This window comes from Moritella sp. 24 (genome assembly GCF_018219155.1).
Lineage (GTDB): Bacteria > Pseudomonadota > Gammaproteobacteria > Enterobacterales > Moritellaceae > Moritella.
This window is the reverse complement of record NZ_CP056123.1, coordinates 4267690-4383032: the sequence shown is the minus strand read 5'-3', so window position 1 is coordinate 4383032 and position 115343 is coordinate 4267690. Positions and strand designations below refer to the sequence as shown.

Genomic DNA, 115343 nt, shown 5'->3' with positions numbered 1-115343 from the left:
TTTTTTATCTTAAAATTATCAAGATTGTATTAACGGTATTCAAATACTTTAATTACTTTATCTACACCAACGACATAGCGAGCTGCTTCAGCTACCTTATCGCCCTCTTCTTTTGTTACTCGTCCAATTAAAAAGACTTCCGCATTCTCAGTAATCACTTTGACATTAAGTGGTTCGATATTCTTTAAATTTATAATACTTGTTTTCACTTTGGTGGTTAACCAAGAATCTTTGCTTGCGCGCTCAAATGAAATTGGCGGGCCTAAACGGATTTGATTATACACTTGCTGCACCGATGCGGTTTCAGCTGCAATAGAGACTATTTGCTTACGTTCAGCATCTGTTCTTACCTGACCAGAAAGTAACACTTTACTGTTGTTCGTTAAAATATGCAGGTTGTTGTTTAACAGTAATTGCTTATTCGCATCATTCAGTTCTGCGGTGATATCTAATGTGATTGTTTCATCATCAATTAACTGACTAAAACTGCCGTTCGTACTACAGCCTTGAATAACACTAAGACTAAATAGAACGAAACTTATTGTCAGCCAAGATTTTAATTTAGTGACTAAGCTCGTTTTCATTCTTCAAACTCTTGTTGTGGAAATAGGGTCTGATCAATGATGTCGCAAAGACAGTTAATGATCAGAGCATGTACTTCTTGTATTCTTGCTTCTCGACGTGAAGGTACACGTATTTCTGCATCGTGTGGACCTAATAGTCCCGATATTTCCCCACCATCTTTACCTGTTAAAGCAACAATCGTCATATTACGAGTGAGAGCGGCTTCAATGGCTTTAATGACATTACGGCTATGGCCGCCTGCAGAGATAACCACTAAAATATCGCCGTCGTTACCCAGTGCGCGTACTTGTTTTGAATACACCACGTCAAAACTCGTATCGGTGCCGATAGCAGTCATTAATGTGCAATCTGGAGTTAATGCTAATGCGGGTAAACTTGGGCGTTCTGTTTCATAGCGGTTTAATAATGATGCAGAGAAGTTTTGTGCCAGGCTTGCTGATGCGCCATTGCCACAAATTAATATCTTGTTACCGTTTAATAAACATTGTGCCATCATCATGGCCGAATTTTGGATATATTCAGGTAAAGCCTCAGCTGCGGCGATCTTAGTTTGAATACTTTCAGTAAAATTTTCTTTAATTAGTTCTAACATGGGTATCTACTCTAAAAAGCATTGGTTATCCATTGAATATTATCTATGGAACCTTCAATGGCGATCACATCGAAACGACAAGGTGTGTAGTTTTCATTTATTCCGTGGCGCACCATATAATATTGTGCGGTATAACGCAATTTTCGTTGTTTTGTGACTGGTACAGCAGAAACTGCACCACCGTAATGGGTGTATTGCCGGTATTTTACCTCGACAAAGACAAGGGTAGGTAGTGTTGCCGAGGAGTTTATGTCACAGCTTGGACCATGCTGGCAGATAAGGTCTATTTCACCTTGGCGACAAGCAAAGTTGCGCGCCAAGATGATTAATCCTTGGCGCTGTAAAAACTCGGCAGCTAAGCCTTCAAAATATTCACCACGTTTACGGGGCTGTTTTTGTGTCAGGGTTGGTATCCTCAAGTTTTATCTTGCCTGAGCGATATTTTGCCCAGCTAAACTCGCGTTCAATAATGCCATTATCATTAATATAGAGAATGCCAGTCTGGCCAGCTAAACGTAAATTAGGAAAGTTACGTAGCTGTAGCAGATTTGGAATTAATTTAAATGAATCGTAACCCATCGCAAATAAGTTTTGTTGGATCTTCGACATATTTGGCCATAGCGCCAAAGTTTGCTGCTTTAGTTCGAGATCTGGGTTCAATAACCATGGCATATCACTAAAAATTAAGCCATTTAAATCGCGACTTTGACTTTTAGAAAGGTTGTTACCATGGGTTCGTGAACTTGCATATACAGCCACTTGTGGTGCATATGGGTTTTGTGTTGTCGCAATGTAAGGAATTGCTAACATCGCTTCAGAAGGCGTCGCAATAATATAAATAGCATCAATATCACGGCGGCTACGCGTTTTGGCTTTAATATCAGTGCCAACGAGATTTTTCATTAGGCTGATGCGCTGATTGCTTGATGTCACAGAAAATAGTGATGTAACCGTATTTTGCATATCACTGCGGCTTTTATACTTATACGTCTCACTTGTACCATCTGTGAGTGCTTGCCATTGTTTCGTAAACTCGGCTGATAAGCGATTACCAGTGCGGTTATTTGGCGCTAGGACTAGAGGTTGCTTAATACCATCCTGTTGCATTTTTTTAGCCGCTGCGATTGCTTCATCACTAGAACTTAATGAAAAGTAATAGATATTTTCTGATGTTGGCGTTTCAGCTAGTTTGTTTAATGAGATTAGCGGCACATCTTTAACGAGTGGTAATACTTTCTCTAAATTTGATTTTAACAACGGGCCCACGACAAAATCTGCGCCATCATTGACAGCTTGTAGATATAATTCATCGGCACCGACAGCTGCGGTATCGTAGAAACGTAAATTAATTCTATCCGCTGCTTCATCTTGATAGTAAGCACTTAGCATACCGTCTCTAATAGCTTTACCTGCGACTGCGCGTTTACCTGTTAAAGGCGCAAGAACGGCTATTTGTTTTGGCGAATAAGGTGTTGTTGCCATTGCCTTTACAAGTTCGGTAGGAAAACCACTCAATGCAGGGTGTTGTGGATAATCGTTTTTCCATTGTTGTAAATTTTGGATAAGCAGTTGTGGCTCAGTGCTGTATTGCAATGCAACAGCTGCAAGGTTGTACCAACCTGCAAGCGTCGGGTTTTCAGTGTTAAAACGCAGTGTTAATACGCGTAATTCTGACAACTGAATCGCTGACACTAATTCCCATATGTGTGTATTGTTGGTGCTATGTAATTCAGTATCGAGGAAATCATTTAAAGCAACACGGTATTCAACAGCTTTTGCATTGTTATTTTGTAATTCTGCAATCGTCGCATTGACTAAATAGTAGCGTTGCCAGTGCATCTGCTTATTAGTGCTAAGGGTTGAACTAAAGTTAAGTGCATTTGCTGCATCTTGATAACGTTTCTCTAATAAATAGGCTTCTGATTTTATCAGGGCTACTTCAAATAACTGTTGCGTTGATAATGGGTTACGTTCTACTGATAACAAGATATCAAGCGCTGGTTGTGGGTGACCTTCTGTAATTAACGCGCGTGCAGATAAAAGCTGCCACGAGATACTTTGCGGTTTATTCGCTAATGCAATCTTATCAATGTAGTATTGTGCAGGTTGATCAATTGTTGTCAGTACGTCTGGCACCGCGATATGCTGTGGTTTTGATGTTGTCTTTTCAGATGTAGTGGTACTTGAACACGCACTGAGTAGTAAACTCAAACTAAAGAACATAATCAAGCGGGAATAACTGTGCTTAACTTCCATTGGTGTATTATCCTGCAAAAGAGATTTATAATACCCCTATACTAAAGCATCATCGCTTAACAAAAAACTACCCATGAGAATGAAATGTCTGAACAAGCAACTTTATTTATCGTTCCAACCCCGATCGGCAACCTTTCTGATATCACTGAGCGTGGTTTAGAGATACTAAGAAGTGTTGATTTAATTGCTGCAGAAGATACCCGTCATACAGGTAAGCTGCTAAGCCATTATCAAATCAAGACTAAAACATTTGCGCTGCATGATCATAATGAACAGCAAAAAGCAGAATACTTAGTATCAAAACTACAATCTGGCATGACTATCGCACTGGTTTCGGATGCTGGTACACCTTTGATTAGTGATCCTGGTTATCATCTAGTAAATACCTGTCGTGCACATGGTGTTAAAGTTGTGCCGCTGCCAGGTCCTTGCGCAGCAGTAACCGCAATGAGTGGTTCGGGCTTGCCGTCAGATCGTTTCTCGTTCGAGGGTTTTTTACCATCGAAAGAAAAAGCCCGTAATGACAAAATCACAGAGTTGAAAGAAGAAACACGTACGATGATTTTTTATGAATCACCGCGGCGTCTACAATACACATTAGATGCATTAACGGCGATCATGGGACCAGAACGAGAAGTGTGTGTTGCTCGTGAAATAACCAAAGCGTTTGAAAGCATTACGACTATGCCTGTCGGTGAGTTAGCCGCATGGGTTGCTGAAGACAGTAATCGTAGCCGTGGTGAAATTGTACTATTAGTTTCTGGTTATAAACCTACCGGTTTAGAAATACCTGCTAAAGTACTGAATACACTTAAATTATTGAATGAAGAATTACCATTGAAAAAAGCAGCTGCCTTAACAGCTGAGATTCACGGTGGTAAAAAGAATGCGCTGTATAAATGGGGTTTAGAAAACTTTAATTAATCGCTGGATTTTTTCTTCTAGATTATGTACTATCCTCCGCCTTGGAGTTGGTCAGACAATCGCTGCTTTATGACTCGGTATTTATATCGAGGTTATAAGGGGGAGGAAAGTCCGGGCTCCACAGGGTAGGGTGCCAGGTAACGCCTGGGAGGCGCAAGCCTACGACAAGTGCAGCAGAGAGAAGACCGCCGATGGCTTTTTAGGAAGCACAGGTAAGGCTGAAAGGGTGCGGTAAGAGCGCACCGGACGACTAGTAATAGTTCGTTGCAGGGTAAACTCCACCCGGAGCAAGACCAAATAGGCTTTCTATAGGCGTGACCCACGCTGAAAGCGGGTAGGTTGCTTGAGTCTGTGAGCGATTACAGACCTAGAGGAATGATTGTCCACGACAAAACCCGGCTTATCGACCAACTCCAAGAACCTTTCTACTTATTACATTGTAGATAGGTTCTTGTTTTTCTTCCCCTCTGAATATCTACATCACTTGCAATACGTTTTACCCCTCCCTAAACTAGACCTTTTACGCTACAATAACCATTTTTAGCACCTGCTATAATTTAAAGTATTTTTAAGAGCTTTCATCGACATGACACAAGAATTTGCACACGTATCCGTTTTACTTAACGAAACCGTAGCTGGACTCGATATAAAACCGGATGGTATTTACATTGACGGTACTTTTGGTCGCGGTGGTCACTCTCGCTTTATTTTATCGCAACTCGGTGAAAATGGTCGCTTGATCGCAATCGATCGCGACCCTGAAGCGATTGCTGTAGGTGAAGCGCTAAAATTAGAAGACCCTCGTTTTGATATTGTTCACGGACCTTTTTCTGGTATCGCTGAATACATGGAAACTAAAAATCTAACAGAACAAATTGATGGTGTACTACTTGACCTTGGTGTTTCTTCACCTCAATTAGATGATGCATCGCGTGGTTTTAGTTTCTTACGTGATGGTCCGCTTGATATGCGTATGGATCCAACATCAGGTATTAGCGCTGCTAAATGGTTAGCAACGGCAGACTATGATGATATCGTTTGGGTATTAAAAGTATTCGGTGAAGAAAAATTTGCACGTAAAATTGCTCGTGCAATTGTATTTGATCGTGACGGTACACCATTTGAAACAACATCACAGTTAGCTGGTTTAATTTGCCGTGTGGTGCCTAAATCGAAAAAAGAAACGAAACATCCTGCAACGCGTTCATTCCAAGCTATCCGTATTTATATTAATAGTGAATTAGAAGAAATCGAACGTGCACTCGCTGGCGCCTTGAAATGCCTTAAGCCTGGTAGTGGCCGCTTATCTGTTATCAGTTTCCACTCTTTGGAAGATCGAATCGTAAAACAGTTCATTCGTAAACAAGCGCGTGGTAAAGAAGTGCCATACGGTTTACCTATCATGCAAGAAGAGATTGATAAAAGCCGTACGATGAAGGCTGTAGGAAAAATGCTTAAACCTTCGGAAGAAGAATTAGTTATTAATCCTCGCGCACGTAGTTCTGTATTACGCGTGGCGGAAAAATTGTAATATGTTTGGCATTAAGTGGGATTTAGGTAAAGTCATCATAACTGACATCGGCCAGCATAAAGTGGTTGTTAGTCTGTTATTTGGTATCTTAATTTCCGCTTTTGCCGTTATCATGTTGACGCATGAAACCCGCTTATTAACGAACAACAAAGAACAGTTACTTACTCAGCGTGACTTTACTGATATTGAATGGCGTAATTTATTATTAGAACAAAGCACGCTGGAAGAACACAGTAAAATAGAATACACCGCAAAACAAAAACTCGGCATGTATCGACCAAGTACAGCAGAAGAGCAATTGGTGACACAGCAGTGACAAATCGTAAAAATATCCCCAACGAAGAAGAACAACCAAATTTTATTCTATGGCGTTATCGCTTAGTTGCTGCAACCGTAGTGCTCATTTTTTCATGCCTGCTCGCACGTACTGCCTATATTCAAATCATTAATCCTGAACACCTGCGAAAACAAGCCGATATGCGTTCTTTGCGTGTGACCTCACAGCAAGTACAGCGTGGCATTATTACCGATCGTAATGGTGTTGAATTGGCCGTGAGTGTGCCAGTGATGGCGATCCATGTTGATCCCCGTACGATTAAAAACAAAAATAGCTTTGATAAAAAGCGTGCATGGCAAGCATTTGCTGAGATATTAGATCTTAATCTTGATGATTTGAAAACCAAAATTATGGCATCAAATGGTCGCTTTATGTATATCAAGCGCCAGATTAGTCCAGCTGTCGCCAAATATATCGATCAGCTAAAACTAGTCGGTGTTAGTTTAGCGCCCGAATCTCGTCGTTTCTATCCCACTGGTGAAGTAAGCGCGCAGCTTGTCGGTATGACTAATATCGATGATAAAGGTATTGAAGGTGTCGAGAGAGCCTATAATGATTATCTTACCGGTACGCAGGGTAAACGTATTGTTCGTAAAGACCGTCTTGGTAATGTCATCGAAGATATTTCTGTTATTCAAGAAAGTGAACAAGCCAATAATATTCAATTAAGTATCGATCAGCGAATTCAATCATTAGCTTATCAGCGTTTGAAAAAAGCGGTGAAATATAATGGTGCGGTGTCGGGCTCGTTAGTGATGCTCGATGTGAAAACCGGGGAGATTTTAGCGATGGTAAATAGTCCTTCGTTCAACCCGAATAACCGCAGTAAGTACGATAGTTATAAATTAAAAAACCGTGCGATTACTGATAGCTACGAACCTGGTTCGACAATCAAACCACTGGTGGTTGCGAGTGGACTCGATAATGGCATTATTGCCGCTGATTCGCTCGTTGATACTAACCCTGGTCGTATGCGTTTAGGTGGTCGTTTAGTGCAAGATACGCGAAACCGTGGTGATATGACCTTAGGCGATATTTTACGTTATTCATCGAATATGGGTGTGAGTAAAATTGCGTTAAAACTAGGTCATCAACGTTTACTTGATACGTACTATCAATTTGGTTTCGGTAATGAAAGTAGCTTGATTTTAAATGGTGAAAGTCGCGGTTATATGCCTCGTCGTTCTCGTTGGTCTGAGTTTGAGAATGCCACACTATCATTCGGTTATGGTATGCAGGCGACGACATTGCAGCTAGCACATGCTTATGCAACGATTGGCTCTGGTGGTTTATACCGTCCTCTGACGATTAGAAAACAAGATACGATGCCATTGTCAGAACGTGTCTTATCAGAAAAACATGCGCAAGAATTATTACTCATGATGGAAAGTGTCGTTGAGAAAGGCGGCACAGGTGATAAAGCCCGTATTGATGGCTATCGTGTTGCAGGTAAAACCGGTACTTCTCGTAAAGCGATTGCTGGCGGTTACGGCGACGATTATGTTGCGTTATTTGCTGGTGTCGCACCAGTATCTAATCCACGCTTTGCACTTGTTGTTGTGATCGATTCGCCAAGTGGCGATCGTTATTACGGCGGTGTCATTGCTGCGCCAGTATTTGGTGAAGTGATGGAAAGAACATTACAAATGTTAAACGTAACCCCAGATGAAAAGCAGTCATTGACGATTGCAGCAAAAGACTCTTAAAACGCGAGTCTTTTGTTTAGAACATTAGAAATATTAAGGACTGGGATATGAACCCTTCATGTCGAAAATTATCTCTACGCACGTGGAATATTGACATTGAGCTAGCCGTTAATGCGTTGATTATCGATAGCCGTAACATTAAGTCGGGTGATTGTTTTGTCGCGATTAATGGGCATGCACTTGATGGGCGTCGATTTATTAGCAGTGCAATAAAAGACGGGGCCACTGCTGTACTTAAAGATGCAGATACGCAGACTGAACATGGCTACATCGAATATATTGATGGCATTGCTATTATCTCTTTCTTCGCCCTTAATCAGGCGTTGTCCGCATTAGCAGATAATTTTTATCAATCTCCTTCACAACAGCTAAAACTTATTGGTGTCACTGGCACTAATGGTAAAAGCACTATTACACAAATTATTGCTAACTGGGTTACTTTATTATCTGGTAAAGCGGGTGTCATGGGCACGATTGGTAATGGTTTATTTGATCAATTAGTACAAGCCGAAAATACTACTGGTAGTGGTTTAGATGTGCAACGTGAGATTGCGAACCAACTACAACTTGGCGCTGAACTGTGTGCGATGGAAGTATCGTCACATGGTCTGATTCAAGGACGCGTTAATGCGTTAGATTTTGATGTTGCACTCTTCACTAATTTAACTCGCGATCATCTTGATTATCATGGTGATATGGCGACTTATGCCGACGCTAAAAAAATATTATTCCAAGACGCAGTAAAGCATAAAATCCTCAATGTAGATGATGCTTATGGTAAAGCATGGTCACAAGAGTGGCCTGATGCGATCCAATTTTCGGTTCAGCAAGATTTATCTAATAATACGAGCCCTTTCTTATACAGTCGTGATTTAAGTTTTGATACAACTGGCTTTAGCTGTGAATTAAAAACTAGCTGGGGTGAGGGGACGCTGAAGTGTGGCCTTATTGGTGAGTTTAATGCGTCGAATGTAATTGCCGCTTGCGCAAGTTTGTTAGCGCTCGGTTATGACTTAACTGCGTTATTGCAAGTCGCGCCACAATTAACGGCTGTGTGTGGCCGCATGGAATTGTTTAAACAAGAAGGCCATGCAGCTTGTGTTGTTGATTACGCTCATACGCCAGACGCATTAGAAAAAGCCTTACAAGCATTACGTGTACACTGTGAAGGCAAACTTTGGTGTATTTATGGCTGTGGTGGTGACCGTGATACAGGTAAAAGACCATTAATGGCACAAGTCGCTGAACAATTTTCAGATATGGCTGTCATTACTGATGATAATCCGCGTACTGAGTCTGCCTCTACGATTGTAACTGATATGCTTGCTGGTCTTACTTATCCTGATGCTGTGGAAATTATTCACGATCGTCGTCGTGCGATTCATTGGGCAATGACGCAAAGTGCTGCAGACGATATTATTTTAGTGGCGGGTAAAGGTCATGAAGATTATCAAATTATCGGTGTGAAGAAGCACCATTATAGTGATCGAGATACGATCACAGAGATGCTGGATAACCAACAATGATTAATTTAGCGTTAAGCGCGATAGCGATAAAACTTAATGGCAAGTATCAAGGTGATGATGTCGTTATTACTGATGTTTCAACAGACACGCGTACAATCAAAAGTGGTGATTTATTTGTCGCATTAAGTGGTGATAACTTTGATGCGAATAGTTTTGTTGCGAAAGCTGCTGAGCAAGGTGCGATAGCTGCTATCGTCACGAAAAAGCAAGCAGTCGATATTCCTCAGATTGTCGTCAAAGATAGCCGAATTGCGTTAGGTTTATTAGGCAAAATGGTGCGTGAACAAGTTAATCCGAAAGTGGCTGCGTTGACCGGAAGTAATGGTAAAACGACAACCAAAGAAATGTTAGCGGCAATTGTAAAGTTAGTTGCACCTACATTAGCAACAGCGGGTAACTTTAACAATGACATCGGTGTGCCGTTGACCTTGTTACGTCTCCAACATGAAGATCAATTTGCAGTGATGGAGCTTGGTGCTAATCACAAAAAAGAAATTGGTTATACTACTGGATTGGTATTGCCAGACGTAGTGTTAATTAATAATGTTGATGCCGCGCATTTAGAGGGCTTTGGTGATTTACAGGGTGTTGCTCTGGCCAAAAGTGAGATTCTTTCTGGTGTGAAGCAGCGGGGTATGGCTGTACTTAACCGCGATGATAAGTTTTATCAGTACTGGTTACGTAAAGTTGACGCACAGAGACATGTTAATTTTTCTGTTGTTGACGCGAGTGCTGATTACTTTGCCGCTGATATTATGTTTGATGATGCCGGTAACCCAACATTTAAACTATGTACTACACAGGGTGAGTGCATTATTAATTTAAGGGTTGCTGGTCGCCATAATGTGGCGAATGCATTAGCTGCAGCAGCGATGGCAAGCTGTTTTGGTATTGACCTTAAAACCATTAAACTCGGTCTCGAATCGATGGAAAACGTGCAAGGTCGATTGAAAATCTCATTATTAACACCGCGTATACGTATTATTGATGATACGTATAACGCCAATATTGCTTCGGTAAAAGCAGCTATTGATGTGTTAACACATTTCCCTTCTAAAAATATCTTAGTAATGGGCGACATGGGTGAACTTGGTGACAGTACTGCGGATATGCATCAACAGGTCGGTCATTATGCACAGCAGCAACAGGTTGACCATGTATATACCTGTGGCACGATGAGTCGTGAAGCGGCGTTAACTGCGGGTATAAATGGTCGTGCTTTTTTATCGCAAACACGATTAGTTGATGCATTAGTTGAATTGGTGACAACGGCACCTGAAGAGCAAATGTTTACCTTATTATTTAAAGGTTCTCGTAGCGCTAAAATGGAGCAAGTGATCGACTTGTTAGCCACTAGATTATCCGATAACGCAGCTATGTTAATCGAAAATACAATGTTAGTTAAAAATACAGTAAAGGAAATAAAATGTTAGTTTGGTTGTTCGAATCTTTAAGTGAGCACTTCTCGCTATTTAGAGTTTTTTCATATCTCACTTTTCGTGCAATTATCACGATTATTACGTCACTGTTACTGACATTATGGATGGGGCCGAAACTTATCCGCTATTTGCAAGATATGCAGATTGGCCAAATTGTACGTGATGATGGCCCAGAGTCTCACTTCAGTAAGCGCGGTACGCCAACGATGGGTGGTGTGATGATCTTGATTGCTATTTTAGTCTCAACATTATTATGGGCAAGGTTGGATAATGCATACGTCTGGATCATGATGTTTGTGTTTACTGCCTTTGGTGCAATTGGTTTTGTTGATGATTATCGTAAAGTGATCCGTAAAGATACAGATGGTTTAATCGCACGTTGGAAGTATTTCTGGCAGTCGGCGGTTGCGATTGGTATCGCGGTTTACTTGTATGTGACAGCAGGCTCGGCGGCTGAAACGACATTAGTTGTGCCTTTCTTTAAAGAATACATGCCTGAGTTAGGTCTGCTATTTATTGTATTAACTTACTTTGTGATTGTAGGCAGTAGTAATGCGGTTAACTTAACTGATGGTCTGGATGGATTGGCTATTTTGCCAACAGTATTGGTTGCGGGTGCATTCATGCTGGTTGCTTACTTAACGGGTAACGTTAAATTTGCAGAATATCTGTTTATTCCGTATATCCCACAAGCCAGTGAACTGGTTATTGTGTGCGCCGCGATTGTGGGTGCTGGACTGGGCTTCTTATGGTTTAACACTTACCCTGCACAAGTGTTTATGGGCGATGTTGGCTCGTTAGCGTTAGGTGCTGGTCTAGGTACGCTTGCAGTATTAGTTCGCCAAGAGTTTATGCTCGTGATTATGGGTGGTGTATTTGTAATGGAAACCGTGTCGGTTATCTTGCAAGTGGGTTCATATAAGTTACGTGGTCAACGTATCTTCAGAATGGCCCCAATTCATCATCATTATGAATTGAAAGGCTGGCCAGAACCGCGTGTTATTGTGCGTTTTTGGATTATCACTATTATTTTAGTACTCATTGGCTTAGCTACGTTAAAGGTTCGCTAATGACACAATTATCTGAGCAAAATATGGCATCTTCTATTGTTATTGTTGGTTTAGGCCAAACGGGTCTGTCTTGTGTACGCTATTTCCTAAAACAAGGTATTGTCCCTGTTGTCGTCGATAGTCGTGATGCACCTCCGGGACAAGATGAATTGCCTGCTCAGGTAACCTTGTATAAAGGCGGATTATATCCCGAGATCTTATTACAAGCCAAACAATTAATTGTTAGCCCTGGTATTGCGATTGCAACGCCAGCGATCGCAGCTGCACAGCGAAATGGTGTGGAAGTGATTGGTGATATCGAATTGTTTGTCCGCGCAGCTAAAGCTCCGATTATTGCAATTACAGGTTCTAACGGTAAATCGACGGTGACGACACTTGTTGGCGAAATGGCGAATTCAGCAGGTGTTAAAACCGCAATCGGTGGCAACATTGGAATTCCAGCGCTAGACCTTCTCGATGTTGCAGACCCTTATCAGTTATATGTTTTAGAGCTTTCAAGTTTTCAACTGGAAACGACCCACAGTTTACAAGCTGTGGCTGCAACAGTACTGAATGTAACGGATGACCACCTTGATCGCTATCCTGATTTTGAGGCTTACCGTCAGGCAAAATTGTCTATTTATCAGCATGCGCAAACGGTCGTAACGAATCGTGATGATGTGTTAACCGCTTGTCCTGAACAAGCGAATACGACTAGCGCAATTAAGCATAGCTTTGGTGAAGATAATGCTGACTATGGCTTGATTCAACAGCAAGGTAGTACGTGGCTTGCTTATCAAGGCGAAGGCATTATCAGTGCGGATGATTTAAAGATCACGGGTGTGCATAATTTAATGAATGCATTGTCTGCGATTGCGTTGCTTGATGCTGCTGGTGTAGATCGTACTAAAACGCTACCGGGCTTGATGCAATTCACTGGGTTGGCCCATCGTTGTGAATTTATTCGTGAGCTTAATGATGTCATGTGGATTAACGATACCAAGGCAACGAATGTTGGGGCCACGTTAGCGGCGCTTGATGGTCTTAAAAGTAGTGTTAAAGGGCGTTTATATCTGATTGCAGGTGGTGATGGCAAGGGGGCTGATTTTAGTCCTTTAGAATCTGCACTATGTGATGATATTGCCCTTACTTATTGTTTTGGTAAAGACGCTGAATGTTTTACTGCATTAGCGAGTAATACCAAGCTTGTTGCCGACCTAACGGTTGCGATTCGTGAAATTAGTGAATTAGTACAGCCGGGTGATTGGGTTTTATTATCACCAGCGTGTGCCAGTATTGATATGTACGCTAATTTTATGGCGCGTGGTGATCACTTTAGAGCGTTAGTTAAGGCCCTGTAATGGAATTTTTAACACGGACGAAAGCCTATCTGCTAGGTGTTGAAGAACAACAGACTGCTGTGTATGACCGACAGTTATTATTATTAGCTATTGTCTTGATGATGGTTGGTTTAGTCATGGTTGCATCAGCATCATTACCAGAAGGTATTGCGCTGGGTAATGACCCGTTCATGTTTGTGAAAAAGCATTTAATATTTCTGTGTGTTTCTTTGTTTGCGGCGATCTGTGTATTGAATGTGCCGATAGCATTTTTTGAACGTAATAGTGTACGTTTTTTGTTTGTCGCAATTGCATTACTGGTACTGGTTCTCGTGATCGGACGTACTGTAAATGGTAGTACTCGCTGGATCTCTCTTGGTCCTTTGAATATGCAGCCTGCCGAATTTGCAAAATTTGCGCTATTTACTTATTTTTCTGGTTATCTAGTGCGTCAAAAAAGTCTATTACAAGAAAGTTATAAAGGCTTTGTGAATGGCTTATTAGTGATTGTTGTTATTTCTGCATTGCTTCTTGTTCAACCTGATTTCGGCTCTGTTATGGTTATTTTAACCACGAGTGTCGCACTGTTATTTATCGGTGGTGCAAAATTAGTACACTTCATAGCATTATGCGTTGTCGCGATTTTACTGGGTGCATTAGCAGTGATATTATCGCCTTACCGAATGCGTCGAATTACTTCTTTTCTCGACCCTTGGGATGATCCATTCGGCAGTGGCTATCAGTTAACTCAATCTTTAATGGCATTTGGCCGTGGCAGCTTTAGTGGTGAAGGTCTCGGTAATTCGATCCAAAAGTTGGAATATTTACCAGAAGCGCATACCGATTTTGTATTCGCTATTTTGGCTGAAGAATTAGGCTTCTTGGGTGTCTTTATTGTATTGATGCTACAGATGTTACTGGTGTTTAAAGCATTACAAATTGGTCGTCGTAGTCTAGAGCTTGATCAATCATTTGCTGGTTTTCTGGCAATTAGTATTGGAGTTTGGTTCTGTTTTCAAACTTTAGTTAATGTTGGTGCTGCATCGGGGTTATTACCAACAAAAGGGTTAACATTACCCTTGGTGAGCTATGGCGGTTCAAGTTTATTGATCATGAGCTGTGCTGTGGCGGTGCTCTTACGCATTGATTATGAATATCGCGCACAAAAAGTGTCGATATCAAATAATGCTACCCCAAGTTAGTGATAACATTAATGAATAAATTAACTGTAATCTCTGATTAAATCTCATAACAGTTGAAGATGATATTATGACAAAACGTTTATTAGTGATGGCTGGTGGTACTGGCGGTCATGTATTTCCCGGTATTGCGGTCGCAAAACATTTGCAGCAACAAGGCTGGGTAATTCATTGGATTGGCACTGCTGATCGAATGGAAGCAGATTTAGTCCCACAACATGGTTTTGATATCTCATTTATTGATATATCAGGCGTACGTGGTAATGGCATTAAACGCTTATGCGCTGCACCTTTTCGTATTTTGAAATCAGTTTTACAAGCGCGTAAAGTGATGCAATATTTTAAGCCTGATGTCGTGTTAGGTATGGGCGGCTTTGCGAGTGGTCCGGGCGGTGTTGCTGCATGGTTACAAGGTATTCCCGTGGTATTGCATGAACAGAATGCGGCTGCTGGCTTAACGAATCGTTTGTTAGCGAAAATTGCAAAACGTGTCTTAATGGCTTTCCCTGGTGCATTCAATCATGGGCAACTGGTCGGTAATCCTGTGCGTGAAGATGTATTAGCATTACATGAACAAGTTAAAACAGATAGAGAAAAGCTGACGATATTAGTTGTTGGTGGCAGTTTAGGCGCTAAAGTATTAAATGAGACGTTACCTGCTGCTATCGCGTTATTACCACAAGATAAAATTTGTGTTCGTCATCAAGTCGGTAAAAATAATACCGCTGTCGTTAAAGACACTTACCAGACTGTTGGTGTGACAGCTAATGTTGAAGTGACTGACTTTATTGGTGATATGGCGCAGGCGTATGGTCAAGCCGATGTGGTTGTTTGTCGTGCTGGCGCGTTAACGGTATCTGAAGTAGCTGTCGCTGGTTTACCTGCTATTTTCATTCCATTACCGCATGCGGTAGATGATCATCAGACTAAAAATGCACAATCGTTAGTGCAAGCAGGTGGTGCAGTATTAATGCCGCAGAGCGAGTTTAATGCACCTGATTTAGCAAAATTATTACAGCAATGGATTGACGATGAAGCGCAACTTGTCGCGATGTCGAATGCGGCCAAAAGCGCTGCAATCCTAGATGCAACTGAGCAGGTGGCAAATACCTGCTCAGCATTAAGTTAAGAGAGAAGATAATGCCTGAACAAAAGATCGCACAACTTAGAACAATAGTGCCAGAGATGCGCCGTGTGAAAACTATTCATTTTGTTGGCATCGGTGGTGCTGGCATGGGCGGTATCGCCGAAGTATTAGCAAATGAAGGTTACCAGATCACTGGTTCTGATTTAGCACCGAATCCAGTGACTGAACGCTTGGTTAAGTTAGGCGCAAAAATTAATTTTGATCATAAAGCAGAAAATGTACTTAATGCCAGTGTTGTTGTTGTCTCAACGGCAATCGATTTAACGAACCCTGAGATTATTGCGGCACATGAAAATCGTACTCCAGTCGTAAAACGTGCAGAGATGCTTGCTGAACTCATGCGCTTCCGTCATGGTATCGCGATTGCGGGGACGCACGGTAAAACCTCGACAACAGCACTCGTGACAGGTATTTATCATGAAGCAGGCTTAGATCCAACATTTGTTAACGGTGGTTTAGTTAAGAGTACTGGTACGAATGCTGGCTTAGGTATGAGCCGTTATCTGATCGCAGAAGCAGATGAAAGTGATGCTTCATTCTTATTATTACAGCCTATGGTTGCAGTAGTGACGAATATTGAAGCTGATCATATGGATACGTATGGTGGCGACTTTGCAAAATTAGAAAAAACCTTTATTGATTTTTTACATAATCTTCCATTTTATGGTTTAGCTGTTATGTGTGCCGATGATGCGGTAATTGAAAAATTGATCCCAGACGTTGGTCGTCAGGTGGTTACTTATGGTTTTTCTGAAAAAGCAGATGTTCGTATTGTAGATTATGTGCAAAAAGGGCATCAAAGCCATTTTACTATTTGCCGTAAAGATCGTGATGATTTACGTGTTAGTTTAAACTCTCCGGGTCAGCATAATGCCTTGAATGCAACGGCCGCTGTCGCGGTTGCGACGGAAGATGGCATTAAAGATAGTGCGATTGTTAAAGCGCTCGCTGATTTTGCTGGAACGGGTAGACGTTTTGACCACTTAGGCCAATTTGATTCAGGCACAGGTAATGTGATGCTCGTTGATGATTATGGGCATCACCCAACAGAAGTTGATGTGACGATTACTGCTGCCCGTGCTGGTTGGCCTGAAAAGCGTTTAGTATCGGTATTTCAACCACACCGCTATACACGTACACGCGATTTATATGAAGACTTTGCAAATGTCTTATCAAAAGTCGATTTATTATTATTATTAGAAGTGTATCCTGCAGGTGAAGAGCCAATTCCGGGAGCAGATAGCCGTTCATTATGTCGTAGTATTAGACAGCGCGGTGCAATCGACCCGATCTTTGTATCTAGTCCTGATGAACTACCAGCTATTCTCGCTGATCATTTACAAGACGGTGACTTGGTATTGACGCAAGGTGCTGGTAATGTTGGTACGCTTGCTAAAGAACTAGCAGCAATGGAAATGAATGTTAGTACGATGAAACAATGGAAGAAGTAATCATGAGCGTAACAAGCAGCAAAAAAGTAGCAGTTCTATTTGGCGGACATTCTGCTGAACGTGAAGTTTCATTAAAATCTGGCGCAGCTGTGACTGCTGGTTTACAGCGTGCGGGCGTTGATGCACATGCTTTAGATACTGCTGAATATGATGTTCATCAATTAAGTCGTGATGGCTTTACACATGCGTTTATTGCACTTCATGGCCGTGGTGGTGAAGATGGTGTGATGCAAGGTGCATTAGAGCAGCTCGCAATCCCTTATACTGGTAGCCGCGTGTTAGGTGCTGCATTAGCGATGGATAAGATCCGAACTAAGCAAATCTGGCAGTCTCAAGGTCTGCCGACTGCACTTTATCGTGTTGTTACACCCACTGATTTTAGCAATTCAGTTGCCGTTGATATTATCGCTGAACTTGGTTCACCCGTTATTATTAAGCCTGCAAAAGAAGGCTCAAGTATCGGTATGGCGAAAGTGCATAGTGTTGCTGAATTAGAAACGGCGGTAACAGCCGCATTTAAATATGATGACGAGATCTTAATTGAACAATGGATCGAAGGCCCTGAATTTACGGTCGCGATTCTTGGTACTGAAGTATTACCTGTGATTCAGCTTAAGACACCAAATACTTTTTATGATTATCAGGCTAAGTACCAATCGAATACGACGGAGTATTTATGCCCAGCCCCAATTACTGATGAACAACGTCAGCAATTACAAGCTTACGCATTAAAAGCATTCCATGCCGTTGCTGCGGAAGGTTGGGGCCGTGTTGATGCGATGCTAGATGCAGAGGGTCAATTCCAGTTATTGGAAGTGAATACGGTTCCGGGGATGACTGAAAAAAGCTTAGTGCCGATGGCTGCAAATGCTGCAGGCTATAATTTTGAAAGTTTAGTTTCAAAGGTATTAGCGCTCGCGCATTAATAAACGTATCTTAATATGACAGCAGCTATCACAACACCATCGGCAGATGCGCCAGACGATAATATCTATGCGCTCACTGAACTTGAAATTCAAGCGGATGAGTCCTGCGATGAAGAATTAACGCCGTCACGTTTAAGACGAAGTTTAGGTCTCGTTTTCTTCTTTATGGTGATAGTATTTTTTAGCTGGATGTTTAGTAGTATGGAAGCATACTTAACTGACGCCAGTAAGATGCCGATGTCAAAGCTAATCATTCAAGGTGAGCGTGATTATGTCAGCGATGATGATGTTCGAGCTGTGTTATTAAAAAAACCAGCTATCGAAAACTATTTTTCGGTTAATGTTGATGACATCCAACGAAAAATTGAGTCATTACCTTGGGTTTATCATGCCTCGGTTCGTAAAAGCTGGCCTGATTTGTTGCGTGTTTACATCCAAGAGCAGCCCGTTGTAGCAGTCTGGAATGATACGCAATTATTAAATGAAGACGGCATTGTCTTTGATGCGGACATTAATCGTGCACCGCGATCATTAGTGAAACTTTATAGTCCGGATGATAGAATCGCGCAAACATTGTCTAAGTACAATGAATTCAAAGGATTATTAGAGTTAAATGATTATAACATTGTTAAAATGACACTTAATTTACGCAATGCAATAACGGTTGTATTAAGTAATGGTATTATGTTGCGCTTAGGACGAGAAGATGCGATAACTCGGATCCAACGTTATATCGATTATGTTGCGGTATTAGATAAAGATAAAATAGCCTATATAGATTTACGTTACGATACAGGTTTCTCAGTTGGCTGGAAAAATGACAATAAAGAGTAATGATAATGACTAAGTCGATGGAACGAAAATTAATTGTTGGTTTAGATGTCGGTACATCAAAAATAGCTGTTGTAGTGGGTGAATTATTACCTGATGGCGAACTGAACATTATCGGATTAGGCGAAAGTACATCAAGAGGGATGGATAAAGGTGGTGTGAACGATCTTGAATCTGTCGTAAAAGCGGTACAACGTGCGTTACAAGAAGCTGAGATGATGGCAGATATGAAAATATCATCTGTTTACCTCAGTATTTCAGGTAAACATATCAGTAGCCAAGATGAAATTGGTATGGTGGCGATTTCTGAAGACGAAGTCACACAAGATGATGTAGATAATGTGATCTATACTGCAAGGTCTGTGCGTATTCGTGATGAGCATCGAATTTTGCACGTAATACCACAGGAGTATGCTATTGATTATCAAGAGCGCATAAAAAACCCTGTTGGTTTATCCGGCGTTCGCATGAAAGCGAAGGTACATTTGATCACCTGTCACAACGATATGGCAAAAAATATTGTAAAATGTGCTGAACGTTGCGAATTGCAAGTCGATAAATTAATTTTTTCTGCTTTAGCATCAAGTTATGCAGTCGTGACAGATGATGAAAAAGAGCTTGGTGTATGTGTTGTTGATATCGGCGGTGGTACGATTGATATCGCCGTATTTTATGACGGTTCATTACGTCATACTTCGGTATTTTCTTATGCTGGTAATGCAGTTACTAGTGATATTGCGTATGCATTTGGTACACCTCCTGCAGATGCCGAAAATATTAAAGTTAACTTTGGTTGTGCGCATGCTAATTTATTACAGCGCGATGATACTATCGAAGTTGCCAGTGTTGGTGGTCGACCATCGCGCACTTTACAGCGACAAACACTTGCAGAAGTGATCGAACCTCGATATTCTGAGCTATTCGGAATGGTTGAAGCTGAATTAAAAACTGTTTTAGAGTCATTAAAACTGGAAAAATTGGCTGCGGGTATAGTCCTGACTGGTGGCGCAGCACAAATTGAAGGTTTGGTTGAATGTGCTGAAAGCGTGTTTAACTCACAAGTTAGAATCGGTGCCCCTTTAAATATCAATGGGTTAACTGAGTATGTAAATACACCAGTGTATTCAACAGCGGTTGGCTTACTTCAGTTTGGTAAAGAACAACAGTTCGAACCAACGACAGAAGTAGTCGTAGAAAGGAATAATTGTAATCAGCTACTCAAAAAAATAACTAGCTGGTTCAAAGGCGGGTTCTAAAACCCTATAAGATTTTTGGAGAAATTACCATGTTTGAACTACTCGATGATAGTAACGATGAAGCTGTCATTAAAGTCATTGGTGTTGGTGGTGGCGGCGGTAACGCTGTTGATCACATGGTCAGTGAAACAATTGAAGGTGTTGAATTTATAGTTGTTAATACGGATGCGCAAGCATTACGTAATTCAGCCGCTGGATCTGTAATTCAAATCGGTAACACTATCACTAAAGGCCTCGGCGCAGGTGCTAATCCAGCTGTTGGCCGTGAAGCGGCATCGGAAGATCGCGATACTATTCGTGAGCACCTACAAGGCTCAGATATGATCTTTATTGCTGCTGGTATGGGCGGTGGTACTGGTACTGGTGCTGCACCAGTTGTTGCTGAAATTGCTAAAGAACTTGGCATTTTAACAGTTGCTGTTGTAACAAAACCTTTCTCTTTTGAAGGTAAGCGTCGTTTAACTTATGCACAAGCTGGTATTGATGCATTAAGTGAACAAGTTGATTCGTTAATTACTATCCCTAACGACAAATTACTTAAAGTATTAGGTCGTGGCGTAAGCTTACTTGATGCATTTAAAGCTGCAAATAACGTATTGCTTGGTGCTGTTCAAGGTATTGCAGAACTAATTACACGTCCAGGTCTAATCAACGTGGATTTCGCCGATGTTCGCACAGTAATGAGCGAAATGGGTACTGCAATGATGGGTACAGGCGTTGCGTCTGGTGAAGATCGTGCTGAAGAAGCGGCTGAAGCTGCAATCTCAAGCCCATTGCTTGATGATGTCGATTTGGCGGGTGCGCGCGGTATTCTTGTTAATATCACAGCGGGCTTAGATATTAATATCGAAGAATTCGAAACTGTTGGTAACTCTGTTAAAGCGTTCGCATCTGATAATGCAACGGTTGTTGTTGGTGCTGTGATTGATCCTGAAATGACGGATGAATTACGTGTAACAGTTGTTGTTACAGGTATAGGTGCTGAAAATAAACCTGATATCACGCTAGTACCAACACCAGTAAAGAAAGTTGAAGAAGCGAAAGTTGAACAAACTAAAGCTGAAGAAACTGTTAAAGCTACTGTTGTTCCAGCCGATAAGCAAGTAGATGTACAGCAAGTTGCTGTTGGTGAAAGTAATACGACTACTGCAACGAAAAGTGAACCGGATTATCTTGATATTCCTGCGTTTTTACGTCGTCAAGCAGACTAATACTTTATCGTACTGTAGCTAGAATGTAATTCAGTCTGACGCATTGTTTTTAGTGTAAAGACTGAATTATATAAGACGAGTTTGGATTGGTGATTTTGCATTTTCACTAGGGCTGTGGTAAATTGCTCGGCCTCTCGTTGGAGTGTGGGATTTAAATAGGGTGACATTAATGATTAAACAAAGAACATTAAAACAAGCAGTTCGTGGTACCGGAATCGGTCTACATTCTGGCAACAAGGTTACCCTTAATCTTCGTCCAGCGGCAGCGAACACCGGTATTATTTACCGTCGTATCGATCTTAATCCAGTTGTTGATTTTAAAGCATCAGCAGACATGGTGAAAGACACGATGCTATGTACTTGTCTTATTAGTGAAGATGGCCATCGTATTTCTACCGTTGAACATCTCAATGCTGCATTAGCTGGTCTTGGTATTGATAATATCATTATTGAAGTTGATGCTGCTGAAATTCCAATTATGGATGGTAGTGCAAGTCCGTTTATTTTCTTACTGCAAAGTGCAGGAATTGAAGAACTGAACTGTGCGAAGCAATTCATTAAAATCAAACAACCTATTCGTGTTGAAGATGGCGATAAATGGGCTGAATTCTTACCGTCTAACCATGGCTTTATCATGGATTTACGTATTGAATTTGATCACCCTGTATTTGAAGGTCAAAACCAACATATTCGTGCAGATTTCTCTGGCGACTGGTTCCATCAAGAAATCAGCCGAGCACGTACGTTTGGTTTCATGAAAGACATTGAATACTTACAATCACAGAATCTTGCACTCGGCGGTAGCTTAGAGAACGCAATCGTGGTTGATGAGTTCCGTATTCTAAATGATGACGGCTTACGTTATGATGATGAATTCGTAAAACATAAAGTACTGGATGCTGTTGGCGACCTGTATTTATCTGGTCATTCAATCTTAGGTGAGTTTAGAGCATTCAAAACTGGCCATGGTATGAATAACTTATTACTAAGAGCCTTACTTGCTAATCAAGAAGCGTGGGAATTCACCACCGTTGATGAAACGCAAGAAGCACCAATTCGTTGGTTAGAACCAAGCCTAGAATTAGCGTTATAATCTAACCAAATCTGCGTTGTATCTCGGAACTGGCATGAGTTAGTTGGGTTCGAGGTAAATACAGATAGAATTGTGGCATTAAATTGTTTATATTTAGTGTCACAAATTCATCAGTTAATAAAAGATTATGAGCGTTACAGTTACTTATTCGAATAGTAAACACAGCTATTCTAAATTATTTAATTTCTACTTCTTAATATTTGCCTTAATCATTGTTATTGCCATTTCGATTACAGCTTCTTGGTTTCTCTATTCAAACTACTCTTCTCAAGCAATACAACTTAAGATCGCAAAAACTCAACAAAAATATCAACAACAAGCAGATGAAGTTCTTGCTCTACGTCAAGAAACGGATTTGAAAATCGCTGTATTTGCGAGTAAAGTTGGCATGATGCAAGCAGAAGTCAATCGCTTAAGCTTATTAAGTGATGAGTTAGCTAAGAGTGCGAGTTTAACGCGTGGCGAATTCGATTTCACAGCAAAGCCAGCAATGGGTGGTCCACTTGATACTGATTCAAGTTATGCGGTCGATTTGCAAACCTTACTTGAAGAGATGGATTCACTCTCGTTAGAAGTAAATAATCGCTCGCAACAGCTATCACTACTTGAAACTATGCTATTGAATCACAATATAACTGATGAGGCTGTTTTATCTGGACGCCCAGTTATTCAACGCGGTTCTTGGTTATCATCTCCCTATGGTATCCGTAAAGACCCTTTTACAGGGCGTGCTCGGATGCATAAAGGCGTTGATTTTGCTGGTAATAATGGAATGAATATTATCGCAACGGGCGCAGGTGTTGTAACATGGTCTGGAAAACGCGCTGGTTATGGATTATTAATTGAAATCAACCACGGAAATGGTTTGTCTTCACGTTATGCTCACTCTAAAGAATTGATTGCTAAAGAAGGTGATGTTGTAGGCAAAGGGCAAACTATTGCTATTATGGGGAGTACAGGGCGTTCGACTGGTCCTCATGTTCATTACGAAGTGCTAAAATCAGGACGACAAATCGATCCGAAACGCTACGTTTATCGCTAAAATGCTTTAAATTCAAATTAGATTCACAATAACTTTTGGTCATAAAATGTTAACTAATATAATTACAAAAATAGTCGGTAGCCGCAATGACCGCATTTTAAAAAAATTGCATAAAGTTGTAAAACAGGTTAATCAATTAGAAGCTGATTTTGAAGTATTATCAGATGAAGAGCTAAAAGCTAAAACGGTTGATTTTCAACAACGTTTAGCTGCTGGAGATTCACTTGATAGCATTTTAGCAGAAGCATTCGCGGTTGTTCGTGAAGGCTCAAAACGTGTATTTGGTATGCGTCACTTCGATGTTCAATTATTGGGTGGTATGGTTTTAAATAATAACCAAATTGCTGAAATGCGTACTGGTGAAGGTAAAACACTTACCGCAACACTACCTGCTTACCTTAATGCACTAACAGGTAAAGGTGTGCATATTATTACAGTGAATGATTACCTTGCTGCACGTGATGCGGAATGGAATCGTGAACTATTTGAATTTTTAGGCTTAACTGTTGGTCTTAATGTTTCGGGCATGGACAACATGGCTAAACGTGAAGCTTACGCTGCGGATGTTACTTACGGAACCAATAATGAATTTGGTTTTGATTACTTGCGTGACAACATGGCGTTTGAACCACAACAACGTGTAATGCGCCCATTATACTATGCGGTAATCGATGAAGTGGATTCAATTTTAATTGATGAAGCGCGTACACCATTGATTATTTCTGGCCCTGCAGATGACAGTTCTGAGCTATACACTAAGATTAATACCATTATTCCGTTGTTAGAACAGCAAGAACAGGAAGATACTGAAGAATATACTGGTGATGGTCATTACACCGTTGATGAAAAGAACAAGCAAGTATTACTGACTGAAAATGGTCAAATCAAAGTTGAAGAAATGCTTAAAGAGCGTGGCTTATTAAGCGAAGAAGATTCTTTATTTTCTGCGGGTAATATTTCATTACTACATCACATCAATGCGGCATTACGTGCGCATACGTTATTTGAAAAAGATGTAGATTATATCGTCAGCGATGAAGGCGAGATTGTTATTGTCGATGAGCACACTGGTCGTACGATGCCTGGTCGTCGTTGGTCTGAAGGTTTACACCAAGCGGTAGAAGCACGCGAAGGTGTTAAAATTCAAAACGAAAACCAAACATTAGCGTCAATTACATTCCAGAATTATTTCCGTATGTATGAAAAGCTGTCTGGTATGACAGGTACCGCTGATACTGAAGCATTCGAATTCCAATCTATCTACAGTTTAGAAACGGTTGTATTACCGACTAATAAACCAATGGCACGTAAAGATTTCGGTGATTTAGTTTACCTGACTGCGGATGAAAAACACGTTGCGATTATTGAAGATATCAAAGACTGTGTTAAAAGACAGCAGCCAGTATTGGTTGGTACGGTATCGATTGAAAGTTCTGAACTGCTTTCTAATTTGCTGAAAAAAGACAAGATCAAACATAACGTATTGAATGCAAAGTTCCACGAACGTGAAGCTGAAATTGTTGCTGATGCTGGTCGCTCTGGTGCCGTAACAATTGCAACTAATATGGCTGGTCGTGGTACCGATATTGTTTTAGGTGGTAATTGGCAGACTGAAGTTGATAAGTTGAAAAACGCAACTGAAGCGCAAATTAAACACATTAAAGATCAATGGCAGGTTCGTCACGACGCGGTACTTACTGCGGGTGGTTTACACATTATTGGTACAGAGCGCCATGAGTCACGTCGTATTGATAACCAGTTACGTGGTCGTTCTGGTCGTCAGGGTGATGCGGGTTCTACACGTTTCTACTTATCAATGGCCGATCCGCTTATGCGTATTTTCACATCAGACCGTATTACAGGCATGATGAAGAAACTGGGCATGGAAGAAGGCGAAGCGATTGAACATAAGTGGGTAACACGTGCAATCGAAAACGCTCAACGTAAAGTTGAAGGCCGTAACTTCGATATTCGTAAATCATTACTTGAATTTGATGATGTTGCTAATGATCAACGTAAAGTGGTTTATGAGCAACGTAATGAGTTGATGGAATCGGAAGATATTAGCGAGACGATGGTAGTGATCCGTGAAGACGTGATTAATGCTGTTATGGATGCTTACATTCCACCACAATCACTACATGAAATGTGGGATATCTCAGGCTTAGAGAAGCGTTTACGTGCTGACTTCATGCTAGAGCTACCGATTCAACAATGGTTGGATGATGATACTAAATTATACGAAGAAAAAATTCGTGAACGTATCATGACGGCAGCTAACGAAGCATACACAGCAAAAGAAGACGCTGTTGGCGCACAAGTTATTCGCCAGTTCGAAAAAGCAGTCATGCTACAAACACTTGATGGTTTATGGAAAGAGCACTTAGCGGCAATGGACCATTTACGTCAAGGTATTCATTTACGTGGTTATGCACAGAAAAACCCGAAACAAGAATACAAGCGTGAATCGTTTGAACTGTTTACTGAAATGTTAGAAAACTTAAAATCAGATGTTGTTGGTGTTATTTCTAAAGTACAAGTTCAAGCACCTGAAGATGTTGAAGCGGTAGAAGCACAGCGTCGTCGCAGTGAATCTTTACCACAAAGCATGAGCCATGCAACGGCTGAAAATCAGCTTGCAGACAACTCGGAAGCAGCCGCTGATCCTGAAACATTTGTACGCCAAGGTCAGAAAGTGGGTCGTAATGATCCGTGCCCTTGTGGTTCAGGTGCTAAATTCAAACAGTGCCATGGTAAACTCAGCTAAACTAAGTTAATAACAACGCTTAATCGAATGGCTTAATATGATGTAGGCCATGACTGAGTTTTAAAGCGCTAAAGCAGCAATGTTTTAGCGCTTTTTATTAACTGTAATTTTTTTGTATTATATTCATAAGAGAAACTATCATGAAAGTTGTCCATGTCGCTGCTGGTATTATTGTTCGTGACCAGCAAGTATTCATCAGTAAGCGTAGCTCAGAGCAACACCAAGGCGATAAATGGGAGTTTCCTGGTGGTAAGGTGGAATCAGGTGAATCAGTGCTTGAAGCGTTAACAAGAGAGCTAAAAGAAGAGGTTAACCTTGAGGTTGTTAATGCACATGTATTTCATCAGCTAGAGTTTGATTACGGTGATAAAGTCGTGCAACTGGATTTCTACCTTGTCGATAATTTTGAAGGTGTGGGTAAGGGGCTTGAAGGGCAGCAAACGGAATGGGTTAATATTCATGATTTAACGAATTATACTTTCCCTGCCGCAAATCAGGTGATTGTTGAGATGTTAGTGGCTCAGTTTGCCTGAGCCACTTAGCATTATACTTTTAGTTCATGCAATTAATCGAATTCGTAGCCTTTAGGCTGCAGTTCTTGTGGTGATACATCTTCACCGGGAATTGCACGTTCTTCACTTGCCCATTCGCCAAGATCAATGAGTTTACAGCGGTCACTGCAAAATGGGCGAAATTCACTTGTTGCGACCCATTCAACAGGTTTTTGACAGGTCGGGCAATTTACTTGCATGGTTATTTCCTAAATATATAGCGCTTAAAAATGTCAGTTTGCCACGGCACTTGCCGCTAACTCAAGAAATTTTTGATGTAAAATATCAACATCATCAGCGAGCTGTTGGCGATCATTATTGACCACGACAGAATCGGCGTCTGCTAGACGCTGTTGGCGACTCGCTTGTGATTGTAATATAGCCTTGGCTTGCTGCTCTGAAACGTGATCACGTGCAATGGTTCGCTCTATTTGAACTTGCTCTTCTACATCTACAACCAATACATGATCACATAAACTAGTGAGGTTATTCTCTACTAATAGAGGGACAACAAGTAGTGTGTAAATGGATCTGCTTGCCGCTAATTGTGCTAATAACTCAGCTCTAATCATCGGGTGTAATAAGTTATTTAGCCATTGCTTATTTGTGTCATCAGAAAATATTTTCTCTCTTAATAAAGTTCGATTTAAGCTGCCATCATCGAGTAATATTTCAGGGCCAAAATGAGTGCTAATTTGGGCCAAGCCATCACTACCAATAGCCACCACTTCTCGTGCAACAATATCAGCATCAACTAAATTAATGTTTTTAGTCGCAATGAGATCGGCAACCGTTGTTTTACCCGATGCAATCCCGCCTGTTAATCCGACAACATACATAGCAAGGTCCCTTAATAGATAAAGTTAGACAGGTAGAAATCAACGATTTGATCGCCCCAGATAAGATATAACCAACCTGCAATCGCAAGATAAGGGCCAAATGGGATCGGGTTACCTTGGGTATGTTTTTTTAGTGCGATTTGGCTAATACCGATAATAGCGCCAGCAAATGAAGAGAGTAGAACAATCGCCAAAATAGATTGCCAACCAAACCAAGCGCCAAATGCAGCTAATAGTTTAAAGTCTCCATAGCCCATGCCCTCTTTTCCGGTCAGTAGCTTAAAACCCCAATACACCGACCAGAGTGATAAGTAACCTACAATTGCCCCAATGATGGCATCTGAAGGTGTTACCCATGCGTAATTAACGTTAAGTAATAAACCTAACCATAATAGCGGTAATGTCATTTGATCGGGCAATAACATTTTATCTATATCAATGAAGGTTAGCGCGACTAAACACCATGTTAGTAATAAGGCTCCTGCTAATTGAATACCGTAAGGGATGTAAAAGGCAACAGCCAAAGATAAGAGTCCAGTGAGGAGCTCGATACTTGGATAACGTGCAGATATTGGGTTTGCGCAACTACTGCATTTACCACGTAATACCAACCAACTGATCACTGGAATATTTTCTAATGCGGTAATTTGATGATTGCATTTAGGGCAAGCAGAGCGGGGCAGCAATAAGTTAAATTTAGCTGCTTGGTGTTCTGGTGTTACAGCTTTACATTCGTCACTGAAATAGACGGTGCACTCTTGTTTCCATTCATGTTCCATCATAATTGGTAAACGGTAGATCACGACATTAAGGAAGCTACCAACCAGTAGACCAAGTAAAGCAACAGATAGCCATAATAGCCAAGGATAGAGTTGAAAGAGTAGCGCTAAGTCTTGCATTTAAATTACCTGTACGGAATCAAATTGATAGATAAGTATTAATTGAAATAAGATGATAGCAAACTCATCACAGAAAAGCTGTTAAAGCGGCAGGCAAAGCATCACTTGTGCGAGTTCAACTACATAATGCTGCCCATTTCAAAAATAGGTAAGTACATTGCAATCACCAGCCCACCAATGACTATACCCAATACCACCATAATCATTGGTTCAATTAAACTGGTAAGCCCATCAACAGCATCATCGACTTGTTGTTCATAAATATGCGCAACCTTTGCTAACATATCATCAAGTGAGCCTGACTCTTCACCAATCATCACCATCTGTGTGACCATATCTGGAAATAAATTCGTTGAGCGCATGGCGATGTGCATCTGTAATCCTGCGATGACTTCGCTGCGCATTTCCATTACCGCGCTTTTATAAACAATATTACCGGATGCCCCTGCGGCTGAAGTCAGCGAGTCGACCAGTGGGATACCAGCTGCAAATGTTGTCGATAAGGTTCTGGCAAAACGGGCCATTGCGCCTTTGTGCATAATTGGACCAATCGCTGGAATTTTCAGGATGCTACGTTCACTCATGTGTTTTATTTTCATAGAGCGTTTATTGGCTTTAAGGTAGATAAAGGGCATTCCAAATAATATCCCGATCACCAAATACCAAAATTGGCTCACAAAATCGGAGATAGATAATACGAATAGCGTGAAGGGCGGTAGTTCAGCACCAAAGCTAGCGAAGATATCTTTGAATTGTGGAATAACGTAGAGTAGTAAAATCAAGGTGACGATTGTCGCTACTGCAACCACCATAGCGGGATAGAACATGGCTTTTTTGATCTTTGATTTCAGCGCTTCGGCTTTTTCTTTGTAAGTCGCGATACGATCATAAATACTGTCCAGCGAACCGGATTGCTCACCTGCGCTGATAAGGTCGCAATACAAATCATCAAAATAAAGAGGGTGTTTACGTAGGGTGTCTGACAATGTAGTCCCTGTGGCGACTTCGGCTGCAACTTCGCCGATGAGTGAACGCATTGTTGGGTTGTCATGACTACGTGCAATAATTTCTAAACTTTGTACGAGTGGAACGCCTGCATTTAACATGGTTGCAATTTGACGTGAAATAATTGCAATATCCATCGGTTTAATTTTAGCTTTCGCACTGGAAAATAATCCCGTGGATTTACGGTTAGCTTTTAATACATTAATACCTTGGCGACGTAATTCCACTTTGAGATTGCTGATGCTTTCAGATTGCATTTCGCCACTGACTTTTTTACCTTTGCGATTAACGCCTTGCCAGTTGTAGGGATAGCGTTTTTTGACTGTCGATGTGTTGGTGTTATTAGCTTTTTTAGTTACTGCTACCATGATGCTATCCTTAGCGAATGGTTGACGATAAGATCCTACTTAGTCAGAGGACGTTATTGATGAAGATTAATGACTCGTGATCCGCTCGACCTCAAGTAAGCTTGTTACCCCATCGATCACTCTCTGTAACGCAGACTGGCGTAATGTATCCATGCCTTCTTGTTGTGCTTGATCGTTTAGCTCCATCGAATTACTGCCTGTTAAAATCATGCGTGCGATCGTGTCAGACATTGGCATTACTTCGTAGATACCCACACGGCCTTTATAACCTTTAGTGCACTGATTACAGCCTATGGCTTTGAAAGGTGTGATCCCTTGGTTAATTTGTTGCGGGCTAAATCCGAGTTTGACTAATTCAACCGAAGGTATCTCCTCTGGTTGTTTGCATTCGTTACAAAGTCGTCGGCCAAGACGCTGGGCGATGATCAAGCTGACGGATGAACCAATATTATAAGCAGGAACCCCCATATTAGATAAACGGGTTAGCGTTTCAGCTGCGGAGTTCGTATGCAGTGTTGATAACACCAAGTGACCGGTTTGCGCTGCTTTGATCGCAATTTCAGCAGTTTCAATATCTCGGATCTCACCAACCATGACCACATCAGGATCTTGTCGTAAGAAAGAACGCAATGCACTGGGGAAAGTAAGCCCTGCTTTCAGGTTGATCTGTACTTGATTGATACCGGTTAAGTTGATCTCGATAGGATCTTCGGCTGTGGATATGTTGCGTTCGACAGTATTGAGAATATTTAATCCACTGTATAACGACACTGTTTTACCACTACCTGTTGGTCCAGTAACCAAGATCATACCTTGCGGTCTTTCTAATGCTTTAAGGTAAAGTGCTTTTTGTTTTTCATCATAGCCGAGAATATCAATGTTTAAACTGGCTTGATTCGAATCCAAGATCCGCATAACGACTTTCTCTCCCCACATGGTGGGCAAGGTACTAACACGGAGATCAACGGATTTATTTTTGGAAAGTTTTAACTTGATCCGACCATCTTGGGGAATACGACGTTCGGCAATATCCAGTTTTGCCATTACTTTTAATCGAGCTGAAAAGCGCATGGCTAAATTAACTGGAGGCGATACCATTTCGTGTAAAATACCGTCGATCCGAAATCGTACTCGGTATTTAAATTCGTAGGGTTCGAAATGAATATCTGAGGCACCCCTTTTGATTGCATCGAGTAGGATCTTGTTGACGAATTTAACAATCGGAGCATCGTCAGCGCTATCTTTGTTTTCTTGATCTAAGCGTGACTCGCTATTATCAACCTCTAAATCACCAATGTCGGCATCATTCAGATCGCCAAGGGCATCCATATCACTTTCGAGAACAATCTCTAAGGCTTTTTGTAATTGTATTTCATCAACTAAAAGCACTTCGGTATGCAGACTAAAGCTGAAAGAGAACTCTTCTAAGGCCGTTACGTTCGTTGGATCTGACATCGCGAGATACAGTGTTTGCCCTTGCACATAAATAGGCAATGCATGGTGCTTATCAATCAGTTTTTCATTAAGGAGATTATCGGGTATTTCTTCGAGCTTGAAAGTATCTAAATCGAGTAGAGGGACGCCGTACTCTCGCTCTAATAATTGCGCTAATGTGTGGCTATCAATGATGTTATTATCGACGAGATAGCTTGTGAAGGCTTTACCTTCCTGTTTGGCGCTTTGCAGAAGTGATGGGATCTCTTCTGTCGCGAGGTACGAATGTGCGACCAGGCTATGCGCTAGGCCGCTTGCGTTATGCTTGTGTTGCATTATGGCTTAGCAATAACCATTCACATCACATGTGCCACCTTGGACCCAAGATACTCTACCGTCAGCAGCTATTGTCCCTGCTAATGTATATGTAGTAGAGTTCGCATCATTAGCTACGGCAGTGATTAGTGCGCCACTTGAATTTACTGTATATTTTGTACTCGCAACATTACCATAACCTGTTGTGTCATCGGCCGGTATTCCTTTCTGACCATTTGTACCACATTTATCATTGTCAGCGGAAACGAAGCCTGCTGTACTTGTCAATCCTTGTATTTGAGCGCATAGCTCAACAGCTGTTTTTATTGGTCCTGTTGCGGCTATGACTTCTGAAAATTGTGCTCGCTTTGTATAATTCTGATAAGCAGGCATACCGACACCCGCCAAAATAGCCACAATCGCGACTACGATCATTAATTCAATTAACGTAAAACCTTGTTGTTGTGCTTTCTGTTGTACTCTCATTTTTTATATCCTTATAAAATTATCTAATAGTCCTTTAGTCATCAAATGGTATGAGATACTTGATGAGTTAGATTTATTTAAACGTTGATTTAACATTTTGTACACAATTATTTAACGATCAAGATCGAGTTATAAGACAATATGTCCAGATAATGACTTGATTTATTGACATATTATTATCTTGTACTAAGGCTTTAAAGTGTAAATGGAAGGCTTAGAAAGCTATTTCTAGATGAATGACTAAATAATGGATATGAAATAGGCATTAATTTTATTTTGCGTTATTTGTTGGGGATATAAAAAAGCACTGCGTCATAAGTGGCAGTGCTCAACTTTATTTTTACTACTTTAGAACTGGTTTTAACTAAGTGTTATATTTGGCTTTATATGTGTATTGGAACGGCCTTTAATAACGATTTAGCTAAAGCGCATTGATTATTTAATAAAGCGCATCGATAGATCAGTTGCTTGTACGTGTTTTGTTAACGCACCCACAGAGATGAAATCAACACCGGTCGCCGCAAAGCTTGCGAGTGTTTCAATTGTTACATTTCCTGATACTTCTAATTTCGCTTTACCTTGATTTAATTCAACCGCAGCACGCATCATTGGGATATCAAAGTTATCGATCATCACAATATCTGCGCCAGCGTCTAATGCTTGCTGTAGCTCTTCCAGACTTTCTGTTTCTACTTCAACAGGCTTACCAGGTTGTAATTCTTTTGCTTTAGCAATGGCGTTTTCAATGCCACCACAGGCCATGATGTGGTTTTCTTTAATCAGATAAGCATCGAATAGGCCGATACGGTGGTTTTTACCGCCACCACAAGTCACAGCATATTTTTGTGCAAAGCGTAGACCCGGGATTGTCTTACGGGTATCAAGCAACTGACATTTTGTACCTGCTAATTGATCGACATATTCTTTCGTTAACGTCGCAACACCAGATAATGTTTGTACGAAGTTCAATGCATTACGTTCGCCAGTTAATAGTGTGCGAGCAGGGCCTTCTAGGGTAAATAATGTTTGATCCGCTGCCACTAAATCACCATCAGCAACACACCAAGTCACTGTTACAGTATCACCGAGTTGGTGGAAAACTTCATCAACCCAGGCTTTACCACAAAATACTGCTTGTTCACGACTAATCACTTTGGCTTTAGCTTGTGTTTCTGCTGCGATTAAGTTTGCAGTGATATCACCTTCTGCCACACTTTGACCACCAAGGTCTTCTGCTAATGCGGTGCTTACTGCGCGGCGTATTTCTTGTTGTAACATAATAATTCCTAGGTCGATTAAAAACTAATACTCACTTAAGGTGAGGGTTTTGCCTTGCTGGACTAATTTAATTTGTTTTAATGCATTCATGCCTAACAGAATAGTATCACCTTGCATATAGGGATTAATATTCGCACTTAGGTCGTAGAAGGCGAGTTCACCAATGGTTAAGCTATCAAGGCGTGTTGAAAATACTTCAATCACACCATTGGCTGTATTCACAGATTGACTATAACCAGCATTCAAGCCAATCTTTTCGGCTACGGTTGCTGGAATGGATACCTGTGTCGCGCCAGTATCGAGTAAAAATTTTACCTGATAACCATTTATATAACCATTGGTAACATAGTGACCAGCACGATTTTGTTGCAACATAACAACTGCATTGCCATTTTGCTGGTAACTTTCGGGGCGTGTATTAGGGTTTTCTTGTTTCGATAAAAAATGGTTGAAGAATAGAGTCATGACAATTAACCCACTGATCCAGGCGATATAAGTCATGGTTTTGGCAATTTTTTGATTTCCATCCATTCTTGTTCTCCATTATGAGTGCGTTAATTATAAGCTTCGCATTTTACTGACTCTACTATGTTATTGCTAACGATATCATTGTAAAGTGAAGCAATTATGAGTGGTCGTGTTGAATAATATCAAAATTGATTATAGTTAGAAGGTATAAATACTGTGGCAAATAGACAACCAAGGTCCGATTTATTGGCAGATGCGACGTTTTTGTCATCACCACATTTTGATGAACGTCCAGCAGAGATTGATATCGATTTACTGGTTATTCATTGTATTAGCTTGCCACCTGAACAGTACGGTAGTGATTATGTAGAAGATTTTTTTCTAGGTAAACTTGATTGCAGCTTGCACCCATATTTTCAGAAGTTAGTATCAGTGCGAGTATCTGCGCATGTATATATTAAGCGTGATGGTCAATTAATTCAGTTTGTCCCTCTGGATAAACGAGCCTGGCATGCTGGGTTGTCGGAGTTTGCAGGAAAATCCCGTTGTAATGATTTCTCTATTGGTATTGAGCTTGAAGGGGATGTCAATCACCCATATACATCCGCACAGTATCAGCGCTTAGCGGCAGTGACTGCGGAAATTCAGCAAGGTTACCCTTTAATAACGCAAGATCGTATTACGGGTCACAGTGATATTGCTCCTGTGCGTAAAGATGATCCCGGCCCTCATTTTGACTGGCAACATTATTTTGCATGTTTAGATTTGAAGGATAATTGATATGGCATTAATCTCTTTACTGCTCGCATTACTTATTGAACGTGTTGTTCACCTTAGCGCTAAATTACAATTAGATAATGTCTTGCAGCGTTATCTTTATCCTTTACTGCCCTCTTTTATCAACCAAGGCTTACTTGGTACCCTGATGATTATTGCTTTACCTACCGCACTTATGTATAGCTTGTTAGATGCCATCTCAGGTTTGTATTATGGTGTTTTTACAGTGTGCGCTTGGTTAATGCTGCTGTTAATGAGTTTTGGTGGTAGTGACTATCGTCGCGATTATCGTCAATATCTAAAAGCATTAAGTCGTAATGATTTGGATGCTAAAGGCATGTACGCGGGTTGTTTAGATGTAAATAGCGACCGTTTTTGTTCCACATTACTTACCGAAGCGGTAGCGCAGCAACTTGTGTGGATTAATTACCGCTTTTATTTTGCTGTTATTTTTTATTTTGTTCTCGCGGGACCTGTTGGATTAACGATGTACGTGGTGGCGCGTAGTTACCATAAATACGTGATTCAACATCACAGCAAGCAATTAAATCGCAGTGGTATCCATCGCGTTATGCGCGTGGTTGATTGGTTACCTGCACGATTAACGATGTTTGGTTATGCTCTGGTAGCTGAAGAACAAGCGGCCTTACCACAAAGCTTACGTAGCTGGCGAGATGTATCCACACCTGAGTTTGATTTGTTAGGAAAAGTGGTATATCTCGCGAGTAAAGCAAATGTAAAAACAGATAAATGCTATGACTACACGTGTTATTTGGTACAACTTGCAAAGCGTAATATTATTTTATTTGTCACCGTAATTTCCCTCCTTACTATTAACGGTACTATTATTTAGCCTATATTAAATTTATCGATAGTTTATTTACAGTGGCTAACTTAGCTGGTAAATGCGTATTAATCCCTTATAAGTGGTAAGACCAATGAGTATTGGTTATCACTTTGGGGGTACTTTGTTGCGCGTTTATTTACACTGCATAGTGAATTTAGCTGGCTAAAGAGTATTAATCCTTACTTATGTGCTTTGTTTATGGGTTTATTTAGATTGATTTATACTGGTCAGTTTGATTTAAACACTATAAATGCGAACAAAAATGTCTATTTTTAATGACAATCGAACGTGGTTTTGGTAAATTGTCATGACTTAATATTAAATTGGTCTTACCAATTTACCACTGGTCATTTTGAGGTTCACATGGTCTATCGAAAAATTCAGCCGCCGAAGTTGTCTGATGCGATTGCAGAGCAACTAGAGCAAATGATTTTGGAAGGTAGTTTAGAATCCGGCCAGCGCTTACCTTCAGAGCGTGATTTAGCCCTACAGTTGGGTGTATCCCGTCCGACTGTACGCGATGCAATCTTACGTTTGGAAAGCAAAGGTTTATTGGAACGTCGTCAAGGACGTGGAACATGGGTGAAAAAGGTCATGGACCAAACACTGATGGAACCATTGTTTCAATTATTGACGACACACCCAGAAGCGCAATTAGATTTATTAGAATTTCGTCATGCCTTGGAAGGTATTTCTGCTTACTACGCTGCATTGCGTGGTACTGAAACAGACTTCCAGCAATTACGTGTTGCGCTTGATGCAGTGACTAAATCTGAATTAGCGCAAGATCCGCAGTTACAGGCTCAAGCCGTTAGCGCGTTTAATATTGCGGTCACCGCGGCATCACATAATATTGTGTTGTTGCATCTTCTGCGTGGTTTGAATCCATTGTTAGAAGATAATATTTGCCAAAATTTTAGGTTGTTGGAAAAGCGTCAAGGTGTGGTTGAACAAATTAGCCAACACCGTGGTGATATGCTCACTGCCATTCTTAACCGACAGCCAGAAACAGCCAGAGAAGCATGTCATGCCCATCTGGCTTATATCGAGCAAGCATTGCTAGATATTGGACGTGAAGATAGCCGCATTAATCGTGCGTCACGTCGTATAAAACAAGCTAAATAGTGTTACTAATGAATATTCTTAAACATACCTATGCTTAAGAATATTTCTTTAATGTTGTAGAGATCTAATAGTAAGGAATCTCATATGTCCGACATCTTAAAGCATGATGTAGACCCAATCGAAACTACCGAATGGCTAGAATCAATCGAATCTGTAATTCGTGAAGAAGGTCTTGAACGTGCGCAGTATTTATTAGAAAAAGTAATTGCAAAAGCACATCAAGACGGCGTTGCACTAGGTAAAGGCGGCATCACTACGGATTACATCAATAGTATCCGTACTGAAGACCAACCTGCATACCCAGGTGACGAAAAACTAGAACGTCGTATTCGTTCGATTATCCGCTGGAATGCTTTAATGATCGTACTACGTGCATCAAAGAAAGACTTAGAGTTAGGTGGCCACATGGCTTCTTTCCAGTCTTCTGCTGCACTTTACGATGTATGTTTCAACCACTTCTTCCGTGCTCCAACGGAAAAAGACGGTGGCGATTTAGTTTATTACCAAGGTCATATTTCTCCTGGTATTTACGCTCGTTCATTTGTTGAAGGTCGTTTAACTGAAGAACAACTAAATAACTTCCGTCAAGAAGTTGATGGTAAAGGTATCCCGTCATACCCACATCCTAAGTTGATGCCTGAATACTGGCAGTTCCCTACAGTATCTATGGGTCTTGGTCCATTCTCTGCTATCTATCAAGCTCGTTTCTTGAAATACCTAGATGGCCGTGGTCTAAAACAAACTGAAGACCAAACTGTATACGCTTTCCTAGGTGATGGCGAGATGGATGAACCAGAATCACGTGGCGCATTATCATTTGCTGCTCGTGAAGGTTTAGACAACTTAGTATTCGTAGTTAACTGTAACTTACAACGCCTAGATGGCCCAGTAATGGGTAACGGTAAAATCATCCAAGAACTAGAAAGCCTATTTAAAGGCGCTGGTTGGAATGTGATTAAAGTTGTATGGGGCGAAGAGTGGGATGAACTTCTTGCTAAAGACACGTCTGGTAAACTTCTACAGTTAATGAATGAAACTGTTGATGGCGATTACCAAACGTTGAAAGCTAAAGGCGGCGCTTACGTACGCGAGCATTTCTTTAATCGTTACCCTGAAACTGCTGCTCTAGTTGCAGATATGACTGATGATGAAATCTACGCACTTAAGCGTGGTGGTCATTCATCAAGTAAGCTTTACGCTGCTTATGCAAAAGCAAAAGCAACAGTAGGTTTACCAACAGTTATCCTCGCTAAAACTGTAAAAGGTTACGGCATGGGTGAAGCTGCTGAAGGTAAAAACATCGCGCACGGCGTGAAAAAAATGAAATCGGATACGCTTAAGCAATTCCGTGATCGTTTCGATGTACCTGTATCTGATGATCAATTATTAGAACTACCGTATGTAAAAATCGAAGAAGGTACGCCTGAACACGAATACTTACATGCACGTCGTAAAGAATTAAACGGTTACTTACCACAGCGTAAAGAAAACTTCTCTGGGAAATTAGATATCCCAACAGTTGAAGATTTCAGCGTGCTACTTGGTGAGCAAAAACGTGAAATCTCTACAACGATGGCTTATGTTCGTGCCTTAAACGTGCTGCTTAAGCATAAAGGTGTTGGCAAAAACATCGTACCAATTATCGCCGATGAAGCGCGTACATTTGGTATGGAAGGTTTGTTCCGTCAAGTTGGTATTTACAACCCTAAAGGTCAAGCATACACACCTCAAGATCGCGAAATTGTTTCTTACTATAAAGAAGAAACTAGCGGTCAAGTACTTCAAGAAGGTATTAACGAGTTAGGTGCTATGTCTTCTTGGGTTGCAGCGGCTACATCATATAGTACAAATGACGTACCTATGATCCCACTGTATATCTACTACTCAATGTTTGGTTTCCAACGTATTGGTGACTCTGCATGGATGGCTGGCGATCAAATGGCGCGTGGTTTCCTATTAGGTGCTACAGCTGGTCGTACAACGCTAAACGGTGAAGGTCTACAACACGAAGATGGTCACAGCTTAGTACAAGCAGGTCTTATCCCTAACTGTGTGTCTTATGACCCAACATTCGCTTATGAAGTTGCTGTTGTATTACAAGATGGTTTACGTCGTATGTACGGCGAGCAAGAGAATGTTTTCTACTACATCACATTGATGAACGAAAACTATGCTCACCATGCAATGCCTGAAGGTGCTGAAGCTGGCATCCGTAAAGGTATGTATAAGCTAGAAACTTATACTGGCGAAAAAGCAAAAGTACAATTATTAAGTTCAGGTACTATCATGATGCAAGTTCGCGAAGCGGCTCGTATCCTAAGTGAAGACTATGGTATCGGTTCTGACGTATTCTCTGTAACTTCATTCAATGAAATTGCACGTGATGGTCAAGACGTTGAACGTTACAACATGCTACACCCTGAAGCAGAGCAAAAAGTACCGTACATCACTACATTAATGAGTGATGCACCAGCTATTGCTGCGACAGATTATATCAAAAACTATGCAGAACAAGCGCGTGCATACGTGCCGACTTCATACAAAGTACTTGGTACAGACGGTTTTGGTCGTTCAGACAGCCGTGCAAACTTACGTCGTCATTTCGAAGTTAACGCGCAATACGTAGTTGTTGCTGCATTATCTGAATTAGTTAAGAAAGGCGAGCTAGAAAATCAAGTTGTTGTTGATGCAATTGCAAAATATAACATCGACGCTGATAAATTAAACCCTCTATACGCATAAGGTATAAAAAATGAGTATTGAAATTTTCGTTCCAGACATTGGTGATGATGAAGTAGAAGTAACTGAGATTTCCGTTCAAATCGGCGATACAGTTGCAGAAGAAGATACTTTGCTTGCTGTTGAGGGTGACAAAGCGTCTATGGAAGTTCCTGCACCACAAGCTGGTGTAGTACAAGAAATCCGTGTAAACGTTGGTGACAGTGTTAAAACTGGTTCATTAATCTTTATCTTCGCTGCTGAAGTTGCTGAAGCTGAGGTTGCTGTTGTTGCTGCTCCTGCTCCTGTAGCTGCCGCTGCTGCGCAAGTGCTAGAAGTTAACATTCCTGACATCGGCGACGATGAAGTGGAAGTAACTGAGATTTCAGTTAAAGTTGGCGATACTGTTGCTGAAGAAGATACGTTAATGGCTGTTGAAGGCGATAAAGCTTCAATGGAAGTTCCTGCACCATTCGCTGGTGTTGTGAAAGAAATTAAAGCAGCTGTAGGCGATAAAGTTACAACTGGTTCTTTCATCATGACATTTGAAGTTGCTGGCGCTGCACCTGCTGTTGCACCTGTAGCTGAAGCGGCGGCTCCGGCTCCTGCTGCAAAAGTTGAAGCTCCGAAAGCTGCTCCAGTTGCTGCAAAAGCACCTGAAGCAACTGGTTTCGTTGAAAACGACGCTTACCACCATGCATCTCCAGTAGTTCGTCGTCTAGCACGCGAATTCGGTGTTAACTTAGATAAAGTTGGCGCAACTGGTCGTAAAGGTCGTATCGCAAAAGAAGACGTACAAACTTACGTTAAAAATGCAGTTAAACGTTTAGAATCTGGCGCTACTGGCGGCAACGGTTCTGGTATGGACGTACTAGCATGGCCGAAAGTTGATTTCGCTAAATTTGGTGAAATCGAAGTTGTTAAGATGACTCGTATCCAGAAAATTTCTGGTCCGAACCTGCACCGTAACTGGGTTAAAATCCCACACGTTACACAGTTCGACGAAGCAGATATCACTGAACTAGAAGCGTTCCGTAAAGTTGAGAACAACAAACTTGTTAAGCAAGATAAAGGCTTCAAGATTTCTCCACTTATCTTCATCGTTAAAGCAGTTGCTAAAGCGTTAGCTGATTATCCGAAGTTTAACACTTCAATCGGCGAAGATGGCGAAACTATCATTCAGAAGAAATACATCAACGTTGGTGTTGCTGTTGATACACCAAACGGTCTAGTTGTTCCGGTTATCCGTAACGTTGACCAGAAAGGTATTTACGAGCTTTGCCAAGATCTTGCTGTTATCTCTAAGAAAGCACGTTCTGGTAAACTGACTTCTTCTGACATGCAAGGCGGTTGTTTCACAATCTCTAGCCTAGGCGGTATCGGTGGTACTCAATTTACACCAATCGTTAATGCTCCAGAAGTTGCAATTTTAGGCGTATCACGTTCTGAAATTAAACCTAAGTGGGATGGCAAAGACTTTGCTCCTCGTCTAATGTTACCAATGGCGCTTTCATATGATCACCGCGTGATCGATGGTGCTGATGGTGCTCGTTTTGTTACAGCATTAAACGGATATCTTTCAGATCTTCGTCAACTAGTACTTTAATTTTAGTTAAGCAAACGCTTAATTTTAATCGGGTAATAGTTTTAGTATTTAATTAAAGAGAAGTTTCGGTATTTAATCAGAAGAGTTATCGCATTTTTGCAATGTTTTAACTCTTTTTACTTCTCATTTATTTAACATATATGTAAAATTATCTGGATACGAACATCATTACTCAGAAGCTTTAAATTGTGCCTCTGAGTGAGGTAACCGCCATTCCAGATAATTAAATGACAACGAGGTCATAATGAGTAATGAAGTTAAAGCTCAAGTAGTAGTACTTGGCGCTGGTCCTGCGGGCTACTCTGCTGCATTCCGTGCTGCAGATCTAGGTTTAGAAACTGTAATCATCGAACGTTACAACACACTAGGTGGTGTTTGTCTTAACGTTGGTTGTATCCCTTCAAAAGCTTTACTACACGTAGCTAAAGTAATCGAAGAAGCAAAATCATTAGCTGATCACGGTATCGTGTTCGGCGAACCACAAACTGACATCAACAAAATCCGTTCATGGAAAGAAAAAGTTGTTGGTCAATTAACTGGTGGTCTTGGCGGTATGGCTAAGATGCGTAAAGTTAAAGTGGTTGAAGGTTTAGCACAATTTACTGGCGCTAACACTATTGAAGCAACAGACCGTGACGGTAACGTTACAACTGTTAACTTTGATAATGCAATCATTGCAGCGGGTTCTCGCCCAGTTAAACTACCATTCATCCCGCATGAAGATCCACGCGTTTGGGATTCAACTGATGCACTAGAACTTAAAGAAGTTCCTGGTAAATTACTTGTTCTTGGTGGTGGTATTATCGGTCTAGAAATGGGTACTGTGTACTCTGCACTAGGTTCTGATATTGACGTTGTTGAGTTTGCAGATCAATTAGTACCTGCAGCGGATAAAGACATCGTTAAAATTTATGCTAAAGCAGTTAAAAACAAATTTAACGTAATGCTAAGCACAAAAGTAACTGCTGTTGACGCAAAAGAAGACGGTCTATATGTTACGTTTGAAGGCAAAAAAGCGCCTGCTGAACCAGTACGTTATGACGCTGTGCTTGTTGCTGTTGGTCGTGTACCAAACGGTCTTGGCTTAAATGCTGAGAAAGCGGGTATTAATGTAACTGAACGTGGTTTTATTGAAACAAATAAAACGATGAGCACGAACGTTCCACACATCTTTGCAATCGGCGATATCGTTGGTCAACCTATGTTGGCGCATAAAGGTGTGCATGAAGGTCACGTTGCTGCAGAAAACATTGCTGGCAAGAAACACTTCTTCGATCCTAAAGTTATTCCTTCAATTGCTTACACTGAGCCAGAAATGGCGTGGGCAGGTCTAACTGAGAAAGAAGCGAAAGAGCAAGGCGTAAACTACGAAGCTGCTGTATTCCCTTGGGCTGCATCAGGTCGTGCGATCGCTTCTGACGCATCTAACGGTATGACTAAGTTATTATTCAACAAAGACACTAACCGTATCATCGGTGGTGCTATGGTTGGTACTAACGCTGGTGAATTACTAGGTGAAGTTTGTCTAGCAATTGAAATGGGTTGTGATGCAGAAGATATCGCATTAACAATTCATGCTCACCCAACGTTACACGAATCAGTTGGTATGGCTGCAGAAATTTATGAAGGTTCTATTACAGATCTTCCTAATGCAAAAGCTGTGAAGAAAAAATAATTTAGCGATTTAATCGTTACACGTTAACGAATTAATTGTTAAGAGTAGAAAGCGACCTTAGGGTCGCTTTTTTTATGCCTGAAATAAGGTGTTTTAAAGTAGAAGTTGCTAATATAGAAAGATATATACAGTTGCTCCCATTGGATGGGGGTGAATTACTTCTTAGGAACACAGTCAAAATATGTTACAGATTAAACGGACTTTTCGTTCTTCATTTAAAATGATGAATTTGCTACTCCTCTCTTTTATTAGCCTCCAGTTAAACACTGCGCTCGCCGCAGATATGACAGCAGATACTGACAGCAGTGAACCGCAGCGGCCTAAAATTGGTCTTGCCTTAAGTGGTGGTGGTGCAAAAGGTGCTGCGCATTTAGGTGTCATTAAGTATTTAGAAAAAAATAATATCCCCGTTGATTATATATCGGGTACCAGTATGGGCTCGTTTATTGGTGGTATGTATGCCATGGGACGTTCAACGGAGCAAATCGAAACCATACTAGCGGAGTATGATTGGAGCCAAGGGTACAATGATGACGTACCGCGCGAGAGTCTTTCAGTGAGAGAGAAGCAGCGTCAGGACTCGTTTCAGATACAGACTAATATAGGCTTTGATGGGACAAGTATTGAATACCCATCTGGCTTTGTCCAAGGCCAAGGCATGGCAAAATTATTACGTCTATCAACCAATAGTTTGCCTTATGTTCGCCACTTTGATTTGTTACCTATTCCTTACCGTGCGATAGCGACGAATGTTGAAACCATGCAAGAAGTTGTATTAGAGCGTGGTGATTTATCGAAAGTGATGCAAGCGAGTATGTCTATTCCTGGTGCGTTAACACCTGTATTTATAGAAGATCAGCACCTTGTTGATGGTGGTATGGTTAATAATTTACCGGTATCTATCTTACAAGATATGGGGGCGGATATTATTATCGCTGTAGATATCGGCTCACAGCTTTATAGTCAGGAAGAAATCACCAGTGCTTTCCTTATCTTTGATCAACTGTCTAGTTCAATGACTCGTGCCAGTGCCAATCAACAAATTTTGAAACTATCAGAACGGGACGTGCTACTTAGTCCTGAGATTGATGGCATCGGAACAGCTGATTTTGCATTAATGCCTGATGCTGTTAAACGTGGTGAAAAATCGGCTGAAAATGCCAGTGCCAAGTTAACGGTATTATCAGTATCTGATGCGGACTATGCCTTGTACCAGCAGCAAAAGGTAATCAAAAAGCAGCAGCTGGCAGAAATAGATACCATTGATATCAATAGTATTAAAATTAATACCGATACACGATTAAGCCCGCGAGTTATCGAAAACAAATTAAGTATAAAAAAAGGCGATAAGATCTCGGTTGCAGAGTTAGAGCAAAAAATTGACGATCTTTATGCATTAAATTTATTTCAAAAAATAGATTACAGTATTACTGATAAAAATGGCATGCAGGACTTACACGTTAATGTGGTAGAGAAAAGTTGGGGTCCAGGTTATGTGGATTTTAAGTTCAACATTCAACAATCAACCACCAGTGATGACAGTCAGCAAATCGGTTTGCAATATATCTTAAGTGATTTGAATCGATTGGGCGGGGAGTGGCGTACTGAACTTGTGTATGGTTCGGATTCAAATATCAGTACTGAGTTATATACACCGATTGATTATAACCAACACTTTTTCTTTAAAACTGGTGTACGCCTAGAGAATTATGAAAGTAAACTTTATGTCGGCACTGTTGATAACCCAGATTTAAACCCGATTGGTGATGTGTTTGAATACTTCCCTGTGAGAACAGAGCAAGTGGGCGTTTACGCTGAGTTAGGGGTTATTCCTTTTGACTGGGCTGAGATTGCTATCGGCAGCTACTATCAATCTGGAACGGCTGAAATTATCGGTACCAATATTAATAATAAATTTGATAGTCAGGGTTGGTATTTAAAAACACGTTTAGATTCATTTGATAACATCTCCTTTCCAACAAAGGGATTTAAGCTTGATTCAGATGTTTATATAGATACTGGTGATTATTTAAATAGCAGTGAAAATAATGTCTTTTTCAGCTTGGATTGGCGTAATGCGATGTCATTCAATCGTTCTACGTTTGAGTTTAAGGCATCGATAGCGAGTTATGATGGTCCGGCTATTTCACCTACCTTTGAAGTCGGATTAGGTGGTTTTCAAAATCTATCTGGTTACGGCATTAATGAACTAACCGGTAATCACAAAGGACTGCTGGCATTAATCTATCGTCATCGTTTATTGGATAATAATTTTGGCGCTTTCTCATTACCACTTTATCTAGGTGCTTCAGTCGAGCAAGGTAATGTGTGGAACGATACTGATGATATTAGTTTTAATTCGACTATTACTGCGGGTAGTGTGTTTATCGCTTTAGATACCGGCATTGGTCCAGTGATGTTGTCTTATGGTTATGCTGAAGGTGGGCATGCTTCAGCCTACCTCTTCATTGGTAATAATTTCTAGATGTAAGCTATAACTATTCACGTAAATTAGGTATGCTTTTTACACCATAAGTTTGATGAATGTTGAGTATTTATGTAAAAAGCCTGCTGCACTTGCTGCTTTAATTTTAATTTTAAGTTAAAAATGTTATATTTGTGAACACTCTGCAAGGGGCCTTAATGTTTTAGTGCTGAATTCACATAAATTATTATTGAATTTACATAACAAATTAATAGATTAGGGTTAAATATAACAAGGATGTCCACCAAAGGTGGCATAAACTAAGAGGAATGAGTCGTGTTAGAAGCTTATCGTAAACATGTCGAAGAACGTGCCGCTGATGGGGTTGTGCCTAAACCTCTTGATGCTGAACAAGTTGCTGGTCTAGTTGAATTGGTAAAAGCACCAATTGCTGGCGAAGAAGAATTTATTTTAGATCTTTTAACTAATCGCGTACCACCAGGTGTGGACGAAGCTGCTTATGTTAAAGCAGGTTTTTTAACTGCGGTAGCTAAAGGCGAAGCGACATCACCGATCTTATCTGCAGAACGTGCTACTGAATTATTAGGCACAATGCAAGGTGGTTACAACATCGAAACATTGGTTGAACTACTTGATGTTGACGCACTTGCACCAATCGCTGCAAAAGCTTTATCACACACATTATTAATGTTTGATGCTTTCTATACTGTTGAAGAAAAAGCAAAAGAAGGTAACAAATTCGCACAGCAAGTTATGCAATCTTGGGCTGATGCGGAATGGTTCTTAAGCAAACCTGAAGTTGCTGAAAAAATTACAGTAACTGTATTTAAAGTACCTGGCGAAACGAATACTGATGATTTATCGCCTGCACCTGATGCATGGTCTCGTCCAGATATTCCACTGCATGCACTTGCAATGCTTAAAAATGAGCGTGAAGGTGTTTCTGCTACGCCATTACAAGCTATTGAAGAACTCAAAGAAAAAGGTCATCAAGTTGCTTACGTTGGTGATGTTGTTGGTACGGGTTCATCTCGTAAATCAGCGACTAACTCTGTGTTATGGTGTATGGGTGATGATATCCCGTTCGTACCTAACAAACGTGGCGGTGGTATTTGTATCGGTTCTAAAATCGCGCCAATCTTCTTCAATACAATGGAAGATTCAGGTGCACTACCGTTAGAATTTGATGTAAGTGACCTAAGCACGGGTGACGTTATTGATATCTACCCTTACCAAGGTGTGGTTAAAGCTAACGAAACTGGCGCTGCAATTACAGAATTTAAAATTAAAACAGATGTAATTCTGGATGAAGTGCGTGCTGGTGGTCGTATTCCACTGATTATCGGTCGTGGTTTAACGACGCGTGCACGTACTGCGTTAGGTCTAGAAGATTCAACTGTATTCCGTCTACCTGAAGATGTAGCGGCTTCGAGCAAAGGTTACTCTTTAGCACAGAAGATGGTTGGTAAAGCATGTGGTGTAACGGGCGTTCGTCCTAACCAATATTGCGAGCCAAAAATGACAACGGTTGGTTCTCAAGATACAACGGGTCCAATGACACGTGATGAGCTTAAAGATCTAGCGTGTCTTGGTTTCTCAGCTGACTTAGTTATGCAGTCTTTCTGTCATACAGCGGCTTATCCAAAACCAGTTGATGTACAAACTCACCATACGTTACCTGACTTTATTCGTAACCGTGCGGGTGTTTCTCTACGTCCGGGTGATGGTGTAATTCACTCATGGTTAAACCGTATGTTATTACCAGATACAGTTGGTACTGGTGGTGATTCACATACACGTTTCCCATTAGGTATTTCATTCCCTGCGGGTTCTGGCCTAGTTGCATTTGCAGCAGCAACAGGTGTTATGCCACTTGATATGCCAGAGTCTATCTTGGTACGCTTTAAAGGTGAACTACAGCCGGGTATCACATTACGTGACCTTGTTAATGCTATCCCTTACTATGCGATCCAGAAAGGTCTACTGACTGTTGAGAAAGAAGGTAAAATCAATGCATTCTCTGGTCGTGTACTAGAAATTGAAGGTTTACCTGAGCTTAAAGTTGAGCAAGCATTTGAATTATCAGATGCATCTGCAGAGCGTTCTGCTGCAGGTTGTTCAATCAAACTTAGCGAAGCACCAATCATTGAATATCTAGAGTCTAACATAGTGATGTTAAACTGGATGATTGCTGAAGGTTATGGCGATCCTAAAACGATTGCTCGCCGTGTAGCTGAAATGAAAGCTTGGATTGCTGATCCACAACTACTTGAAGCTGACGCAGATGCAGAATACGCAGAGATCATCGAGATCGATCTAGCTGACGTGAAAGAACCTATCCTAGCTTGTCCAAATGATCCAGATGATGTGAAACTGTTATCTGATGTTGCTGGTGTTGCAATTGACGAAGTATTTGTTGGTTCATGTATGACTAACATCGGTCACTTCCGTGCTGCTGGTAAGTTACTTGAGAAGTTCAACGGTTCACTACCAACACGTATGTGGGTAACACCACCAACGCGTATGGACGCTGCACAACTAAGTGACGAAGGTTATTACTCAATCTTCGGCAAAGCTGGCGCTCGTACTGAAATGCCAGGTTGTTCACTATGTATGGGTAACCAAGCCCGTGTAGGTGATAATACGACAGTTGTTTCTACTTCAACACGTAACTTCCCGAACCGTCTTGGTACTGGTGCAATGGTTTACCTGAGTTCTGCTGAAGTTGCTGCAGTTGCGGCAATTAAAGGTAAGATCCCAACCGTTGCTGAGTACATGGAACTGGCTTCTGAGATTGATGCAACAGCGGCGGATACATACCGTTACTTAAACTTCGACAAAATCGCATCTTACATAGAAAAAGCGAACGAAGTTATTGCTCAAGAAGCAGTTTAATTAACAACTAATATCGTTACGACTTTATTGTTAATTAGTTAGTTCGAAATAGAAAAATAATGAAACGGCTCCCGCGTTAATCGGGAGCCGTTTTTGTTTCCGTCATTGTTTGCTACAATCCCCTCGATAACTCTATTAAACTATTATCTATAACTAATAAGCAGGCATAACCGTGGATTTTGAATTTCGAAAAGATACCCTTACAGATACCTACCGAGTAATCATATCAATGGAACAGATGGCGTTAGGTAATTGGTTTCAAGGCACTTTGGGCACGGATAAAGCGACTATTGCACTGATCCAAGCTGAGCTCGACTTATTAAAATCGCGCCAAAAACAAGAATATCGTTTAATTGGTGATGAAATGACATTAACTCTAACGCAGGAAGATGCGTGTGTTTGTGCGAACTCAGAGCTCATTGATTTTGGGGAAGAGTTAGAAGATGACATGCATTTTTATGATGCGGAAACAGTAGCAGTTTGCGGCTTGGAAGATTTTGAAGTCTTACTCCAAGCCTGGTTACGCTTTTTTAGTCAGCGCTAGTGCTATTTATTTCGCGATAGTTCCGGATAGTTCTGTTTAGTCCCATTCTTCCGATGTGTAGCTAAAGGTAGGTAAAGACCATTTCCAATAAATAGCGCATAAACGCAATGTAACACCGACACAGAAGGCCACAATAAGATTGATATTGTGGTCAATACCTAGCGTTTCTAAGCTCAAGTAAAGTACCGCAACTAATAACGAGATACCCGCGTAGATTTCTTTACTGAATACCACTGGTGTTCGGTTGCAAAGTAGGTCACGTAATACACCGCCACAAATACCCGTGATCATCCCAGCCATAATTATCACGGTTGGGTGGTACCCCAGTTTCATTGCCACGTTACAGCCAATAATCGTAAATGCAATCAGACCAAGCGCATCCAATACCAAGAACAAACGGCGTAAATGATTCATGTGTTTAGCAATTAAAATAGTAAACAAACCTGCACATATTGTAATGTAGACATAGTGTGGATGCTGTGTCCAAGATATCGGAAAATTCCCCAATAATAGATCACGTACAGTACCACCACCAAGTGCGGTAACAAATGCGATAACCGCCACACCGAAGATATCCATATTACGACGGCCAGCCATTAATGCGCCAGACATAGCTTCGGCAGTAATGGCAATTAAATAGATGTAAGTGAGCATTGTTTGCAAACCTTTAAATTAAGAGTTGGTAACTGGGTATCAATCCATTGAAAATAGGTCGCGATCCTTGCAAGCAGGCGATCCTATCATAAACATTATTATGGTCAACTGAATAGGAAGGGGTGAACAACTAAAACTGAATTTGAGGTCAGGATTTTATTTATACTCGGAATGTGCACCTTGTTATAAGGGATTAAATCCGTTGTAACACTTACAAAGGATATATAAATAGGGTAGACTTCTGGATGGCTAATGTATTACTTAAGGATGGGAATAATGCCGATTAGAATTAAAGACGGGTTACCGGCTGCAGAAATATTAGGTAATGAAAATATTTTTGTGATGTTAGACTCACGTGCAACCAAGCAAGAAATCAGACCGCTTCAGGTCGTTATTCTTAACCTTATGCCGAAGAAAATTGAGACTGAAAATCAGATTTTACGGTTATTATCGAATACGCCACTGCAAGTGAATGTAGAGCTATTACGTATTGATTACCGAGCCTCTAAAAATACCCCTCAAGAACACATTGATGAGTTCTATCATGATTTTGAACGCATTCGTCATAACAATTATGATGGCTTAATTATAACGGGTGCACCGTTGGGCTTAGTTGATCATGATGAAGTGGTGTATTGGCCACAAATTGAAGAAATCATCAACTGGTCTAAAACTCATGTCGTTTCGACCTTATTCCTATGCTGGGCTGCGCAAGCTGCATTGAAAGTTCTGCATGGTATTGATAAAAAAATCCACGATAAGAAATTTTCTGGTGTCTATCCACAGCAAACATTCCATCGCCATAATCCGTTAGTGCGTGGCTTTGATGATGAATTTTCAGTGCCGATGTCACGCTACGCTAATTTTTCCGCTGATATGTTTAAAGACACAGATTTAAATATTTTAGCTGCCAATGATGAAACAGGTGTGTATTTAGCGGCATCAAAAGATTTCCGTCAGGTATTTGTAACAGGACATCCTGAATACAGTGCTGGCACTTTACACCAAGAATATATGCGTGATCTTGCTGATGGTGTAGAAGCAGATGTACCCGTTAATTATTATAAAAACAACGATGCCGAAAATGCACCTCGTGTTACTTGGCGTAGTCATGGTAATCTGCTCTATAGCAACTGGTTAAACTATTACGTTTATCAAGAAACGCCATATGACTTAAACGATCTATAGACGTTACTGATACGTCTAGATTAGTATCAAATAATAAGACTCAGGATTGGGTCTGCAGTACATTAAACGAGGGATCTTGTGGCTACTATAAAAAATAAACAGCAACTAGAACAGCAATTAAAACAGCGTATCATGCTTATCGATGGCGGCATGGGTACGATGATCCAAGACTATAAATTAGAAGAAGCTGATTACCGTGGTGAACGCTTTGCTGACTGGCATTGCGACGTCAAAGGTAACAATGATTTATTGGTATTAAGTAAGCCACAGCTAATTGCTGATATTCATAAAGAGTACCTCGATGCTGGCGCAGATATTCTTGAAACCAATACCTTCAATGCGACAACTATCGCGATGGCTGATTATGATATGGAATCATTATCGGCAGAGATTAACCGCGAAGCTGCACGTATCGCCCGTCAAGTTGCTGATGAAAAAACCGCAGAAAATCCAGACCGTCCCCGATTTGTTGCTGGTGTATTAGGACCGACAAACCGTACGTGTTCAATTTCTCCTGATGTAAATGATCCCGCTTTTCGTAATACCTCATTTGATCTCATGGTTGAAGCCTATATTGAATCAACCAAGGCCTTAATCGAAGGTGGCTCAGATATTATTCTGATCGAAACTATCTTTGATACCTTGAATGCGAAAGCAGCTGTATTTGCGGTTAAGACTGTATACGAAGAACTGGGTTATGAATTACCTATCATGATCTCAGGTACAATCACTGATGCCTCGGGTCGTACATTAACAGGGCAAACAACAGAAGCTTTTTATAATTCATTACGCCATGCAGAACCGATCACTTTTGGTCTTAACTGTGCATTAGGGCCGGATGAATTACGCCAATATGTCGATGAACTATCACGTATCTCTGAAAGCTATGTTACCGCGCATCCCAATGCCGGTTTACCAAATGCGTTTGGTGAGTATGACTTAAGCCCTGAAGACATGGCTATGCATATTAAAGAATGGGCGGAAGCTGGTTTCTTAAATATGGTCGGTGGTTGTTGTGGTACCACGCCTGAGCACATCCAAGCGATGGCCGATGCCGTTGAAGGTGTTAAGCCCCGTCAATTACCTGAAATCGAAGTTGCTTGTCGTCTTAGTGGTTTAGAGCCATTAACGATTACTAAAGACAGCCTGTTTATTAACGTCGGTGAACGTACCAATGTAACTGGTTCAGCACGTTTCAAACGTCTGATTAAAGAAGAGAATTACGACGAAGCATTACATGTTGCCCAGCAGCAAGTCGAAGCTGGCGCACAGATCATCGATATTAATATGGATGAAGGTATGCTTGATTCGCTGCATTGTATGCAACGCTTCTTAAACCTAGTTGCTTCAGAACCAGAAATTTCGAAAGTGCCAATCATGGTGGATTCATCGAAATGGGAAATCCTTGAAGCGGGTCTGAAATGCGTTCAGGGTAAAGCGATTGTTAACTCTATTTCATTGAAAGAGGGTGAAGATAACTTCCGCCGCCAAGCAACATTAATCCGCCGTTATGGCGCTGCGATGATTGTGATGGCGTTTGATGAAGATGGTCAGGCGGATACTCAAGAACGTAAATTTGAGATTTGTAAGCGTTCTTATGACATTTTGGTTCGTGAGTTAAATTACCCACCAGAAGACATTATCTTTGATCCAAATATCTTTGCTGTAGCAACGGGTATTGATGAGCATAATAATTATGCGGTTGATTTCATCGAAGCGGTAAAAGACATTAAACGCGAACTGCCGCATGCGATGATCTCGGGTGGTGTGTCTAACGTGTCCTTCTCATTCCGTGGTAACAATCCGCTACGTGAAGCTATCCATGCTGTGTTCTTGTATTACTGTATCCGTGAAGGCATGGATATGGGTATTGTAAATGCAGGGCAGCTGGCTATTTATGATGATCTGCCAAAAGAACTGCTCGATGCGGTTGAAGATGTGATCCTTAATCGTAATGATAATGCCACTGAAGCGTTACTTGATATTGCCGATAAGTACCGTGACTCCGGTGTTGAAGTGGAAGCTGAAACACAGGAATGGCGTGGTTTTGATGTTAATAAACGTTTAGAGCACGCATTAATTAAAGGTATCACTGAATTTATTGATGAAGATACTGAAGAAGCACGTCAACAAGCAACACTACCGATTGAAGTAATCGAAGGTCCGTTAATGGATGGTATGAATGCGGTTGGTGATTTATTTGGTGCAGGTAAAATGTTCTTACCGCAAGTGGTTAAATCTGCCCGCGTAATGAAACGCGCAGTGGCTTATTTAAATCCTTATATTGAAGCGTCAAAACAGAAAGGCTCTTCAAACGGTAAAGTATTATTAGCGACCGTAAAAGGTGACGTACATGATATTGGCAAAAATATCGTTGGCGTAGTTTTACAGTGTAATAACTATGAAATCGTTGATATGGGCGTAATGGTATCTTGTGACGATATTCTGAAAACCGCCGTTGCAGAAAACTGTGACATTATTGGTTTATCAGGACTGATCACCCCCTCATTGGATGAAATGGTTCACGTAGCAAAAGAATGCCAACGTAAAGGTTTTAAATTACCAATCCTGATTGGCGGTGCAACAACATCAAAAGCCCATACTGCGGTTAAGATTGAGCAAAACTATGACGAACCTGTCATCTATGTATCGAATGCATCTCGTGCGGTTGGTGTGGTATCAGCGTTATTATCTGAAACCAAGAAGCCTGAATTGACGGCTAGAATGGCGAAAGAATACGAAACCGCGCGTGAACAACATGCGCGTAAGCGTCCGCGTAGTGCGCCAGTAACCTTAGAGCAAGCCCGCGCAAATAAAGCGCCAATTGACTGGGTTAATTACACTCCGCCAGTACCAAAGACACTCGGTGTGCAGAAATACATTAGTTATTCGATTAAAGAACTGCGTAAGTATATCGATTGGACGCCTTTCTTCATGACATGGACATTAGCGGGTAAATACCCTCGTATTCTGACCGATGATGTTGTTGGCGTGGAAGCAACGCGTTTATTCAATGATGCTAATGACATGCTTGACCGTTTAGAAGAGGGCGGCGCTGGACTTGACGGTGTACCTGATGATTATCAAATATCAGCAAATGGTGTTATCGGTTTATTCCCTGCTAATACAGTGAATGACGATACTATCGAAGTGTATACCGATGAAACGCGCACACAGGTACTCACTAAGCTTGAACATTTACGTCAGCAAACCAAGAAAAAGCCAGGACAATATAATAATTGTTTAGCTGATTTCGTGGCGCCTAAAGAGTCAGGTAAATTCGATTACGTTGGTGCATTTGCAGTAACTGGTGGTATCGGTGAAGATGATGTCGCGAATTATTTCAAAGGTATTGAGGACGATTACAACGCTATTCTTGTGCAATCTGTATGTGACCGTTTAGCGGAAGCAATGGCTGAGCGTCTGCATGAATTAGTGCGTAAAGAAGAGTGGGGTTTTACACCGACAGAAGAATGGAATAACGATGATCTGATCCGTGAAAAATACCAAGGTATTCGTCCGGCTCCGGGTTATGCTGCTTGTCCTGAACATACCGAGAAAGGCACTATTTGGGAATTATTAGACCCAGAAAGTATTGGTATGAAACTAACGTCATCTTATGCAATGTGGCCTGGTGCCGCGGTATCAGGTTGGATATTCTCCCATCCTGAGTCTCGTTATTTTGCGGTTGCGTCTATTCAAGAAGACCAAGTGAAAGATTATGCTGAACGTAAAAACATGACGCTTGAAGAAGCCGAACGTTGGCTAGGGCCTAACTTAGGTTATGCGCCTGATTAACGTGATGTATTGAGTATAAAAAATGCCCGTATAGTTAATTAACTATACGGGCATTTTTATAACTCACTATTAATAATAACATTTACCTTTAATTATTAATGCGGCTGTAATGACTGCATTTTAGTGCGTACAAGCAAGGGATTTTTACGTTGGGTTAATACATTACCTAATATCACCAATACCAGTCCCAGCGTTGAATACAGCGTCCAATGATAATCTTCAAATACAGCTGAAACACTCAAAGCGACAACCGGGGTAATAACTAAAATATAAGCGGCATTACTGGCGCCTAAACGGTCTACCAAGATAAGATAAAAAGTAAAACCAAGTACAGATGCTGGGATGGCTAAATACAATAAACTGCCAATATATTGCGTTGTCATGGTTAATTCGAACGAAATACCGCGGACTAAGATAATCAATAACAAAGCGATACAACCATAAACCATAGCATAGCTGGTGGCTGTAAATGGCTGCACATTATTTTTGGTATTACGTATGCTCAGCATGTTACCAATTGAGAAGCACCAAGTGCCAAGTAGAGCGAACAATAGACCGTATAAAGTATCTTGTGACCAGTTGGTTTCAAGTAAATCACCTGCAAATAATAAACTAATACCGCTAAGACCAAGTAGGGCACCTAACCAAAAATTCGCATTGGTTTGGGTTTGGTAAAATAGTTTGCTGTGAAAGGCATTAAATACTGGTGCAGTTGCCATGAATACAGCCACTAAACCACTAGGAATATACAAAGTGGCGCTGTAAAAAGCTAAGAAGTTACAGCAAAATAAACAGATACCTTGAAGCGCTAAAAAAGCATGGTCTTGACGTTTTACCGTTTGTAATTTTCCCCACAGTTTACCGACAATAAACATGACTGCCGCTGCAATAGCGAAGCGGTAAAAGATAGACACTTCCATTGGCACATCACCGTGTTGCCACTTGATTGATATCCACGAGAAGCCCCAAATAAATATCATTGAAACGTAGAGTAATGCTGACATAGTGGATCCCTATTTTATGACGACCACAATTAATTAGTCTGCATTATGCCGGTATGTTGGTACTGGAAATATCACGATGTCGGTAAAACTAACACAATATTGCGGTTTAATGATTACCCTGATCACGGGATGGTTGAGCAATCTGTTATTAATGGTAGTATTTTGTTATGCCGTTAATAAAACCGACTATGAATTCAATGCTAGACGTCGCTTCATCTCAAGTTGAGCCGAGTGAAATTAGCTTTGAACAATCAACCAGTAAGATCTGTTTACGACAAACGTCATTAACGGATGCATTGTCGTGGGCACACTATCAGAACGAACATGACCGTTTATATTATGTGAATGACAAACAGCATACCTTGAGTTTGTACATGTCTGGCGGTTATGAAACTCACCGCACAGATGTAGACTCGGGGTTTGGTGCACCAGGTAAGTTTTGTTTAATGCCAAAAGATTCTGAGAGTCATTGGCAGCTTGGGCAAACGCAACAATTCATGCATTTGTATTTCAATGATGACTATCTTAAACAGCTAGCATTGAAAGTCTTTGATATTGACCCGCGTATGTTACAACTGCCCGAACTAACCTTTACCAATGATGCGGCTACCGAAGCATTATTCCGTCATTGCATGGCTACGAGTGATTGGTGCAGCGGCGCTGATCATCTTGCTATGGAACAAGTGACGAATACTATCTTAGTTTCAATGCTACAGAATATGGGCGTTACTAAATTCATAACCCCAATCAAAGGTGGATTATCTCCTAAAGTGGCAGTACTGGTATGTGATTATATGCAGGCTAATTTTCATCGTCAGGTTTATCTTGCTGAGTTAGCCGACCTCGCACAGCTGAGTGAATATCATTTTTGTCGAATGTTCAAACAGAGTATGGCGCAAACACCACAAGCGTATTTATTGGCAGTCCGAATTGAGCAAGTGAAGTTATGTCTAGCTAAAGGGCAAGCCAGTATGGTAGATATTGCATTACAATGTGGCTTTGCGAACCAAAGCCACATGGGACGTTATTTTAAAAAGTTGGTAGGTATTTCACCACGTCAGTACCGCAATCTAAGCGGAAGTTAATCGACGTCTACTTTTTATTATCACGGCAGTATTATTAATCTTATTGCTGGCGTTGATATAATTCAAAACACACTTGACCAGCTTGCTTTTCTTTTAAGATAGTCCAGTTAGCAGGTAGCTTAACTTGATTTAACTCTTTCTCACGCTCGATATAAATAACCGCATCGTCATTTAACCAATTGTTTTCTTCGAGTTTAGCACAACACTCTTCCAGTAAATTTTGACGGAAAGGCGGATCGATAAATACCATATCATAGCGTTGAGTTGGTACTTTAGTTAATAACTGTAGCGTATCTCCACGCACTAACTGCGCATTATCCGCTTTTAACAAATTAATGTTTTGCTGAAGTTGAGCTGCTGCACCTGCGTCTTTCTCAAACAATAATCCGCTATCTGCATAACGTGATAATGCTTCAAAGATTAATCCGCCACTACCAGCAAATAGGTCGAGACAATGGCTGCCACGTACATAAGGAGATAACCAGTTAAATACGGTTTCTTTCACGCGGTCTGTCGTTGGACGTAGACCAATAACATCTTTAACAGGGAGTTTTCGACCGCGCCATTGGCCACTGATGATCCTAATGTGCCCAGAAGGACGTTGATTTTGTTGTTTTGTGCTAGATTTTGCCATAGTAATTCTTTGTCTGGACAGAATGATGATAATATATATCATCATATTGATATTGGGTCATTGTAGCAGTTCAAGACTGGCGAAAGTAAGGTTTTCTAAAAATGTCAAAAAAAAGCATGAAGAATTGGTTTGGTTTAGGTAAAAAAGACGCAAACAACACGAACGAAGACAAGGTTAGCGCTGAAGTATTGGTTGCTAGCGATGACGAGACTGAAGAAGAAAAAGCGCTTCGTAGAGCGGCTGATTTACAACTTATTGCTGATTTCGAAAAAAATAGTGCAGCGATGGATGATGACAATGCTGCTACTGAAGCAAATGTGGTTGTTACAGCACCTGAGGTTGCAGTCGTTGAGCCTACGTCTGAAAAGACTGAGGTTACGGAAGCAGTGCAAGATCTTGCAACTAAAGTGGATGTGATTGAAGAAAGTACTTCTGATATTCAAGAGGCTGAAGCTGAACCTGTTGATAAAGAGAAATTCTTTACCCGCTTGAAACGTGGTTTATCACGTACGAAAGGCAATATCGGCAGCGGCTTCAAAAACTTCTTCCGCGGTAAACATATCGATGATGAACTATTTGAAGAACTTGAAGAGCAATTACTTATTGCCGATTTAGGCGTTGCGACAACGACTCGAATCATTGATAACTTGACTCAACAAGCATCGCGTAAAGAATTAAAAGATGCTGAAGCCCTGTACGATATTTTGAAGAAAGATATGGCAGAGCTACTGCATAAAGTGGATCAACCGTTAGTTATCGATAGTAATAATAAGCCACACGTGATCTTAATGGTTGGTGTGAACGGTGTGGGTAAAACTACAACTATCGGTAAGATGGCGAAAAAATTCCAAGGTGAAGGTAAATCCGTCATGTTAGCTGCGGGTGATACATTCCGTGCTGCCGCTGTAGAGCAATTAGAAGTATGGGGTGAACGCAATAATATCCCTGTAGTTGCTCAGCATACGGGCGCAGATAGCGCATCGGTATTGTTTGATGCGATGCAATCTGCAACAGCAAAAGATGTTGATGTACTGATTGCTGATACAGCAGGTCGTTTACAAAACAAAGCGCACCTAATGGAAGAGTTGAAAAAAGTTGTGCGTGTAATGAAAAAACACGATGCAACGGCACCACACGAAATCATGTTAACGATTGATGCTGGTACAGGTCAGAATGCATTAAGCCAAGCGGAACTATTTAAAGAAGCTGTTGGTCTTACTGGCATTACATTAACTAAGCTAGATGGTACTGCAAAAGGTGGTGTTATCTTTGCTGTGGCAGACAAGTTTGAGATCCCAATTCGCTTTATTGGTATTGGTGAAGGTATTGATGATTTACGTACCTTTAACTCAGAAGAGTTTATTGATGCACTCTTTAGTAATGAAGAGCAAAAATAACGACGTCATAATATAAACAGTGTCGCTTTCATTATTATTAGCGCATGTTATTCATTATGTACTACCAAATACTCACCGTTAATACGGTGAGTATTTGTTTATCACTACTGTAATTTTTCATTCGAAAACATACCAAGGACACGGTCATCATGATTCGGTTTGATAATGTATCTAAAGTTTATCCAGGCAGTCTTAGTGCACTACAGAAGGTAAATTTTCATCTTGAAAAAGGGGAAATGGCTTTTTTAACGGGTCCATCTGGTGCAGGTAAAAGTACCTTATTAAAGCTAATCAGCATGCTAGAACGACCAAGTGCTGGCGATGTCATTCTTAATGGTCGTAATGTCAGCCAGATTAATAAAGCAGATATTCCTTACCTCCGTCGTGATATTGGTATTATTTTTCAAGATCATCGCTTGTTAGTCGAACGCACTATATTTGATAACGTTGCCTTACCATTAATTATCAAAGGCTATACCGCCAAGCAAGTTAAAAACAGGGTATTAGCAGCATTAGACAAAGTGGGTTTATACAATAAAGCCAAGTGCTATCCGCCAATGCTTTCCGGTGGTGAACAGCAACGTGTGGGTATCGCTAGAGCCATTATTTCTCGCCCTAAGTTATTACTTGCAGATGAACCGACCGGTAATCTAGATCCGCAGTTATCAATGGAAATTATTAAGTTATTTGAAGAATTTAATCGCACGGGTACATCGGTATTAATTGCCACTCATGATTTGGGATTGATTGCTAAAATGCGCTATCGCACGCTGCGTATTAAGCAAGGTGAGATGTGTAATGATGAGTTACAAGGGGTTTAACATGAATAAGCAAACTAATCGCTCTGATGTATCATTCATTAAACGCATTCAAATTCGCTGCCAACAACATATTCATCAAGCTATTGCGAGTTTAACCGATGTATGGCGCACGCCAATTGCGTCATTGATGACCATGCTTGTACTTGGTGTCAGCTTAGCTCTGCCAAGCACGCTCTATGTGGTATTAAAAAACAGTCAAACAGTCAGCGAAGGTTGGACGAGCACGACGGATATTAATCTATTCTTGAAGAAAGGGTTACCTGAATCGCGTTATAAAAACCTATTACAGCGTTTAAAAACGTACAAAGAAGTCGATAGCTTTGAATATATTTCAAAAGAGCAAGGCATGGAAGAATTCAAGCGTTCTTCAGGATTAGTATCGGCGCTGACGCTTTTAGATCATAACCCTTTACCTGCCGTTGTCGTTGTTACACCTAAGCCTTATTATCGCAGTTCTATTGCGGCCCAAGAGCTATTAGCGAAGCTAGAACGTGAGCCTGAAGTACAGCAAGGTAAGTTGGATATAATGTGGTTAGCACGCCTAGAAGGGATTATTTCTATCTTTAGTGATGCCGTATTCGTAGTCTCAGTACTATTATTAAGTTCGGTGTTATTAATCACAGGTAATACGATTCGTTTAAACATTCTATCTAACCGTGCCGAAATTGAAGTCTTAAAATTAGTCGGTGCCACGAATGCATTTGTACAGCGCCCGTTTTTATATACGGGATTTTGGTATGGTGCAATCGGTGGGATAATCGCTTGGTTGGTGACTGTATTTATGGTGTATTGGATGGAAGATACGGTGCTCAATCTTGCTCAGCTATACAACACTGCGTTTAATATTGAAGGCTTAATGTTTAGTGAAATCATGTTATTGCTCATGACCGCCATTGGTATCGGTCTGATTTCTGCTGCGATCTCTGTGAATTATTATATTGCTAAAATAGAACCTAGCTAATACTCGATTTAGCAGGATAAGGATAAATTACAGCGCTCATATTGCGCTATTGCAATAAGTGGCATTAATGTATTTAAGATTATTACTTACATTTTTTATCATGTTCGCAGGGCTTTGGATCCCGCGTTTTTTTGCTGTGCTTTCAACGGCACAGCAGGAAATATTAGTTGAACTACCGAGCATTTTATTTATGCTCGTGATCATACTAAGCCACTTCTTTAAACAAGGTCGCAGTGGCTTTATTGCACTGCTAATGCTTGTTGCTTACAATGTTATTCAGCAGCGCTTACAAACTCCTTTAGTTGTAGGCAGTACGCTCTTTGAATTTTATTTTCTGGCTCTGCTATTACCGATCAATTTATTATTGCTATTATTCCTGCCCGAACGTGCTTTGTTTTCACTTAAAGCGTTTTCTTATCACGCCTTGTTTATTATACAAGCCTCGGTTTTCTATTGGTTTATTCAACCTGAACAGTTACCTCTTATTGCGCACTTATTCTCAATTTTAGAACCTTGGCTTATGGCTGCTGGGGATTTTTCGGTGCTGCCAACTATCTTGCTTGGCTTATTAGTTTGTGCGACCTTAACTGCAACCGTATTAGTGTTGTTGAGAGGTGAATCATCAGATCTTGCATGCCTAAGTGCATTGCTGGCATGTACTTTGACGATTATTGAGTTTGATACACAATGGATATCTTTGAGTATGTTTTTACTGAGTGCGGTATTACTGTTGCTTAGTATTTTAAAACGTAGCCATGAGCAAGCGTTTATTGATGATCTGACTTGTATACCGGGACGTCGAGCACTAAATAGTGACATGGCACAATTAAGTGGTAAATACTGTATTGCGATGCTGGATATTGATCATTTTAAGCTCTTTAATGATACATATAGCCATGATTCTGGTGACATGGTATTAAAAATGGTGGCCTCACAGTTAGCGATGGTGAAAGGTCGAGGGAAGGTATATCGATACGGTGGTGAAGAGTTTACTATTTTATTTAAAGGTAAATCAGCATCAGACTGTATTGGCTATCTAGATGAAATTAGAGCGCGAATTGCTGATTACCCTTTTCAAATTCGTCAAATGCTTGAGCGACGTAAAGCGTCGGAAGAAAATACGAGAAGTACGAAATTACAAGATGTAGAAGAAGTTGAAAAAATAGTACAAGTCACGATTAGTATTGGCGTCGCTCAAAGTCGATCCCCTGTAAGTCCTGAAGAGATAATTAAAGAGGCTGATAAATTATTATATAAGGCGAAAGAATCTGGGCGAAATAAAGTCTGTGCCTAGCTCCTTAAAGCCTCTGCTATTCTATTGATAAATATAGCTACCATCTTCGCGTAAAGAAAATTGGATAGGATCGCTATCTACATCACTAATTCTCAGCTGTATTAACTTACCCGCCGTTGAAATATAAAATGACATGATTTGTCCCGGTTTTACTTGTGTAATGTATCGCTCGGGTGTTCGTACTGCGATTAAATCATGCAACACTGCTGAAGGAATATCATATTGACGGAAGATGCGATATACCGAATCGCCTTTGCGAATGACATGTGCCCGCCACTCACCATCAATATTCTCAGGGTCGAGTAATTTAATTTTGACTGGTGCTGGTGTATTACTGGTTTTAGCCTGTTCTATACCGGCTTTATTTGCTACATTTTGAGTCGGTGTTATCGTTAACGCAATTGATTTTCGATCTCCGGAAATATCTTCACCAACGGCACTTTTATTCGGTGTCGGGATGATAAGTAACATGGTGACCATAATCGATAAAGCGGGCAGTAATGTACGATGAACACGAGGGAATGATTTAAATACATTATGCAACACATTGATGCGTTTTGTTAATGATGGAAATAATAATTTAGTTTTTTCTATAAGAGAATATAATGCAGTGCTCCCCATGGTTAATTTCCTATCATTTTTTGTTTTTAATCGGATTTTAAACTAATTAAAGTCGCCTTAGATAATCATAATAGTGGCGAGTTATAGTTGAAATAACTATCTATAACGGGTTTGAAAATACAATTTGTTGTGATTATCTAAGATAATTTTATTGTGCGTTTCATCATAATATAAATGCTAAAAAATAGCATATGTTGTTTCGTCTTTGGATGTGAAATTTTTACTTTATTCTAAATAACAGGAATCTTAATGACTGACGTTATTGATATGAGCTTAGACGGTATTGAAGAACAACCGCTAAGGGAGTTTACTGAGCAAGCATATTTAAATTACTCCATGTATGTGATCATGGATCGTGCTTTGCCTCATATTGGTGACGGGCTGAAGCCTGTACAGCGTCGTATCACCTATGCGATGTCAGAGCTGGGCTTACACGCAGGCGCTAAATATAAGAAATCAGCGCGTACCGTTGGTGATGTATTAGGTAAGTATCATCCCCATGGTGATAGTGCCTGCTATGAAGCAATGGTATTAATGGCCCAACCTTTCTCTTATCGTTATCCGTTGGTTGATGGACAGGGCAACTGGGGTGCGCCGGATGATCCAAAATCATTTGCTGCAATGCGTTATACCGAAGCTAAATTATCAAAATTTGCAGAAGTGTTATTAGGTGAAGTTGGTCAGGGTACTGTCGATTGGTTACCTAACTTCGATGGCACCATGAAAGAGCCACAACTATTACCAGCGCGTTTACCACATATCTTATTAAATGGTGTGACGGGTATTGCGGTTGGTATGGCAACGGATATACCACCACATAACGTACGTGAAATTACCAATGCTTGTTTACACTTGATTGATAAGCCAAAGGCTGAATTATCAGAGTTAATGGCGTACGTGAAGGGACCTGATTACCCGACTGAAGCGGAAATTATTACACCAGAAAAAGATATCGCTAAAATTTACGAAACAGGTAAAGGCAGCATTAAGATGCGTGCGGTATTCTCGATCGAAAGTGGCGACATTGTTATCACGGCACTGCCACATCAGGTTTCTGGTGGTAAAATCCTAGAGCAAATCGCAGCGCAAATGCAAGCTAAGAAGCTGCCTATGGTGGCGGATCTTCGTGATGAGTCTGATCATGAAAACCCAACGCGCCTCGTTATTATTCCTCGATCTAACCGCATTGATATCGACCAGTTAATGGCGCATTTATTTGCTAGTACTGATCTTGAAAAAAACTATCGCGTTAACTTGAATATGATTGGTTTGAATGACAAACCACAAGTGAAAGGCTTAAAGAAAATATTGTCAGAATGGTTGGAATTCCGTCGCACAACAGTACGTCGTCGTTTGCAATTCCGTTTAGACAAAGTGCTTGCGCGTTTACATACTCTCGATGGTTTATTGATTGCGTTTTTAAACATTGATGAAGTGATTGAAATTATTCGCCAATATGATGATCCAAAAGCAGAATTAATTTCTCGTTTTGATTTATCGGTGAAACAAGCGGAAGCGGTGCTTGAGCTTAAGTTACGTCATTTAGCTAAATTAGAAGAAATGCGTATTCGTGGCGAACAAGGTGAATTAAATACTGAACGCCACAGACTTGAACAATTACTCGGTTCTGATCGTCGTTTGGCGACGCTCGTGAAAAAAGAATTAATTATGGATGCCGAGAAATTTGGTGATGAACGCCGTTCACCAATTATCGAGCGACAAGAAGCAAAAGCGTTAACAGAAAAAGAGTTAATGCCAAATGAAGCGGTAACGGTTGTGTTATCACAGCAGGGCTGGGCACGTTGTGCGAAAGGTCATGATGTGGATGCGAAAGGACTGAGTTATAAAGCCAGTGATGGTTATAAAGATGCCGCAGAAGGGCGCAGTAATTGTCCCGCTGTATTCATTGATTCAAGCGGACGCTCATTTGCACTTGATGCGCACACGCTACCATCTGCACGTAGTCAGGGCGAACCATTGACCACTCGTTTTACGTTAGTGGCAGGCCAAACTTTCGCGCATGCAATCATGGCGGAAGATAATCAGCAGTTCTTACTGAGTTCTGATGCGGGTTATGGTTTCATTGGTAAATTTAGTGACATGGTTAGCCGTAATAAAAATGGTAAAGCATTATTAACCTTACCTGCTGGTGGCTTTGTTGTAGAGCCTAAAGCGGTAACAGACATAACAACAGACCATTGTTTAATTATTTCTAATGAAGGTCGAATGTTAATCTTCCCACTGTCATCTTTACCGTTATTATCTAAAGGTAAGGGTAACAAATTGATGAATATCCCGTCGGCACGCGTAAAAAGTCGTGAAGAGTTTGTGCAAATGCTGACAATAGTACCTGCTGGTAAATCGGTGACGCTTTATGCTGGCAAACGTAAATTAACCCTTAAGCCTGCTGATTTAGAACATTATAAAGGTGAACGAGGACGTCGAGGATTCAAGCTTCCTCGTGGATTACAGCGCGTTGATACGTTAGAAGTGGTTGAAGAATAATTCAGCTAACGCTTGTACACCGAGTATCTGCTAGGTATACTGCTGCCATGTTAAAAGAGGGTTACAAATGTTATTAATTAGTCGTTTAGTCTTGGTTATGTTCTTTATGATCTACTTGTTGATCATAAGTATATTACGTTTTAGCTTGCAGCCTCGCAATCCAAAACACGTGGCATGTGTAGCGAGAAACTTCTCTCGTTTGGCGCGAATTTTTGGTGTGAAGCTAATTGTGAGAAAACCTGCTGGTTTGAATGATGCTGGCCCATATGTATTTGTTGGTAATCATCAAAATAACTTTGATTTGATTACTATGACGGCTGCGGTACAACCGGGTACTGTGTCTGTTGGTAAGAAAAGTTTGGTTTGGGTGCCGATTTTTGGTTTTGTATACTGGCTGTCAGGTAACATCTTGATTGACCGTAACAACAAAAGCAAAGCGGTTGGTACGATCGCTGCTGTTGCCGATAGCATCAAAAAAGGCCATCTGAGTGTTTGGATGTTCGCTGAAGGAACACGTAGTCGTGGTCGTGGTTTATTGCCGTTTAAAACAGGCGCATTCCATACGGCGATTCAAGCTGAAGTGCCAATTGTGCCAGTATGCTGCTCAAATACGCATAACAAAATTAAATTAAACCGTTGGGATAATGGCGAAGTAATTATTGAAATTATGGATCCAATTGCAACAACAGGTTTAGAGCGTAGTGCTGTTCGTGGACTGTCAGCAGATGTTCATGCAATTATGAAAAAACGCATTGATGAGTTATCTGTAGAAGCGCGAGATGCTTAGTTTTATAAGTAAGCGTTAGTCTTAAGAATACGATACCTGAATTTAGGGTAATAATAAAAACGGCCATAACAAGTGATTGTTATGGCCGTTTTTATTTACGACATTTACTACGCGCTATTTATTGGCGCAGTAACGTGTTGCATTATTATTTATTCGCGTAATAAACACAGAATTTAGATGATTTTATTTGTAGTAAACAGTGACCGAAAGCTGCTTCGATAATGTCTGGGTATTTCAGGAAGCTATTTGCCACTAATACTAAATGTCCGCGTGGGTTGATGTAACCATTCGCTTCTTTTAAGAATGTCTCAGTACTTGCATAGTGAGTTTTTAAGCCAGCATGGAAAGGAGGGTTTGAAATAATATAATCAAACGTACCACTCACATCTGAATACACATCAGAAAGGTAAGCTTGACCTGCTAATTCATTCGCCGCTAATGTTAACTGACTTGATTTAACGGCAAGCGCGCTCACATCTGTCATTTCAACTTTACTTTCTGGGAAGCGTTTAGCGATATAACTACCGATAATACCCGCACCGCAACCAAGATCAAGTACACGACCAGATGGTTTTTTGTGTAAGTTATTCAGTAAGATGTTACTACCAGTATCAAGTTTACCGTGGCTAAATACACCCGGTAATGTACATACTGTTAGCTCAACGCCATTCACTGCGATTGGGAATGTTGTGATCCAGTCATCTTGAACAAATTTAGCGACAGGTTTATTTAGTTCAGTCACAAATAATGAGCTGCGACGTGCTGCATCTAGCTTATTACAAATATCGCCATACGGGGCAAAGAATTTGTTGGCACTACGGATACCTGCGTTGTTTTCACCAACCATGAAAATCATTGCACCGTCTTCTAGGTGTTCTGTAATGTTAGCGAGTAGGAATTCGACTTCTGCCTTTGACTTTGACATATAGATCAATGCAACTTGGTGCTTCTTCGTTGCTTGATATTCCGTAGAACAATGATTATCAATGCTACTAACATTATCGTAATGTAACTTAGCTGAGTAATCGTAGCTGAATAACGTTACTTTTTTAGCTATCTTAGCTAATTCAGTTGGGTATGTATCTTCGATGTAACCCGCAATCAACAGGTCTTTATCTTCAAAGTGTGCTGTATTACGTTCGAGTAATTGACTTGCTAGGGTGTAGCTATTGCTGATCATGGGTCTGGACTCTTTACTTAATTTGGTCGGAGATTATAGCTTTACACTGTGGGATTGTCTTGTTTGATTTTACTTATGTATTATCCTGCTTGACATTTTGCGGTGAATGAAGAATTATTAAACGATAGACAATCAGTTTTACAATTACTTTTTTCATACATTCGAGAACTATACATGCTTAATTTTAAACGAAAACAATTCAAAAAAGGCAAATTAAAGCCAGCTTAGCATGTGTATCGAGAACATATAAATCCCTATAAAAACCTCGACCGCAATTTATGTAATCGAGGTTTTTTTATAACAGAAATGGAGCTTCTATGAGTGTTAACTCAACTGTCACCGATAAATCAGCAATGAAAGAATTACTTAAAGGTTCAATTGTTGCTTTGGTTACCCCGTTTAAAAATAATGAAATTGATGAGCCTGCACTGCGAAAGTTAGTTGACTGGCACGTAGAACAGGGAACCCACGGTATTGTTGCAGTAGGCACCACTGGTGAATGCCCAACATTATCATTAGAAGAACATTGCCAAATTCTTGATATCGTCGTAAATCAAGCCGCAGGTCGTTTACCTGTCATTGCGGGTGCGGGTTCAAATAATCCAACTGATGCGATTCTGTTATCGAATCATGCTCAAGCCGCGGGTGCTATCGCGACATTGCATGTTGCAGGTTATTACAACCGTCCTTGCCAGGAAGGTTTATACCAACATTTTAAAGCGATTAACGATAATAATGATCTGCCTATTATTGTTTATAACATTCCAGGTCGTGCGATTGTTGATATTCAACCTGAAACATTAGCGCGTATGGCTGAATTAGAAAATGTTGTTGGTATTAAAGATGCGACGGGTGATCTTTCTCGTCCTTGGTTAGAGCGTCAATTAATTAAGGGTGACTTCTCTTTCTTATCTGGAGATGATTGCACAACCGTTGCTTATAACGTGTCTGGTGGTAATGGCCTGATCTCTGTTTCTGCAAATGTAGCACCAAAATTATATGCAGAAGTTCAGGAACTTACATTTGCAGGTAAATATGTTGAAGCAAGAGAACTGCAAGATCGTTTGATTACACTGCATAATTTAATGTTTAAAGAAACGAGCCCTGCAGGTGTGAAGTATGCAGTGTCGTTATTAGGCCTGTGTGAACCTGAGTGCCGTTTACCTGTGATTGAACTTACTCGTGGCACAAAAGATGAGATTCGTGCTGCTATGGTTGAATTAGCGCTTATTTAACTTAGCTATGTTTTAGAGGTGGATGTTGTTATGACGACGATTATTCATTGATGGTCAATAAAAACGGCGAGCTTAGGCTCGCCGTTTTTGATCGTAATTGTTAGTGTCGATGTTGGTTTAATGATATTGGTCTAATACAGTCATCGATTAACGGTAGCCGCCTTTAACTGCACGTACAGCGTAAGTCGTCAATGAACTATCATGTTGTGAGAAAGGAATCTCAGTACCGTTTGAAAAATCGATCACGCGGGAAACTAAGTGAGCAATAGAGTAGGGTAACGTACCGTCTGAATCACCTTTATAAGGCGTACTGGTATAATAAATACTGGATATTGAATTTGGGAATAACGTGAGATTAATTGCAGGTGCAGCACAGCTACGATCGATAAGCGAACCCAATTCTTTAATATTCGGTAATCGCCAGTCGCTAATGTTATTTATGCTATAAGCACCAGTCGCAATTAACGCTTCTTCCCAAGTTGCATAACTGATTGCACCACTACCTGAGCATGTGTTTGAGGCAAGCTCGTAGCGTTGACCTATGGTGCATTTTGACCATGTTAGGCTAGTACGTAGGTCGATCACTGTACCATCATGATTATCGATGAAATCTGAAGGTGTATAATCTTGCTGTAGTGTGGCCTCACAGTTTAAATTTACTGGGTCTGCAGCTGCAAATGTTTGCGTGCTAAATAATCCTGCACAGATAAGTAACAATGGTATTTTTTTCATTTGATATCGCCTCCTATTCTGTGTCTTCGCTGTCATCAGCGTTAGGGTTAAAGAATTCACTCGGAACATTACTGCTCACGACAAGCACTTTATGGTATTCCTGTTTATTACAGGTTTGTACGTTACCGCTTGCTAAGTTGACACACCAAGCCAGACCTTCAGAGCCTTTGACTGATGAACTCGTCCAGTAAATAGAGCCATTTGCACCGTTATTATTAATCACGCAATCTTCTGTCGCGCAATCAAAGAAAGTTTTATCAAGTGCATGTTTGTCGGTGGCTATAGTGCTGTAATCACTCACTTGTTCATAGTTAATAATACTGCGCAGCTGCTCAACAGTCGGTACCACCCAGTTACTTTTCCCGCATATTTTTAAGAAATTAGTTTCGTTAGCATAACTGCCTGAGGCGCAATATAAGGCGAAATCACGATCACCATAGCCACTATTGTAGCCGCAGAGGCCATTGGCAAACCCTGCTGGGTCAGTATTTGTGGTAAAGCTATCATTGTTATTGTTTGGCGAGCCATGATGCCAACCAGGTCCAACGCCTGATAATTCAGATGCTTCCCATGGGTAGCTAAAGTTAGCTGCGTTGTAACGATGCTCTTCATCCATTTGGTATTGAGCGGGTAAGGCAGGATCTGTTTCGCTGTTCGTTAGTACATTGGTTGTGGATTTTACTTGCCAAAGTAATCCCGTTATTTCATCTTCGACACAACTATAATTATTACTTGTTGCTGCCACAGGCATACCGTTATGGGCTATTTTTAAAAATCTAAATCCGGCTTTACCTTTATATTCTTGATTTGCAGTATCAACGTCTCGACTATTTTTGTAAAAAACACTGCTAGTATCTTGGCTATCGCCGCCATTATTAATTGTTGCATCCGAATTGATAATAACATCAAGTCCATATGCTGCATCTTGTAGGGCGTAATTACCGCTTGCTTGTGTGGTCCGCGCGAAATTACTGGTATCAGAGTAAGTCGTCATACCGGTATCATTTAAATACACATTACCTGATATCAGTAAGGGTAACGTGGCAGGATCGCCTGTTGAACCTGTAAAGGTAAGTGATAGCGTACGGGCATCGTAGATATCATCTTTTTTGTTTGTACTGATTGTGAGGCTTGCTGTTGTTGAACCGGGTGTGAAGGAAAGGATTGATGGATTACTTATGGTGTAATCTTCGCTGATACCTTGAACAGCAGTGCCTGTAATAGTAATCGCGTAATAAACAGCCACATCAGGGGTTTTATCTAAAGTATACACAAAGGTAAATGTTTGACCGCGTTGAATGACTCTTGGCGTTAAATCGCCTGTCGCGGTGTAAGTTGTTCCTTCATTATTTTCATCACCGTCTCCGCCAGTCGTATCTCCTGCATTATCTTCACCAGAATCACTACCATTGTTACTTGAGCCATTATTTGCTGCTTCTAAATTATCGCTACCACAGCCAGTTAAGCCGATGGAAAGCAGTAAAATAGTTAAGAAACTTAACTTTTTTAAGTGCATATACAATCCTTATTGTTGCTACGACAGTAATCCGTTACTGAATAATTTTTTTTGATTATTATTAACTAACATAAGAATAACGATGTTATGAAAATGTTAATTTAAAATCATGACCATGATAGTACCTATAATTTGGGTGACTGAGAAGTACCAAATGTCACAAATGATTATAATAATTTTATTTATGATCAATTTTTTATGATTTTATAATGATTAAGAGTGTGGTTATTCACATTTTATTGATAGACTGTGGTAATCAGTAATTGGTTTTTAATTGTTTTTACCGTTTAAGTTGAGTCGCTATGAACTTAAGAGATTTAGAATATTTAGTTGCGTTACAAGAATTGAAACATTTTAGGAAAGCCGCAGAAAAATGCTTTGTCAGCCAACCTACACTCAGTGGTCAGATTCGTAAGTTAGAAGATGAGCTTGATGTGATTTTAATTGAACGTACATCAAGAAAGGTATTATTTACCCCAGCGGGTGAGCAAATTGCAGATCAAGCTCGTACGGTATTATTAGAATCGAAAGCGATTAAAGAGATTGCAAAAAGCTATGCAAGTCCGACTGCTGGCGCGATACATATAGGTTTGATTCCTACTGTAGCACCTTATTTATTGCCTCTTATTGTTCCAACATTGAAGCATAAATTTCCAGACCTCGATATGTTTTTACATGAGAATCAAACTCATGAATTATTAAAGCAGCTTGATGAAGGTGAGTTGGATTGTTTGTTATTAGCTTATTTGCCGGGCATGGAGAAATACGGTCATATTGATTTATATAAAGAACCGTTAGAGCTCATTATTCCTAGTTCGCATCGCTTTAAAGGTCGTGAAAGAGTCGAACTTTCTGACTTACGTGGTGAGCATGTTTTAATGTTAGAAGATGGTCATTGTTTACGTGACCAAGCAATGGACTATTGCTTTACTGCTGGTGCTGAAGAAGACCAAAGCTTTAAAGCGACGAGCTTAGAAACATTGCGTCATATGATTGCTGCTGAAGCGGGGGTGACATTATTACCGCATCTCGCAATCCCGCGTAGTCGTTTTACCGAAGGTGTTGAGTATATTAAATTTACAGAGCCTCAACCTATTCGCCGTATTGTTTTACTTTACCGTAAAGGGTCGGTGAGACGTCCTTGTTTTAATGATATTGCACAAGTGATCAATAAAAAAGTGACCGAGAATATTACTTGATAATATAGATTTTAGGATAAAAAAATGGCGCTACTTTTAGCATAAAGTAGCGCCATTTTTATTTGTTTTATTTACCTAAGTAATACGTATTAGAACAAATCATCCAGTGATTCATCTGCGTCATTACTATTTTCGTCAGGTTGATCAAATGAAGAATCGGTATCTTGATGATTCACATATTCGGTTGGTTCTGTACCTTGAATAAAGTATTCAAAGCGAGAGGTATAATCCGATTTATGCGTTAACAATCCAGATTCACGGTCGATACGAACCTGCACGATATTATCAGGCAATACGTTTGGACGTTCAGGAATACCTTTTAACGCAGATTTCATGAATTCAATCCAAGCTGGTTGCGCTGTTTTTGCACCTGCTTCGCCACCGCTAATTTGATTTTTACCTAAATTGATATTGCGATTCACACGCCCTAACTCGCGACGGTGATCATCAAAACCAATCCAGCTTGTCGCTGATAAATCAGGGTTAAATCCAGAGAACCAAGCATCTTTAGCTTCATTCGTTGTACCTGTTTTACCACCGATATCGTGACGTTTTAGTGCGCCTGCTGCACGCCAACCCGTACCGTTCCAACCGGTTTTATTACGCCAACTACCACCGCCCCAAATAACACTCGCCATTACTTGACGCATTAAGAATGCATTTTGTTCGGTAATAATACGAGGCGCTAATAATGGAAGACCATAAGGTGCAATATCGCATTGAGAGAATGCATCCCCTTCAATCGTAGCCCAGTGTTCAGGATCATCGGTATTTAATGCAATTTGTTTTTCACACGTGAGGCAAGCTTGCTTTGGTGTTGACTGATAAAGTAATTGACCATTAGCATCTTCAATACGCTCGATAAAGTAAGGTTCAACTTTAAAGCCACCATTTGCAAAGGTAGCAAAAGCGACAGCGACCTCAAGCGGAGTTAATGAGGCAGAGCCAAGTGATAATGACTCATCTCGTGGTAACTTTGTTTTATCAAAACCAAAGCGGGCCATGTAATTAATCGCATTGCTCAAACCGACTTGACGGAATAAACGTACAGACATTACATTTTTTGATTGTGCGAGTCCTAGGCGTAAACGTGTCGGACCATTATAAGTCGGTGGTGAATTTTTTGGTCTCCAGGCCGTACCAGCACGTTCATCCCATTGGTTAATGGGTGCATCATTGATTAACGTTGCAAGTGTTGCCCCTTTTGCTAATCCGGCTGAATAAACAAACGGCTTAATGTTTGAACCAATTTGACGTTTAGCTTGAGTAACACGGTTAAATTTACTTTGTTGGTAATTAAACCCGCCTACTAACGCTTCAATAGCACCGTCATTATTATCAATGGCAATGAATGCAGAACTTGCATCAGGAATCTGACCTAACATCCATTGATTAGCCTTGTCATTTGCTAACATTGGGCGGAGTAGAACAATGTCGCCCGCGTTAACAATCTCATTGGCTGTTTGTGGTGCCGGGCCTTGCTTTTTATCTGAAACAAATGGGCGGGCCCATTTTAATCCATCCCAAGACACGGTAACTTGCTCGCCATTAGCGAGTAAAGCGTCAACTTCTTGCTGTTTTACGGCGATGATGACTGCGGGCTGTAATGGGTTATAACTCGGTTTATCTTTAAGCAGTAATAGAATCTCTTCGTTACGCAGAACGTCATCATTACTCCATGCTTGACCGAGAGGTCCACGATAGCCGTGGCGTAAATCATAGTTAAGTAAATTATTAATCAACGCGTTAGTTGCCGCTGTTTGACGATCGCTATGTACAGTCGTGTAAACAGTAAGGCCTTGCGTATACGCTTTATCTTCACCGTAGCGCTTAATCATCTCTGCACGTACCATTTCAGCAAGATAAGGTGCTGATAAGTCAATCTCTGCGCCGTGATATTTACCTGTAATTGGTGCGTTATTGGCTTCTTCAAACTGTGCTTGCGTAATATAGTTTTCATCGAGCATACGCAGTAATACAACGTGACGTCGTGCCTTTGCGCGTTTTGGTGAGCGGATTGGATTTAAAGCCGATGGTGCTTTAGGTAAACCTGCAATAATCGCCATTTGTGCCAGCGTTAATTCATCTAATGTTTTACCATAATAAACTTGTGCTGCTGCCCCAATACCAAACGAACGGTAACCCAGTGGAATCTTATTGAGATAGAGGGTTAAAATCTCGTCTTTAGTGAGGTTTTGTTCAATATGCCACGCTAAGAAGATTTCTTTAATCTTACGAATAAAGGTTTTTTCTCGCGTTAAAAAGAAGTTTCGAGCAACCTGCTGAGTGATGGTACTTGCGCCTTGTTTGCGTTCACCAGTCATAATCATCACGCTGGCTGCGCGCACAATACCAATGGGATCGATACCGGGATGTTCATAAAAACGGTTATCTTCGGTCGCAAGAAACGCATTGATCATTAAAGGGGGTACTTCATCAATACTAACGGGAATACGACGCTTTTCACCAAATTGAGAGATCAGTTTGCCGTCCTGGCTATAAACCTTCATTGGTGTCTGTAGTTGCATCGTTTTTAATGTTGTTACATCAGGTAACTCAGGCTTAATATAGAAGTAAAGTGCAACTATACTACCTACGCCAAGCAACCCGCTGACGAATAAAAATACGGATAATCGTTTAATCCATTTCACAATAATGTCCACAATAATTTCTCAATAATTGCGTAGTATATCTCTGTTTTGTGAAATAGTACGAGTTCTTTATGATAGACCTCAGACATTTAAATCTGTATGCTTTGTGCGTAACAAATAATTAACAAAATACAATCATTGTTATTACAAAGAGTTGAAGGTCATCATGCTAAAGCTGTTTAAAAGGAATCAGACAGTGGCAATGATCGGAGTTGATTTTGGATCATCTTCCGTAAAAGCCCTTGCGCTGTCTAAGCGATCAGAGCATTACGTGGTAGATATGGTATCAGAGGTAGCAACGCCAAAAGGATGTGTCGTTGATCACCAATTGCAAGATATAGAAGCATTAACTAATGTGTTGCAACAAGTGCGTCAAGATTTCCCTTTCCGTTATAAACAAGCTGCCACTGCCGTATCCGGCACTAATGTTATTACAAAAATTATTTATGTTGATACCGATCTTTCAGGCCCAGAGCTGGAAATGCATATCGAATTGGAAGCGGAAAGTTTAATTCCTTTTCCACTTGATGAGATTAGCTTGGATTTTGAAATACTAGGTATTAACGACAATAACCCAGGCAAACATAATGTGCTATTGAGTGCGACTCGCACCGAAAGCGTGACTTCGTTAGCGGGTTGTTTAGAAGAAAACGATTTTGTTCCCCAAATTGTTGATGTGGCTGCACATGCTCTCGCGCGATCTCATGATCTGTATTTACGCTTAGCGGACTTACAAGATGATAGCAAAGTGGTTGCCGCGATTGATATTGGAACGAATATGACTATTTTTTCTATGTTGTATCAGGGTGAGTCGATTTATTCGCGCGTTCAGAATTTTGGCGGTGAGAACTATACTCGCACAATTGCTGACAACTATAGTTTGAAGCGTGATGAAGCAGAAAAAATGAAGATCGCTCAACAATTGCCACTGGATTACGATATCGATGTGCTCGCACCTTATGTGACAAGTTGCATCCAGCAAATCCGTCGTAATGTACAACTGTTTACTAATTCTGGCACGCTACAAAAAATTGATATGATCACACTTAGTGGTGGTTCTGCATTAATCATGGAATTAGCGGATCAAGTTGAGAGTGAGCTTGGTATTACTACCCGCGTAGCCAATCCTTTTTCACAATTTGATTATTCAGAAGAGGTTGAAGATAAAGATCGTTTAATCGCTAATGGTCCGCGTTATATGGTGGCTCTTGGTCTTGCGATGAGGGCGCTTTAATGTCAAATATTAACCTTTTACCGTGGCGAGACGCGGAGAAAAAGCGTCGACAACAGCACTTTTTTACATTAAGTGGCGCGAGTCTTGGTGTGACATTGCTCGTTATGATTATGCTGAATATGGTTGTTGGTGGTTACATCAATAATCAAAAACAGCGTAATGCGTTGTTGATGCAAGAGATGCAAGTTATTGATATCAAACTTGGAAAAATTAAAGAGTTACGTGGCCGTAAAGATAAACTACAAGAACGTATTGATTTAATTCAAAGTTTGCAGCGTAGTCGTAATACCCCCACGCATCTGATGAATACCTTGCCTCAACTAGTACCTGCAGGTGTAAACCTCGCCAAGCTAACCTTTAAAAATGACATTATTAAAATTAATGGCACCAGTGATTCAAATACACGTCTTGCGGTATTACTGCGTAATATCGAAGAGTCTACTTGGCTTGAAAATGGTAATTTAGATTCAATTGTGGCGCTATCGGAAGAGGAGGGGAACCGCTTTGAAATGCGATTCTCAGTAACACCAATGGCGACGGATGGGGGCAGTTAAAATGAATCTACAAGAACTAAATGAACTTGATCTTGAAGATCTGGGTAATTGGCCTAAACCTGCGAAAATTGCGATCAATATTATTTTGTCAGTGTTAATTGCGGCATTATTCTATTGGGTTTTTATTGCTGCCTCGCTAAAAGATCTCGAAAATATTGAAAGAAAAGAAGCAAGTTTAAAATTACAGTTTGAAGCTAAGGCTAGTCTCGCGGGTAATTTAGCATTGTATACCGACCAAATGTCTGAGATGGAAAACTCATTTAATAACATGCTTAGGCAGTTACCTTCAAAAAGTGAGACTGCAGGGCTACTTGATGACTTAAGCTACATTGGTCAGCATAACGGTTTACAGTTACGGAAATTCAAATGGTTAAAAGAAGTAAAACGAGACTTTTCTTATGAAGTCCCAGTTAGCCTAGAGGTCATTGGCACTTTTCATCAACTTGGTCAGTTTACTAGTGATATTGCAGCGCTACCACGGATTGTAACGCTAGAAGATTTCACTATTACTAAGCTACAAGGGGAATTGCTAAAAGTGAATATGATTGCCCGTACTTATCGTTATAAGGGGGAGGGATGAAACGTATAACTAGTCTCGTTTTTGTAGCGCTTGTTGCCACGGGTTGCACTGAAGATAATCAGGATCTGGTTAATTATATTAACGAGATTAAAGGGCGGAAAAGCACCTTAATTGAAAGTGTACCGGATATGGATAATTTTCTCGCATTACATTACTCCGAAACGGGGGCTCGAAATCCATTTTCTAATCCTCGTCCGGAATCGGTAAAAGCAGAAACGCCCTTTCCACAAGACTGCCCACAACCTAACTTTGCGCGGACTAAAGGGCCGTTAGAAACATATTCATTAGATAATTTAAATATGCATGGCACCCTAGGGAGTGAGGAACACTTATGGGGATTAATCAGAGCAAGCTCGGGGGAAATATTTCGGGTATCACCCGGTGATTATATTGGACTTAATCACGGAGAAATACTTGATATTACCAAAAACTATATTGAACTTTCAGAGTTGATATTAACGGGAAAAGGGTGCTGGCAAGTTCGCACAACTCAAATTCCTCTTAGTAATCAAGACAACAGTTAAATAGTAACTAAGACCACAGTTAAGCCATTTTCAGGGATGATAAAATGACTAAATCACATGTAAGATGTACCAAGTTCGTCAGAACGTTGGTTTTATGGACGACCATTTTATGTTCTGCCTTCAGCTTTGCTGAACCGCAGTTAAAGCAAATTCACTTAAACGATCTTGCAGAAGGACAATTAGAGCTAGAACTAGAGTTTAGTGAAAATGTTGTTGAATATGCAGATAAATTACAATATTCACCACATCAATTGGTTATTTTAATTCCAGATGCAAGTTCTACTTTATTATTGAACCCTGTTGTTATCGAACAAGGTCATGTATTGAATGTCGCTGCTGAACGTGTTGATTTAGGCCTTAAGGTAACTATCGCATTAGATGAGTTAGTTCCTTATCAGATTGTACAAACTGATAATCGTTTAATCGCGACCTTTGGGTTACTTGAGAGTGACATTACAGTACCTGAAGTTGCTGAGCATACCGCTGATGCAGATGCACTAGTACTCGCTATTGAGCCTACTGTAGCTACGACTGGTAACAGCGCTATATTACCTGCCGTTTCAGTTGTTGAGAGTAATATTGATAATTTAGGTGTGCCAGCTGCAGCTGTTAGCCCTTCATTACTCGCGACTAAAGATGGTCGACAAGTGAGGGTTCAAATACCTCAAGTCGAAGATATTATTTCTATTGAAGAGGATGAGGAAGAGGACTTTAATGGTTTTGTAAACCAAGTTAGAGGCATTGACTTCCGAACAGGTAATAATGGCAGTGGTAAGTTAATTTTGACGATGAAAAATAGTTCGATGGCTGTCGATATTAAACGTAAAGGTAATAAATTAATTGCAGAGTTTCACAGTACTGCTATTTTAAAAAAGTTGCTCTATATTTTAGATGTAGCTGACTTTGGTACGCCTGTTACGGCGGTAGAAACCTTCCATGATGAAGGTGTAACAGCGTTTGAATTAGAAGTGAGTGATGATTTTAATTATCGCTATGATCAAGCTGATAATATATTTGTTATTGAAATCACCAAAAAAGATCCAGATGAAAAAGGCAGTAAATATCAAGGTCAGGCAATTTCACTTAACTTCCAAGATATTCCTGTACGTACAGTATTACAGTTAATTGCTGATTTTAATGAATTTAACCTCGTTACTACCGATTCGGTGAATGGTAATATCACGCTGCGTTTAGATAGTGTACCATGGGAGCAAGCGCTTGATATCGTGATGAAAGTTAAAGGTTTGAGTAAGCAACTAGACGGTAACGTATTGATGGTTGCTCCTGCGGATGAACTTGCCGCATTAGAACGCCGTGATCTCGTTAGCAAAAAAGAAGTCGAAGATTTAGCTGAACTCATGTCTGAATTTATTCAAATTAACTTTGCTAAGGCGGCTGATATCACAAAGCTTTTAGCACAAAAAGATTCTAGTCTGTTATCATCGCGAGGTAGCGTTAGTTTTGATGAACGTACTAACACGGTATTAATTAAAGATACTGATACTGTGATAACTAATGTAAAGCGTATTGTTGAGGTACTTGATGTGCCAGTACGTCAGGTTGTCATTGAAGCCAGAATGGTTTCTGTAGTTGATAATCTAGATGATGAATTAGGGATCCGCTGGGGTCTCAGTGGTAGCACTGATATTGGTAGTGGTTCTGGTTTATCATCGGGCTCTATTGAAGGTAATGATTCATTAGCAGGTGGTAATACGCCTGGGATTGGAGATCGCCTCAATGTCAACTTACCTGTTGCTTCACCAGCTGGCTCTATTGCTTTTCAGATTGCTGAATTAGCGAATGGCCAGATACTCGATTTAGAACTTTCTGCGTTAGAAGCTGAACAAAAAGCAGAAGTGATTGCGAGTCCAAGAATTACCACGACAGATCAAAAGTCTGCGTATATTGAACAAGGTACGGAAATTCCGTATGTTGAATCAAGCTCAAGTGGCGCTACTTCTATTGCTTTTAAAAAAGCGGTATTAGGTTTACAAGTGACACCACATATAACCCCGGATAATAAAATAATCTTAGATTTGAAAATTAATCAGGATACCCGAGGTGATGATGTGAAGACTGTTGGCGGTGAAGCTGTATCAATTGATACTCAAGTTATTAGTACTCAAGTGTTGGTTGAGAATGGCGAAACTGTGGTGTTAGGTGGTATATTCAAGCATGAAATTAAAAAGATTGTAACAAAAGTTCCAGTACTCGGAGACATCCCTTGGTTAGGTGTTTTGTTCCGTAGTACCAAGAATATTAATCAAAAAAGAGAGCTACTTATCTTTGTTACACCAAAAGTGGTAGTGGATACGTTGTAACCTACCTTTGACAAAAGGCCGCAAAAACTATATAAATAGCGGTCTTTTTCTGCCTGAAATGTCATCACCTGGTTTTTTACCGGGTGTTGCTGATTTTGGCTATTGCCAAAATGTCTCATCACTGGTTACTGTAATCAAGAGGACATTTTATAGGTAGGTCTGGTGCCCCTAAGAAAAAGGGTGTTATTACTTTAGATTTATTGAAGAGTTAAAATGGCTGAAAAACGTAATATATTCCTAATAGGCCCAATGGGCGCAGGTAAAAGTACAATTGGTCGTCAACTAGCTAGCCAGTTGCATTTAGACTTTATCGATTCGGATCATGAAATTGAACGCCGCACTGGTGCTGATATCTCATGGGTATTCGATGTTGAAGGTGAAGCTGGTTTTAGAGTTCGTGAGGCGGAAGTTATTGACGATCTAACACAAGAGCAAGGTATTGTGTTAGCAACGGGTGGTGGCTCTATTTTAAGTAAAGAGAGTCGTAATTACCTTTCTGCTCGTGGTGTAGTTGTTTATTTAGAAACAACTATCGATAAGCAGTTAGTTAGAACATCTCGTGATAAACGTCGTCCTTTACTACAAACTGATGAACCACGTGACGTTTTGGAAACATTAGCTGATGCGCGTAATCCTTTATATGAAGAGATTGCAGACTTTACAGTTAAAACAGATGAACAAAGTGCGAAAGTTGTAGCGAATCAAATTATAAAGTTATTGGATTTTTAATTGGAGTCACATGGAAAGGTTAACTGTTGAACTGGGTGAGCGGAGCTACCCGATTTATATTGGTGAAGGTGTATTAACGCAAGCTGCGCAATTTAAGGCTGCAATAACCACTAATAAAGTGGTCGTGATCTCAAACGATACGGTTGCACCGTTGTATTTACAACGTGTTCAAGCATTGTTACACGACTATAAATTCGACAGTATTATTCTTTCTGATGGTGAGCAATTTAAAACCTTAGATACTTTGAATGAAATATTTACCGCGCTACTGCGTGAGAACTGCGGACGTGATACCACGTTAGTTGCTCTCGGTGGTGGTGTTATTGGTGACATGGTCGGCTTTGCTGCCGCCTGTTACCAACGCGGTATCCCCTTTATCCAAATACCGACGACAGTGTTGAGTCAAGTTGATTCCTCAGTTGGCGGTAAAACGGCAGTGAACCACCCGATGGGTAAAAATATGATTGGTGCTTTTTATCAGCCCAATGCTGTTTTTATTGATACGGATTGTTTAGCTACCTTACCTCGACGCGAACTGGCGGCTGGTATGGCTGAAGTCATTAAGTATGGGATCATTTATGATGCAGACTTCTTTACTTGGCTAGAAGAAAACATGACAGCGCTTATGGCACTCGATACTGCTGCGTTAGAATACGCAATTTATCGTTGTTGTGAGATTAAAGCTGAAATTGTTGCTATTGATGAAAAAGAGCAGGGTTTACGTGCTCTACTTAACCTTGGTCACACCTATGGTCACGCTATTGAAGCTGAAATGGGCTACGGCGTTTGGTTACACGGTGAAGCGGTTGCTGCTGGCATGATCATGGCAGCACAGACATCGGCATCAATGGGATTATTAACAGCGTCTCAAGTCGCACGCATCGCTGCGTTAATTGCTGCTGCGGAATTACCTTTACTTGCCCCTGCAGAAATGGGTTTTGACGCATTTGTGAAGCACATGAAGCGTGATAAGAAAGTGCTGAATGGTGAACTTCGTTTTATTTTACCAACATCGATTGGTAGTGCTGAAGTTTTATCTACAGTAACTGAAAATACACTACGTGATGTGGTGAACTTCCATAATCAGGCGGATTCTAGTGCACTATTCAGTTCAAACTGAAATTTATTCTCAAACGCAGCTGTGTGAGCGGCTGCGTCATCTCACTCAATTTTCTTCTCATTTATTACTCGTAAGCGGTGAATCCGGTTCAGGAAAATCAACTGTATTACGCAATTATGTAGAATCAGACTTTAATCAAAAAACGATTACCCTTGATGCGCAACAGTGTCATGATGATTCGGCTATCAGGACTCAAATATTACAACAGATCAGTTATGATGGACGTTTCAATGCGCATATAGCCTTGATAGACAGTTTACCGCTATTAGCTCAGCAATTAGAGCATGAGTTAACAGTATGTATTGATAACGCCATGACGCTATCGTCAGCGTGTATTACTGAATTTGCGCAATTAGTGGAATTAAGCCTTAATAAAAGAATTAATATTAAAGTAAATATCATTTTATTTGCAGAGAGTAAGTGGGTTGATATAACCATGCTGCAATTTGCAAAATCAGCAACGAATGTGTTGGAGTTGGAAATGACAGTATTAGATCCACAAGCGGCCGCTAAATTTGTTGAGCAGCAATTTTCTCAAGCGAATTATAAACCGACATTCATCAATCAGGACGCAATTAATCGTCAAATTGAGGCGTGTAAGGGGAATCCCGCAGAATTAACAAAGTGTGCGCGAGCGATTATGCAGGGTCAGGTATATGCGCCTGATTCACAGCATTCAGAGACTGGTAAGTCTGCGATTGCACCCAACAAGTCATTTTATCTGGCAGCCGTTATTGCAAGCGTTCTATTGTTAGGCAGTGCAGGGTCATTTCTTTATGATGCTTATCAAACCGAGCAAGATGCTGTCGTTATAGAGCAAGATTTTTTCGAAGAACCTGAGATATCTAATGATGATGTCACTGTTGAAGCGACACCGATTGTTGATATGACCGAACCGCAAACGCTGGCAAGTGATTGGGATGACGAGTTACCAACTGAAATAGGTAACACCATCACGTTAACAGACCCTGTTGTAAGTGAGCCTATCTCATCAACACAAAAGCAGCGTGTTGTTATTGATGATGCCGCAGTTAACAAGATGATCGCGAAACAAGTCACTCTTGATTCCGCCCCAGTTATTGATAGTAAAACTGTTGTTGAAAACGCGAAACTACCTAGTATTGAAGAGACTGACTCCGTTGATCAAACACTGGCTGATCATGCGTGGGTAATGGCTCAACCGGCGAAAAATTATACATTTCAAATAGCAGGGCTAAGTCGTGAATCTCAGTTAAAACAGTACTTAAATGAGAATAAATTAGCTGAGAATATTTGGACATATCAAACAACACGTAACAACAAACCTTGGTATGTCGTTCTTTACGGTAGTTTTACGAGTGTTGAGCAAGCAAATGCGGCGAAACAAAAGTTACCAGCAACGGTACAAAAAGATAAGCCTTGGCTGAAACGATTCGCTCAAATCCAAAGAGATTTATAAATAAACAGCGCAATTTTTCACTAATCCATGTACAATCGGCCCCCTTTTATTTAGCGGTACAAGTCACAAATGCAGAAAACGCGCGCCTTCTTGAAATGGGCCGGAGGTAAGTATTCTCTGGTTGATCATCTACGTGAAAAATTACCGGCTGGTAAGCGTTTAGTTGAACCGTTTGTTGGGGCTGGATCAGTGTTTTTAAATACTGATTATGACGAATACCTTTTAAATGATATTAATCCTGACTTGATTAATATGTATAAAATTCTGCAAGAAAAGCCGGAACAGTTTATTGCTGATGCGCAGCGTTTCTTTACGCCAGAATTTAATGACAAAGAACGTTATTATAAAATACGTGAGAAGTTTAATCATACACGTGACCCTTATCAGCGTTCATTAATGTTCTTGTATATGAATCGTCATGGTTTTAACGGCCTATGTCGTTATAACAAATCTGGTGGCTTTAATGTGCCTTTTGGTTCATATAAAAAACCTTATTTCCCACTGAAAGAGTTACGATTCTTTGCAGAGAAAGCGAAGAAAGCGACGTTTATTTGTGAGTCTTACTCAGATGTGTACAAACGTTTAGACAGTGACGATGTGGTTTATTGTGATCCCCCGTATGCACCACTAAGTACTACGGCGAGTTTTACTTCGTATGCGAGTAATGGTTTTAGCTTAGATGATCAGGCTTTGCTTGCTAAAGTTTCTCGTGAAACAGCACAAGATCGCCAAATTCCAATATTGATTTCAAACCATGATATTCCGTTAACTCGTGAGTTATACCATGGCTCTACATTTGAAGTCGTTCAGGTTAAACGTACAATTAGTCGTAATGCAGGTAAGCGTAATAAAGTAGATGAACTACTGGCGTTATACCGATAACAAAACCGATAAAAATAGTGATAAAGCCGCAGTGAGTTAAGGTTATTGCCTTAATTTCTCGGTGAATACTGAGTTGTCAGTGTTATTCTGCTTTTATTATTTTACCCTAGGGGCTAACTTAGGGTAAGATTTGCATAGAGTAATGGAATAACAACAACTGAGAGCACGCCAAATGAAAAACTTTCTGATTGCCCCTTCAATTCTATCTGCTAATTTTGCTAACCTTGGCCAAGAAGTCGACGACGTACTTGCCGCAGGTGCAGACGTTATCCATTTTGACGTTATGGATAACCACTATGTGCCAAACTTAACCATTGGTCCTATGATCTGTAAAGCATTACGTGACCACGGTGTTACCGCACCAATTGATGTGCATTTGATGGTGCGACCTGTTGATCATATGATTAATGAATTTGCCAAAGCGGGCGCATCAATGATCACCTTCCATGCAGAAGCATCTGATCATGTAGACCGCTCTCTACAGCTCATTAAAGAACATGGTTTAAAAGCGGGTCTAGTATTGAACCCTGCAACACCGTTACATCACTTAGATTATGTGATGGATAAGTTAGATATGATCTTATTAATGTCAGTAAACCCTGGTTTTGGCGGTCAAAGTTTTATTCCTTCAACATTACAAAAATTACGAGATGTACGTAAATTAATTGATGCCAGTGGTCGCGATATTATTCTCGAGATTGATGGTGGCGTTAAAGTTGATAACATCCGTGAAATTGCAGAAGCAGGCGCTGATATGTTTGTTGCTGGCTCTGCGATTTACGGCCAAGAAAATTATAAAAAAGTCATTGATGAAATGCGTTCGGAGTTAGAAAAAGCCAATGTTTAAGCTTATTTGTTTTGATTTAGACGGTACCCTTGTTGATAGTGTGCCAGATTTAGCAGCTGCAGTTAATTGCATGCTGAGTGATTTTGACCGTGCTCATTTTTCTGAAGATGAAGTGCGTGGTTGGGTTGGTAATGGTGCGCAAGTATTAGTGCAGCGTGCATTATCTGGTAGCGTAAACGTTGCTGATGATCTTGATTCTGCTTTATTTAATGATGCTTTGGCATCGTTCTTAAAGCACTATTCTGCAAATGTATTCACACATAGCGTGTTATACCCAAATGTAAAAGAAACCCTAACAGCATTACTCGACGCTGGATTTAAACTGGCTATCGTGACAAATAAACCCATGATACAAACGACGCCTGTACTTGAATTAGCAGGTATCAGTGAGTTTTTTGAAGTGGTACTTGGTGGTGATTCGCTTGCAGAGAAAAAACCAAATCCATTACCGTTATTACATTGTTTAGACCATTACCAGTTTAACGCGGAAGATGCGCTAATGGTGGGTGACTCTAAAAACGATATTATTGCGGCACAAGCGGCAAACTTTACTAGTTTTGGTTTAACTTATGGTTACAACTACGGTATTCCAATTAGTGACAGTAATCCAAACTTCGTTGCTGATGATATCAGTGAGCTACTGTCTGTTGTGAAGCTAAAGTAGTTAATTGGTCATCATGTTAGCCGTAACGCGATAACAGTATAAATAGAGTTGGGTAAGTTTATATACTTGCCCACAATTGAATAAATTAAAGAGATTGGGAAATATATTATGACAAAACCTGTGGTATTAAGTGGTATTCAGCCTTCAGGCAGTATGACGATTGGTAACTATATTGGTGCAATCAATCAATGGCTGGACATGCAGGAACACAGTGACTGTCATTTCATGTTAGCTGACTTGCATACCATTACGGTACGTCAAGACCCGAAAGAGTTTAAATCTCAGGTGCTTGAAGGCTTAGCTATGTATATTGCTTGTGGTCTAAACCCTGAAAAGTCGACTATCTTTTTACAATCTCAAGTACCAGAACATGCACAATTGAGTTGGTTACTTAACTGCTATACGCAGATGGGTGAATTAAACCGCATGACGCAGTTTAAAGATAAATCGAACAACTCGAGCAGCAGTAATTCTGGTTTATATACTTACCCAGTATTAATGGCAGCAGACATTTTACTTTATCAAGCAGATGAAGTGCCAGTAGGCGATGATCAAAAGCAGCATTTAGAATTAGCGCGTACGATTGCGACACGTTTTAATAATATCTACGGTGACGTATTTAAAGTACCAGAACCGATGATCCCAACGTTTGGCGCTCGTATCATGAGCCTGCAAGATCCACTGAAGAAAATGTCTAAGTCAGATGACAATCCAAAAGCGTTCATCAAATTATTAGATGAGCCGAAAAAAATTGCGAAGAAGCTGAAAAGTGCAGTAACGGATAGTGATGAGCAAGCGCGTATTTACTTTGATAATAAAGAAAAGCCGGGTGTATCTAACTTACTTACATTGCTTTCTGTAGCAACTAAACGTCCAGTTGCAGATCTAGTACCTGAATACGAAGATAAAATGTATGGTCACTTGAAAGGTGATACTGCTGACGCTGTTGTTGCTATGATTGAGCCTATTCAAGCACGCTATCACGAGTTACGTGCTGATGAGACAGAACTGAATCGCATCATGCGTATTGGTGCTGAGAAAGCGTCTGAGCGTGCAGCGCCAACATTAGCGAAAGCGTATGAAGCTGTTGGTTTCATTTCGAATAAATAAGCTGTTGTTTAGGTGATATTTTATTTTTGAATAATCATATTACTGAATAATGGAATAGTTACAGCCCTATATCATGTTGGTATAGGGCTTTTTTGTTTTTAAGTTAAAGTAAGAAATAAACTTTAATACCTGATAATACACTGTTTGTTGCCACGGCAGCCAAGATCATCCCCATTACTTTACTGATAATACTGGCGCCACTATTACCGATAAAGCGATGAATCCAACTCGCTGCTAGCATTAATATAAAAGCAATAAATAGCACTGATATCATCACGCCAGCCGTTTGAGCTTGCTGGAAAAGACTAAAGCTCGAATTTTCAGTTAATAGAACGGCTGCTAGCATTGCACCTGGGCTAGCTAAAGAGGGCACAGCTAATGGAAAAATAGCTGTTTCAGTGCCATCTTTAACCAGCTGCACTTCGGTATCGGGTTTACTGTCGCCAAATATCATCGTCAGGGCAAATAAAAATAATACAATTCCGCCAGCGATTTCAAAGGCGGGTAATGGGATATCAATGGCCGTTAAAATGACTTCTCCAGCGACAATGAAAAACAGCAAAATGAGTGCTGCTGCACCGGCCGCTTGTAATGCAATTTTACGTTTTTCTTTCTCATCAAATTGACTGGTTGCCGCAATAAAGACAGGGACAGTACCAACAGGATCAATCACAGCGAAGAAAAAGATAAATACCGATATATAATCAATCATAATTTTTTCCTATTCGCGAATATTGATGGGCAGAAAATAGGATACGTAATGTAGGTGTGGTTATTTTTATAATGAGTGTTAACACATTATTCATTGGTTATGGGCTCCTGTCATATTACTGGGGGTTAATTATAGGCGGTAAATATTTTAAATTTTATAAGGCAATATTATACCTTGTATAAGTTAAGCATTTATTTAATAGCCAGTGATATGTAGGTGTTTTACGTATGTTTACATACAGAGTCTGATTTAGGCTTAGTCCCTAGCTAAATAATGAAATACACAAGGCAAGAAGTAGTAGCAGGGAGATAACCTGCCAGAAACGCTCTGGGTTCTTTTCGATAAGGGCTTGCTTACGGTTACTTTTATATTTTGGGTTTGGGTGCTGTAATTCATACAATAATTCAGACACATCTGCATGACGCTTACTTGGACTGAAACGCAGTCCTTTTTTGATCGTACCGTCTAACCAAAATGGAACTAAAGGATTGTATTCATAGGTCGGTATATATTTGGTTTTTAGATATGCTTTTTGAGTACGACAGGTTTCAAGCTTGCCATTAAAAGGGTGCTTTCCCGTGAGCATTTCAAAGATAATAACGGATATGGCAAAGATATCAGATTGTGCGGTACTATCCCCATTGATGACTGTTTCTGGTGCGGAATAGGATGCGGTACCGAGAATTTTATCTCGCTGTAGTGGCGTCGCTATTTCTGCTATGCCTTTGACAAAACAAGAACCAAAATCAATTATTTTGACTTGTCCGTTTTGGTCAATCATGATGTTTCCCGGCTTTAAATCTTGATGTAACGTTTCTTTACGGTGAAACGCCCGCAAGCCTTTAATCACTTGTTCAATGATATTAAGCACATCTTGAACTGGTGGATTTGGGTTTTGGCTTATCCACTTTTCTAATGTGATACCTTCAATGACTTCCATTAAATAATAGAGATTACTTTTTTTTCTGTTGGTTTCGACAATTTTTAAAATATGTGGATTGTGTAGGCGAGAACCAATCCAAGTCTCCATGGTAAAGCGTTCGATATAAGCGGGATCATCAATATAGTTTACCGAGGGCGCTTTCATACAATATTGTTGTTTTGTTTCTTTGTCTTCGACTAAGTACAAATGGCTGCTACTACTTGCATGGAGTTCTTTAATGACTTTTAAACCATCAATGGATAACCCTGGGCGTAATGCGGGTGGAAAAGGCATTGAGGCGAGATGAACATGCACATCTTCAGCGCTTTGTGCTGGTAGAGTATCAATACGTAATAGCTGACAGCTGATATTATCATTACTATTATTGGCAAGTGCTTGCTGGATTAAGTGTTCACAACACGTTTCAAAATCACTACTTTGGGCATTATTGGCTTGTTGAATAATCCCCCGTAACTGTTTATCACTGACAAAGTCATGTAATCCATCCGTTGATAGTAAGAATACATCACCAACTTGTAATTCCACTTCTTTATAATCGACTTCAAGGGTGACATCTAATCCCATTGCTCTTGCAAGGTAGGACTGCTTACTACTGACAACCGTTGTGTGATCTCGTGTTAGTTGTTCAAGGCTATTCTTACGCAATCGGTAAATACGAGAATCACCAACATGCAGTAAGTGCGCTGAATGAGATTTAAATACAATGGTGCTGAGGGTGGTCAAGTAACCTTTTTGAGCATCAGAAAACTGTTTGCCTTGGCTGTATAACCAACGGTTTAGCGCTGTTAGTACCTGACCTGTTGATTTACCAACGGACCAGGTTTCTGGCGTAGAATAATAATCAGATAGGAAGTTATGTACGCAGGTTTCACTGGCTTCTTTACCGGCTTCTGCCGCGCTCACTCCATCAGCGATAATCGCGACAGCCCCTTTTGTTGTGAGCAGTAAATCATCCGGAATACGAATACCGATGGCATCTTCATTATGGGCTTTTATGCCTTCAACAGAACGCTGACCTATGGTGAAGGTCGCACCGCCTTGCAAGTGTCTTGGCGACATAATAACTCCCTGTCAATGACATCAATACTGAATGTTCTGCTATTACTTATGCAGTCACTTCCACCATACCATCAGTGACTCGAACCTCATATACAGGTACCGATAAAGTTTCATTTTCAAGACATTCACCCGTTGTTAGGCTGAAATGCTCTTTATAAAGTGGTGACGATACGGTTAACACATCTTTCACTGAGGTAATTAAACCACGCGATAAAACGTTTGCTTGGCTTGCTGGGCAGTAATTATCAATGGCAAATAACTGATCTGTTTTACGGTCAAAGAAAATAGCAACTTGTTTACCATTGACGAGCGCACAGACGCCAGCGTCTGGGGTGAGTTTGTCTTTTGCAATAACTTGAGTCCAAGTAGTCATAATTAATCCTTAAATCTTGTTTTAGCAGGTGTTTCAACCTGCTAATTATTTGTTATGTGTTGATATTGTGAAGCGAGGTAATACTGTATTAGCTCACTTCTACAATCTCAATTTGACCTGCGCGTTCTGCGGGAGTTGCAGGGCGTATTTGGTCACGAACTTCAACAAACTGAACTGCAGTATCATTTTCTTCAGAGTTAATGAAGTGTTTAAAACGAAGCAGCTTTTCAGGACTTTCAATCGTCGTTTTCCACTCACATTGGTAATTACCTATGTTTGCTTCCATTTCACTTTCAAGTTCTGCTACAAGACCAAGTTTGTCATTAATAACAACATCTTTAAGGTAGTCTAAGCCGCCTTCAAGGTTTTCTAACCAAACGGATGTACGTTGTAGGCGGTCTGCTGTGCGAATATAGAACATCAATATACGGTCAACATATTTGTACAGTGTTTCAGAGTCTAGGTCGGTAGCGAATAAATCAGCATGACGTGGACGCATACCGCCGTTACCACACACATAAAGACCCCAACCGCCTTCTGTCGCGATAATACCAATATCTTTACTTTGTGCTTCTGCACATTCGCGGGTACAACCTGATACGGCAAATTTAAGTTTGTGTGGTGAACGTAAACCCTTGTAGCGATTTTCTATATCGATTGATAAGCCCATGCTGTCTTTCACACCATAACGACACCAAGTACTACCTACACATGATTTAACAGTACGTACTGATTTACCGTAGGCATGGCCTGTTTCAAAGCCTTCATCTACTAACCATTTCCAGATATCTGGTAATTCATGTAATTGAGCGCCAAATAAATCGATACGCTGACCACCGGTAATTTTGGTGTAAAGATTATATTGTTTGGCTATTTGACCTAACACGATAAGCTTGTCTGGCGTGATTTCACCACCGGCAATACGCGGAACAACAGAATAAGTACCGTCTTTTTGCATGTTACCTAGGTAAACATCATTCACATCCTGTAGACCAAGGTGATCATCTTCTAGGATGTAGTCATTCCAGAATGAAGCGAGAATATTAGCGACTGTCGGACGACAAATTTCACAACCGTGACCAGAACCAAATTCAGAGAGTAAGGCTTCGAATGTACGAATGCGTTTAACACGAACAATGTCGGCAAGTTCAGCACGAGAATGGGGGAAATGCTCACAAAGGTCAGTATTGACTTCAACACCCATGCTTTCAAGTTCAGCATTGAGTACTTGAGTCGCTAGACTATTACAGCCGCCACAACCGGTACACGCTTTTGTAATTGATTTAATATCACCAAGATTGGTTGCACCATCTTGTACTGCGGCGCAAATTTGACCTTTTGTCACATCAAGACATGAACAAATAACGGCTGAATCAGGGAGGGCATCAATCCCCATCGTTACCGCACCACCTTCTGCTGGTGGCACTAACATATTTTCAGGCGAACCCGGAATATCCATGTCGTTTAAGTAAATTTGTAACCATGTACCGTAATCTTCAGCTTCACCAACCATGACCGCGCCAAGTAGCTTCTTACCACATTCGCTAATGACTAATTTTTTATAAATTTGGTCTGCTTCATTGGTGAATACATAATTTTGAGCGCCTTCGGCATTACCATGCGCATCACCGATACTTGCAACGTCAACGCCAAGCAGTTTTAGCTTGGTACTCATATCGGCACCTGTAAATGCTAACTTACCTTCACCAACAATGTGGTCAACAGCGACTTTCGCCATTTGGTAACCCGGTGCAACAAGACCGAAGATACGTCCTTGCCATAATGCACATTCACCAATCGCGAAAATATTTTCGTCAGACGTTAAACAGTTATCGTTAATCTGGATACCGCCACGTTCGCCTAGTGTTAGGTCGAATGAACGTGCTAATTCATCTTGAGGACGAATACCTGCAGAGAAGATGATCATGTCTGTTTCAACGTGAGTACCGTCAGCAAAGTTCATGCGGTAACGGCAAGTTTCACCTTTCACAATTTCTTTGGTATTTTTTTCTGTGTGTACCGTTACGCCTAATTCTTCAATTTTGTTACGAAGAATAGCGCCACCACCGTCATCCACTTGCACAGCCATGAGGCGTGGTGCGAATTCAACAACGTGAGTTTCAAGACCAAGCTGTTTGATTGCATTAGCGGCTTCAAGACCCAGTAGACCACCACCAATGACCACACCGACTTTACTTTCTTTTGCGGATGCGGTGATGTCTTCTAAATCGTTAATAGTACGGTAAACAAGGCAATGATCTTGGTCCTTACCTGGAATTGGCGGCACGAATGGATATGACCCTGTCGCCAGTACTAATTTGTCGTAACTCTCAACACGACCTTGTGCAGTCGTTACTGTTTTAGCTGCTTTGTCGATACCAACCACTTTATCGTTTACAAAGTATTGAACGCCGTTGTCATCATAGTATTCTGGCGATGTCATCATTAAGTCATCAGCTGTCTTACCGCTGAAATAAGCACTTAATTGAACGCGATCATAAGCAAGACGGGATTCTTCACTAAACGTCGTGATTTGAACTTCTTCCATCTTTTCTTGTTGAATAAATTGGTCAATGAAATGGTGACCTACCATGCCGTTACCGACAACTATAATTCTTTTCATGACATGCTCCGTTATGCGCTCAATGCTTGATTTTTTGTCGCTTGCTCCAGATCTCTCCAACTCAGTTTCTCTGCGAGAGAGACCACTGAACCGATAACGATCAGGCTAGGACTTTTTAATTGGTGTTCAATTGCGAGTGTCGGTAATGTTGATACAGTACCAACGAATTCTCTTTGCTGTGGCGTGGACCCATTTTCGATCAATGCAGCGGGTGTATTTGCGTCTAATCCATGGCGAGTCAACTGTTCTGAAATTTCCGCTAATTTACCAAGACCCATGTAAAACACTAAAGTGTGGTCAAGGTGTGCAAGTTGCGGCCAATTTAGATCTAGCTTGCCATTCTTCAGATGACCGGTAATGAAAGTACAGCCCGTTGATAACCCTCGATGAGTTAGTGGGATACCTGCATATGCAGTGCAACCTGATGCGGCTGTTACACCGGGTACGATTGTCGTTTTTATATCGTGAGCATGGAGAACTAATTGTTCTTCACTACCACGACCAAATACAAAGGGGTCACCACCTTTCAAGCGACAGATATTCAGACCTTGTTTTGCTTTATCTACCATGAATAAATTAAGTTGATCTTGCGGTATACAGTGATCCGCCTTTTTCTTACCCACGTAGATGGTCTTCGTATGTGCTGGAAATAACGCTCTAATTTCTGTACTGACTAAATTATCAAACAGGATCAGGTCGGCACTCTCAATTGCTTTAATCGCTTTTAGTGTGAGTAGTTCTGGGTCACCCGGACCTGCTCCCACTAAAGCTACTTGACCAGCTTGACCAGCTTGACTGGTGCGTTGTGTTTGCGCTTTGGTTATTAATTCAATTGTCATGACTCACATCCCTGTAGTACGGCTCTGAACATACTAACGCAAAGACAGTGCCAACTATGCAAAACCATCTTTAGTTGTTGATACTAAAGACTTAATTGTCTTACCCTGTTTTTTTTATGGTTTTCAAGTAGATTCAAGTGTGTGATGTTGCACCAGTTTTTGCGCTCACGCACAGCCATGGTGCAGCCTAATTTCATTACTGACGTAAATGTGGTGTGAAAATGATGAATAGTGCTGTGAAATTGCAGTTAAATGGCGATGTTTATACGTTGCATGGTGATATATCTATTTTTTATCAATAAATAGATAAGCTGGCTTGGTTATTGCTCAATTGTATCTATAGAAGGATATATTTTTATAAATAGTGCTTATCGATAAAGACTATTTATAAAAATAATGAGATGAAAAATATAAAAACGATATCAAAATATGTGTTGAGCAATTTAATAGATTAATGGAGACGTCTTATGATTTTCGGACGCAAGGATCAAAAACCTATTCGCATTGCGGATAAACAGGTTAAAGAATGGAAATATACAACGTGTGGATATTGTTCTACAGGTTGTTCTATTGAGATCGGAGTTAATGAGCAAGGGAATGCTGTTGCGAGTCGAGGCGTTGCAGATGCTGATGTGAACAGAGGCAAGCTATGTATTAAAGGTATCTTTGAGCATGAGTTGTTTGAAGCGGAAGGTCGCGGTAATCACCCATTAGTGCGTGATCAAATTCATGACATCTATAAAGAAACTGATTGGGATAGCGCGCTCGATACCATGAGCGATAAAATTAAAGCGATTCAAGATCAATACGGCAAAGATTCATTTGCGATTGTGTCTACTGGCCAGCTACTCACTGAAGAATTCTATACATTAGGTAAATTAGCACGTGGTTGTATCGGTACCAATAACTACGATGGCAATACAACTCTATGTATGGCGTCTGCGGTATCAGGTTACAAGCGTTCATTTGGTTCTGATGGCCCACCGGGTTGTTACGATGATTTTTCGCATACTGATTGTTTGATTGCGTGGGGCTCAAACCTACCAGAACAACATCCTGTTATTTATTGGCGTTTAAAAGAAGCGAAAGAAGCACGTAACTTTCCGCTTATCGTGGTTGACCCGCGCGTCACTATGCTTGCACAGTTTGCTGATATTCATTTACCAATTAGTCCTGGTACCGATATCGTGTTGCAGAATTCATTAATGCACGTGATCTTAAAAGAAGGGCTAGAAGATAAAGACTATATCGAAAAATATACCAACGGCATTGAAGAGTTAAGAGCTTGTGTTGCTGATTTTGATCCAACATCAGCGGCTAAAATTTGTGGCATCGATGAAGATACGATCCGCCATGTGGCGCGTTTATTTGCGAAGGCGGGACGTGCCATGAGTATCTGGACGATGGGGCTGAATCAAAGTACCCATGGTAGTGATGCTATCACTGGTTGTAATTCGTTATCGCTTATTACCGGTAATATAGGTGTACCTGGCGGGACGAGCTTATCAATTACTGGTCAATGTAATGCGATGGGCACACGTGAGTGGTCTTCTTGTTCTGGTTTACCGGGTTACCGTTTATTAGAGAAAGAAAAAGACCGTAACGACATTGCTGAATTTTGGGGCATAGACCCAGAGTTCTTTCCGAAAAAACGAGGTTTAGCACAAACAGATATTTTTCCTGCCATTGAAACGGGACAAATTAAAGGTCTGTGGTTAGTAGCGACAAACCCAATGACGTCGATGCCAAATACTTCACGTATCCGTAAAACGCTAGAAAAATTAGATTTTCTTGTGGTTCAAGATGCGTATCAAGATGTAGAAACAACGCAATATGCGCATATGTTCTTACCAGCTGCCGTTTGGGCTGAGAAGGAAGGGGTATTTACCAATACTGAACGACGTGTAAACCGAGTCAGTAACGTGCAAGCACCTAAGGGTAATTCTAAATCTGATTTTTGGATTTTTTCTGAATTATCGAAACGTTTTGAGAATGGTAAAAAAATAACTTTCCCTGTGACGACGGAAGAAGCGTTTGAAGAAATGAAGTCTCTATCAAAAGGGGCTGGGCGTAATCTTGATATCTCAGGTATGACGTACGAAAAAATTGAAAAGGCCCGTGGTATCCAATGGCCACACCGTGAAGGTGATGACACTGATAAAGGTAACCCTCGTTTATATAGCGATGGTGTATTCCCAACACCGACAGGTAAGGCTAATTTAATTCCGTTACCTTGGGTTGATAATAATGAACATCCTTGTGACGAATATCCATTCTGGCTTAATAGTGGGCGTGTGGTAGAGCATTTTCATACGCGTACACGTACCGGTAAAATGGGTAACCTCAACAAATATAGCCCAACCCCGTATATGGAAATGAATCCGGACGCGGCTGCTAAGCTCGGTATTAAGCATCAAAGTTATGTTCGCTTGGCCTCTCGTCGTGGCGATGCTGTTGTTATGGTGCAATTAACGCAGCGTGTCGCGCCTAACGCTGTCTTTATTCCATTCCATTTTCATGATTGCGTTAATCGATTGTCGTTAGGGTTACTTGACCCTCATTCACGTCAGCCTGCATTTAAGCAGAGTTCAATTCGTATTGAACATATTGATCAGAAACTAGCAGCGAAGATGAACCGCGAAAGACGGACATACTAAATCATATTCGGAATACGCTGTGGTGTACGGACATATTGGATTATAAATAATGCGATAACATAAGAGGGATAAATTATGTTAGACAAGTTAGAACAATTTAGAGACCGCCTTGATCAAATCGGTGCGGCAGAAAAACCGGTTGTTAAAGAAGGCACGCCTATCTTTGATACTCGTGTTGGTGAACAAAGTTATGCAAAATTAGCCGATGTAGAAATATTTGATGTTAATACTTACGGTAAAAAAATTGATTTAATTGAACGAACAGAAGGTAAATTACCAGCTGGCCGTTCAATGAACATTAATGAAAATAAAGCGGTAGGTGATAATCCTAATCGTAATAAACAACATGCCTTTCACTTTACTGCGGATAACTGTATTGGCTGTCACGCCTGTGAAGCAGCGTGTAGTGAAAAGAATGATAACCCTGCACATATTGCATTCCGTAGTGTGGGCTATGTCGAGAGTGGCAGTTACCCTGATTACAAACGTATTAATATCTCGATGGCATGTAATCATTGTGATGATCCCGTTTGCTTAAAAGGTTGCCCAACTAAAGCCTATACGAAACACGTTGAATACGGTGCGGTATTACAAGATCCTGATACCTGTTTTGGGTGCGGTTATTGTACGTGGGTTTGTCCCTACAATGCGCCACAACTTGATCCGATTAAAGGTCAGGTATCAAAATGTAATATGTGTGTAGACCGTTTAGAAGTGGGTTTAAAACCAGCGTGTGTATCTGCGTGTTTAGGTAATGCACTTAATTTTGGTGTTGTTGAGAATACGCCTGAAAATCGCATTCAAGCGAAAACATCGATTCCTGGTTTCCCTGACCCAAGTATCACTAACCCAAATATTCGCTTCCAACAGACAACCAGTACTCAGCGTGAAATGACGCGTACTGATAACATGCCACTTAAATACCATAAACAAGATGACGGTTCATTCCGTTCTGTTGTTGATGAAAAAGACGGTAAAGAACAATCATGGAACTTAGGCCGTTTGAGTTCGCGCGAAAATCCATTAGTTATTTTCACCCTGTTTTCTCAAACAGCCATGGGTGCGTTTGCACTGATCTTTCTTGGTCCGTTATTGGGTATTGATAGCTTAGCTGGCTTTGCTGAATCCGGAACTGGTTTATCACTGCTTATTCTATTAATGGCGATGCAAGCTATCGGTTTATTAATGTCGACTCTTCATCTTGGTAAACCTAAGCGTTTCTATCGTGGTTTTAATAACTTAGCGCATTCTCCAGTAAGTAGAGAAGGATTAGGTGTTGCTTTGTTCTTTGGTTTCATGGGTGCATTTACCTTTTTCCAAGGTGTGGCATGGTTCTTTGAGTTGAGCTTCTTTAGTTATGTTGCCGCATTCTTTGGTGCATTTGCTTTAGTTGGAACTGCTGGTGGCTTGTATTACATGTACCGTAGCTATCGTATTAAAGCACGTCCATTTTGGGACCATTGGCAAACCGCATGTTCATTTGTTGGTTCTGCCATTGCTCTTGGTACGATATTAACTGCCGTTGTCGCTGTGATTGGTAGCGCTGTTAGTGGTGAAGTAGAGTTGTATCCATTACTAACAGAGCTTGCGCCTATCGCTATTACAGGCTTGGTTATTGAAGCGTTTGGTCTGTACTCACATGCAAAACATTTAAATGTTGAACAGGGTGAAGGCGCTGCGTCGCATTATGTGCAATGTACTACATTCGGTAAGACGTACAAGCTACGTAACCTTGCTGTTGCAGTAAATATTATTGCGGTGACGTTACTTGCATTACTCGCACCGTCAGGCGTATTAAGCTTGTTATGGTTATTGCCAATTGTGTCTGTGGCGTTGGCTGCAACAGTTAGCCGTTCACTGTTTTATGTGCTTGTTATTCCAACAACGATGCCGGGTGCATTTTTCTGGAAAAATAAAGGTTTTGAGCAGCATGCACGTGATGTTGGTTTAGCGGATATGCCACAAGTGGGTGTTGTGCCAGACTTACACTAGATTTAAAAGGGAATACTGAGAAGGGTAGCATCGGCTGCCCTTTTTATTTTGGCACTGATTATTTTGATAGGAATAATCACAGAAGAAACATTGAATTTTATTCATAACGCAAAGTCATACGAAAGGCTGAGCATTTGCTGATTGATTCCGTTTAATTTGTCATGTTAATGTAATTTTCTGTAAGTAAACTAGAGCTTTGACAATCTAGGGTTAAACTAGATTGTATATAAATAATACAGTTTTAATGTGGGTAACGTATTTTTTGGTTATTTATCAGTAAGCTGAATTATAGATTTAAAATATTCAATACAATAATACTTTATTTGTGGGGTTGCGCGGGCTGTCGAATTTGTCGATAAGTATCAGGCGTGATAAGATCTCGCGGATTAACGTGTAATAATGGGAGAATTGTTGATGAGCAAAGATATGCAAAGTATGGCATTAGTTCCTCAGGGTAGCATTGAAGCCTACATACAGGGCGTGAATAGTATTCCAATGTTAACTGCTGAACAAGAAAAGGAACTAGGCGAACGCTTGCAGAATGAAGGTGATGTTGGTGCTGCACGTCAGTTGATCATGTCACATTTACGCTTTGTTGTTCACGTTGCCCGTGGTTACGCAGGTTATGGACTTTCACAAGCTGATTTAATCCAAGAAGGTAATATTGGCTTAATGAAAGCAGTGAAGCGATTTAACCCTGCCGTTGGCGTAAGACTTGTGTCTTTTGCGGTGCATTGGGTAAAAGCGGAAATTCATGAATTTGTACTTCGTAATTGGCGTGTTGTTAAAGTAGCAACAACGAAAGCGCAGCGTAAATTATTCTTCAATTTACGAAAATCGAAGAAACGTTTAGGCTGGTTTACCAGTGATGAAGTGAAAACTGTTGCTGATACATTGGGTGTTTCGACCAAAGATGTAGTAGAAATGGAATCGAGAATGTCTTATTCAGATCAAGCATTTGATTTATATGCTGATGACGATAGCGATAAAGATTCTGGTTCAATGAGCTTCTCTCCAGCACAGTACTTAGAAGATAATTCTTCAGATGTTGCGCAACAAGTTGAGCGTGAAAATTGGGATCAAAGTGCATCTCAACGTTTATCTAAAGCAATTTCTGAATTAGATGACCGTAGCCAAGATATCGTTAATTCTCGTTGGTTAGCTGAAGATAAAGCAACACTTCAAGAGCTAGCAGATCGTTATGGTGTTTCTGCTGAACGTGTTCGTCAGTTAGAAAAAAATGCAATGAAAAAACTTCGCGAGTTTATTGCAGAATAATAACCACACAGAATTGTTAAAAGATGAGGTCTCCAATGGAGGCCTCATTTTTTTTGGCAAGAAATTAAATAAAGTTTAATTGTAGTTAATGAAAAATGGAAAATAACATGAATAGAGATCCCTTGTTTGGTTTTCAGGGTAGCGAGCTTAAAAGCTACTTAGAGCGTAATAAGTTAACTGAAGATCAAATTATTTTGGTTTATAACGGGTCTGGGATGACGCATGAATATAGCCTAGCGCAAGTTGTAACACCTGAAGAGGGCAAGCAAAAAAGGATTGTTGTTCGCATCTTAAATAGCGGTGAAGAAGTTACCTTTTTCCGTACAGGTAAAAGCGTATTGAAGAAAGCTGCACATTATAAAGTGTTACCTCTGGTTCCTTGGTTGATGGTGCGTTTTGGTATGCAAGATCAAATCAGGTTCAACTGGAAATGGGGTTACGCGTAAACCCTATACTTACGTGTAAGGCTTTCGTTTTTTACGTTTAAGCTATTAGGGTTAGAAGAGAGTAGGCTCAACCATTTACATAATGGTTGAGCCTTTTTTATAATCATGATTATTTAAATAAACGATTAAGCCATTTGTTTAAAGCTTGTTTTTAGCTCTAGCATTAACTGCTGCTGCCAAGCGACTTGGTATAAACTAGTCGACTCTTCTTTTAGTTGCGCAACTTTAAATGATTCAATTTCTGATACGTCACGCAGCTGTTGTTTAGCGTTGTGGGTAATCTGTTGAATTTTTGCGTAATTGTCATGCTCTGGACCATTCTTAATCGCTTCGATACGATCTAAATGTAATTGCACTTCAACCACCATCTGCGTTTTAGGTAATCGAACGAGCAAGTTGATATCACGGTAGCCATTTTGTTTTGGGTTATTAAAACGATTTTTTACTTGGATAATATCAGTTTCTTGCTCTAACAGCTCATAAGCACTAATTAGCTCATGACTGTTTTTTGCAATAATAGAACTACGGGCTAAATCGGTAATTTTTTCTACTGCACCATCGTGTTTGTTTGTAATTTTAGCTTGGGCACGTTCAACACTTTTAATAGCAGGAATAACTGCACTGGTTTGAGACATTAGGGCGATTTGTTGAGTAAGTGTTGCTAGTTCATTTTGTGCTGACTCAGCTAATGAATAGAGCGCGTCGAAGTTGTCATAAGGTTGAATGATATTAGTACTGTTCATATCAGGAAGCTGGTAAAGACCGGCTAAGTCTTTGCTTAACTGTGTGCGAACTCGGTTCGTTGCACTGCCGTTATTAGAGGCTTGGCTAAGGCTAAGCATGGTAGCGGCTTCGAGCGGCGCTTTACCGGCTAGCATTAGCACTAAAATTAATGATGTTCTGAGAAAGCTATACATAGGTATCCTTTTTGAGAAAACGCATTCGCATTATTGTATTACGATACTTAGTAATAGATGAGTGCGCAGAGTCACAATTCAAGGTAGGTCATTGTAAAGCTGTGTAAGAAGCGTCTATATTGTAGAATAGTGAGAGTGAAATCACTTATTTAAGCGTATTCGGTTAATTAACTAGTAAATATACCGATGCACTTGTATTTTATTTGAGTTACAGTGTTCGCGATCACTAACTCTCAATATCGTTTCTATAATTAAGGCTTATCCAATGATGAAAAGAACAATGACAGCAATAATGATTGTTGCAGCACTGACTGGCTGTGCTCGCCAAAATGCGACAACAGGCGAAGAAGAAACGAATACAGCAACGAAATCAGCGATTGGCGGTGCAATTGCGGGTGCGTTAATTGGCGCGTCTACAGGTAAGAAAAATGGTGCCTTGTTTGGTGCATTAGGTGGTGCGGCAATTGGTGGTGGTATTGGTCATTACTTCGATCGTCAAGAAGAGGCATTACGTCAAGAATTGACGGGTTCTGGTGTGCAAGTTAAACGTGTAGGCGAAAATGAACTACAACTTATCATGGCGAAAGGTATCGGCTTCCAAACAGCTGGTTATAACTTGAGCTCTGATATCTACTCAAGCTTAAACAGTGTTGCTAAAATCCTGAATGAGTACCCTGAGTCATCATTACGTATTATTGGTCATACAGATAGCGTAGGTAGTGCAGAGTCTAATTTAACGCTTTCTGAAGAGCGTGCTGAATCTGTGAGCGCATATTTAAATAAACGTGGTATCAAATCAGGCCGTTTATCAACGCGTGGTTATGGTGAACGTCGTCCAATTGCATCAAATGATACGAAACAAGGCCGAGCAGCTAACCGTCGTGTAGAAATTAGTATTACAGCTAATTAATATTGTTAATAATGAATGTAAGTATCAGTCATTATTAAATGAGTGCTGGTGATATTACGAAGCCGAACCAAGTGTTCGGTTTTTTTATGCCTGTTGATTCATATAAATAGGAGAGTGGTACTTAAATCGAGTAGGGGATTGAAGAGATGAGTTTAAATATGAGGCCGTGCTAAATTTTGGACGAAAAAAAAACCCAGTTATATAAATAACTGGGTCTTTTTAATTGGCTCCCCTTGCTAGACTTGAACTAGCGACATATGGATTAACAGTCCACCGTTCTACCAACTGAACTAAAGGGGAATTGTATGGTGCCCGAACCCGGAATTGAACCAGGGACACGAGGATTTTCAATCCTCTGCTCTACCAACTGAGCTATTCGGGCAAATGGTGCCGACTGCCGGAGTCGAACTGGCGACCTACTGATTACAAGTCAGTTGCTCTACCTACTGAGCTAAGTCGGCACTAAATGCGCTAATAAAGATATCTACAATTAAAACATCTCTACTTATTAATATGGTGCCCGAACCCGGAATTGAACCAGGGACACGAGGATTTTCAATCCTCTGCTCTACCAACTGAGCTATTCGGGCAAATGGTGCCGACTGCCGGAGTCGAACTGGCGACCTACTGATTACAAGTCAGTTGCTCTACCTACTGAGCTAAGTCGGCACTAAATGCGTTTTAAATAAAGATACCTATTAATTAAATATCTCTACCTTTTAAATATGGTGCCCGAACCCGGAATTGAACCAGGGACACGAGGATTTTCAATCCTCTGCTCTACCAACTGAGCTATTCGGGCAAATGGTGCCGACTGCCGGAGTCGAACTGGCGACCTACTGATTACAAGTCAGTTGCTCTACCTACTGAGCTAAGTCGGCACTAAATGCGAGTCGCATAATATCATCTTCATTTTAAAAAACAAGTCAATATTACACTTTTTTATTCTTTCCAAATTTTGGTGCCCGAACCCGGAATTGAACCAGGGACACGAGGATTTTCAATCCTCTGCTCTACCAACTGAGCTATTCGGGCAATGGAGCGCTATTAAATAGAATTTAGGCCGATCCGTCAACTGTTTCGCCCTGTTTAATTAAAATAATATGCAACAGCCCCATGCTCTGTCTGATTAATCAACAATACGTGCATTTTGTTGACGTTTAGCGGTCTAGCTGACGAAAATGCCCGTTAACAGCGTAAACATAACTTTTGATTTCGGCGCGTGACTGCGCATTGGTGAAACTTTGATAAACTTCGTACGAAGATAAACCATTTATGATGGTAAGTGCTTCATTTTTATTCTTTGAGAAGGTTTGCAGCATATGTTGTGGCCCTGCAATGTAACTTGCGAGCATCGCATAATAGCGAGATTTCGGGTTTTTAATTTTTTTAAGGTACTGTTTGTTTAATAAATCGAGGTAGCTAATGCCAATATCTAGATTATTGCTGTTATCAAACAACCAGTTTGGCTGTGGTTTAAAAGGATATTTCTTTTGTTGATGGAACACATCTTGGCCAATCGAGTCTGATATTTGCATTAGGCCAATGCGTCCATTACGGCTAAGTGCGTAAGGATTGAATAAGCTATCGACATTAATCATTGCTGTTACGATATTTTTATCAATATTATAGCGTCGGGCAGATTGACTAATTTTAGACTGATAACGTTTCGCTCTAATCGCGGTATGGTTTGCTGTTAGCTTAAAAGTGACTGTATTAACGCTATTGCCATTAATTGTGACTTGTTTACGCTTGTGCTTGATAAGATAGTTCGCATAGCGAGATGCTCGCCAGTGCCATTTTATCGTTTTACCGTCGTTGTCTTTCACTTGCTGATAAAGAAACGGTGTCCCTTTTACTTCTGAAGTGTAGCTGCTGTAAAAATCAGTGTATTTAGGCTGTTCAGGGGCGAGTAGCGTATATTCAATCGCCTGTTTAAGATATTGCTGGTTGTCTAGGGTCTCAATGCGAACACTATTTTGCTTAAAATCAATAATAGAGCGACTGCGGTAGTCGTTCGTATATTTTATATAACGGTAATTAGTAGAAAATGCATTGTTGGTATTACCCCAGAGATTACTAACCTGTTTATGGAAGTTGTCTTTTAAGGTTTTAAGTGCGGTGTTGTCTTTCTCGTCTGTTTTTTTAGTTTTGGCGCGATAATCAGGTTGCTGATAAGAGAGGCGCTCTAGTGCTTGAGATGTGTTATTAAGACTGGCAAGTTCAACAGAATGTTGGTAATCGCTCATCGAACAGGCGGTTAATGCACTGCAACTGACAACGAAAAATAGTATACGGAATATAGGCATGTAATTGATTTGTCTCTAGGTTAAAGCTTGCCTAGCGCTAGAGTATTACGCTAGGCAATCGGATTAAGCTTTAGGTGTAAAGCCTTCAATGACCACGTCTTCACCTTCAAATAGGTATTTGATCATTTCTTGTTCTAGAAATGCACGATCATTTTCATCCATCATGTTTAATTTTTTCTCATTTAGCAGCATTGTTTGTTTTTGCTGCCATTCAGACCATGCTTCTTGGGAAATATGATCAAAAATACGTTTGCCTACTTCACCAGGGTAAAGTTGAAAACGTAAACCTTCCGCTTCTTTTTGTAAGCGTGTGCAGAAAACCATTCTAGCCATGTTATGCCTCTCTCAATGCTTGAGATGTTAATAATTTTTTAGTTGCAGCTGCTAATCCCACAGTTGCCGGTTGCTCTATGTTATACCAAAGAGTACCTTGAGGTTCCATTATTTGCGTACTTGTTGTGGCATTTATTTCCACTAACAATGGGCTGATATCAAGATGGAAGTGACTAAAAGTATGTCTAAAGCCATCGAGTTCTTGTGTCGTAAACTCACTGATACCAAACTGCATCAGTTGTTCTTCTAATGATACGTTGTCATCACGCTCAGGGAAACACCACAGTCCGCCCCAGATACCTGTTGGCGGTCGTTGTTGTAAACACACTCTCGAACCTTGCTTAAGCAATAGCATTTGTACTGTTCTTACCGGGATTGTTTTTTTCGGTTTCGGTGTTGGAAATGCGGTAGGGGTTCCCATTGCATTCGCTTTACAATCGTCATTAACGGGGCAAATATCACAATCAGGTCGGCTACGAGTGCAAACTGTTGCACCTAGATCCATCATTACTTGGTTATAATTTGCGGTCTGTTGTTGTGGCGTTAGTTCTTCAGATAGCGCCCACAGTGTATTTTCTACTGCTTTTACACCATACCAACCTTCAATTGCGCCCCAGCGGGTTAATACGCGTTTGACGTTACCATCTAAGATCGGGTGTGGTTGGTCTAGTGATAATGATAATATCGCGCCTGCAGTTGAGCGACCTACACCCGGTAGTGCTAATACTTGCTCAAATTCGGTAGGAAATATACCTTGATATTCATCACGGATTAACTGTGCGGCTTTATGTAAATTACGGCCTCGTGCGTAATAACCCAGTCCCGTCCATAAGTGTAAAACCTCATCGATGTGGGCATTCGCTAAATCGGTTACGGTTGGGAATTTTTCCATAAAGGTGGTGAAATATGGGATCACTGTGCTGACTTGGGTTTGTTGTAACATTACTTCACTTAACCAAGTTGGGTAAGGTTCGTGATACTGTTGCCAAGGTAAATCCTTGCGGCCAAAGTCTTTAAACCAAGCAAGTACCCGCGGGGCAAAGGTGTCTTTATTATTTTCTAATAGCGGTATCATCGGGTATTTTTAGCAATTATGGGAAATTTAGGGTGAAATTATGCCACACAAAACTTGCCAAATTCAGCTATCTTTGGATAATGCCCGAATTAACAGATAAATTTATATAGATTATGGCGACTAAACTGTCATAACGGCGACTGGATAAAAAATGACTGAACATAAAAGAATAGCAGATCCTGAATTAACAGAAGACGGTAAACGTATCCGTAAAGTGAGAAGTTTTGTTTTACGTGAAGGACGTTTAACTAAAGGCCAGGAAGCCGCTATGAAAGATTTTTGGCCAACAATGGGTCTAGATCATGACATGGGCATGCTCGATTTTGCTGAAGTTTTCGGTAACGATAACCCAGTAACATTAGAAATTGGTTTTGGTATGGGCGCATCTTTAGTTGAAATGGCTGCCGCTTCACCAGAGAAAAACTTTATCGGTATTGAAGTGCATTCACCCGGTGTTGGCGCATGTCTAATGGCTGCTGGCGAACGTGGTGTCACTAATCTACGTGTATTCTGTCATGATGCTGTTGAAGTATTAGCTGATTGTATTGCTGATGGTAGCCTAGGTGGCATGCAATTATTCTTCCCAGATCCGTGGCACAAGGCGCGTCATCACAAACGTCGTATCGTACAAGCTAGTTTTGCAGAAAGTATTCGCCAAAAACTGGCTCTTGGTGGTATCTTCCATATGGCTACGGACTGGGAAAACTATGCCGAGCATATGATTGAAGTAATGGCTGTTGCACCTGGTTATGAAAATACTGCAGCAGAAGGGCATTTCGTGCCACGTCCAGATTGGCGTCCATTAACTAAATTCGAACAACGTGGTCACCGTTTAGGGCACGGCGTTTGGGATATTATTTATAAACGTACTAAGTAATTCGAGGTAATAATGGCTACAAATCGTAATCGTCGTCTACGTAAGAAACTACGTCTAGATGAATTCCAAGAGCTAGGTTTTGATCTTTCTTGGGATTTCGCTGAAGGTACAACTGAAGATCAAATTGACGCTATCTTAGATGGTCTAATTGCTGAAGTTATCGATCCAAATAAACTTGCATTTGCTGCAGACGGTAATTTGGAATGGGATGGTATGGTTTGTACTGAAACCCACGGTAAATGTACTGATGAACAACGTGAACAAGTGAAAACTTGGTTAGAAGCAAAAGGTGTTCAAAACCTTGTTGTTAGTCCGTTATTTGATTTGTGGTACGGTGAAGAAGGCGCATAAGCCTGCTCACTAGTTACTAACACCAGCGGCTTAAAATATCATTTTTAAGCCGCTGGTTATTTGTTGTCTTGTTTCTACGCTTTGACAGCTCTCCCTTTATTTTCATTTTGTTCCCGCTATATCTACAGCCATCGAACACTGCATTTAAAATAGGTTATCTATGCTATCTAACGCATCCTTAGAAGAACTCCTCGACGAAGTCCGCCCGTTAATTGGTGAAGGACATGTCGCAGACTACATTCCGGCATTAGCGAACGTAGACCCTAACCAATTGGGTGTTGCAGTGTGTATGGCGAACGGTGATATATTTACAGCGGGTGATGCTGACCAACGATTTTCGATTCAAAGTATTTCTAAAGTGTTTGCATTAACGGCGGCGTTAACGCGTTTTTCTGAAGACGAGTTATGGACCAGAGTAGGGCGAGAACCTTCCGGACAAGCATTTAATTCATTGATTCAGCTTGAATTTGAAAAAGGTAAACCGCGTAATCCATTTATTAATGCTGGTGCATTAGTGGTGGCTGACATGCTACAAAGCCGTTTATCTGCGCCAAAACAACGTATGCTGGAATTATTACGAAAGTTGGCTAATTCTACTGAAATTTATATTGATCATGATGTTGCTGATTCAGAATTTGAGCACATGGCTCGTAATGCTGCGATTGCTTATTTAATGAAATCACATGGCAATTTCAATAACGATGTAGAAACGGTATTGCAAAGTTACTTTAGCTACTGTGCGATTAATATGAATTGTATTGAATTGGCGACAGCATTCTCATTTTTAGCGAAAAAAGGCGTTCCTTGTCATCGTAACAAGAGTTTAGTGAATGAGCGTTGTAATCGCCGATTAAATGCGTTGCTGGCGACTTGTGGTTTATATGATGAATCGGGTGATTTTGCTTTCCGTGTTGGAATGCCAGCTAAAAGTGGTGTTGGCGGTGGTATTGTTGCCGTGATCCCTGGATTATTAACGATTTGTGTATGGTCACCAGAATTAAACGAATCAGGTAATTCATTAGTCGGTACGGCATTATTAGAGTTGTTTAGTGAACGTTTTGGTCATTCAATTTTTTAAACAGAATTTGATTACAGATTGACTCAATACAGCTTAAAATAAAAGGGGCGCAATAATTAATTATTGCGTCCCTTTTATTTTAGATAAACAGATCGAACAAGCTATTTAGATAACGATGACCAAGTTTGGTTACTTGCCAGTGCGTTTCTGTTTCACTCAATAGACCTTTCTGTATCGCGGTATCAATTTGCGCGTTTATGACTGAAAGTGGTAATCCAGTAAAATCACAAAAATCTTGTTTTGGTGTTGCTTCGATTAAGCGGAAACGATTCATGAAGAACTCAAAAGGCAGTTCATCTTGAGGCACGACATGTTCACTATCTAAGAAGGCCTTATTTGCGTCCATATAACCGCGCGGGTGCTTTACTTTACTGCGACGGAGTATCTGACCTGTTTCTGGATCGGTAAGCTTACCGTGAGCCCCACAGCCGATTCCGATGTAATCACCAAAACGCCAATAGTTTAGATTGTGCTGACATTGCTTGCCTGTTTTAGCATAGCCTGAAATCTCATATTGCTCATAACCCGCTTTACTCAATAACGCATGACCTTGTTCAAAAATATCCCAAAGAATATCTTCATCCGGCAAGGTAGGTGGTTTAGAGTAAAATTGGGTGTTCTGCTCAATCGTTAATTGATACCAAGATAAGTGTGGAGGCGCTAGTTCTACAGCCTTATTCAAGTCATATAACGCATCACTTAAATCTTGATGTGGCAAGCCATGCATCAGGTCTAAGTTGAACGAATTAAGCTGTGATTCAGTGGCAATATTAGCCGCTCTAATGGCTTCATCAGGATCGTGAATACGGCCTAATAAATTCAATTTTTCAGCCTGTAAGCTTTGTACACCAATCGAGATCCGGTTAATACCAGCGGTCACATAACCGTGAAAACGATCCGCTTCAACCGTTCCCGGATTCGCTTCCATCGTGATCTCTATGTTCTCACTAAATGGGATCATGGCTTCAACACCATTTAGTATTTTAGCGATGCCTTCGGCACTAATGAGGCTAGGTGTACCGCCACCAATGAAGATCGAATGTAATGATCGTTGGAATACACGTGGTAATTCGCTACGAAGATCGGCGAGCAGATCATCTATATATTCATCTTCAGGGATCTTACCTTTTTGCGTATGCGAGTTAAAATCACAATATGGACATTTCTGCACACACCATGGAATATGTACGTATAAACTAAGTGGAGGCAATTGCATTGGTACAGCTGTCATTGCGTCGTCTGGTGTTGCTATTACTGTATTAGTCATTATTGTGCAGCTAATCGAGCTTGTTGTTCGTGCATTGCGGCGAACAATTTAGTCAATGCTTGGCCACGATGGCTTAATTCACTTTTACGTTGCTTGGTTAATTCAGCCGAAGTACAGCCTTCAGATTCAACGAAGAAAATTGGATCGTAACCAAAGCCGTCTTCACCACTTGGTTGTTCTGTAATAACGCCATCCCAGCTGCCGTGACATACGAGTGGTGTTGGATCTTCTGCATGAGTCATGTAAACCAATACACAATGGAAACGCGCGGTACGTTGCGCTGTTGGTACGCCTTTTAGTGCGTCAAGTAACTTTAATAAGTTATCACGGTCACTGGCATCTGCACCTGCATAACGCGCAGAGTAAATACCAGGAACACCTTGTAGAGCATCAACTGCTAATCCTGAATCATCTGCAATCGCAGGATGACCTGTTAGTGTCGCGGCATGCTTGGCTTTGATAATGGCATTTTCAATAAACGTTGTGCCAGTCTCGTCGGCTTCGACAATATTGAAATCACTTTGTGGAAGTACTTCAAGACCAAAGTCAGCAAGCAGTGCTGACATTTCACGAACTTTGCCTGGATTACCAGTAGCGAGAACAACTTTAGACATGGTGCGCCTTTATCAATAATTAATAGAAAGTTAAAAATACGATGAGCGATACGACTCATTTATGCAATCAGGTTATACAGGATTGCGGATCACGGATAAAGCCTAATCAACATAAAACTTTTGTTGGAATTTTAGCTCTTGAGTTTGGTTTCCGCTACTTAATGTAACCTTGATACGGTAAGTCTCTTCGTTACGGTGAGGCACTTCTGCGATATAGTAAATCGCATTTTGTTCACGAATTTCACGTACGTCTAACTCTCGGATGTTACCTAATAAATTACGCGCGGTGACTGTCATTTTTACCGCTTGTGCTTTTTTTGTATCACTATCAAGCACTGAAATATTGATAATACCAAGGTATTTACTGCGATCGATATCATAATCTGATGCTACATCAGCGGTTAAAAATGTACTTGGAAAAGCAATGTAATGCACATCCCAATCTCCCAATTTTTGCATTTGTTCTGCACTTACTGTTGCTGAACATAATAAGGTAATTGTGAGTAATAGAGATTTAAATAATGATGGCATATGAGTTCCTACATTAAAGAATAAAAGGAATGAACGAGATCAAGACGAGAGCCTTAACGTTTAGCTTGTTGCTGATTAAATGCAGGGCAATACCCTGCATTTAAAAGCGGAGACTAGAATGGAATACCAGTGAGATCGCCAATTAAGATTTGTAAAAACTGTAGGCCTAAAATGGCTACTAACATTGATAAATCAAGACCACCGATTGCAGGAATAATACGGCGGATTGGTGCTAAAATTGGTTCACTAAGCTGTGATAGCACGTATTCAATTGGGCTATTACCTTGGCTCACCCAGCTTAAAATAGCACGTAAAATTAATACGTAGAATACTAAGCTAAAGCACTGCTTTAATAGTTTAATTGCAGCCAAGATTAATACGTCTTGGATCGGTGCAACGGCACCTGTTTGTAAGCCGAATAAAGTATAAATCATTGCACAGGCAACGGCATAAGCGAATATAACAGATGCTAAGTCTAGGCCGCCTACACTTGGAATAACACGGCGCAATGGTCTAACAACTGGCTGTGTTGCTTTGACAATAAATTGGCTCATTGGATTATAAAAATCGGCGCGAGCCATTTGCAACCATACACGTAATAGTATGATAAGAATGTATGTTTCAAATAAAATACTGACCAAAAAGTTAGCCGCGTTCATAAATAGCCCTTCAAGTTTATTGCTAACTGCTCAGATAAACAGTTGCGAGTAAGTGAATTAAAATAATTTTGACATTTGTTCTGCACGTGTAACGGCTGCCTGCATTGCAGTGTCGACCGTATCACGTAAATTGTGTTCTTCAAAAGTGCGTATCGCTTCCGCGGTCGTCCCACCTTTTGAGGTGACATTTTGACGTAGGGTCGCTAAATCAATATGTGGATTTTGTTGTACTAGCTCGGCAGAACCTAATGCCGCTTGCTGCACTAATTCTCTCGCTTGTTGTTGTGTGAACCCCATGCGAATAATGCTTTCTTGCATTGCTTCCATAAACAGGAAGAAATACGCAGGTGAGCTACCCGTTGCAGCTGTAATCGTATTTAAATCTGATTCATCTTCTACCCAGCAGGTTTTACCCACTGCAGTCATGATCTTATCAATGGTTTTTATCTCGTCATCTGATACTTCAGGTGATGGGAATAAACCTGTCATGCCTTTTTGTACCAATGCCGGAGTGTTTGGCATCGTTCGTACAATCGGTTGATTGTCAGCTAATAAGCTTTGTAAGCGTTCTACAGTCACGCCTGCAGCGACAGAAACAAACAACTTACCGCGATAGTTAGCACTGTGCTCTGCTAATTGAGAGCAAACTTCTGCCATTAACTGCGGTTTTACTGCAAGAAAAATAATATCTGCAGAGGCAACTGCATGGTTATTATCTTGAGTGGTATTAATCGAAAATTTTTCTGCTAATACATCTAAACGTGTGCGGGTTGGATTTGCAGCATAAATAAGCTCCGCAGGGTAGCCATCTGTGATCATGCCGCCAATGAGGCTTGAAGCCATGTTTCCAGCGCCAATAAAGGCGATTTTTTTATTCGTGATCATTATTGTTTAATTCCTTATATTTTGATCATTACTGTTTAACCCCATAAAAACGGAGTGATCAGCCTCGTGCGCCGAAAATAGCAGTACCCACACGTACCATGTTGCTTCCTTGTGAAATGGCAAGTTCCATGTCGTTAGTCATACCCATTGATAAAGTATCTATCTGGTTATATTGGTGCTGAAGTGATAAATACAACGATTCGAGTTGGTTAAATTGTGATTTAAGTTTATCGAGATCATTTGTTTTTTCAGGAATCGCCATGATCCCGCGTAATACTAAATTTGGCAGTGTCGATACTTGCTCGGCTAATAGGCGAGCTTGTTGTAAATCAGCGCCAGACTTGCTGTCTTCAGCACTGATATTAATTTGGATGCACACATTTAATTTAGCCATATCTGCTGGGCGTTGATCATTCAGTCGTTGGGCGACTTTTAGACGGTCAATACTTTGTACCCAATCAAAATGTTCGGCAATTGGACGAGTCTTATTAGACTGAATAGGACCAATAAAGTGCCACTCTATATCCGTATAATTACCGTCTTCTTGCAGTACAGTAATTTTTTCTACGGCTTCTTGAAGGTAGTTTTCACCAAATTTACGCTGTCCGAGTGCGTAAACTGCCATAACTTGTTCGACAGGTTTAGTTTTACTGACTGCAAGCAGGCTAATTTCACACCTTTTTTTGAAAGATGTGTCTGCCGCGTTTTCAATTTGAGTCAGAACCTGTTGTAATCGTGTTGATATACTATTCATGATGTTACTTGCAATGAGGTTAAAAAGAATATGGATGTTACAGAGTTACTTACATTTAGTGTAAAGCATAATGCATCAGATCTACACCTTTCTTCTGGTGTTCCTCCGATGATCCGTGTGGATGGTGACGTACGTAAAATAAACTTACCCGCTTTTGATGCTAAACAAGTACATGCGTTAATTTATGACATTATGGATGATAAACAACGCAAAGACTATGAAGAACATTTAGAAGTCGATTTTTCTTTTGAAATTAATAACGTTGCTCGTTTTCGTGTGAATGCCTTTAATCAGCATCGTGGTCCGGCTGCAACATTCCGTACTATTCCAAGTGAAGTGAAAACAATGGCGGAGTTAAACGCGCCTGATATTTTTCATGATTTTGTAGAATTACCACGTGGCTTAGTGTTGGTGACAGGGCCAACTGGTTCAGGTAAGTCGACCACATTGGCAGCTATGATTGATCATATTAATGAGAATCAACATAAACACATTCTGACGATTGAAGATCCAATTGAATTTGTTCATCAGAATAAAAAAAGCTTGGTTAATCAGCGTGAAGTGTTCCGTGATACCAAGAGTTTTAATGCCGCATTACGATCAGCGTTACGTGAAGATCCCGATATTATTTTAGTGGGTGAAATGCGAGATTTAGAAACGATCCGCTTGGCATTAACAGCCGCAGAAACGGGGCATTTGGTGTTTGGTACGTTACATACCACGTCAGCTGCTAAAACGATTGACCGTATTGTTGATGTATTTCCAGGACAAGAAAAGGACATGGTTCGCTCTATGTTGTCTGAATCATTACGTGCGGTAATTTCACAAACGTTATTAAAGCGTACTGGTGGCGGTCGTGTTGCTGCTCATGAGATCATGATAGGCACACCTGCTATTCGTAACTTGATCCGTGAAGATAAAGTGGCGCAGATGTATTCAGTGATCCAAACGGGTATGATGCATGGTATGCAAACATTAGATCAATCACTACGTGAATTAGTGAACATGGGTATTGTGACGAGCGAAGAAGCGCGTATTAGAGCTGTAGATCAACAAAACTTTTAAGGATTAATGACATGGGGATGTTACCGCAACTCTTTAGTGCAATGAAAAAGCTCGAGGGTTCTGATATGTATATTTCTGCTGGTATTGCGCCAACAGTGAAGGTACATGGTTCGCTACGTGCGCTTTCAGAGCATAAGTTAACGGCAGAGCAATCATTATCATTAGTGAAAGAAGCAATGTCAGAAGATGAGTATGCTTCTTTTTGCCGCACTAAGGAGTCTAACTTTGGTATTTTTATGCCAGAGATTGGTCGTTTCCGTGTGAGTGCATTTTGGCAATTAGAAAAAGCTGGCATGGTTATTCGTCGTATTGAAACGGACATACCAGCGATGGATGAATTATACCTGCCACAAATATTAAAACACACTGCATTAGAAAAACGCGGTTTGGTATTGGTTGTTGGTGCTACAGGCTCGGGTAAGTCAACGACGCAAGCTGCAATGGTTGGTTATCGAAATCAAAATTCATCGGGGCATATTTTAACGATTGAAGATCCGATTGAGTTTGTGCATGAACATGATAGTTGTATTGTGACACAGCGTGAAGTGGGTATTGATACCGAATCATTTGAAGATGCGCTAAAGAGCTCATTGCGTCAAGCGCCGGATGTCATTCTTATTGGTGAGATCCGTTCGCAAGAAACAATGGAGTTTGCGCTCGCATTTGCTGAAACGGGTCATTTATGTATGGCGACACTGCACGCAACCAACGCGAATCAGGCTATCGACCGTATTTTACATTTGGTTCCAAAAGAAAAACACGCGCAGTTATTATATGATTTGTCGCTAAACTTAAAAGCCATTATTGCCCAGCAGTTAATACCTGTGCAAGGTGGTACAAGTCGACGTGGTGCATTTGAAATTTTACTCAATACCCCGTTGGTGAGCGAGCATATTCGTAAGAATGAATTGCATAAGATTAAAGAGCTGATGTCTAAATCGATAGAGCAGGGCATGCAGACTTTTGATCAAGCATTATTAGAACTTTATAACACCAACATGATTAGTTACAGTGAAGCGTTGCACCATGCGGATTCACCGAATGATTTACGCTTAATGATTAAGTTAAATCAAGGGCAAGCTGCGAGTGATAGTATGCTCGACGGTGTGACGATTGAAGCGTTGTAATTGTTCGATCATAAACACTTATCGTGATAGCGATAAACGTTTAATCGTAAGCTAGAGTTTAAGAGAAGTAAGGAAAATTTATGTTAATCGTGGTATCACCGGCTAAAACACTCGATTTTGAGACTCCGCCGACAACTGAGCAGTACAGTCAAGCGGACTTAACAGTACATTCCGCAGAGTTGATTGATGTGTGTCGTCAGTTAACACCGATGGACCTATCATCATTGATGAAAATCAGTGATAAATTAGCTGGATTAAATGCAGCTCGTTTTACTGAATGGACGGCTGATTTTACCCCTGAAAATGCAAAGCAAGCGGTATTCGCGTTTAAAGGTGATGTGTATACAGGCTTAGACGCAGAAAGTTTCAGTGAGACTGATATGGCGTTTGCACAGCAACATTTCCGTATTCTATCTGGCCTATACGGGCTACTACGACCATTAGATTTAATAAAGGCGTACCGTTTAGAAATGGGGACGAAGCTTACTAATGGGCGTGGTACAAACTTATACCAGTTCTGGGGTGATATTGTTACTGATAAAGTGAATGACACTCTTGCTGCACAGGGTGATAAAGTATTAATTAATTTAGCATCCAACGAGTACTTTAAAGCGGTACAAAAGAAGCGCTTAAAAGGGCAAGTGATCACACCGGTATTTAAAGACTGTAAAGCAGGTAAATACAAGATCATTAGCTTTTACGCGAAGAAAGCACGTGGGCTCATGGCCCGTTACATTATTGATAACCAGTTGAAAGACGTTGCCGAGTTAAAGGCATTTGATACGGATGGTTATTATTATTGTGAAGCGGAATCAACTGATATTGAGTTGGTGTTCAAGCGTGATGAGATATTTAAGTAATTAGCTTGTCTCTACTGCGATAAATTACCGATAATAAAAAAGGATATTCAATTGAATATCCTTTTTTACATTTAGCGATAAATGTCACTTAACTCAGTCGTTAAACGATTAATCCCAGCCATTATTTTTCTTCTTGCGGAAGTTAATTGACGGGATGATTAATCCAGCAATTAAGCCTACAGCAAGAATTAATGCACCTAGCATGATGAAGCGATGTTGTTCGTCTTCTTCTTTCGTATCTAAGCGAGTTGATAATTGCTCGTTCTCTTCACGTAAGCGTACCGCTTCATCTGTTAACGCTGTGTTCTCAGCGGTTAATGATGCGATCTTGTTTACTTGTGTCGCGATATCAGCTTCTTTACCAGCAAGTTCATCACGGTTGGCATCTGTTAATTCAGCCATCGCAGCAGAGTTCTTGTTATTGATTTTAGCAAGCGCATCTTTGGTTTTTGCTAATTCAGCTTGTAATTTTGGTGTACGGACTTTCAAACTAACTTGGCGAGAAAGCGATTTACCATCAATCCAAGCTGTTTTACCTTTACTTGTCATGATTTGCGTATATTTAGAGGCAGCATTAGTCTGTAAATAAGTAACAGCTTCACCGGCTTTAACGGTACCAATAATACGATACTGGGTGCCAGGACCTGAATGCATAAAAATAGACACGTCATCACTGATATAACGCGTTTCTTTTGCCACACTAGATAAGCTAATTAGTGTTAACAATGATGCTAAAATGAGTTGTTTAATCTTCACAAGTTGTCCCGTAGAGGAAATATTCAGATAGGCATAGTAAGTATAAAATTGAATTTCGACAAGCCTCAGATGATATTTTCCCGCTATAAAATAGAAATTTAATGGATTTATAAAAAAGGCCATCAATAAATGATGGCCTTTTAATAACAATATAATCAATTACACTACAAAGATAGCTTCTAAAATTTTGTAGAAGATAATTGCTAAGATTGCACCAGCAGGTAGTGTTACAACCCAAGATACAACAATTGTTCTAACAACATTTAGATTTAAGGCTGCGATACCACGCGCCATACCCACACCC

Annotated in this window: 98 protein-coding genes, 8 tRNA genes, 1 other RNA gene and 2 pseudogenes (1 of these 109 running past the window's edge); 64 read left to right on the top strand and 45 right to left on the bottom strand. The window is 40.6% G+C overall.

From position 1 onward, the window contains the following. Positions 1-29: 29 nt before the first annotated feature. The 4 genes from HWV00_RS19555 to HWV00_RS19540 are packed head-to-tail and all read right to left on the bottom strand — an operon-like array spanning position 30 to position 3433. The gene (locus tag HWV00_RS19555) at positions 30-584 is read right to left on the bottom strand and encodes a BON domain-containing protein (protein WP_211683932.1); all 555 of its coding nucleotides are present in this window, start codon (positions 582-584) and stop codon (positions 30-32) included. Next, the gene (locus HWV00_RS19550) at positions 581-1177 is read right to left on the bottom strand and encodes an SIS domain-containing protein (RefSeq protein ID WP_211683930.1); all 597 of its coding nucleotides are present in this window, start codon (positions 1175-1177) and stop codon (positions 581-583) included. The genes HWV00_RS19555 and HWV00_RS19550 overlap by 4 nt, the downstream gene beginning before the upstream one ends. Before the next feature lie 11 nt (positions 1178-1188). Continuing rightward, positions 1189-1596 (bottom strand): YraN family protein, encoded by a 408-nt coding sequence (locus HWV00_RS19545; RefSeq protein WP_211683929.1) that lies wholly within the window; start codon positions 1594-1596, stop codon positions 1189-1191. Beyond that, positions 1559-3433, bottom strand: a complete 1875-nt coding sequence (locus HWV00_RS19540) for a penicillin-binding protein activator (RefSeq protein ID WP_211683927.1) — start codon at positions 3431-3433, stop codon at positions 1559-1561. The genes HWV00_RS19545 and HWV00_RS19540 overlap by 38 nt, the downstream gene beginning before the upstream one ends. 84 nt (positions 3434-3517) lie before the next feature. Between HWV00_RS19540 and rsmI the strand changes: the two genes are divergently transcribed. The 21 genes and pseudogenes from rsmI to mutT all read left to right on the top strand — a co-directional run bounded on the left by rsmI (position 3518) and on the right by mutT (position 26741). Beyond that, positions 3518-4357, top strand: a complete 840-nt coding sequence (gene rsmI / locus HWV00_RS19535; protein ID WP_211683925.1) for a 16S rRNA (cytidine(1402)-2'-O)-methyltransferase — start codon at positions 3518-3520, stop codon at positions 4355-4357. Positions 4358-4400: 43 nt separating this feature from the next. Beyond that, an RNA gene (gene rnpB / locus HWV00_RS19530) (RNase P RNA component class A) lies at positions 4401-4776 on the top strand. Positions 4777-4943: 167 nt separating this feature from the next. Beyond that, positions 4944-5888 carry a 16S rRNA (cytosine(1402)-N(4))-methyltransferase RsmH gene (gene rsmH, locus HWV00_RS19525; protein WP_211683924.1) on the top strand — a complete coding sequence of 315 codons (945 nt, stop codon included), beginning with the start codon at positions 4944-4946 and terminating at the stop codon, positions 5886-5888. 1 nt (position 5889) lies between these two features. After that, positions 5890-6204 carry a cell division protein FtsL gene (gene ftsL / locus HWV00_RS19520; protein WP_211683922.1) on the top strand — a complete coding sequence of 105 codons (315 nt, stop codon included), beginning with the start codon at positions 5890-5892 and terminating at the stop codon, positions 6202-6204. Next, the gene (locus HWV00_RS19515; protein WP_211683921.1) at positions 6201-7931 is read left to right on the top strand and encodes a penicillin-binding protein 2; all 1731 of its coding nucleotides are present in this window, start codon (positions 6201-6203) and stop codon (positions 7929-7931) included. Before ftsL ends, HWV00_RS19515 begins: the two co-directional genes overlap by 4 nt. 47 nt (positions 7932-7978) lie before the next feature. Then, a complete protein-coding gene (murE, locus tag HWV00_RS19510) occupies positions 7979-9457 on the top strand; it encodes a UDP-N-acetylmuramoyl-L-alanyl-D-glutamate--2,6-diaminopimelate ligase (RefSeq protein ID WP_211683919.1) in 1479 nt (492 codons plus the stop codon). Beyond that, positions 9454-10890, top strand: coding sequence for a UDP-N-acetylmuramoyl-tripeptide--D-alanyl-D-alanine ligase (gene murF / locus HWV00_RS19505; protein ID WP_211683917.1), 1437 nt, complete (start codon positions 9454-9456; stop codon positions 10888-10890). Before murE ends, murF begins: the two co-directional genes overlap by 4 nt. After that, on the top strand, positions 10884-11966 hold the full coding sequence (gene mraY, locus HWV00_RS19500) for a phospho-N-acetylmuramoyl-pentapeptide-transferase (RefSeq protein ID WP_211683915.1): 1083 nt from the start codon (positions 10884-10886) through the stop codon (positions 11964-11966). Before murF ends, mraY begins: the two co-directional genes overlap by 7 nt. Continuing rightward, a complete protein-coding gene (murD, locus tag HWV00_RS19495; RefSeq protein WP_211683913.1) occupies positions 11966-13306 on the top strand; it encodes a UDP-N-acetylmuramoyl-L-alanine--D-glutamate ligase in 1341 nt (446 codons plus the stop codon). The genes mraY and murD overlap by 1 nt, the downstream gene beginning before the upstream one ends. Next, positions 13306-14487 carry a cell division protein FtsW gene (gene ftsW, locus HWV00_RS19490; protein WP_211683912.1) on the top strand — a complete coding sequence of 394 codons (1182 nt, stop codon included), beginning with the start codon at positions 13306-13308 and terminating at the stop codon, positions 14485-14487. The genes murD and ftsW overlap by 1 nt, the downstream gene beginning before the upstream one ends. 67 nt (positions 14488-14554) lie before the next feature. Beyond that, positions 14555-15613, top strand: coding sequence for an undecaprenyldiphospho-muramoylpentapeptide beta-N-acetylglucosaminyltransferase (murG, locus tag HWV00_RS19485; RefSeq protein WP_211683910.1), 1059 nt, complete (start codon positions 14555-14557; stop codon positions 15611-15613). An 8-nt stretch (positions 15614-15621) separates the two neighbouring features. Further along, a complete protein-coding gene (gene murC / locus HWV00_RS19480; RefSeq protein WP_211686715.1) occupies positions 15622-17082 on the top strand; it encodes a UDP-N-acetylmuramate--L-alanine ligase in 1461 nt (486 codons plus the stop codon). Further along, positions 17070-18008 carry a D-alanine--D-alanine ligase gene (locus tag HWV00_RS19475; protein WP_211683908.1) on the top strand — a complete coding sequence of 313 codons (939 nt, stop codon included), beginning with the start codon at positions 17070-17072 and terminating at the stop codon, positions 18006-18008. The genes murC and HWV00_RS19475 overlap by 13 nt, the downstream gene beginning before the upstream one ends. A gap of 15 nt (positions 18009-18023) precedes the next feature. Continuing rightward, complete coding sequence (locus tag HWV00_RS19470) at positions 18024-18842, top strand: cell division protein FtsQ/DivIB (protein WP_211683906.1); 819 nt, start codon at positions 18024-18026, stop codon at positions 18840-18842. 5 nt (positions 18843-18847) lie between these two features. Beyond that, positions 18848-20095 carry a cell division protein FtsA gene (gene ftsA, locus HWV00_RS19465; RefSeq protein WP_211683904.1) on the top strand — a complete coding sequence of 416 codons (1248 nt, stop codon included), beginning with the start codon at positions 18848-18850 and terminating at the stop codon, positions 20093-20095. A 29-nt stretch (positions 20096-20124) separates the two neighbouring features. Then, positions 20125-21306 (top strand): cell division protein FtsZ, encoded by a 1182-nt coding sequence (gene ftsZ / locus HWV00_RS19460; protein WP_211683903.1) that lies wholly within the window; start codon positions 20125-20127, stop codon positions 21304-21306. A gap of 169 nt (positions 21307-21475) precedes the next feature. Further along, positions 21476-22399 (top strand): UDP-3-O-acyl-N-acetylglucosamine deacetylase, encoded by a 924-nt coding sequence (gene lpxC / locus HWV00_RS19455; protein WP_211683901.1) that lies wholly within the window; start codon positions 21476-21478, stop codon positions 22397-22399. Between the two features lie 127 nt (positions 22400-22526). Further along, positions 22527-23441, top strand: a complete 915-nt coding sequence (locus HWV00_RS19450; RefSeq protein WP_211683899.1) for a M23 family metallopeptidase — start codon at positions 22527-22529, stop codon at positions 23439-23441. Positions 23442-23487: 46 nt separating this feature from the next. Then, positions 23488-26026, top strand: a pseudogene (gene secA / locus HWV00_RS19445) (preprotein translocase subunit SecA); the annotation flags it as partial. A 95-nt stretch (positions 26027-26121) separates the two neighbouring features. Next, positions 26122-26208: pseudogene (locus HWV00_RS21660) on the top strand (SEC-C metal-binding domain-containing protein); the annotation flags it as partial. A gap of 140 nt (positions 26209-26348) precedes the next feature. Further along, the gene (mutT, locus tag HWV00_RS19440) at positions 26349-26741 is read left to right on the top strand and encodes an 8-oxo-dGTP diphosphatase MutT (protein WP_211683896.1); all 393 of its coding nucleotides are present in this window, start codon (positions 26349-26351) and stop codon (positions 26739-26741) included. Positions 26742-26773: 32 nt separating this feature from the next. Here mutT and yacG read toward each other — a convergent pair whose 3' ends face one another. The 8 genes from yacG to HWV00_RS19400 all read right to left on the bottom strand — a co-directional run bounded on the left by yacG (position 26774) and on the right by HWV00_RS19400 (position 33914). Further along, on the bottom strand, positions 26774-26965 hold the full coding sequence (yacG, locus tag HWV00_RS19435) for a DNA gyrase inhibitor YacG (protein ID WP_211686713.1): 192 nt from the start codon (positions 26963-26965) through the stop codon (positions 26774-26776). A gap of 27 nt (positions 26966-26992) precedes the next feature. Further along, a complete protein-coding gene (gene coaE / locus HWV00_RS19430) occupies positions 26993-27598 on the bottom strand; it encodes a dephospho-CoA kinase (protein ID WP_211683894.1) in 606 nt (201 codons plus the stop codon). An 11-nt stretch (positions 27599-27609) separates the two neighbouring features. Then, positions 27610-28497, bottom strand: coding sequence for an A24 family peptidase (locus tag HWV00_RS19425; RefSeq protein ID WP_211683892.1), 888 nt, complete (start codon positions 28495-28497; stop codon positions 27610-27612). A 119-nt stretch (positions 28498-28616) separates the two neighbouring features. Continuing rightward, the gene (locus HWV00_RS19420) at positions 28617-29870 is read right to left on the bottom strand and encodes a type II secretion system F family protein (RefSeq protein ID WP_211683890.1); all 1254 of its coding nucleotides are present in this window, start codon (positions 29868-29870) and stop codon (positions 28617-28619) included. A gap of 66 nt (positions 29871-29936) precedes the next feature. Next, positions 29937-31640 carry a type IV-A pilus assembly ATPase PilB gene (pilB, locus tag HWV00_RS19415; protein ID WP_211683888.1) on the bottom strand — a complete coding sequence of 568 codons (1704 nt, stop codon included), beginning with the start codon at positions 31638-31640 and terminating at the stop codon, positions 29937-29939. 6 nt (positions 31641-31646) lie between these two features. Further along, positions 31647-32105 (bottom strand): prepilin-type N-terminal cleavage/methylation domain-containing protein, encoded by a 459-nt coding sequence (locus HWV00_RS19410; RefSeq protein WP_211683886.1) that lies wholly within the window; start codon positions 32103-32105, stop codon positions 31647-31649. A gap of 435 nt (positions 32106-32540) precedes the next feature. Continuing rightward, positions 32541-33383 (bottom strand): carboxylating nicotinate-nucleotide diphosphorylase, encoded by an 843-nt coding sequence (gene nadC, locus HWV00_RS19405; protein WP_211683884.1) that lies wholly within the window; start codon positions 33381-33383, stop codon positions 32541-32543. Positions 33384-33407: 24 nt separating this feature from the next. Further along, complete coding sequence (locus HWV00_RS19400) at positions 33408-33914, bottom strand: TIGR02281 family clan AA aspartic protease (protein ID WP_211683882.1); 507 nt, start codon at positions 33912-33914, stop codon at positions 33408-33410. Between the two features lie 153 nt (positions 33915-34067). On the opposite strand from HWV00_RS19400, the gene ampD reads away from it, so the two are divergent. From ampD to HWV00_RS19355, 9 genes are all read left to right on the top strand, one after another. Then, the gene (gene ampD / locus HWV00_RS19395; RefSeq protein WP_211683880.1) at positions 34068-34631 is read left to right on the top strand and encodes a 1,6-anhydro-N-acetylmuramyl-L-alanine amidase AmpD; all 564 of its coding nucleotides are present in this window, start codon (positions 34068-34070) and stop codon (positions 34629-34631) included. A 1-nt stretch (position 34632) separates the two neighbouring features. Next, on the top strand, positions 34633-35481 hold the full coding sequence (gene ampE, locus HWV00_RS19390) for a regulatory signaling modulator protein AmpE (RefSeq protein WP_211683879.1): 849 nt from the start codon (positions 34633-34635) through the stop codon (positions 35479-35481). Positions 35482-35838: 357 nt separating this feature from the next. Then, entirely contained in the window at positions 35839-36600 is a 762-nt protein-coding gene (pdhR, locus tag HWV00_RS19385) for a pyruvate dehydrogenase complex transcriptional repressor PdhR (protein ID WP_211683877.1), read from the top strand. Positions 36601-36684: 84 nt separating this feature from the next. Further along, a complete protein-coding gene (gene aceE / locus HWV00_RS19380) occupies positions 36685-39342 on the top strand; it encodes a pyruvate dehydrogenase (acetyl-transferring), homodimeric type (RefSeq protein WP_211683875.1) in 2658 nt (885 codons plus the stop codon). A 10-nt stretch (positions 39343-39352) separates the two neighbouring features. Further along, a complete protein-coding gene (gene aceF / locus HWV00_RS19375; protein WP_211683873.1) occupies positions 39353-40924 on the top strand; it encodes a pyruvate dehydrogenase complex dihydrolipoyllysine-residue acetyltransferase in 1572 nt (523 codons plus the stop codon). Positions 40925-41168: 244 nt separating this feature from the next. Further along, positions 41169-42599, top strand: a complete 1431-nt coding sequence (gene lpdA / locus HWV00_RS19370; RefSeq protein ID WP_211683871.1) for a dihydrolipoyl dehydrogenase — start codon at positions 41169-41171, stop codon at positions 42597-42599. A gap of 283 nt (positions 42600-42882) precedes the next feature. Then, positions 42883-45084, top strand: a complete 2202-nt coding sequence (locus tag HWV00_RS19365; RefSeq protein WP_255554832.1) for a patatin-like phospholipase family protein — start codon at positions 42883-42885, stop codon at positions 45082-45084. Between the two features lie 276 nt (positions 45085-45360). Then, complete coding sequence (gene acnB / locus HWV00_RS19360; RefSeq protein ID WP_211683868.1) at positions 45361-47940, top strand: bifunctional aconitate hydratase 2/2-methylisocitrate dehydratase; 2580 nt, start codon at positions 45361-45363, stop codon at positions 47938-47940. A 172-nt stretch (positions 47941-48112) separates the two neighbouring features. Next, positions 48113-48484: a YacL family protein gene (locus tag HWV00_RS19355; protein ID WP_211683866.1), complete on the top strand. Its 372-nt coding sequence runs from the start codon at positions 48113-48115 to the stop codon at positions 48482-48484. 36 nt (positions 48485-48520) lie between these two features. Here HWV00_RS19355 and HWV00_RS19350 read toward each other — a convergent pair whose 3' ends face one another. Continuing rightward, positions 48521-49138, bottom strand: coding sequence for a trimeric intracellular cation channel family protein (locus tag HWV00_RS19350; protein WP_211683865.1), 618 nt, complete (start codon positions 49136-49138; stop codon positions 48521-48523). Between the two features lie 276 nt (positions 49139-49414). Here HWV00_RS19350 and metA point away from each other — a divergent pair, with 276 nt between their 5' ends. After that, the gene (gene metA, locus HWV00_RS19345) at positions 49415-50326 is read left to right on the top strand and encodes a homoserine O-succinyltransferase (protein WP_211683863.1); all 912 of its coding nucleotides are present in this window, start codon (positions 49415-49417) and stop codon (positions 50324-50326) included. A 78-nt stretch (positions 50327-50404) separates the two neighbouring features. Next, entirely contained in the window at positions 50405-54124 is a 3720-nt protein-coding gene (gene metH / locus HWV00_RS19340) for a methionine synthase (protein WP_211683861.1), read from the top strand. Between the two features lie 95 nt (positions 54125-54219). On the opposite strand, the gene HWV00_RS19335 is transcribed toward metH, so the two are convergent. Further along, the gene (locus HWV00_RS19335; protein WP_211683860.1) at positions 54220-55128 is read right to left on the bottom strand and encodes a DMT family transporter; all 909 of its coding nucleotides are present in this window, start codon (positions 55126-55128) and stop codon (positions 54220-54222) included. Positions 55129-55295: 167 nt separating this feature from the next. Between HWV00_RS19335 and HWV00_RS19330 the strand changes: the two genes are divergently transcribed. Beyond that, a complete protein-coding gene (locus tag HWV00_RS19330; protein WP_211683859.1) occupies positions 55296-56213 on the top strand; it encodes a helix-turn-helix transcriptional regulator in 918 nt (305 codons plus the stop codon). Between the two features lie 40 nt (positions 56214-56253). Here the strand turns inward: HWV00_RS19330 and rsmD are convergent, their stop codons facing one another. Continuing rightward, positions 56254-56847 carry a 16S rRNA (guanine(966)-N(2))-methyltransferase RsmD gene (rsmD, locus tag HWV00_RS19325; protein WP_211683858.1) on the bottom strand — a complete coding sequence of 198 codons (594 nt, stop codon included), beginning with the start codon at positions 56845-56847 and terminating at the stop codon, positions 56254-56256. Positions 56848-56948: 101 nt separating this feature from the next. Between rsmD and ftsY the strand changes: the two genes are divergently transcribed. The 4 genes from ftsY (at position 56949) to HWV00_RS19305 (ending at position 61320) form a co-directional block, all read left to right on the top strand. Beyond that, entirely contained in the window at positions 56949-58244 is a 1296-nt protein-coding gene (gene ftsY, locus HWV00_RS19320) for a signal recognition particle-docking protein FtsY (RefSeq protein WP_211683857.1), read from the top strand. A gap of 149 nt (positions 58245-58393) precedes the next feature. Further along, a complete protein-coding gene (gene ftsE, locus HWV00_RS19315) occupies positions 58394-59065 on the top strand; it encodes a cell division ATP-binding protein FtsE (RefSeq protein WP_211683856.1) in 672 nt (223 codons plus the stop codon). Between the two features lies 1 nt (position 59066). Continuing rightward, entirely contained in the window at positions 59067-60026 is a 960-nt protein-coding gene (gene ftsX, locus HWV00_RS19310) for a permease-like cell division protein FtsX (protein ID WP_211683854.1), read from the top strand. 67 nt (positions 60027-60093) lie between these two features. After that, positions 60094-61320 carry a diguanylate cyclase gene (locus HWV00_RS19305; RefSeq protein WP_211683852.1) on the top strand — a complete coding sequence of 409 codons (1227 nt, stop codon included), beginning with the start codon at positions 60094-60096 and terminating at the stop codon, positions 61318-61320. Between the two features lie 21 nt (positions 61321-61341). Here the strand turns inward: HWV00_RS19305 and HWV00_RS19300 are convergent, their stop codons facing one another. Then, positions 61342-61941: a LysM-like peptidoglycan-binding domain-containing protein gene (locus HWV00_RS19300; protein WP_211683850.1), complete on the bottom strand. Its 600-nt coding sequence runs from the start codon at positions 61939-61941 to the stop codon at positions 61342-61344. Between the two features lie 249 nt (positions 61942-62190). Here HWV00_RS19300 and parC point away from each other — a divergent pair, with 249 nt between their 5' ends. Together parC and HWV00_RS19290 are read left to right on the top strand one after the other, a co-directional pair. Further along, a complete protein-coding gene (parC, locus tag HWV00_RS19295) occupies positions 62191-64446 on the top strand; it encodes a DNA topoisomerase IV subunit A (RefSeq protein ID WP_211683848.1) in 2256 nt (751 codons plus the stop codon). A gap of 67 nt (positions 64447-64513) precedes the next feature. Continuing rightward, positions 64514-65233, top strand: a complete 720-nt coding sequence (locus HWV00_RS19290; RefSeq protein WP_211683846.1) for a 1-acylglycerol-3-phosphate O-acyltransferase — start codon at positions 64514-64516, stop codon at positions 65231-65233. Between the two features lie 145 nt (positions 65234-65378). On the opposite strand, the gene rsmC is transcribed toward HWV00_RS19290, so the two are convergent. Next, on the bottom strand, positions 65379-66413 hold the full coding sequence (gene rsmC, locus HWV00_RS19285; RefSeq protein ID WP_211683845.1) for a 16S rRNA (guanine(1207)-N(2))-methyltransferase RsmC: 1035 nt from the start codon (positions 66411-66413) through the stop codon (positions 65379-65381). A gap of 317 nt (positions 66414-66730) precedes the next feature. Between rsmC and dapA the strand changes: the two genes are divergently transcribed. After that, positions 66731-67648, top strand: coding sequence for a 4-hydroxy-tetrahydrodipicolinate synthase (dapA, locus tag HWV00_RS19280; RefSeq protein WP_211683844.1), 918 nt, complete (start codon positions 66731-66733; stop codon positions 67646-67648). Positions 67649-67795: 147 nt separating this feature from the next. Here dapA and HWV00_RS19275 read toward each other — a convergent pair whose 3' ends face one another. Continuing rightward, the gene (locus HWV00_RS19275; RefSeq protein WP_211683842.1) at positions 67796-68380 is read right to left on the bottom strand and encodes a DUF1566 domain-containing protein; all 585 of its coding nucleotides are present in this window, start codon (positions 68378-68380) and stop codon (positions 67796-67798) included. Positions 68381-68393: 13 nt separating this feature from the next. After that, the gene (locus HWV00_RS19270; RefSeq protein ID WP_211683841.1) at positions 68394-69896 is read right to left on the bottom strand and encodes a DUF1566 domain-containing protein; all 1503 of its coding nucleotides are present in this window, start codon (positions 69894-69896) and stop codon (positions 68394-68396) included. Between the two features lie 302 nt (positions 69897-70198). Between HWV00_RS19270 and oxyR the strand changes: the two genes are divergently transcribed. Then, positions 70199-71095 carry a DNA-binding transcriptional regulator OxyR gene (gene oxyR, locus HWV00_RS19265; protein WP_211683840.1) on the top strand — a complete coding sequence of 299 codons (897 nt, stop codon included), beginning with the start codon at positions 70199-70201 and terminating at the stop codon, positions 71093-71095. A gap of 89 nt (positions 71096-71184) precedes the next feature. On the opposite strand, the gene HWV00_RS19260 is transcribed toward oxyR, so the two are convergent. Further along, positions 71185-73746 carry a penicillin-binding protein 1A gene (locus tag HWV00_RS19260; protein WP_211683838.1) on the bottom strand — a complete coding sequence of 854 codons (2562 nt, stop codon included), beginning with the start codon at positions 73744-73746 and terminating at the stop codon, positions 71185-71187. 202 nt (positions 73747-73948) lie between these two features. On the opposite strand from HWV00_RS19260, the gene pilM reads away from it, so the two are divergent. From pilM to trpS, 12 genes are all read left to right on the top strand, one after another. After that, positions 73949-74980 (top strand): type IV pilus assembly protein PilM, encoded by a 1032-nt coding sequence (gene pilM / locus HWV00_RS19255; protein ID WP_255555040.1) that lies wholly within the window; start codon positions 73949-73951, stop codon positions 74978-74980. Next, positions 74980-75534, top strand: coding sequence for a PilN domain-containing protein (locus tag HWV00_RS19250; RefSeq protein ID WP_211683835.1), 555 nt, complete (start codon positions 74980-74982; stop codon positions 75532-75534). Before pilM ends, HWV00_RS19250 begins: the two co-directional genes overlap by 1 nt. 1 nt (position 75535) lies before the next feature. Continuing rightward, positions 75536-76114 (top strand): type 4a pilus biogenesis protein PilO, encoded by a 579-nt coding sequence (locus HWV00_RS19245; protein ID WP_211683833.1) that lies wholly within the window; start codon positions 75536-75538, stop codon positions 76112-76114. Continuing rightward, entirely contained in the window at positions 76111-76638 is a 528-nt protein-coding gene (locus HWV00_RS19240) for a pilus assembly protein PilP (protein WP_211683832.1), read from the top strand. Before HWV00_RS19245 ends, HWV00_RS19240 begins: the two co-directional genes overlap by 4 nt. A gap of 44 nt (positions 76639-76682) precedes the next feature. Continuing rightward, a complete protein-coding gene (locus tag HWV00_RS19235) occupies positions 76683-78959 on the top strand; it encodes a type IV pilus secretin PilQ (protein ID WP_211683830.1) in 2277 nt (758 codons plus the stop codon). A 213-nt stretch (positions 78960-79172) separates the two neighbouring features. After that, a complete protein-coding gene (aroK, locus tag HWV00_RS19230; RefSeq protein ID WP_211683828.1) occupies positions 79173-79688 on the top strand; it encodes a shikimate kinase AroK in 516 nt (171 codons plus the stop codon). A gap of 10 nt (positions 79689-79698) precedes the next feature. Beyond that, positions 79699-80808, top strand: coding sequence for a 3-dehydroquinate synthase (aroB, locus tag HWV00_RS19225; RefSeq protein WP_211683827.1), 1110 nt, complete (start codon positions 79699-79701; stop codon positions 80806-80808). After that, on the top strand, positions 80786-82246 hold the full coding sequence (locus tag HWV00_RS19220) for an SPOR domain-containing protein (protein ID WP_211683826.1): 1461 nt from the start codon (positions 80786-80788) through the stop codon (positions 82244-82246). The genes aroB and HWV00_RS19220 overlap by 23 nt, the downstream gene beginning before the upstream one ends. A gap of 69 nt (positions 82247-82315) precedes the next feature. Further along, positions 82316-83128, top strand: coding sequence for a Dam family site-specific DNA-(adenine-N6)-methyltransferase (locus tag HWV00_RS19215; protein WP_211683825.1), 813 nt, complete (start codon positions 82316-82318; stop codon positions 83126-83128). Positions 83129-83300: 172 nt separating this feature from the next. Then, positions 83301-83975 (top strand): ribulose-phosphate 3-epimerase, encoded by a 675-nt coding sequence (gene rpe, locus HWV00_RS19210; protein ID WP_211683824.1) that lies wholly within the window; start codon positions 83301-83303, stop codon positions 83973-83975. Then, positions 83968-84639, top strand: coding sequence for a phosphoglycolate phosphatase (locus HWV00_RS19205; protein ID WP_211683823.1), 672 nt, complete (start codon positions 83968-83970; stop codon positions 84637-84639). The genes rpe and HWV00_RS19205 overlap by 8 nt, the downstream gene beginning before the upstream one ends. A 108-nt stretch (positions 84640-84747) precedes the next feature. Beyond that, on the top strand, positions 84748-85749 hold the full coding sequence (trpS, locus tag HWV00_RS19200) for a tryptophan--tRNA ligase (protein WP_211683822.1): 1002 nt from the start codon (positions 84748-84750) through the stop codon (positions 85747-85749). Positions 85750-85852: 103 nt separating this feature from the next. On the opposite strand, the gene HWV00_RS19195 is transcribed toward trpS, so the two are convergent. From HWV00_RS19195 to cobA, 5 genes are all read right to left on the bottom strand, one after another. Continuing rightward, positions 85853-86461, bottom strand: a complete 609-nt coding sequence (locus HWV00_RS19195) for a MarC family protein (RefSeq protein ID WP_211683821.1) — start codon at positions 86459-86461, stop codon at positions 85853-85855. Positions 86462-86723: 262 nt separating this feature from the next. Then, complete coding sequence (locus HWV00_RS19190; protein WP_211683820.1) at positions 86724-88463, bottom strand: bifunctional protein-serine/threonine kinase/phosphatase; 1740 nt, start codon at positions 88461-88463, stop codon at positions 86724-86726. Positions 88464-88509: 46 nt separating this feature from the next. Beyond that, positions 88510-88836: a nitrite reductase small subunit NirD gene (gene nirD / locus HWV00_RS19185; RefSeq protein ID WP_211683819.1), complete on the bottom strand. Its 327-nt coding sequence runs from the start codon at positions 88834-88836 to the stop codon at positions 88510-88512. 88 nt (positions 88837-88924) lie between these two features. After that, the gene (nirB, locus tag HWV00_RS19180) at positions 88925-91459 is read right to left on the bottom strand and encodes a nitrite reductase large subunit NirB (protein WP_211683818.1); all 2535 of its coding nucleotides are present in this window, start codon (positions 91457-91459) and stop codon (positions 88925-88927) included. An 11-nt stretch (positions 91460-91470) separates the two neighbouring features. Further along, positions 91471-92298 (bottom strand): uroporphyrinogen-III C-methyltransferase, encoded by an 828-nt coding sequence (cobA, locus tag HWV00_RS19175; protein WP_211683817.1) that lies wholly within the window; start codon positions 92296-92298, stop codon positions 91471-91473. Between the two features lie 467 nt (positions 92299-92765). Here cobA and HWV00_RS19170 point away from each other — a divergent pair, with 467 nt between their 5' ends. The 4 genes from HWV00_RS19170 to HWV00_RS19155 all read left to right on the top strand — a co-directional run bounded on the left by HWV00_RS19170 (position 92766) and on the right by HWV00_RS19155 (position 98671). Then, positions 92766-94955, top strand: a complete 2190-nt coding sequence (locus tag HWV00_RS19170) for a molybdopterin oxidoreductase family protein (RefSeq protein ID WP_211683816.1) — start codon at positions 92766-92768, stop codon at positions 94953-94955. 75 nt (positions 94956-95030) lie between these two features. Further along, positions 95031-96947: a DmsC/YnfH family molybdoenzyme membrane anchor subunit gene (locus tag HWV00_RS19165; RefSeq protein ID WP_211683815.1), complete on the top strand. Its 1917-nt coding sequence runs from the start codon at positions 95031-95033 to the stop codon at positions 96945-96947. Positions 96948-97361: 414 nt separating this feature from the next. Then, a complete protein-coding gene (gene rpoH / locus HWV00_RS19160; RefSeq protein WP_211683814.1) occupies positions 97362-98225 on the top strand; it encodes an RNA polymerase sigma factor RpoH in 864 nt (287 codons plus the stop codon). 107 nt (positions 98226-98332) lie between these two features. Beyond that, entirely contained in the window at positions 98333-98671 is a 339-nt protein-coding gene (locus HWV00_RS19155) for a hypothetical protein (protein ID WP_211683813.1), read from the top strand. 125 nt (positions 98672-98796) lie between these two features. On the opposite strand, the gene HWV00_RS19150 is transcribed toward HWV00_RS19155, so the two are convergent. Beyond that, a complete protein-coding gene (locus tag HWV00_RS19150; protein ID WP_211683812.1) occupies positions 98797-99588 on the bottom strand; it encodes a RelA/SpoT domain-containing protein in 792 nt (263 codons plus the stop codon). A gap of 265 nt (positions 99589-99853) precedes the next feature. Between HWV00_RS19150 and HWV00_RS19145 the strand changes: the two genes are divergently transcribed. Continuing rightward, positions 99854-100498: an OmpA family protein gene (locus HWV00_RS19145; RefSeq protein WP_211683811.1), complete on the top strand. Its 645-nt coding sequence runs from the start codon at positions 99854-99856 to the stop codon at positions 100496-100498. 224 nt (positions 100499-100722) lie between these two features. Here the strand turns inward: HWV00_RS19145 and HWV00_RS19140 are convergent. The 11 genes from HWV00_RS19140 to mutY all read right to left on the bottom strand — a co-directional run bounded on the left by HWV00_RS19140 (position 100723) and on the right by mutY (position 104215). Next, positions 100723-100798 (bottom strand) — tRNA-Asn (locus HWV00_RS19140). A 6-nt stretch (positions 100799-100804) separates the two neighbouring features. Next, positions 100805-100880: transfer RNA gene (locus HWV00_RS19135), tRNA-Phe, on the bottom strand. 3 nt (positions 100881-100883) lie between these two features. Further along, positions 100884-100959 (bottom strand) — tRNA-Thr (locus HWV00_RS19130). 53 nt (positions 100960-101012) lie between these two features. Beyond that, positions 101013-101088, bottom strand: a tRNA-Phe gene (locus tag HWV00_RS19125). Positions 101089-101091: 3 nt separating this feature from the next. Beyond that, positions 101092-101167, bottom strand: a tRNA-Thr gene (locus tag HWV00_RS19120). A 57-nt stretch (positions 101168-101224) separates the two neighbouring features. After that, positions 101225-101300: transfer RNA gene (locus tag HWV00_RS19115), tRNA-Phe, on the bottom strand. A 3-nt stretch (positions 101301-101303) separates the two neighbouring features. Then, positions 101304-101379, bottom strand: a tRNA-Thr gene (locus HWV00_RS19110). Between the two features lie 78 nt (positions 101380-101457). Continuing rightward, positions 101458-101533 (bottom strand) — tRNA-Phe (locus HWV00_RS19105). A gap of 125 nt (positions 101534-101658) precedes the next feature. Further along, positions 101659-102807 (bottom strand): murein transglycosylase domain-containing protein, encoded by a 1149-nt coding sequence (locus HWV00_RS19100; RefSeq protein ID WP_211683810.1) that lies wholly within the window; start codon positions 102805-102807, stop codon positions 101659-101661. A 63-nt stretch (positions 102808-102870) separates the two neighbouring features. Continuing rightward, the gene (locus HWV00_RS19095) at positions 102871-103140 is read right to left on the bottom strand and encodes an oxidative damage protection protein (protein WP_211683809.1); all 270 of its coding nucleotides are present in this window, start codon (positions 103138-103140) and stop codon (positions 102871-102873) included. 1 nt (position 103141) lies between these two features. After that, complete coding sequence (mutY, locus tag HWV00_RS19090) at positions 103142-104215, bottom strand: A/G-specific adenine glycosylase (protein ID WP_211683808.1); 1074 nt, start codon at positions 104213-104215, stop codon at positions 103142-103144. A 151-nt stretch (positions 104216-104366) separates the two neighbouring features. Between mutY and trmB the strand changes: the two genes are divergently transcribed. The 3 genes from trmB to glsB all read left to right on the top strand — a co-directional run bounded on the left by trmB (position 104367) and on the right by glsB (position 106521). After that, positions 104367-105092, top strand: a complete 726-nt coding sequence (trmB, locus tag HWV00_RS19085; protein ID WP_211683807.1) for a tRNA (guanosine(46)-N7)-methyltransferase TrmB — start codon at positions 104367-104369, stop codon at positions 105090-105092. 12 nt (positions 105093-105104) lie between these two features. Next, on the top strand, positions 105105-105443 hold the full coding sequence (locus HWV00_RS19080) for a 50S ribosome-binding protein YggL (protein WP_211683806.1): 339 nt from the start codon (positions 105105-105107) through the stop codon (positions 105441-105443). Between the two features lie 160 nt (positions 105444-105603). Continuing rightward, a complete protein-coding gene (gene glsB, locus HWV00_RS19075; protein ID WP_211683805.1) occupies positions 105604-106521 on the top strand; it encodes a glutaminase B in 918 nt (305 codons plus the stop codon). Between the two features lie 79 nt (positions 106522-106600). Here the strand turns inward: glsB and hemW are convergent, their stop codons facing one another. The 6 genes from hemW to HWV00_RS19045 form a co-directional block, all read right to left on the bottom strand. Further along, positions 106601-107737, bottom strand: a complete 1137-nt coding sequence (hemW, locus tag HWV00_RS19070; protein ID WP_211686711.1) for a radical SAM family heme chaperone HemW — start codon at positions 107735-107737, stop codon at positions 106601-106603. Between the two features lie 50 nt (positions 107738-107787). Then, positions 107788-108402, bottom strand: coding sequence for an XTP/dITP diphosphatase (locus tag HWV00_RS19065; RefSeq protein ID WP_211683804.1), 615 nt, complete (start codon positions 108400-108402; stop codon positions 107788-107790). 102 nt (positions 108403-108504) lie between these two features. Then, complete coding sequence (locus HWV00_RS19060) at positions 108505-108933, bottom strand: DUF4426 domain-containing protein (RefSeq protein ID WP_211683803.1); 429 nt, start codon at positions 108931-108933, stop codon at positions 108505-108507. 113 nt (positions 108934-109046) lie between these two features. Beyond that, a complete protein-coding gene (locus HWV00_RS19055) occupies positions 109047-109592 on the bottom strand; it encodes a YggT family protein (protein WP_211683802.1) in 546 nt (181 codons plus the stop codon). A 57-nt stretch (positions 109593-109649) separates the two neighbouring features. Then, complete coding sequence (proC, locus tag HWV00_RS19050; protein WP_211683801.1) at positions 109650-110477, bottom strand: pyrroline-5-carboxylate reductase; 828 nt, start codon at positions 110475-110477, stop codon at positions 109650-109652. A 58-nt stretch (positions 110478-110535) separates the two neighbouring features. Then, the gene (locus HWV00_RS19045) at positions 110536-111231 is read right to left on the bottom strand and encodes a YggS family pyridoxal phosphate-dependent enzyme (RefSeq protein ID WP_211683800.1); all 696 of its coding nucleotides are present in this window, start codon (positions 111229-111231) and stop codon (positions 110536-110538) included. 30 nt (positions 111232-111261) lie between these two features. On the opposite strand from HWV00_RS19045, the gene HWV00_RS19040 reads away from it, so the two are divergent. The 3 genes from HWV00_RS19040 (at position 111262) to yaaA (ending at position 114283) form a co-directional block, all read left to right on the top strand. Then, the gene (locus HWV00_RS19040; RefSeq protein ID WP_211683799.1) at positions 111262-112296 is read left to right on the top strand and encodes a type IV pilus twitching motility protein PilT; all 1035 of its coding nucleotides are present in this window, start codon (positions 111262-111264) and stop codon (positions 112294-112296) included. Positions 112297-112307: 11 nt separating this feature from the next. After that, positions 112308-113423: a PilT/PilU family type 4a pilus ATPase gene (locus HWV00_RS19035; RefSeq protein WP_211683798.1), complete on the top strand. Its 1116-nt coding sequence runs from the start codon at positions 112308-112310 to the stop codon at positions 113421-113423. An 80-nt stretch (positions 113424-113503) separates the two neighbouring features. Continuing rightward, positions 113504-114283 carry a peroxide stress protein YaaA gene (gene yaaA / locus HWV00_RS19030; RefSeq protein ID WP_211683797.1) on the top strand — a complete coding sequence of 260 codons (780 nt, stop codon included), beginning with the start codon at positions 113504-113506 and terminating at the stop codon, positions 114281-114283. A gap of 108 nt (positions 114284-114391) precedes the next feature. Here yaaA and HWV00_RS19025 read toward each other — a convergent pair whose 3' ends face one another. After that, positions 114392-115039 carry a TIGR04211 family SH3 domain-containing protein gene (locus tag HWV00_RS19025; protein ID WP_211683796.1) on the bottom strand — a complete coding sequence of 216 codons (648 nt, stop codon included), beginning with the start codon at positions 115037-115039 and terminating at the stop codon, positions 114392-114394. 159 nt (positions 115040-115198) lie between these two features. After that, positions 115199-115343: the 3' end of an inorganic phosphate transporter gene (locus tag HWV00_RS19020; protein ID WP_211683795.1), read on the bottom strand. It continues 1130 nt past the right edge of the window; 145 of the gene's 1275 nt are visible here — the last part of the coding sequence; its start codon lies beyond the right edge, outside the window; its stop codon occupies positions 115199-115201.

What these genes read in the sequence shown, in the direction of transcription:
- nadC (WP_211683884.1), bottom strand. Translation starts at nt 33,383, where the DNA reads ATGTTACAACAAGAAATACGCCGCGCAGTAAGCACCGCATTAGCAGAA.
- aceE (WP_211683875.1), top strand. Translation starts at nt 36,685, where the DNA reads ATGTCCGACATCTTAAAGCATGATGTAGACCCAATCGAAACTACCGAA.
- HWV00_RS19245 (WP_211683833.1), top strand. Translation starts at nt 75,536, where the DNA reads ATGAATCTACAAGAACTAAATGAACTTGATCTTGAAGATCTGGGTAAT.
- nirD (WP_211683819.1), bottom strand. Translation starts at nt 88,836, where the DNA reads ATGACTACTTGGACTCAAGTTATTGCAAAAGACAAACTCACCCCAGAC.
- HWV00_RS19275 (WP_211683842.1), bottom strand. Translation starts at nt 68,380, where the DNA reads ATGAAAAAAATACCATTGTTACTTATCTGTGCAGGATTATTTAGCACG.
- HWV00_RS19270 (WP_211683841.1), bottom strand. Translation starts at nt 69,896, where the DNA reads ATGCACTTAAAAAAGTTAAGTTTCTTAACTATTTTACTGCTTTCCATC.
- oxyR (WP_211683840.1), top strand. Translation starts at nt 70,199, where the DNA reads ATGAACTTAAGAGATTTAGAATATTTAGTTGCGTTACAAGAATTGAAA.
- ftsX (WP_211683854.1), top strand. Translation starts at nt 59,067, where the DNA reads ATGAATAAGCAAACTAATCGCTCTGATGTATCATTCATTAAACGCATT.
- HWV00_RS19065 (WP_211683804.1), bottom strand. Translation starts at nt 108,402, where the DNA reads ATGTCTAAAGTTGTTCTCGCTACTGGTAATCCAGGCAAAGTTCGTGAA.
- ftsE (WP_211683856.1), top strand. Translation starts at nt 58,394, where the DNA reads ATGATTCGGTTTGATAATGTATCTAAAGTTTATCCAGGCAGTCTTAGT.
- murF (WP_211683917.1), top strand. Translation starts at nt 9,454, where the DNA reads ATGATTAATTTAGCGTTAAGCGCGATAGCGATAAAACTTAATGGCAAG.
- HWV00_RS19290 (WP_211683846.1), top strand. Translation starts at nt 64,514, where the DNA reads ATGTTATTAATTAGTCGTTTAGTCTTGGTTATGTTCTTTATGATCTAC.
- HWV00_RS19425 (WP_211683892.1), bottom strand. Translation starts at nt 28,497, where the DNA reads ATGCAAGACTTAGCGCTACTCTTTCAACTCTATCCTTGGCTATTATGG.
- HWV00_RS19350 (WP_211683865.1), bottom strand. Translation starts at nt 49,138, where the DNA reads ATGCTCACTTACATCTATTTAATTGCCATTACTGCCGAAGCTATGTCT.
- HWV00_RS19475 (WP_211683908.1), top strand. Translation starts at nt 17,070, where the DNA reads ATGGAAGAAGTAATCATGAGCGTAACAAGCAGCAAAAAAGTAGCAGTT.
- ftsL (WP_211683922.1), top strand. Translation starts at nt 5,890, where the DNA reads ATGTTTGGCATTAAGTGGGATTTAGGTAAAGTCATCATAACTGACATC.
- HWV00_RS19190 (WP_211683820.1), bottom strand. Translation starts at nt 88,463, where the DNA reads ATGTCGCCAAGACACTTGCAAGGCGGTGCGACCTTCACCATAGGTCAG.
- HWV00_RS19240 (WP_211683832.1), top strand. Translation starts at nt 76,111, where the DNA reads ATGAAACGTATAACTAGTCTCGTTTTTGTAGCGCTTGTTGCCACGGGT.
- proC (WP_211683801.1), bottom strand. Translation starts at nt 110,477, where the DNA reads ATGATCACGAATAAAAAAATCGCCTTTATTGGCGCTGGAAACATGGCT.
- HWV00_RS19330 (WP_211683859.1), top strand. Translation starts at nt 55,296, where the DNA reads ATGCCGTTAATAAAACCGACTATGAATTCAATGCTAGACGTCGCTTCA.
- lpxC (WP_211683901.1), top strand. Translation starts at nt 21,476, where the DNA reads ATGATTAAACAAAGAACATTAAAACAAGCAGTTCGTGGTACCGGAATC.
- rsmI (WP_211683925.1), top strand. Translation starts at nt 3,518, where the DNA reads ATGTCTGAACAAGCAACTTTATTTATCGTTCCAACCCCGATCGGCAAC.
- ftsW (WP_211683912.1), top strand. Translation starts at nt 13,306, where the DNA reads ATGGAATTTTTAACACGGACGAAAGCCTATCTGCTAGGTGTTGAAGAA.
- ftsA (WP_211683904.1), top strand. Translation starts at nt 18,848, where the DNA reads ATGACTAAGTCGATGGAACGAAAATTAATTGTTGGTTTAGATGTCGGT.
- HWV00_RS19335 (WP_211683860.1), bottom strand. Translation starts at nt 55,128, where the DNA reads ATGTCAGCATTACTCTACGTTTCAATGATATTTATTTGGGGCTTCTCG.
- HWV00_RS19100 (WP_211683810.1), bottom strand. Translation starts at nt 102,807, where the DNA reads ATGCCTATATTCCGTATACTATTTTTCGTTGTCAGTTGCAGTGCATTA.
- trpS (WP_211683822.1), top strand. Translation starts at nt 84,748, where the DNA reads ATGACAAAACCTGTGGTATTAAGTGGTATTCAGCCTTCAGGCAGTATG.
- HWV00_RS19095 (WP_211683809.1), bottom strand. Translation starts at nt 103,140, where the DNA reads ATGGCTAGAATGGTTTTCTGCACACGCTTACAAAAAGAAGCGGAAGGT.
- HWV00_RS19155 (WP_211683813.1), top strand. Translation starts at nt 98,333, where the DNA reads ATGAATAGAGATCCCTTGTTTGGTTTTCAGGGTAGCGAGCTTAAAAGC.
- rsmC (WP_211683845.1), bottom strand. Translation starts at nt 66,413, where the DNA reads ATGATCAGCAATAGCTACACCCTAGCAAGTCAATTACTCGAACGTAAT.
- HWV00_RS19145 (WP_211683811.1), top strand. Translation starts at nt 99,854, where the DNA reads ATGATGAAAAGAACAATGACAGCAATAATGATTGTTGCAGCACTGACT.
- HWV00_RS19035 (WP_211683798.1), top strand. Translation starts at nt 112,308, where the DNA reads ATGGGGATGTTACCGCAACTCTTTAGTGCAATGAAAAAGCTCGAGGGT.
- parC (WP_211683848.1), top strand. Translation starts at nt 62,191, where the DNA reads ATGACTGACGTTATTGATATGAGCTTAGACGGTATTGAAGAACAACCG.
- murG (WP_211683910.1), top strand. Translation starts at nt 14,555, where the DNA reads ATGACAAAACGTTTATTAGTGATGGCTGGTGGTACTGGCGGTCATGTA.
- mutT (WP_211683896.1), top strand. Translation starts at nt 26,349, where the DNA reads ATGAAAGTTGTCCATGTCGCTGCTGGTATTATTGTTCGTGACCAGCAA.
- murE (WP_211683919.1), top strand. Translation starts at nt 7,979, where the DNA reads ATGAACCCTTCATGTCGAAAATTATCTCTACGCACGTGGAATATTGAC.
- HWV00_RS19420 (WP_211683890.1), bottom strand. Translation starts at nt 29,870, where the DNA reads ATGGTAGCAGTAACTAAAAAAGCTAATAACACCAACACATCGACAGTC.
- yaaA (WP_211683797.1), top strand. Translation starts at nt 113,504, where the DNA reads ATGTTAATCGTGGTATCACCGGCTAAAACACTCGATTTTGAGACTCCG.
- ftsY (WP_211683857.1), top strand. Translation starts at nt 56,949, where the DNA reads ATGTCAAAAAAAAGCATGAAGAATTGGTTTGGTTTAGGTAAAAAAGAC.
- HWV00_RS19470 (WP_211683906.1), top strand. Translation starts at nt 18,024, where the DNA reads ATGACAGCAGCTATCACAACACCATCGGCAGATGCGCCAGACGATAAT.
- HWV00_RS19305 (WP_211683852.1), top strand. Translation starts at nt 60,094, where the DNA reads ATGTATTTAAGATTATTACTTACATTTTTTATCATGTTCGCAGGGCTT.
- HWV00_RS19165 (WP_211683815.1), top strand. Translation starts at nt 95,031, where the DNA reads ATGTTAGACAAGTTAGAACAATTTAGAGACCGCCTTGATCAAATCGGT.
- pdhR (WP_211683877.1), top strand. Translation starts at nt 35,839, where the DNA reads ATGGTCTATCGAAAAATTCAGCCGCCGAAGTTGTCTGATGCGATTGCA.
- HWV00_RS19195 (WP_211683821.1), bottom strand. Translation starts at nt 86,461, where the DNA reads ATGATTGATTATATATCGGTATTTATCTTTTTCTTCGCTGTGATTGAT.
- HWV00_RS19550 (WP_211683930.1), bottom strand. Translation starts at nt 1,177, where the DNA reads ATGTTAGAACTAATTAAAGAAAATTTTACTGAAAGTATTCAAACTAAG.
- HWV00_RS19205 (WP_211683823.1), top strand. Translation starts at nt 83,968, where the DNA reads ATGTTTAAGCTTATTTGTTTTGATTTAGACGGTACCCTTGTTGATAGT.
- rsmH (WP_211683924.1), top strand. Translation starts at nt 4,944, where the DNA reads ATGACACAAGAATTTGCACACGTATCCGTTTTACTTAACGAAACCGTA.
- coaE (WP_211683894.1), bottom strand. Translation starts at nt 27,598, where the DNA reads ATGTATGTTGTCGGATTAACAGGCGGGATTGCATCGGGTAAAACAACG.
- rsmD (WP_211683858.1), bottom strand. Translation starts at nt 56,847, where the DNA reads ATGGCAAAATCTAGCACAAAACAACAAAATCAACGTCCTTCTGGGCAC.
- HWV00_RS19040 (WP_211683799.1), top strand. Translation starts at nt 111,262, where the DNA reads ATGGATGTTACAGAGTTACTTACATTTAGTGTAAAGCATAATGCATCA.
- mraY (WP_211683915.1), top strand. Translation starts at nt 10,884, where the DNA reads ATGTTAGTTTGGTTGTTCGAATCTTTAAGTGAGCACTTCTCGCTATTT.
- aroB (WP_211683827.1), top strand. Translation starts at nt 79,699, where the DNA reads ATGGAAAGGTTAACTGTTGAACTGGGTGAGCGGAGCTACCCGATTTAT.
- pilM (WP_255555040.1), top strand. Translation starts at nt 73,949, where the DNA reads ATGATCGGAGTTGATTTTGGATCATCTTCCGTAAAAGCCCTTGCGCTG.
- HWV00_RS19250 (WP_211683835.1), top strand. Translation starts at nt 74,980, where the DNA reads ATGTCAAATATTAACCTTTTACCGTGGCGAGACGCGGAGAAAAAGCGT.
- ftsZ (WP_211683903.1), top strand. Translation starts at nt 20,125, where the DNA reads ATGTTTGAACTACTCGATGATAGTAACGATGAAGCTGTCATTAAAGTC.
- HWV00_RS19450 (WP_211683899.1), top strand. Translation starts at nt 22,527, where the DNA reads ATGAGCGTTACAGTTACTTATTCGAATAGTAAACACAGCTATTCTAAA.
- aroK (WP_211683828.1), top strand. Translation starts at nt 79,173, where the DNA reads ATGGCTGAAAAACGTAATATATTCCTAATAGGCCCAATGGGCGCAGGT.
- HWV00_RS19080 (WP_211683806.1), top strand. Translation starts at nt 105,105, where the DNA reads ATGGCTACAAATCGTAATCGTCGTCTACGTAAGAAACTACGTCTAGAT.
- HWV00_RS19215 (WP_211683825.1), top strand. Translation starts at nt 82,316, where the DNA reads ATGCAGAAAACGCGCGCCTTCTTGAAATGGGCCGGAGGTAAGTATTCT.
- hemW (WP_211686711.1), bottom strand. Translation starts at nt 107,737, where the DNA reads ATGCAATTGCCTCCACTTAGTTTATACGTACATATTCCATGGTGTGTG.
- HWV00_RS19170 (WP_211683816.1), top strand. Translation starts at nt 92,766, where the DNA reads ATGATTTTCGGACGCAAGGATCAAAAACCTATTCGCATTGCGGATAAA.
- rpe (WP_211683824.1), top strand. Translation starts at nt 83,301, where the DNA reads ATGAAAAACTTTCTGATTGCCCCTTCAATTCTATCTGCTAATTTTGCT.
- metA (WP_211683863.1), top strand. Translation starts at nt 49,415, where the DNA reads ATGCCGATTAGAATTAAAGACGGGTTACCGGCTGCAGAAATATTAGGT.
- murD (WP_211683913.1), top strand. Translation starts at nt 11,966, where the DNA reads ATGACACAATTATCTGAGCAAAATATGGCATCTTCTATTGTTATTGTT.
- HWV00_RS19235 (WP_211683830.1), top strand. Translation starts at nt 76,683, where the DNA reads ATGACTAAATCACATGTAAGATGTACCAAGTTCGTCAGAACGTTGGTT.
- glsB (WP_211683805.1), top strand. Translation starts at nt 105,604, where the DNA reads ATGCTATCTAACGCATCCTTAGAAGAACTCCTCGACGAAGTCCGCCCG.
- aceF (WP_211683873.1), top strand. Translation starts at nt 39,353, where the DNA reads ATGAGTATTGAAATTTTCGTTCCAGACATTGGTGATGATGAAGTAGAA.
- HWV00_RS19365 (WP_255554832.1), top strand. Translation starts at nt 42,883, where the DNA reads ATGACAGCAGATACTGACAGCAGTGAACCGCAGCGGCCTAAAATTGGT.
- HWV00_RS19060 (WP_211683803.1), bottom strand. Translation starts at nt 108,933, where the DNA reads ATGCCATCATTATTTAAATCTCTATTACTCACAATTACCTTATTATGT.
- HWV00_RS19410 (WP_211683886.1), bottom strand. Translation starts at nt 32,105, where the DNA reads ATGAGAGTACAACAGAAAGCACAACAACAAGGTTTTACGTTAATTGAA.
- HWV00_RS19540 (WP_211683927.1), bottom strand. Translation starts at nt 3,433, where the DNA reads ATGGAAGTTAAGCACAGTTATTCCCGCTTGATTATGTTCTTTAGTTTG.
- lpdA (WP_211683871.1), top strand. Translation starts at nt 41,169, where the DNA reads ATGAGTAATGAAGTTAAAGCTCAAGTAGTAGTACTTGGCGCTGGTCCT.
- nirB (WP_211683818.1), bottom strand. Translation starts at nt 91,459, where the DNA reads ATGAAAAGAATTATAGTTGTCGGTAACGGCATGGTAGGTCACCATTTC.
- cobA (WP_211683817.1), bottom strand. Translation starts at nt 92,298, where the DNA reads ATGACAATTGAATTAATAACCAAAGCGCAAACACAACGCACCAGTCAA.
- rpoH (WP_211683814.1), top strand. Translation starts at nt 97,362, where the DNA reads ATGAGCAAAGATATGCAAAGTATGGCATTAGTTCCTCAGGGTAGCATT.
- HWV00_RS19150 (WP_211683812.1), bottom strand. Translation starts at nt 99,588, where the DNA reads ATGTATAGCTTTCTCAGAACATCATTAATTTTAGTGCTAATGCTAGCC.
- HWV00_RS19400 (WP_211683882.1), bottom strand. Translation starts at nt 33,914, where the DNA reads ATGGATGGAAATCAAAAAATTGCCAAAACCATGACTTATATCGCCTGG.
- mutY (WP_211683808.1), bottom strand. Translation starts at nt 104,215, where the DNA reads ATGATACCGCTATTAGAAAATAATAAAGACACCTTTGCCCCGCGGGTA.
- HWV00_RS19555 (WP_211683932.1), bottom strand. Translation starts at nt 584, where the DNA reads ATGAAAACGAGCTTAGTCACTAAATTAAAATCTTGGCTGACAATAAGT.
- dapA (WP_211683844.1), top strand. Translation starts at nt 66,731, where the DNA reads ATGAGTGTTAACTCAACTGTCACCGATAAATCAGCAATGAAAGAATTA.
- HWV00_RS19055 (WP_211683802.1), bottom strand. Translation starts at nt 109,592, where the DNA reads ATGAACGCGGCTAACTTTTTGGTCAGTATTTTATTTGAAACATACATT.
- HWV00_RS19045 (WP_211683800.1), bottom strand. Translation starts at nt 111,231, where the DNA reads ATGAATAGTATATCAACACGATTACAACAGGTTCTGACTCAAATTGAA.
- ampE (WP_211683879.1), top strand. Translation starts at nt 34,633, where the DNA reads ATGGCATTAATCTCTTTACTGCTCGCATTACTTATTGAACGTGTTGTT.
- trmB (WP_211683807.1), top strand. Translation starts at nt 104,367, where the DNA reads ATGACTGAACATAAAAGAATAGCAGATCCTGAATTAACAGAAGACGGT.
- HWV00_RS19300 (WP_211683850.1), bottom strand. Translation starts at nt 61,941, where the DNA reads ATGGGGAGCACTGCATTATATTCTCTTATAGAAAAAACTAAATTATTA.
- pilB (WP_211683888.1), bottom strand. Translation starts at nt 31,640, where the DNA reads ATGCAACACAAGCATAACGCAAGCGGCCTAGCGCATAGCCTGGTCGCA.